Origin of the sequence: Bacillus sp. FJAT-42315 (assembly GCF_002797375.1) — a bacterium.
Classification (GTDB): domain Bacteria; phylum Bacillota; class Bacilli; order Bacillales; family Domibacillaceae; genus Bacillus_CE.
Genome location: NZ_KZ454941.1, coordinates 664,031 through 779,373, shown reverse-complemented (window position 1 = coordinate 779,373; position 115,343 = coordinate 664,031). Strand labels below are relative to the sequence as shown.

Genomic DNA, 115,343 nt, shown 5'->3' with positions numbered 1-115,343 from the left:
GAAAGAAGGATTGAACGATGAGATTAAAAGATAAAGTAGCCATTATTACTGGTGGAGCTTCTGGTATTGGGGAAAAAATGGTGGAGCGTTTTAGTCAAGAAGGTGCAATTGTGATTGCTGCAGATATTAATGAAGCAGCGTTAGAAAAGGTGAGTCTAAAAGACAATGTATACGGCATGAAGCTCGATGTCTCTTCAGATGAGGATTGGGCCAAATTAACGAAGGACGTCTATGAACGATTTGGAAAGATTGATATTCTCATTAACAATGCGGGGATTTCTTCTGAAAAAGCGATGGAAGACATTACAACAAAAGATTGGCAACTGATGATGACGATTAACGGCTTCGGACCTTTCCTTGGGATGAAGCATGTCGCTCCTTACATGCAGGAGCAAACGCAAGGTGCGATTGTGAATATTTCTTCCTTCACCGCACAAATTGGCATGGGCTTGAACCATTACTCTGCATCGAAAGGAGCCGTTCGGGCAATTTCTAAAGCGGCCGCTACTTTTTACGGACGTTCAGGCATCCGCGTCAATGCCCTGTTCCCAGGAATCATCGAAACGCCAATGACGAAAGGGTTAGAAACATCGAAAGAACTACTAAAACGATTGGAAGCGGCTACTCCGCTACAACGTTTAGGGCAACCTGAGGATATCGCCAATGCCGCTCTTTACTTAGCCTCCGATGAAGCTTCTTTTATTACTGGAGCGGAATTAGTCATTGACGGCGGCTACTCTGCTCAATAATCACGAGGAAAAAGCCCTTTTCTGCAAGGGCTTTTTCCTTATTATGCTATGATAGAATGAGACCGTTAGAAAGCAGGGATACGATGGAAAATGAAACAATCTTTGAATTGATTCACACGATGGATCAAGTGACAAATAAAATGATTATCCACTGGAATAAAACGTTTAATGAAAACTTAGGTATTTCTCACATTCTCGTATTAAGCCACCTAAATACACATGGAAAAAGCCGACCTTCTGATATTGCCAAAAGCCTCGGCTTAACACCACCTTCCGTCACTCACTTATCCGAAAAGCTGATCAAAAAAGAGCTGGCTGTTCGACTTGCCGACGAAGAAGATCGTCGCATTCTTTATTTACACATTACCGACGAAGGCGTTGCTATGCTGAGTAAAGCCCAAGAAGAAGGCAGCAAGCTCCGACAACAGCTTTTTGAAAAACTGACTAGCGAAGAGCGCCAACAGCTCTTGCACATTTACAGTAAGTTAAATCAATAATATGAAAGGAGAGCCAATCATTTTTTCACATGATCGACTCTCCTTTTTCGACAAACTTCGGGGAGTGACAGGCACCTCATCACCCAAACTGGGCTTGATGCAGTCGACTATATATTCCTTTAGACTCAATCAATTCGTGATGATTGCCTTGTTCGGCAATTCCTTCTTTTGTGACGACGAGAATGCGATCGGCATTTTTGATCGTAGCTAGTCGATGGGCGATGACGAGGGTTGTTCTTCCTTCTGTCAGTTCTTCCAATGATTTTTGGATAGCAACTTCTGTTTCTGTATCTAATGCCGAAGTGGCTTCATCCAAAATGAGGATTGGTGGGTTTTTCAAGAACATACGAGCAATCGCTAATCGTTGCTTTTGTCCACCAGACAACTTCACACCTCGCTCACCGATGACCGTGTCTAACCCTTGTGGTTGATCATCGATAAAGTCCGCTAACTTTGCTTTTTCGGCAGCCGCTAAAATGTCAGCATCGCTCGCCTGTAAATCTCCATAAGCAATATTTTCGCGAATCGTTCCTGAGAAAAGAAAGACATCTTGCTGGACGATTCCAATTTGGCTACGCAAAGAGGATAACTTAATGTCTCTTATATCCCGACCATTAATCGAAATCGCTCCACCCTGCACCTCATAAAATCGTGGAAGCAAGCTACATAGCGTCGTTTTTCCAGCACCGGACGGACCAACAAATGCCACCGTCTCTCCTGGCTGAATAGATAGGCTAATCTGATTAAGTACTGGTTCAAGACCTTCATAACCGAAAGAAACGTTTTTATATTGAATTGCCCCGTTTAATTCCATCTCTACCGCATGCTCATGATCTTGAATATCTGGCTCCGTATCAATAACTTCTGTATAGCGCTTAAATCCAGCAATCCCTTTCGGATAACTTTCAATGACGGCATTAATCTTTTGAATTGGCCCACTTAAAACATTTGATAATAAAATGAAAGCAACAAACTCTCCGTACGTTAACTCTCCTCTAATGACAAAAAATGTCCCGAACAATAAGATGAACAACGTAACCGTTCTCATTAATAAGTAGTTAGTCATAATGTTTTGCGCCATAATTTTATACGATTGTAGCTTTGTCGTCCGGTAGCTTTCATTGTTTTCTCTAAACTTATCCTGCTCATACTCCTCGTTAGCAAACGCTTGAACGACGCGAATACCACCGATACTATCCTCTACTCTCGAATTAATCTCGGCCACATTTTGAAACATTTTGCGGAAAGTGACCGTCATTTTTTTATTAAAATAAATCGCAAGAATAATAAGAAGCGGAATCACGATAAAAGACAAAACAGCCAGCTTCCAGTTAATGCTGAGCATCAAGGCGAAGGAACCGATCAATGTCATCACTGCCACAAACACATCTTCCGGCCCATGATGAGCGACCTCGCCAATCTCCTCTAAATCCTTCGTCAGACGAGAAATACTATGACCCGTTTTATTGTTATCATAATACCCAAATGAAAGCTTCTGCATATGAGTAAACAGCTTTTGACGCATATCTGTCTCAATGTTAATCCCAAGCATATGCCCCCAGTAGGTCACAATATAATGCAATCCTGTATTCAACAGATAAATCAACAGCAAACCAACACAAGCGAATAAAATAAGGCCCCAATCGCCCTCTGGCAATAATCGATCAATCACTTGATTGACCGCTAAAGGAAAGGCAAGCTCTAAAACCCCTACAATAATCGCTGAAACAAAATCAAGAATAAACAACCATTTATACGGTCGGTAATAAGAAAAAAAGCGTGTGAGCAAATAATAACCTCCCAGTTAAGTAATAGATGAACACAAATGAAATCCATTCTCAATTATAGAGGTAGTTTCTTTTTTATTCAATACTTTTCATTGACTGGAAGGGTCACCCACTTATTTCATTTAAAAAACTTCACTACCCTACTCCCAATTTTTAATATAATGCTTCACACCTTGCTCTACTTTCATCCCCATTTTTTCATATAAATGCTGCGCTGAGTCATTATCATTTGCGGTTTCAAGTCTAATTTGTCGGGCTTGCTGTTGTTGACTATACGTATAGCAAGTCTCCATTAACGTCTGCGCTACACCTTGTTGACGAAATTCTGGCATGACGAATAAGTCATTTAAAACGTACACACGCTTCATCGCGACCGAAGAAAAAAATGGATACATCTGTACAAATCCAGCCGCTTGCCCATTGATATACGCAAGCCATACGATCGATTCCCCTCGTTCAAAACGCTCGCTTAAAAATGCTTTCGCTCCTGTCTTATCACTTGATTGCCCATAAAACTTTCGGTATTCATTGAATAAATCACTTGCCTCTTCTAACATCTCTCTCGTAAGTAATTGAATGTTCATGTCATTCTCCCTTCTCTCTTATCACAAACTTTAGTAGAATGATATAAAATATTCTGACATTATAAAAGGGCCAGAATAAAACTTTTCCACATGTCAAAAGGAGGACATGATGAAACACTATCTTTTTTCGTTTTCAGGAAATGAGCCAAAATATAAACAAATTTATCAACAAATCAAACGATTAATTGAAAAGCAACATGTCAAAGCCGACGAATCACTGCCGTCCATCCGCACGTTAGCCGAATGGTTACACGTCAGTCGTAATACGACGCTAACAGCCTACGAACAACTCGTTGCTGAAGGATATATCCGAGGGGAAGGAAGAAGAGGCTACTTCGTCAATCCGTTTGAACCGATTTTTCTGAATGAACAGCTACCAAAGCGAAAGAAAGAACAAGGGGCGTGTTCCACAGTACAAATTGACTTCCGAGCAGGCGGTGTCGATATGGAACATTTTCCACTAAAAAAATGGCGACAACTGATGAATCAAACGCTGCAACAGAAACCTTCTTATATGTACGGGGAATTTACGGGAGAAATGGAGCTTCGCGAACAACTTGCTTCCTATTTGCTACAATCACGAGGAATAGAAGTGACCGCATCAGAAATCATAATTGGCAGTAGCACACAACAGCTTCTGCTCTCGATCGGCCTTCTCCTAAAGTCCACTCATACACATATCATTTTAGAAGACCCTGGTTATAACGGCGCAGTAGATGTCTTTCGAATGCTTCAGTACGAGATCGAAACAATGTCGGTCACGCCAACAGGGCATCAATTTCAGCAATTAAACTGCTATGAGTCGAAATTAATGTACGTCACCCCTTCACATCAATTTCCATACGGAGTCTCGCTATCTATTCAACAACGACAATGCTTAATTCAATGGGCAATCAAAAGACAAGGCTTTATTATTGAGGACGATTACGACAGTGAATTTCGCTATGAACAACAGCCATTTCCCGCCTTATCGGCACTCGATCGGTCACACGTCATTTACATCGGAAACTTTTCTAAGTCGTTTTTACCTAGTCTCCGCATTGCTTATATGATTGTACCGCCAACTTTGCAAGCATCCTTCCAAGCCACTGTTGGACAATTTGAAAACAACGCCTCCCTTCTACATCAACAAGCGATGGCCACTTTCATGAAAGAAGGCGAATGGGTGCGCCATATTAAGCGAATGCGTAACGTATACAAACAAAAAATGCACCTTCTCGTCTCAGAGCTACAACAAGCATTCGGCAATGAGATCTCAATCATTGGAGAGAAATCAGGCTTATATGTCGTCGCTCAATTGCATACAAACGAAACCGAGGCTTCCCTTATTCAAAAAGCACTGGCATATGGGGTAAAAGTGTATCCGACTACCCCCTACTTTATCGAAGCAAAAACAAAAGAGCCGCTGATTCAACTAGGCTTCAGCAGCTTAACATTTGATGAAATTGTCGGAGGTGTGCAGTTGTTGAAAAAGGCTTGGGAAGTGGAGTGAGGAGATCGAGGCTATCCTTTAAGTTATATTAACTTTGTGGTTCTAGCCTTTCTTGCTCCATATTTACACCTCAATCATTCTTCTTCAAAAACAGTAAACGCCGTCGATGTCAGCCCCATGCCGACACATTATCTAAAAAAATGGATCAAAATCGGGAGCGAAGAAAAATCATTTCTTTTTTCGACAAACTTCGAGGAGTGACAGGCACCTCATCTTTAAGACATTTAGTTATTATTTTGTTTTATAGCTTTCACTTGCTCCACCGTTAAATCCGTCAGCTTAGCAATGAGTTCTACCTCTATTCCTTCTCGAAGCATTCGCTGTACAGTCGCCTTTTTTTCTTCAGTTGCACCTTCTTCACGACCTTGAGCTAATCCTTTCTGTAACCCTTTCTCCAGCCCTTTTTCGAGTGCTTCTTTTTCTCTCAATTCAGCCTCTATTCTTGTAGCTTCTTCATCCAGTACTTGTTTCAGACGAGCTTCATATGCCAATACTTCTTCTTGATTAGCACTCAACAAATCCCAGCCTTGAAAAGCGTTCTTGAGGGTTTCATCTTTCATAGCGATCTCCTCCAGTTCTTTGTAAATGTCCTCTTGAACTACCGCTAGGCTAAAGCCGTAGTGGATTCCTAAGTACAGAGTTCTATCGAATTCTAATTGATTAGGCTATCCCCGTCGCACCGACGGTTAGAAGTCTTATGGCTTCATTTTTAAGATTTTGTCCTGCGTTAATATCTCGGTCATGATAGGCATGGCATTTTGGACATTCCCATTCACGTAAGCCGAGATGTTTAACGTCTTTGTTTTTGTAGCCACAACAAGAACAAAGTTGACTGGAAGGAAAGTTTTTCGCAACCGTTACAACTTGTTTTCCATACCATTTTGCTTTGTATTCAATCATGGTTTTGAATTGCGACCACGACACTTCACTGATGGCTTTTGCAAGATTGTGATTCTTCAACATATTGCTTACTGACAAGTCTTCCATTCCGATTATGTCGTGGTTTTTGACAATTTCAGTAGAAATCTTGTCTAAGTAGTCCTTTCTAGCATTCACAATCTTTTCGTGTATACGTGCAACTTTGATTTTTGCTTTGTACCAATTTGCACCGCCAACCGTTCGTCTACTCATAATCCGTTGTGCTTTCGCTAATTTTTCTTCTAATGTGCGGAAAAACTTCGGATTAGAATAAGTCGTTCCATCGGAAATAATAGCAAAATCTTTCAACCCAACGTCCATACCAATAGCAGAGTTTGTTTTCGGCAATTCTCTTACTTCTGTTTCAGTACAAATAGATACAAAATATTTTCCTGAAGGATTACGTCTAATAGTTGCATTTAAGATTCTTCCTGTAACCTCACGACTTTTCGCAAAACGAACAAGACCTAATATTGGAAACTTGATATGTTTGTCAATGACTGCTATATTCCCATTCGTATACTTGGTCGTGTACGACTGAACAGGATTCTTTTTAGACTTGAAACGTGGATATTTATTTTGCTTTTTGTAGTAACGGTTATAGGAATCAGCTAAATTTTCAACTGATTTTTGTAGGGCAATACTGTCTACTTCTTTTAAGAAAGTATACTGTTTTTTCAATTCCCTAACAGATTTAACCGTTTCGTATTTGTTTAAGCACTTGCCTTTCCAGTTGTTTGTTGGAAGTTGACCGTTTTGAACCATTTCTTCGACAATATACCAATAAGCATCTTGCTCCTTCTGTTTTCCTAAAAAGAAATTAAAGACGAATCTTGTGGAGCCAATGGTTTTATTGATTAGCTCAGTTTGTTTTTTATTCGGGTATATCCGAAACTTAAAAGCTTTATTTACCAACATTGATTTTCACCTCCTTAATATATATACTATTAGTATATTCTTATTTGTAAACATATGTAAATAGTATATACTTTGAGAGGAGTGAAAATGATGGAACGTGTAGCAAAATTAATTAAGTTCCCTGTCGATTTAGTAGTGCGAATTGAAGAATACAGAGAAAGACATAACATCTCGACCTTCGCAAGTGCAGTTTATGAACTGATTCGCAAAGGCTTAGATAAGCAATGAAATACCTTTCCGAAAATCATAGTAAACACTTGCTTATGTGCCACTTGATATCTGTTTGTAAGTATCGGAAAAAGCTATTGTTAAAAGTAGGGCAAGATATTAAGACTGAAATCGAATGTATTTCTAATCACTACGGTTGGCATATTATTGAACAAGAAATAGACCAAGACCACATTTATGTACTAATTCGTTACTCTCCAAAGTGGAGCGTTCTTGAAATTGTTAGGTTACTAAAGCAACTCACGACTTATCGGATATGGCAAAAGCATAGTGTATACCTATCTAAACACTTTTGGAAGGAACGTACTTTTTGGAGTGATGGTTACTTTTCTTGTAGTATTGGAAATGTCAGTAAAGAGATTATTCAAAAATATATTCAAACACAAGGTAGTTAGGGCTTACATCCCCTAGCCTAAAGGCGTAGGGGTTTTACGCCCCTTCTATAAACTGTTTCATTTCTATAATCTACAATGCCTAACAACAACAGCCATCTGGCCAACACATCATTCCACGGATCTAATTTTTCTTGCTTCCAATCACGAATGAGCTTAGGCATCTCTAGAAAGTGAAATTCCATGACATCAGTTAATTTAAACTGTTCTTGATCTTCATATAAGTGATAAGAGGTGTGAAAACGTTCTGTTTGGGTAATCAGTTCAAAGTTCAAAATGTTAATCGCAATCACAGATTGTAGTTGCTTGTAAGCCATGTTTTTCTTCATTGGTGTACGATAAATGCCTGACCAATAGTAAATCGAACGTTTCACCATATCATATTTATTCGTAAATTGAATCTCAATGTTGATTGATTCGTTATCATTTGTTATCGCTAAAATATCTAAGCGGGATTGCTTATCTTCTTGATACTCCCCGCCAGCTTCTGTGTTCTTAAATGTAATATCTTTAATACTTTCTCGTCCGGTTCGATTGAGGATGGCATTTAGAAAGACGACTGTAATATTTTTATTCTTTTCCGTACCAAAAAGCTGTTTAAATGCGTAGTCAATTTTAAGGTCCATTAATTGGTTTAACGGAACTCTTTTAAGTAACCTTGTTTTCATCGTTTTCCCATCCCTCCTTTTCTTTTTCGACAAACTTCGGGGAGTGACAGGCACCTCATCTACACCTCGGACAGCCCCTTCAATCATTTTTCTTCAACAATAATAAAAAAGCAAACGAAACAATCGCAAATAAAAACACAACAAAGTAAACACTATGAAGAGAAGCCGCCAGCCCTTCCGTTAATAAGTGACGCACTTCTGCAGAAAAACCGCTTTGCCCATCCCCTAATAGTTGATTAATCGAGTCAAGCGATAACGTCTGGACACTCTCTTCTGATTGACTGGACAAATAGGCTTGAAGCTGATTATTTAACACTCCGCCTAACAAAGCGGCTCCTACTGTATTTCCTAAGTTACGCATAAACATATTAGCTGCCGTAGCCGCTCCTCGCTGTTCCCATTCCACGGAGCTTTGAATGGAAACAATGAACGCTGTCGATGTTAGCCCCATGCCGACACCAGTGAAAAAGGACGAGCCCGCTGCCCATAATGGTCCTGACTCCTTTGTCATCAACAAAAACATGCCGCTGCCAATGATTAAAGCGATACCTCCAATGATCGTCGTTTGGCGATAACCGATGGAAAGCAATAAGCGGCCAGATAACGTGGAGGCGAGCGGCCAGCCAATCGACATCGCCGTCAGCGTGAAGCCGGCAATCGTCGCATTTTCTCCCATCACCCCTTGAACATATGTAGGCAAAAAGCTGGAGACACCGATTAAAATCACGCCGGTTGTGAATGAAACAATATTCGCAATCAAGATGGAGCGCACTTTCCACAACTGAAAAGGCATCATCGGTTCTGTTGCTCGTTGTTCCTGCCAAATAAATAAGGACAAAGCGACAGCTATCACAACTATGAGCAAAGCGGCAGGAGTGGAAAGCCACGCAAATTGAACGCCACCTTCTACTAATAAATACATAAGGCTGGAGATCGTCACTAAAAAGAGCATCGTCCCTGCATAATCAATCGCCGGCTTTTTCTTCTCAATCTTTTCATGTAAAAAGAAAATTAAGCCCGCAATCGTCAACAAACCGAGCGGCAAGTTCAGCCAAAACACATAGCGCCAGCTGACATGTTCAACAAGCAAACCGCCTAACGCTGGTCCCATCACAGCGGAAATTCCCCACACACTCGCCAAATACCCTTGCACTTTCGCTCTCTCTTCCTTCGTATAAAGGTCACCCACAATCGTTGTCGCCACTGGCATCACCGCTCCGGCGCCAAGCCCCTGCAACAAACGAAAGATAATCAACTGTTCCATCGAACCCGCAAAACCGCATAAAAAAGAGCCGATTAAAAAGAGAACGATACCCGTAATTAACATCGGTTTCCGTCCATAAATATCCGACAGCTTGCCATAAATCAACACCGTCGCTGCATTCATTAACAAATAAGCCGAAAACACCCAGCTATATAAAGAAAAACCTCCTAAATCCGCAACAATCGCTGGCATCGCTGTGGAAACAATCGTCGCTTCAACCGCTCCCATAAACATCGCCAAAATCACAGCGATCAGTACAAGGGAACGTTTCGTTGTTTTGCTTGCTTTTGAAACAGTTGCTTCCATGTGGTTTTCCTCCTTTCTTTCTAGGGGTCAAACAAGATCGAATGGATTTTAAAAAATTGGACCATCTATCGTAATCAAACGATTATATCGATGTCAAAAATTCTATTACATAACCAGCAAACATTAGAATGAAGAAACTAAAAAACGTGATTGTATTGCCGATAATGAGAATTTTGGAATCAATCTTGATCGACAATATAACGCCCACACCTGAAAAAACGAATGTTAACAACCATAGAGAGGATGCTTCTTGAAACACAATATTAGGTATCCAAAGTAGTAAAGAAATAATTATTGTAGCGGTTGCCAAAAATTTAAATATGTTATTCATTTATGCACACCTTTCCAGTCGAACAGAGAAAATAAGAAAATTAATCCTACCTATTTCCCAAACCTTTTACGATATCCACATTTTCTACACAGCTCTTCTACTGCTTCTCTTCGTGAAAAACCATCGACAATATTTTTCGCTCGATCCCCTTCAATAATCTCAGAAAATGAGGCGTCATTAATATTTCCAAGGTTGATTATTCCTTCACCGTCTAAACAACAAGGAATCACCGTTCCATTCGCTAAAATACCGGCTTGATTTCGCAGACCATAACAGAAGCCTTTTCCATCATCCTCTTCTTCATGCAATGCCGGCCACTGAAATTCGTAGTCTTGATTGATGTAGATGCGCTCCGCAATCTTCACACCACTTCCTGGTACGACCTTCTCTTCAATTTTGTAGTCTAAATCAAATTCATTCTCAATCATTTCAAGTAATTCTCTGTTTCGTTGTTTTTCAAGATTCGTCGCATTGTCTTGGGTAAGATTCCATAGCCTTAACGAAACAATCATTTCGGACTGGCTCGTTGCTTCTTTAATAAAAGAAAGGATGCTTCTCACATACCCTTCCTTATCTGTAGACCCCTCATGACCATCAAAGCTATGAAGCGAAAAATTCATCTGTCTTAACGCTGGTTTATTTAATAATTTGTCCCTCTTTTTATTAATCAACGTACCATTCGTTGTAATATTCACTTTAAAGCCTTTTTCATGACTTATATCTAATAACTGGCCGATCTTAGGATGAAGCAACGGCTCACCTTTTACATGTAAATAAATATAATCCGTATGCGGTTTAATTTGGTCTAATCTCTTAGAAAAGTCATCCACAGAAATAAACTGCTTCTGCCGCTCTGTCGGCGGACAAAAGCTACAAGCAAGATTACACACACTTGTAATTTCTAAATAAAACTTCTTGAATTTTTTCAACTTCCATTCCTCACTTTTTTTGACTACTTAGAACAGGATCAAATATTGTTCTCTCTCTATTACAACATACTTTTTCAGAAAATGTTATCTGCTGAATGGGTTTAATTATTATGATGGGTTTGTTGATGGGAAGACGAATAAGGATGGATAAAAAGAAAGTGTGCGAAATGGATTGTGGAACACTACGAAAGAGTAACTCCGCAAAATAGGAAGTATTCTGCGGAGTTGTTAAGAAAGAAGTTATCGTTTGGGGAAGGGTTTTTAACTATAAATGTAAATTTAATTATATATTGACCGTATACCAACGAGGCTTATCTTGATATGTGTTTAGATGGGTAATTAGGTTATTTTCATACACTTTATTTGCTTGTAGTATATTTTCTTCTGTTAAATGTTTCGTTATATTGGAATAACACTTATTAAATGAAGCCATTTCTATCATCCTTCACTAACGTTAAATTTCAACTTTTGTAAACTCCATTCTCTTCACCTTTAACTGATTAAATAAATTTGCTAATGCCGTCTCGCCGACATTGCGGTACTTGCCTAATAGCACTAGCTCTTTCGGGAAATCCTTAACATGTAAGAAACCTTGCTCTTGTAACGAGTTAATCAAGCTTGTTTGGCCAGGAAAGTTGTCCTTCGTTAACGCAACATGTCCTAATGCTTCTGTTAAAATAACAAAATCTGATTTGTAAAATAACAAGACTTCCCCGCGATATTGCTCCATCAATAATTTGCGCTTTTGTTCTTCTTCAACGAATAATCGTAATTCTTCAAAAAAGCACTCATCATTAGCTTCTTTAAAGCGCTTTACATACTGGTGCATACCGTCTAATTGATACGGCAGTTCACTCATAATACGTGCTTGCTGCTCGCCATTCAAACGAATTAAAAACGTTGTGGATTTTGGGAAACGCTGTGGCAATAAAAATGCATCCCGTAAAAAATCTGGTATCTCAACAAATTGATCTTTATAGTAAATTCTACGACTAACTTTTTGCTCGGTTACAACATTTTCTGGCGTCGGCTGTTTTTGCACAAACGTCTGCATTAATGCTTCAATATGTTCGATTAAATATTCACTATCAGCCGCGCTCTTCTCAGGAACCGGCTCAATATACTCTGGCACGTCAATATCTGGTGAAGCATATGTTTCGATAAACCATGTCAAAATCAAATGCTGATACTCCCAACAAGTTAATGCTTCTCGAATTAACATTTTGCGCGTACCATCGTGACTTGCTGTGTTTCCTTGGCGCCGAACGAAGTGAATTGCATTGTCCGTTGTTGGCGTAATAATGCCTTCATTTTTTAACTTCATTTGTAATTCACCAAAATTGAACTCGCTATGCTCAAGCCCTTCCAATTGCGCAACTTGACGAACTAACGTTTCCGCCATCGTTCGCGTTGTTTGCATCGCTGCACGTGGTGAAATAAAAAGAAGTTTTTCTATTTCTTGCGTTAACTCAGCTAAATTTGAATTAATTCCGAATAAAATTTCTTGTAACTTTTGCGACACTATTACACACCTACCTACTTATTTTTGTCTTTTGAACTTTTCATTTCCAACTAATGAAGCTCTTCTCTTTCTTCCAACTTTCTGCTAATACCAATAACAAATCTATATGTTATAATCCCTTTACTCTTCGTCCAATGAAATAAACATTGCAAAATGATTTAAATGTTGCTGCGAAAATACAATCGAGCCTTCCTCCCCATTAATTTCGCATGGAATATCATAGAAATCTCCGTTATATAATTCCATTTCCTGCGGAGCTGTTTCTTGTAATAAAAAGGCCTTAGCTTCTTCAAGAATAGATATTAAATCTAACTGTTGTCCATGTTTCATAAGTGCATGGCAGTTCGGACATAGACCTAAAATGTTGAATGGTTGATTATGCCACGCATGACCTTCCTTGCATTCTATTAAACGATAAACTTCAATATAATATTGATTCGGGCCAATTATTAAACGTGTAGCACAAACTTGACAACGGCCACCATACTCCTGTATTAAATATTTCTTCGGATCAGGTGCAGTCGTATCAACGTATCGTATATTTGACTTTATTTTTTTTGCACGTTCCCTTACTTCTTTTTGAACAGGGCCAATTTTTAATTGTTCAGTTGTGCGTTCTTTTAAAATTGCTACACTTGCTAAATGCTGTTCTGGATCTGTTGCTGTTTTCCATGGTTCATAAGTAGCCGCAACTTCGTTATTTTGTTCACGTTGTAATGCATTAATTAATAAATCAGCTACGGATTGGAGATTTTCTTCAGTATTCAATTCGTCAAGAGGCTCTTTGACAACTGCTTTAACAACTTCAGATGAACCTTTTTTATTATTTTCTTTAGGTACTGCTGTTTCTTTACTTTGCTGCTCCTGTATAACAATAGATTCTTCTACTCCTGAGTCTAATTCTTCAATTGCTCCAGAACTATCTTTTAAAGTAGCCGTTGATTTATTAGGCTTCTTTAATGCTTGTTCTCTTTCAATGATTTCTTGATAATAGTATTCGTAATCTCTTAGCGTACTTTTGTATGGTGAAAATTCTAGAAACGCTATCCATTGAGCAGCTATTTCAAAAATGTGTAAGCCTTCTTGAACATAAAACCTATTCTCTCTAATATCATATAATGGCAAACTGCTATTAATTTCGAAATCAAAAATCTTTTTATAGATTTTATTAGTATAAACAATGTTCTCTACTACTTGTTCAATGCCACCATAAAGATCAAACAAACGCTTTAATCTAGACAATTCATTAAACTCTAACTCTTCAAACTGTAATTTAAATAGTTGAATCAATATCGATTTTTCATCTTCCGCTAGCAATGAGTAATCATCTGCTGATACTTTCCCATACTCTTCAACATTCTTCATCGAGAATTCACTTGCTATATTATTATAGATAACCTCTTTTTGAACATCACATTCGACATGAACAATATGGTAGTCTTTTTCCAAAATATACTGATAAAGATTAAAATTATTACAAACATAATGAAGCTGTTGAGGATTCTTTTGACGCTTTTTTATATTTAACTGCTCAGATAGTAAAGCCAATTGATCCTCTTTGTTTAAATACTCAAATTGTTTAATAACATAATTGATGATTTGATTCTTCTCTTCAATAGATTGTTGTTCATCTAAGTAAAACTCTTCTAAACTCTCTAATAAAGGAATTATTTCTGAATCCATCTGTAATTGTAGTTTTTCACCTATTGACCTACCAACCGCCCCGTATTGTTGCTCTATATAGGGCGTTATTTCATTAATTTCTGCTCCTAACTTAAAGTCAAAAATCGATCTTAATTGCCGGGTGTTTTTATCAACAATTCGTAATTCTGTAAGGTCAATTTGGTTATTTGCAAGTTCATATGTGGCTCCTAGCAAATCATCCCATTGCTCAGGTGTAGCTATTCGCCACGCTTCATTAATCTCTTTTATAGAAATGTCTTTCACTTTTAATGTGTCTAAATAGAAAGTATTATATTTTGTTGTACTTTCATGCACAATATCCCAAAAATTCAATACCTTATTTAAACCTCTAACGGATTTTAGGCGTAATGCTTTTGAAGCATTCGTTAATCGTTCGTCCTCTGTTGTTAATGGAATAAAATAACGATCTAATCCCCCCCAAAGATCATCTTCTATAAGTAATTCCTTTTCCGACCTTTGTCTATGATAAATCGTTTTTATAAATCCAGGTGGAGTCGACTCATAATAGCTACTACTTTCGATATTCCCTAGGTGATTCAGATAATTATTTCGCCATACTTGATATAATCGCTGTTCAACTTCTACAGTTGCCTTTTCATTTTTAAATAAATCTCTAGTCGCTTGATCTAATACAACATTTTGCAAAGTAATCGAGTTTCTTCTAGTATAGTCTCTTCTGTTTTTTTCTTGCCAAACTGCAAATTGCTTAGCACTAGAATCCTTAAAATCATCAGCAGTGTCATATTTCATGTCTTTGAAGAAAAATTGAGGACTATTAGCAATACCACACGCTACCAAAAAGTCTCGGATTTCCTTGTAATATTGGACCATTCGTTCGCCACTTTGTTCAATTTTCAACTCGGACAAATACCAATCTTCCGGCAATTCAATTTCACTTAACCCTGAATTATTATAAGCATCATCGCCATTTTTTAGTTGTAATTTGATTGGTAGGATTACATTTGAAAGTTTTTTGATTTTCTTATTAGCTACGAGAACCTTCATCTCACGTAACTTTGACAACACTTTCAAATAACTTTCATCCTTATTTGACCTTTTGGCTCGATAGGCATCAAATACCGTAAACAAGACTTGCATACGATTATCTACAATTTTTTTAGTCCATTTTTCATATTGCTTTGTTAAATAAGGGATTTGAATAGAGCGTAAAATTGTATCCTCATTTAACTCTTCAATTTTTATTTCTTTCAATAACATTCTCAGTGCTTCATTACGTTTTGCAATCAGCTGCTGTTCAGGATCATCTAATGAAGTTGGTTGCATCGTATAACTATAATCTATAATCGATAAGTCGTTTATAAATTGTAAACCATGATTTTTTCTCATACGATTCGATAACCAGTAAACTTTAGATGCATTTTTTAATTGAAAAAATGCTCTAAAACCATGATTTTCAATTGGAAAAATTAATGCATTCTTGATTCTCTCTTTTAGATTTTTCCATGAATAATATGGCTTAATTCCTTTATATAAGCTTTCATATAACTGAGTTAATAAAGAATCATCTTCTAATATCTCTCGTTGCAATTGTTTTCTTTCCAAAGTTGTTACAATCTGATTAATGTTTATTTCTTTAATTTGATATTCTTTCCAAACCGATTCCCAACGTGAAATTTGTTGCCAATCCTCAAATATAAACGACATATATATCCTTTTTTCAGCATGAGCTTGTAAAGAGTCATCTTTTTTTAACATTTCAGACCAGAGAGATGTCGGTAAAACGATTTGATTTGGTCTTTTCCATCCCGAACTCGTTTTTACCCATTCCATTTCCTTCAGTAATTCGATAAAACGTTCAAAGACTGATGCAAGCTGTGAGTTGCCTTTCTGTACAGGTATTAAATCTGGAAATGAATTTTCTAAAGAACTATTATTTCGTAATTGCAAATAAGCATTTTTTAAAAATATAGGTAAATACTCTAATAAATATCTGTTCCATTCATTTGCCTGTGGATCATGTAATCTTTCACGATCCGCTTTTAAATGCCCATCAACTTGTAAAAAGATTGGTATTGGTAAAGTTACTTCTGTCGGTAAGTAGCAAAATAATCTCCCTTCTTCTATGCCAAGATTGTATGAATTCAGTAATACAGCCATCTTCAGTGTTCGTTTTAATGGTTGATCAGCTGTTAAACGTTCCCAACGAGACTTTACTAAATCAGGCGAAAACTCTAGCTCATCCTCGTAAACTAAATATTGACGCTCAATACCTACTGGCTCTGCAGTTAATTTTATGAGGTCTGAACTTTTCTCAATATTTAACGTATGTATTTTCCTTTCTTCACTTCGATAATCACTCAAAATAAAATGGCTCAGCTGTTGTAAAAATAAAAATGATTCCAATCTCTCCGACAAAAGTTTTCTTAATTCATCCGCAATAATTTCAATGCTGTCACTTTCTTTAAAATATACCTTTAACTCTGTACCCTCTGTAAATGATTCATTTTCAAGAATGGTAGGGACTATATAGGATTCATTGTCTAACTTAAAATGCCATGGTCCACTATGTATATGAACTTCTTTTGCTAAAGCAAAGACTGATTTAAACCCAATACCTTTTTCACCTATGAATGAATTTGCACCTAGTTTACTCGTTGTTTTTGTAGATCCACCTGTATCCGTAATTGCAAAGATATCTTGCATACTAAATCCAGATTCGTTATATGAAATCGCGAAATAATCATTATTAATTTTAAAATGAATAGTTGGTTGTGTATCATAAGTTGCATCGTCTGCATTTTGAATAAGTTCTAATAAAAAGTGCTTTCTGTCTTCATAAGTCGTATCCGATAATACTTTTAATGAATTCATATAGCCCGGCACACGACTTTCAAATTCTCTTAATGTTTTTAAATATCCAAGTGCTTCATTACCTGGACTAGCTCCAAAAAAATGTTCCTTCAGCTTCTTTAATTGAGCTTCAAATTCTGCTGGATTTTGCATCTATTTATTCTCCCTTCACCACAAGGTCAATTAGCCCTATTAATTGTGTCGTATATGCAATTTGTTGACTTCCCTTTAACGATATAATCTTTTCATTTGCCCTATTTTTTTCATTTTCTATTTGACCATTTAACATTCTTAAATACCTTTCATCCGATCGACCGCTTACAAGGTAATCATTAATCATTTGTTCAAGACGATTGACACGTGTTTTACAACCTAATTTGATTGCTTGAATACGTGTTTCAATTAATATCGTTTGTTCAAACTGAATTTCTTCGAGATAGTTCCCCATAAATTCTTCTATCACAAATTGACCTTCAGCTATTGCTTCATCATGTGTAAAGAAATGCAAACCGAGATTGTCTATTTCTTTAGCATTAGACAATTGTTTACTAAATTCTAGATAATCAACATCAACTGCTGTACCTGTTTTCTCACAAACTGGCACTATTCCAATATGGTTTAATTCATGAACACCGCTCACCTCTATATTAAAAATAGGCATGCAATAATCCCCTAGTTCCATCCCAATGTCCTTTGCAGAGACAGCAAATCTAAATACACGGTATAAAGCAGACCTATTTTCTAACTCTGCTAATATAAATCGAATCCAGAAGCCTGTGATAGGTATAAAAACTTCTAACAACTCATTGTATTTACTCCCATTGAATTGAAAAATAAGTTTTTTACTCTTTAATATCGAAGTTATTTCTTCTTGATGCCCTTCATTTCCAGGCTTTCTTAAAAATGTTGTTAGCTGCTCCAATGTAGTAGGTGATAGAGCAAATTTAAGTCGTTCATCATCCAGCCATTCAAACTCAATATTATTCATTTCGAGATAAAAGGCCGTGATCTTGGCTGCATCTTTAGGTGTTAAAAAGTCATTTTGCTTAGTAATCCCACTAATAATGGAATTAAATGAATCATCCCCATACAAATCATTTCTTTGTAAATCAAACTGTTCTTTTTCAATTTTGGCTTTTTCCACCGCTAGCAGTAACGTTTTCATTTTCTCCTGCTGTTGACTTTCAGTTAATGAACCTTTTATTAAATCTTTTTGAAAATCTTCAATCTCGCTTCCAATAATAGGTTCAAACATTCCAATACTTTCATGGACTAAATTTACCCGCTCATACAATAATTCATATATTCGCTCATCTACAGTATTTGCAAGATACATATTAGCCACAAACACTTTTTCTGCCTGTTGACCAAATCGATCGATACGTCCAATACGTTGCTCAATTTTCATTGGGTTATATGGTAAATCATAATTCAACATTGCCTGACAAAACTGAAAATCTAAACCTTCTCCACCAACATCACTTGCAAGTAAAATATTGAATTTCTTTTGCTTAAAGTTTTCAATAATTTCATAGCGCCCTAAATGATCACGATTTTCTACTAAAGGCGTTTGCCCTGTAATCACACCAACTGAAAACCCATCCGCTTCTAAACGGTTCTTTAAATAAGCAATAGTTTTTGTAAAAAATGAGAAAATGATAATTTGCTTATTTTCTAGAACATCAAACAAACGATTAATCGTTATAAGTAGCTGATTATATTTTGTGTCTGTGACTAAAGCATTAATTTTTTCACAAATTTCTTGAGAACGTGTCTGCAAATGTTGAGGTAATGTATCATAATCAAACGTTGAATCATCTTCTATATCTTCAAGCGATTGATTTAAATCCATATTTTCTGTAAAAAAACCTCTAGTTAAATACTCTTTCATTGCTGGCAAACAACTTGTTGCCATTCTTCTTGGTAAATTAGTTACAAATCCAATTGCGCTTGGATGACCACCCTTAAATTGATATTGCTCTGTTGCAAACTCAATGATTTCTTCGTAAATTTCTTTTTCTTCTTGTGTAAAATAGATAGGGACTTTCACAACATCTCTAACTACTACTTGTTCAAACGCTTCTTTTTTCAAAGTTCTTGTAAAACTTGCTTCTAAAGGATTAAACAATTTCAAAATCCTTTCAAATTGTGCTATTTCTTTCGGTTGAAACGAAATATTTCTATCCAATTTATGAAATAATTGTTGCATTTGCTCATGCTTCATAAACAAACCATTCATCTTTTTATCTATTTCTAACATTTGAAATTGCATGGATGAAAATTGCGATACATCATTTAATTGAAGGTCCTGCATGAATCGATTCAATATTTTTACCGGTTCAATTAACGCTGAAAACGATTGAATATCTGGGTACAAATAAGGATTTAATACATGCATGAGTTGGAATAAATCTTCATCTTTTAAATTTAATGGTGTGGCAGAAAGCATTATAAGCATTTCACTTAAGGTACTTATCAAATGCCCTAAGCGGTTACTATTCGTTCCTCTATTCCGCATATGATGCGCTTCATCTATAATAGCTAAGGACCAAATAGCTTCTTGTTGCTGACTATTCAGTTCCTCTAATTGTAATAGCATTTCCTCACTTCTTAACATTTGCATGCTGACAATATGAAACATTTGATGTGGTTGAAGCTGATTAGTTTGAATGTTTTTTAACAACAATTTAAAGGTATCCTTATTGTGCAATTGAAAAGTTAAATTAAATCTATCGCGCATTTCTTTTTGCCACTTCGGTCCTAAAATGTTTGGACAAACGACAATGACTGGCTTTTGCCCGCGAATTTTTTTTCGTGCAAGCATTTCCGTAATAATAATGCCACTTTCTATCGTTTTACCAACCCCCACCTCATCTGCAATGAATAACCTTTCCATCGATTGGCCTTGTAAAAACTTTAACAACGGCTTAAATTGAAACGGGTTAAAAACTGTTTTGCTATTTAAATAACTATATAAATTTCCTTCATAAGGCTTTTTTAATCGAGTCCACGTTTGAAAAACTTCATAATCACGCAAGTTACCGTAACGAGCTTCATCTATTTCCTTATAAATTAATGATTCTTCATCTACGAAAAGTTCAAAAAACTTAAATTGCATAGTTTTGATAGTTCCATCAACCGACACTTTATATAAATATTGCCCACGTCTTTCAATAATGTCTATAACAACACCAATTTGTTGTGTAGTAATTAATCGTACTTGACTGCCTACTTCTATCTTCAACAAATTCACTTCCTAGCTGCATATTATGTAAAATCATACTATGAGCTTAATTATATAGAAATATTTTCAAATTAAAAGCATGCCGACATAAATCAGCATGCTTAAGTAATTTATTTCACAAATTATTCATTAAAGATTTTAACGCTTCAAACTCTTCCTCCGACAATGTAACACCTTTCCCCATCTTCTCACGGTTTGGCGCCCATTCGCGTATGTCATATTTCGGGGCATTACCGTTCCAACTAATGCGGTTCAGCTCTTTCTTCCAACCTTTTGCAGATTCTGATAAGACGCCGATATGTTCAACAACTTCATATTTGATTTCAGCCATTTTAAAAGCCTCCTAGCATTTAATAAACTTGCTCAAGTTCAACAGCTCGCTTGAATGTAACGCCTGTATTGATCGCAGCAAAGTGCTTTTCTCCGCAACGGATTTTTTCTAATTCCGTTTTGCGTAAATCTTCTGCAGCCGTACTTCCTTTTGTCTCAACAATAAAGTACAATTTCTCTTTGCCATCTTCTTCTACAGATAATGCCCAGTCTGGATTATAGTTTCCTAGAGGTGTTTTGATTTTAAAGTCTGCTGGCAATTTAATATAAAACTTTACATTCGGATCTTGTTCACATGATTCTGCAAAAGCTCGTTCAACTGACGAATCCACAATAATATGGTCATAAGGAGAACGATTGTCTGATACTTTTACAATGCTATCTTCATACGATTCAACTTCTTCTTTTTCAAATAAGGTTTGACCGTAAACTTCCTCGTTCTCAAGCATTTCATACTTAATGCCATCCACCATCGCTAATCGCTTCGCCGCATTAATAATGCGTGCTGCCTCTAACATATACATTTGTGGATTACGTTTAAAATCATGTAACGTGCTACTCTGCTTTAAAATAGCAATTAATGTTTTACGAGTCAGCTTTGTATCTTGTTGTAGCTCTGTTAAAATATCTGGCGCTTTCGTATATTCACGCTTAACTGTGCTAAAGCTTGTTTTAACAGTCGTTTTTTCTTCAATTCCCGCTTCTTCAATTTTTAACTGCCTGCGCTCATATTCTAGTTTTTGAATACGTACTAGCAGTTCATCACGTAATTTGTCTGCTGCATCTTTAATAAATTGCTCGCTATCAAAATGAATCGAATAAGTCGTTTTATATTTAATGCGTTCCCACAGTTCGATAAATGGTCCAGATAATGCTTCTTTATTTAATCGAACCGTTTCTTTTTTCGCATGATCTTTAATTTCAATTTTTTCAGTATTAAATTTCAGCTCAATTGCAGTAATAACCTTTTCTGTCATATTTGGCGCCAGTGCAGTATATTCTTCAGGCAGCTCAAATACTTGATCTTTAATTGCTTTCGCTAATTCAACGGTTCCTTTCCCTTTTGCATCAATGTATTTTTGCTCCGTTAAGTATTCAACAAGCTTTTTTGAATACTCATAGCCCAAAGGTTTTTGGTATCCCGTTAACTCGTCTACTTCTAAGACAAGCGAACTAAATGTTTCGTTCGTGAAAATACCAAACTCCATGCCATCTTTTTCGTATTCATGCTGTAAGTCAGCAGCAAATTCTTCGTAGCTTTCGTTTGCCATTACTGTTAATGTATTTACTTCGAATCCATGTACACGATCACCATTTTGATTAACAGCTATGCGGAGACCGCGACCGATTTTTTGACGCTTTGTTAGTTCATCTTTCGAGTCAATTAGCGTACAAATTTGGAAGACGTTTGGGTTGTCCCATCCTTCTTTTAAAGCTGAATGAGAGAAAATAAAGCGCAATTTATGTGCCGTTTTCGTCTTCCTTTTTTCTTCATCATACATCGTCAGTAAATCTTCTTTATCTTTCATGATGATTTGGAAGGCACTTTCATCCTTTTCCCCACCATTTTTGAATTTACCCTTTTTATCAATTGAGAAGTATCCATTATGCACTTCTTCAACAGGAATATGATAATCACGAAGTTTTTTATATTTAGGAGATTTTAACACATCCTTATACTCTTCTTCAAAAATTTGACCGTATTCCCCTAAATAAGGCTTACCTTCCTCATCGTATTTTCGGTAGTTTGCAACATTATCGATGAAAAATAGACTTAATACTTTAATCCCTAATGAATTTAGTTTCATCTCTTTATTTAAGTGTTCCTCGATTGTTTTGCGAATTTGACCGCGCTTTACTTCTAAATCGGCGTAGTGTGCTTGGCTTAAATAAATGATAGATGACTCGCCTGAAAACTCAATGTACTCATTATCTTTTTCAGCCGAAATATCGCGAACATAACCGATTTCTTCATAAGCCGTTAATTTTGTCTTTTTCACTAAATCATCATTTTTCTTTAGCGAAATAATCTTTTTCACAATGCCTGTTTTCGTTTTCGCAAAAACTTCTACGGATGCTGTAACAGAAGTCTTTGTCGATTTAATACCTAATAATCGTAAGTGAGCCTCATTACCATCAATTGTACGTTTAACGCCAGCCACTTCGATTTGCTTTACGAGTTTGTTCTGATACGCTTCAACAGGTCCTAATTTATAAAGTAAAGGATACCCTTCTTCTTTGTGCGTTGCAGAGAAACGGAAAACAAATGACGGATTTAATGTAGCAATCGCAGCCTTTGCATTCGCAGTATTATCTACACTTTGTGGCTCATCAATGACAACAATTGGATTTGTTTCCGCAATATAATCTTTAGGTGCAATACCGTATAAGCTATCGCGATCATTACGGTTGAAAATATTATCCTCACTGTTAAAGGCTTGAATATTAATAACCATAATTTCTATATCATCGCTTGAAGCAAATGCTCGTATGTTATCTAACTTCGAACTATCATACATAAATGCACGATATACAATGCCTTGCATTTGTGTTTTAAAATAATCTTTTGTCATTTGTAACGTCTTCATGACACCTTCTTTAATCGCTACAGAAGGAACGACAATGATAAATTTCGTAAATCCATATTTACGGTTCATTTCTAAAATCGACTTTAAATAAACGAACGTTTTCCCTGTGCCTGTTTCCATTTCGATATTAAATTGCGGAAATGGTGACGGAATAGATTGCGCAATCGGAATGCCCTGCTTAATTTGAATTTGCTGTACGTTTTGCAAAAGCTTACTTTCCGATACATCGATTTTATTACCGATACCTTTTTCACCAAAAAGTTTTCCCTGTGCATCTTGATCCATGATTGTAAACTCTGATTTACGAATTTGCTGCCCTTCAAATACGCTTAATACGGCGTTTATTGCATCTGTTTGATACGTTAATTCATCAAATTGAATTTTCATTACTGCTCACCTCTAAATCGTCAACAAGTTATCTTCTGGATAACCTGCATCTTTTAGGATTTCAATACAATTCAATTTATCTGAATCATTGCTGAAACCTGCATCACTGAAAATCACGCTACTAGTCTCTGTACCATGCTCATCACGGCGTGCAATCACCGCTTTTGCAATATCCATTGTAATCCCTTTTGCTAAACAAATGAATAGACTTCCAAAAGCGATATCGTAAATTGTTTTATCGTTTACTTCAAACGTTTCAATTGGATATGTTAGCTCTAACCCTTGCTTTAACATAATCTCATACACAATATCTAACTCTGAACGCCCATCGATAAATGGTGTTTCATATAAATTTAGCTCGTCTTCTAAATTCGCAAAATCAACATTCCATTCACGAATATTCGACGTATCAAGTTTTAACACCTTAAACCCGATATCTAGTGAATCTGGATCTACAGTATTCTCATCAAGCATACCTGCTTTTATTTGCTTTTCTTTTAGATCAGCTTTAATTTTTTCCCCAGCTCGACGAATACGTTCTTCACCGATATCACAAATTGTACGATATCCATCTTTATATGCCTCTGATTTTTCATCCAGTGATTCTGGAAGCTGAACCATAATAAATTTACGGTTTCCTCCATCTTCAGCATTTAATTGCATTGTGGCATGAGCTGTTGTTGCTGAACCCGAAAAGAAATCTAGAATAATATCGTTTTCATTTGTTGCGATTTTTAACATCCTATGCAATAAATTGACAGGTTTCGGATAATCAAAATACTTCTTATTTACAAACATTTTTTTTAATTCTTGAGAAGCACTTTGAGTGTTTCCTACTTCCGTGTTTTTCCAAATACTAACAGGAACAATTCCTTGCTGTATTTCAGATAAAAATCGCTTTATTCTTGGTGTGTTTCCACCATTTTCCCCGAACCAAACTCTATTATCTTCAATTAACTTTTCCATTCTTTCCTTTGAAGTATTCCAACAACGCCCATTTGTAGGTTTAATGATATTACCGTTTGGTGTTATGATTGGATAATCATATTTCTCGTTGTAAGTTGCTACAGTTAAATTATCAGATTGCCAAGGTCCACGAGGGTCATTATCCGGATTTTTATATCTCGCTATTTGTTCTTCAGTCATTGGTAAAAGGTTTCTTTTAAACTCATTTTTTCTTTTTGCGTACACAAAAATTTGTTCGTGATTTAAAGAAAAATATTTTGCATCATTTTGAGGTGCAAACTTCTTTTCCCAAATTATTTCTGAAATATAATTTTCTTCGCCAAAGATTTCGTTACAAACCATTTTCAATTTTTCTTGTTCATTTTCATCAATACTAATAAAAATAACACCATCATCTTTTAATAAATTTCTAGCTAATTTCAATCGAGAATATATCAAATTCAACCAATCCGTATGGAAACGCCCATTACTTTCCGTATTTGTTGATAAGATATTCCCATCAGCATCTACTTGTCCAGTTTGCTCTAAGTAATTTTGTACACCGTCTTTAAAGTTATCTTTGTAGACAAAATCTTTCCCTGTATTATAAGGAGGATCGATATAAATCATTTTAATCTTACCGTTATACGATTTTTGTAATAGCTTTAATACTTCTAAATTATCCCCTTCAATATAAAGGTTTTCAGTTGTATCAAAGTTTTTACTTTTTTCAGGTACAGGGCGTAGTGTGCCTTTTGAAGGTTTTTGTGCGCCTTCAATCATTTTTTTCTTGCCATGCCATGTGAACTGGTAGCGTTCTTGCCCTGTTTCTACGATTTCCCCTAATACCGTTTTTAGCATATCAAAATCAATTTTATTACCATCTATTAGGATTTCTGGAAATAACTCTTTTAACCGTGAAATATTTCGTGCCGTTATATCTAATGATTCTCCGTTCATTTTATTAACCATTGCCTTGCTCCTTTTCTATTAATGCTTGTTTCGTAAGTTTCATTTTATTGGCAGCTTGTTGAAATTCAACCCGCTTATTCAGCTGATTTTCTTTTTTAGCTTGTTTTACATAATCGTCAATTTGTGCATCCATTACAACGAGTTTCTCTAGCAAATTATTTTGTAATGAAACTGGTGAATAAATATTATAACGAGCTTGTAATTCAATTTGTAACAATCGCTCAAGCCACGATTCATAAAACGTTTTTAAATTGGTTTTATTAAGGTTTTCAAAGTTCAACTGTTCTTCCACTTGTTGAAGTGTTACGATTTCTTGCACCTCATAAAGAGTTTTACTCGCTAACAAACCATCCTTTTTCTTCTCATGTGTCGCAAATACCCATTTTGTACGCGTTTCATCAAAGAATAAAATAACCAATGGATTCGGCATAATACTCATAAATACTTTATAAATTTGAGCTGATTTTTTTAAATCTTTTACGTTTACCGTTAAAAAAACGATTGAATCATAACGCTCTGTTTCGCTTTCAAACACATCGATATTCGTATTACTAGTTTGGATGGTTGCTAAAATACGAATACCTCTCGACACAACATGTTCAGAAATAATTTTTTTCTGAGCGGGTGTTAGCTTGTTTTCCATTTGATTGTACGGCAATGTTTTCATGATCTGTGTTGCTTTCGGAAAACGAATCGCCTTTAATAACTGTGCTTCATTCATCACACTTCATCCTTCACAACTAAAAATGAAATTAATTCAATTTCATCATCACCTAAGTCTAACTGAGCTTGCACTGTATTTACACCGAAGTTAAACAAGCTTTCAACCCCAACCTCATCTTGCTTATCTTTAATAATATTTACCGCTTGCTTCAGTAAACCCTGATAATTCTCCATATCCGTTGCATCATTTGTTTTTTCATTAAACCACTGGACTACTTTTGTATCTGGCTCTTGTTTGCCAAATGTTAATTTACGATAAGTATCTAAAATTTTCTTCGCATGTGTATAATGAATAAACGCTTCACCCTCATCCGTCACATACAATAAAATATATGGGGCTAGGCTATTACTTTCAATCGCTACGTCTTTATGCTGTTTGAAGCAGAAAATAACACCAGGCTGCGCTTCTGGCAGAAAGTCGTTACTCACAACTGCATATAAGCCTCTTGGTGCAACTGCTAGCTCTTTTTTATACGATTTTAATGCAGTGCTTAAATCACTTTTAAAATCTGTATATGTTAAATCAGTAATCGAAATCGCGCCTGAAACATCCTCTAAATTTAATACGTCATTTTGCAGCGCTTTTAACTGATTGCGACGATATTCTAAGTCATTCATTTCTTTCGATGACGTATCTAAAATGTCTTCTTCACCTGATGCAGAAGTATTCAAAATTTTCATACGACCTTTTACACGTTCCTCTAAATTGATATATTCATCTAAATTCATGTTTGGCCAGAAGTTCACTAGTTGAATTTGTTTATTTGTAGAGCCAATACGGTCAATACGCCCGAAGCGTTGAATGACACGTACAGGATTCCAATGAATATCGTAATTAATTAAATAATCGCAGTCCTGTAAGTTTTGACCTTCTGAAATACAGTCTGTCGCAAAAAGTATATCAATTTCATCTGTACGTTTATTGTCCACCTTGTGACGTTCTTTCGATTTCGGTGAAAAATTGATTAAAACATCATTAATATCTTTTACACGTACGCCTTTTAATGTACATTTATTCGCTCCGCTTCCAATAACTAATGCGGAATGAAGTTGCCTATTCATTAAACGCTCCGAAAGATTATCATATAAATATTTGGCTGTGTCAGCAAAAGCTGAGAAAATGATGACCTTTTTATTCCCTGGATTTATTGGATTTTCGATTTTTTCTTGTATTAACTTTACTAATTGTTCTAGTTTTGCATCGCGTGTAGTTGAAATTTGTGTTGCTTGTTGTAATAGATCTTGCAATGTCGCTAAATCCGCATGTAAATCCCCTACCCATTTTAATGCGTCAATATCATTTAATTGAATTTGTACTTTGTCACTACCAACTGTGATTGCTTCGATTTGCTCATCATCAAGCTCTACTGCGTCATCGTACTGCTCCGAATAAGTTTGTTGGGTTTGAAGCTGTAAAGTTTGAAGTGTCCCTTCAACTCGTGCGACTAACTTTTCAAGCGTCAGCCTAAATGCATGAATGGAGCTTTCTAAGCGTTTGAAAAGGTTCACCTTCATTAAGGCTGCTACAGCAAATTCACGATCCGTTTGTTTAAAAGTCGATTGTCCTTCCTTTACTTTTGTATCGTACAGCTCTTCATAATGCTTGCGTTTATGAGATAAAATGTATTTCATCGGCTGATAAATACTGAAGCTTAATGATTCTAAGCGTGCGTTGACTTCGTTCATATCAACGAAGCGTTGTTCTGTGTCCACATCTGCTTTAATAGAAATCGGTTTTAATCGCGTTGGGAAACTACCTATATCTTCCACGTTATAGTATTTTTCAATATGCTTGCGACTACGAGCAATCGTCAGTAAATCAAGCAACTGGAAATAGTCTTGCTCTACCATATTTAAAAACTCTTCTGTTGTTCGCTTTGGTGCTGACAAAGCTGTCCAACGATTGAACGCTGCTTGAGCCGCACGTAACGTTTGTTCAATGCTTTCAATACCTTCTTTTTGAAGTGCTTGATCGTTATCTTCCGTTATAAAGGCAATTTGATTTTTAATATCATTCATTTTATTGTTTACAGGTGTGGCTGAAAGTAATAGCACTTTCGTTTTCACACCTTTTTTAATGATATCTTGCATGAGCTTTTGATAGCGCGTTAGTCGGCCCTTATGCGCATTGTTATTTCGGAAGTTGTGCGATTCATCAATTACAACCAAGTCATAGTTGGACCAATTGACAGTATCGAGACGTATTTCACCCGACGTCCCACTTTCGCGGCTTAAATCGGTATGATTTAACACATCATAGTTAAAGCGGTCTTCATTTAACACATTCCTTTTATCGTTTTGCGTATAAACTGTCCAGTTATCACGTAGTTTTTTCGGACACAAAACTAATACACGGTCATTACGTAGCTCATAGTATTTGATGACCGCTAATGCCGAAAATGTTTTCCCCAAGCCCACACTATCCGCTAAGATGCAGCCATTATATTTCTCCATTTTATCAATCATACCGAGTACACCATCACGTTGAAATGGGTAAAGCTTATTCCAAATGACAGTATCTTTAAAGTTGGTTCCTTCTTTAATAATATTGTCCTCTGAAAGACTTTCTAGATTTTCAGAGAAAATATTATAAAGTGTGACAAAATAGAGCCACTCTGGCGCATTTTCTTTCTGAAAAGCATCAAGTTGTTGCAAAACTTCTGCAGTAATTTCCTTAGACTTTGTTTCATCTTGCCAAAGTCGATCAAACTCTGCGAGCATGTTTTGCGTAACTCCCATCGTTTCTTTCATGATGGTATAACTAGCTTGTCGATTCGAGGAAGTAATGCCTAATCCGTCCGCTGTAAACTCAATTTCCGATTGAATAAAAACGTCTTCATCCTTTTTGTTTTTAATCATAATTTGCTTAGGATACGTTACTTCCCCTAAAATTGTTTTAAACTGAGCATTTTCGTGAATCCATTGAGATAATTCTCGTGCATTTTGCTTTGCCAACATTTGATTTCGTAATGGAATTTCGAACTGGTTTCCTTCCAAGTGTAGTTGTTGGTCTTTTCGCTCGATCAGCTTATATTGATTATTTCCATCGATTTCTTGTTGATAAAAAGTTGGCTCTGTATATAGAAAGCGAAAAGATTCCCCTTTCGCTAACGCTTTTTTTAATTCTTGAAAGACATTCATACTAAATTTTGCAGAAGCAACTGCAATTTTTGAGCCTTTTTTTATTTCATCTTTCATCACTTGAACGAGGGTGTTGTTCCCTTTATTATCGACTAAATCTACTTTCAACCGTTAACACCCCTTACGTTACATTTCTAATAATTGATCGAAGTAACCATCTTTTTCATTTGGATTAATGTTGATTAATGTGCGACGATCTAGCAATAAATTGCCCCATTCACAAGATGTTTCGGATACGAATGTACATGCATGACAAGCCGCGCCATTTGCGGTTGTATGGTATTCAAATTCTCCATCCGAACAGATTGGATCTGATGAACAATAGCTCATTTTTTCTAATGCACGAATAATAATTGGTAATAGCTTCTCGCTTTGCGCCAAGTTTGTTAGACCACCTAAACTTCCTTCTGAATCCCCAGAGGCTGTGTAAATAAACACACCATGCATATCTTCATTCGCGTAAATACGCTCCTTTAAGGATGTCGTTGTATAACCACAATGTGCAGCTAATTCTTGTAATAAAGCATGGCTAAATGTATGTAACAATATTTGGCGCGGCAAAATATCTAATGGCGTTTTTTTAAATTCTTCACGGTGGGCATTATATGCCTTTACAATAGCGTTCGTTACTTGTTCAGTTTGTTCCCACTTAAGTAGCTTCTCTAAATTAAATTGAAAGAAAATACCTTCACCATAGTTTCGCACAGCAGGTAGCCATTTTTCTTCATTTGTTATAACGACTGGCTGTGTTTTCACTTCATCATCTGTAAATCGGTCAATGTAGTCTAAACGAGTAAATTCCTTTAATACCTGAACTTCAGGTACAGAGTCTACGCGGAAAATCCCATCAAAATATGGCACTAGAATAGGCGCAATTTCAACTTTTTTAGATACAAAACGTTCTTCGTTTATTTCATCCTGTATTAATGTATTCCACTCTTGCTTTTTAATCGATTCATAGGTCGAGCATTCTTCTAGTGTTATCTCTCCGTCTAAATAACGCTTAATAGTCGACATAAATGATAGTGGGATATTTTTTAAATTACATGCAGCTTCTATTCCCTTTTCTTGCATTCCTTCATACATCACTCTAAAAGTTGCTTCATCTTTTTGAACTAAATATAAAACATCAAATTCAGAGCTAGAAGCTGTTAAAGGAACCTGTAAAAAGCTCACAATCGACGGTGAATACACATTCGATGCTCCACGTAATATCGTTTTCATTTTGCAATTACATTTCTGTTTAGCATGTTCACTAATCCATGGTCTTTCCCCTTGGCAATCAAACAAACTATGATTATCCCTTTCTTCAGGCTTCATAATAGCACCTAAACTTTCACTATGCTTACAATGCAAACAAACCACATGTAAGTCAGATAAAGATCCACTTGAACCACGCGTTTTTAGCATTAATCGTGGCTCTTTAGATTGCTCTGTGCAAGGCTTATTTCGATGAACCCATTCATCATAAGGAAAATCCGAAAGATGTCCATTTTCACATGCTAATACAAAACGGCTTGCATATAGCTCCTGTATATCCTCTTGATTTTTGCGCGCACAATGGTAACACGTAGCATTATCATACCACGTCACATTATGGCATTTTGGACATATTTTCCATTTCGGGAATTCAACTGCCTTTATTTTTTGTTTATCAGGATTTTCATTTAAAATACGCACATGATCTACACCTAGAAAAGATGTAATTCGCACATCCTTTTCTTGTGGCGCCCTTCTTGTTTGCCATTGATCCGCTGATTTAACAATAACGCTTTGATTTAATAGTTCAACGATCGCTCCTGGTCCTGATTGATATATTAATTGGGAAGGTCTGATTGTTTCATTTTGTTGGGTCATGATTTTAACACCTCAATTTCAATAGATGCTTCTACGTTTCTCAGTGACATCATAGCTGGGCGAGCATCTTTTACTTTCACTTCTTCGTTAAAGTTTTTTAATAAATAAGCTTTTACATATTGTGATTCTTTGTAAGCCAATGTATTTTGTGCGTATTTCAACGCTAACTCTTGCCACCATTCTAATAAATCCTTTACTTCCGATTCGATTGTTGCACCATAAGCTTCCTGGACTCTTTCTAAAAATTGAACGGTAACAGTATCTACTTTATTTTGTAGCTGTGTTATTTTTTTCGGACTTTGCTCAGCGTTGATTTCCATAATCGTTTGACGAATAAATCCGATAAACGTACCTGTTAACCCTTTATATAAAGCCCCTTTAGCAAATGGCGTCACGCTCATCGTTTCTACATGACGATATAGTGCTTGATGATAAACTTTAAAGCGTTCAAAATGTGACAAGTCTCTAGAACGCATCGAATTTAATAGAATAAACACAATTCCTGGATATTTACGCCCTACACGACTAGTTGCTTGAATGTATTCTGAAGTCGTTTTAGGTTGCCCTTGTACAATCATTGTTCCTAAACGATCCACATCAACACCTACAGAAATCATATTCGTTGCAAGTACTGCATCAAGAACACCCGCTTCATCCATTGTTTTTTCCATTCGGGTAAGTAATTGAGGAATTTCTTGTGCTTTTTTTCGACTCGTTAATTCTTCAACGACTAAATCATGTTCAAATTTATTCGTTGGATCTAGCATATTTAATCGTGTGTTTATTTCGTCTTTAAACGTCGTGACCATCCCTGCCAATTCTTTAACCGTATTGAAATAGCCTAGCATTGTATAGTATGGATCTACTTTAAACTTCGGTTCACTTCTTGTGATTGTTGCATAGGCACTATATGTTTGAATCGCTTGAATTTTATTACTTACCCCTGGTGCACATATTCCGACATAATATCGTCCTGGCTTTTCTAAAGTAGGCACTTCCTTTGAAACAAAATTATCATTTGCTTTTTGTACAGCTAACGGGAATTGTTGCATCTCTCGCCCATACAGTGCACGGATTTGCTCTTCTGCACCACTAATCGTCGCTGTTGATGCTATGACTTTGGCCGGTCTTCCATTATGTCTCGTCAATAAATCAATCGCTACTTCATACAAACCTGTTAAAGAACCTAGAGGACCTGAAATCAAATGTAGTTCATCTTGAATAATTAACTCAGGTGGTTTCAAACGATTAATCCGACTGTATCCTCTTGGAGTAGATTCGCTATATTCAAATCCTAGCTCTCGATGATAAACATTTTTATTACCAAACAGCTCATGCATATTTTGTTTCCATGGTAACTGAGCGATTTTATCCACTGTGCCTATTAACAATGTTGGTAACTTCTTGTAAATTGCCTCATCGATCGTATATACAGGAATTCCATGTTTAAACGCACATTCTTTATTAGAACAACATATTTTCTGTGAATTATAGTTAATTTCATACTGCTCTGGACCTAGTTCCGACCCACACCATGGACAATGCATTAGCTGAATAGGATTGCCAGTTTTAACTTCCTTACCTTCTAGTAATTGTTCAAGCTTATCCATTGCATCTTCAAATTTATTAGGTGATGAATCCTTCCCAATCCACAACCCTATACTAAATGGCTCTTCTCCAAATAATTTTGCATTCGGCTTACGCAAAACTTCTGCCGCGCAAATCAAAGCTGCAGCTCGTTGGAATTGTTGAGTCGTTAATAAACGCAATGTATATCGCATAAAAACTGTAACTCCAGCGTACTTGTCTATTTGATTCGGCGCTAATAATCGACGGTAAGCCATGACATAAGCAGCTACTCCTAAATACGCCTCTGTTTTACCGCCACCAGTTGGAAACCAAATTAAATCAACAATTTCTCTATCACGATGTTGTTCATCCGATGCACCTGCAATATTCATGAGTAAAAATATTAATTGGAATAAACGCCATTCGCCATCTAATGTAGGTTTTATTCGCTCGCCTGTTGTACGATATGTTTGAGCCACTGAAGATTGCGCTCGTTGCAATAACATCGCGCGGTTAGCAAACTGAAACGCTAAATAACATAGAGAGTTGTTACTTTCCGTCACAAGTGAAATGCCCTCTTCTAAACGTTGGATAATATCCTTTACTTTTAAAACGTTTTGTTCTGCCTCAACTTTTAAATAATCTGGTAGCTCATTTACTATTTGCATTTCATGATTCAACCACAGTTTATAGGTTGCTGGTATAACACTTAATTTTTCTTTCAAAATATCTGCAGGATATTCACTTAAATCCTTCATCTTAAATGACTGGTTTTCGATTTTACAATGCTCCACATTCGGCAATTCATATCGTGGCATCCATGTTGAATAAATCGTTGTAATATTTCCACCAACTTCCCAATCCACTCCTACGCCATGACCGATTGCTAATTCTTCTTTATCACGATATAGTAGTTCATTTTGAACATTGTACTGATCAGCCTTTGACGTAAATTTAGCTATGTGAGTTGTTGGTATATGTACCTTTAACAAACTTTGAAACATGACCTCATTTTGTAATGGGTACTGTTCTCTCTTTAAACTATTCATTAAAAAAACATTTACGTGATATAAATTATTTCTATAAGTAACGGTATAACGTACTTTCCCGTACTTGGAGTCATTCAAATTTTCCAGCGTATCAGTTCTCTTGTTTAAAAGGTTAATTTTCCATTTTTCCCATTGTGGCATACGTTTATGTTCTTTATCCTCATAAATAGCCCAAGATGCTTCTATTTCTACAGTCGTTAATTCTTTTAATTTAAAACTAAATCCCATTGTAGAGGGACGAAAAAGTTTCTTTATCGTAAGCTGTTCATTTAACTCTTCTTCACTTACTTGTACATGTGTTTCTATTGCATTATCGCGCTCATTTACTACATCCGATGTTGAACCTAACGGGACTAATTTCCCTGTTAGATAAAACTGCATCGGCCTAATGTTTTCACCGAGTATTTCATCTTCCTTACGTGGACCAACTAAATATGTTTCTAGTTCATGAATTAAGTCTTTACGTAAAATTGAATATTGCTCCATATAAGTTACACACCCTTTCATTTTAGGTAGTTTATCTATTATTATAACATCTTTAGATTTTGTTTAGGTATTATTTACCACACTTACGATTTAATTAATAAACTAACAAAAATCATAACTCTAATTATTAGTTAATGGGGGTTGGAGCATATCAACATCGTATATACTTTACTTGCTACCGATAGGCACCTACCTAAAATAACGCAATATTGACTTCTTCGTATTCTCAATGTAGCTATCTTTATGTGCTACATAGATAGTAAAAAAGCATATGAAGCTATCCACTCACTACCTTGGAGTTTAGACTTCATATGCTCTATTTTGATCCGTTCATCGAAATGTAAATAATTCTTTTGTTTATACTTTAACTGGTTGATATTAGAAGAGATAGAAAGGTTATGTAATCATCGTGATCCCTTACTCCGCTTCATAACGGAACAACCTGCTAGCCTAATGTTTTGGAATTTATCCAAACAAAAAACCACCAAATACATATTTGGTGGAGACGGTGGGACGTGCTATTCCATGCTTTCGACATGGCACTGACTATATCTTGAACCTGAGTGATTCAGGTCCTTCGGCGTATTATACGAAAAATAGATTTACTTGATTCTCAAGTAGGTTTTCGTATCCTAGTACTACCCGCTAAGTGGCAGCCTATAAGTCGATACACGGCTGTTGGATTGCTCCACACACCGCTCGGCATTGCCTTATCGCATTTATGCGACTTAGGTTTCACCGATCAAGCCGAATTTTCACTTGCGCGTTACCACACAAGGCGACTAATTACTAATCGAACCCACGTCCAAAGATAACGGCACTTAAGCTTCTACGAGTGTAGTCGATATATTCGCGTTTCGCTAAGCTTCTCTGCCTATCGACAGGCGTTAAAGCCGCTAGTCTGGTTGTTCTCTTCCTTCTTCCTCAGACGGTGGAATCCGGCGTAACCCGCTAAAGTTGAGTCCGCTACCCTACCACACGGGTGATGGAGGGGCGAACCGCTAAGCGCTTATTAAGCAGCTAAAGCGAAATTGTTTTGTTGTTTGCCAGTTATAGGCTTTGACGTTTTAACGAGGCCGATCCCCTCGACTCGCAACCTAAGCTCGAACTACCCCTGTCGAATCCGTAACGTCCCCATGATAAAAGGGTTGCGGATGCTCCAGGCTATCAGCCAGAGCTAAGTTGTCATGTTGTGACAGGACTAATTATAGCATACTCACATCGAAAAGTGCAAGGCGTCCGTTTATCGGCGACAAGCAAAAGACGAGCCGGCTGGAAGGTTGTTCTTTAACCTTCTAGATGGATTGGCTTTTGACCTCGAGCCGATGACGCCTGGAACTAGACATTAACCTAGTTGGAAAAAAAACATGTTCTTTTCTTCGATCGACGCTGGTATTACATTCCTTTTTGACGGTCACGGAAGGCGCGATCGATATCTCGTTTCGCTTCTTTCTTCTTCAAATCTTCACGCTTGTCGTATTTCTTTTTCCCTTTTCCTAGACCGATTAACACTTTCGCATAGCCATCTTTTAAATACATTTTCAATGGAACGATGGAATAACCTGCTTCCTTCGTTTCCCCGATCAGCTTATCGATTTGCTTGCGGTGCAGAAGTAGCTTTCTTGTGCGTAGTGGTTCATGGTTGTAACGATTTCCTTGCTCATATGGACTGATGTGCATATTATGAATGAACACTTCTCCTTGTTGAATACGAGCGAACGCGTCTTTTAAGTTGACGCGGCCGTTACGGATCGATTTGATTTCTGTTCCTTGGAGCACAATTCCCGCTTCGTATGTTTCTTCAATAAAATAGTCGTGGCGCGCTTTTTTATTTTGAGCGACGACTTTTCCCTCTCCCTTTGGCATTTGCTTCACCTTCCATTTTTCATTTGAGCCGACAGCCGTAACTGCCGGCTCACTAATCATTGTTTATTTTTACGTTGTTTCTTCATTTTCTTCGGCACACCTTCGTAAAATTTGCCGCGTTTTTTCTTTTTACGAGAAGGCTGATTGGACCATTCTCCCGCGGGTTCTTTCTCGCTGTTGCCTTGTGGACCACGTTTTTTCTGGTCGTTGGATTTTAATTTTACCACTTTTGGTTGTTCTTTAAACGAACGTTTTTTCACATTTTTCATGCCGACGATTTCAAAGTCGATCGATTGCTCGTCTTTGTTCACGTTGGTCACACGAACGGTAATTTCATCGCCAATGCGGAAGACGTTTCCGGTGCGCTCACCGATCATCGCAAAATGACGTTCATCGTAACGATAATAGTCATCGGTCATATAGGAGACGTGAACGAGCCCTTCAATCGTATTTGGCAGCTCGACAAACATCCCAAAGTTCGTGACAGAGCTAATAATGCCATCGTACTCCTCGCCAATTTTATCAAGCATATATTCCGCTTTTTTCATTTCATCAGTGTCGCGCTCGGCATCAACCGCACGGCGCTCCATATTTGATGTATGTTCGGCAATGCCTGACAAACGCGCATCCCATTTCGCTTGTGTCGCCGGATCGATTTCTCCATTAATTAAATACGTGCGAATTAAACGATGCACGATTAAATCTGGGTAACGACGAATCGGTGACGTGAAATGTGTGTAAAATTCGGTCGATAATCCGAAGTGACCGAGGCTCTCTGGATTGTATTTCGCTTGTTGCATCGAGCGTAGCATCACGGTAGAAATGACGACTTCTTCCGGCTTGCCCTCGATTGCTTCAATAATTTCTTGCAGCGCACGCGGGTGAACGACATTCGCTGTTCCTTTCACAATTAAGCCGAAGTTCGTAATAAATTCAAAGAAGCGCTGAAGCTTGTCTTCTTTCGGGTCTTCGTGAATTCGATACATAAACGGCACGTCCATCCAGTGGAAATGCTCGGCTACCGTTTCGTTAGCGACAAGCATAAACTCTTCGATTAAACGCTCCGCCACTGAACGCTCACGCAATACAACGTCGGTCGGCTTGCCCTCTTCATCGACTAATACTTTTGCTTCTTTAAAGTCGAAATCAATCGCCCCACGTTTTTTCCGCTTGTCACGCAAAATCGCCGCGAGGGTTTCCATGTCTTCAAATGCCGGCACGAGTGGCTCATATTTTTGACGTAACTCTTCATCTTTTTCAACAAGAATGCTGTTCACATCGCTATACGTCATGCGCTCCGTCGTTTTAATGACGCTTTGGAAAATTTCATGGCTGACGACTTCTCCAGCTGCATTAATTTCCATTTCACAAGACAGTGTCAGTCGATCGACTTTTGGATTAAGCGAGCAAATACCGTTGGATAGGCGATGTGGAATCATCGGAATGACACGGTCCACTAAATAAACACTCGTTCCACGCTCATATGCTTCTTGATCAATCGGAGAACCTTCCGTCACATAATGGCTAACATCGGCAATATGCACACCTAATTTATAGTTTCCATTATCAAGCTTCGTCACTGTGACCGCATCATCAAGGTCCTTCGCGTCAGCTCCATCAATCGTCACAATCGTTTCCCCGCGCAGATCACGGCGATTTTCCGTGTCTTTCGGGTCAATTGTATCCGGTACCGCATTCGCTTGTTCCATTACTTCTTCCGGAAACTCCTGCGGCAAGCCATGCTTATAAATGACGGACATAATGTCGACGCCGGGGTCATTTTTATGTCCAAGAATTTCGATGATTTCACCCTCAGCATTTTTGCGGCCTTCTGGATATGACGTAATTTTCACGACGACTTTATGCCCTTCGACCGCTCCTTTTGTCACTTCTTTCGGGATAAAAATGTCGCTGGCGAACTTTTTATCATCTGGAACGACAAAACCGAAATGCTTGCTGTCGGTGTAAGTTCCAACAATTTCGCTTTTGCCTCGTTCTAAAATGCGGACAACCGTTCCTTCACGGCGTGATCCACTCGTTTCGGACGTGATTCGGACAAGGGCAATATCTCCGTTCAATACCCCATTTGTCTCATGTGGCGGGATAAAAATATCATCCATTCCCGGCTCCTCTGGTAGTAAGAAAGCAAAACCTTTCGCGTGACCAGAAATTTTCCCGCGAACTAAATTCATTTTTTCCGGTAAGCCATAGCGATTCGCTCTCGTGCGAACGACGAGACCCTTTTCTTCCATGTGCACAAGTGCTTTCACAAACTCTTTAAAATCAGAAGAATCTTCAATTCCAAGCGCTTCTTCTAGCTCTTTCACCGTTAGTGGCTTGTAGCTTTCTTCTTTCATATATGTTAACAGTTGCTCGACGTACTGCTTTATTTCTTGTTCCATCTCTTTCCCTCCTGTTCTCTTTAAACTGTCCAGTCTAACCGCTCTAAAAATTGATACACATCTTCATGAAGCTGCTGTTTCTCTTTATCTAGTGTGATCACATGACCGGACTCTTCATACCATTTCATTTCCTTCATCGTTGACTCGATTTCTTCGTAAATAATATTGGCGCTGTTTGGGTTAATCATTTCATCGTGTCTCGCTTGAACGACAAACGTCGGCGCATAAATCATATCAATGCTCGCACGAACGTCAGCGATTAAATGTTGCAAAGCCTGTAACGTATTCATCGGCGTCTTTTTAAATTGTTCCATCTCTTTTTCAATAACGTCTTCCGATTTCCCTTCAAACTTTTTAAAGCCACGCGCATATTCTACAACGCCATTGTACATGACTTCTTCACTTTTGAAATACATCGGGGCGCACATCGTGATCACGCCTTTGACCGGTGCCGTTTCCGCTAACTTTAAAGAAAATACACCGCCAAGTGAAAGACCCGCTACCGCAATCTCATTATAGCCAAGCTCCTTCAAATGATTATAACCATCCAGTACATCTTGCCACCAATCATCAGGCCCCGTTAACACAAGTTCTTCTGGCGGCACACCATGCCCTTTATAATGAGGAGCGTGAGACGTGTACCCTTGTTTCTCTAAAAAGCGACCGAGCATGCGAACATCGGAAGAATTACCTGTAAACCCGTGGAGCAAAAGAACCGCCCGCTTGCCCGCTTCAAACGTAAATGGTTGTGGTAAAGTTAATTTCATGATGCATAAAGCTCCTTTTCTCTAGTATGGACCGTTCCTTCAACTCTCAACATTATTTTACGAAAAATTTCCTCCAGTAGCTAGTAGGAGGGGGGTAATTAAATGGAACTGATGACTAATCCGACAATTTTCTTGCCTGATTCTACAAATTTCGTACCCAATAATCGTTCATTCCCGCCCGATTTACTGATATTCGCGACTAAAAAAGGCGATTTCCCACCTCATTCGCCAAAATAAAAAAGCACCCATACGGATGCTTTTTTATTACAGTCCTAAATATGATACAGCGATCGTTAAGCCGAAAAATAAAACCGCTAATACGACCGTAGCACGATGCAGCACTAAATCAATGCCGCGTGCTTTTTGTTTACCGAAAAGCTGTTCCGCACCACCAGAGATCGCTCCAGATAGACCAGCGCTTTTACCAGATTGAAGAAGAACAACTGCAATTAACGCAATCGACACGATGACAAGAGAAACCATTAAGATTGTATGCAACATGTTTTTTTAACCTCCATCAAACGAACATACGAATATTCTTATTTTAACATAAGAATTGGAATTTGAAAAACAAGAATTCTATTCGCTCGTTTTAAATCGTTGAACGGTTTGATGGAGCTCATCGGCAAGTCCTGCTAAGATAGCGGAGGAAGCATTAATTTCTTCCATCGAAGCAAGCTGTTCCTCCGTCGCTCCGGCAATTTGTTCCGTATTGGCAGCGGCTTGCTGGGCCCCTTCGTCTAACGTTTCTATCGTAGAAACGATATGAGAGACATCTTGGCGAATGTCTTCGATCTTAGATGAGACATGAACAATGACTTGTTGCATCCCTTCAACAGACGATTGGATCGTTTGAAAATCGGTATTAGCTTGGTCGATCGTTTGAACACTGGAGCGAACGTTAGCTGTCGATTCCGTCATGCTTGTTTCCACTTTCTTCACTTGCTGCTGAATCGTTTGAATCATCGGTTTAATTTGTTCCGTCGAAGCGGCCGATTGTTCTGCGAGTTTTTTTACTTCCTCCGCGACAACCGCAAAGCCTTTGCCATGCTCTCCTGCTCTGGCAGCTTCAATCGAGGCATTCAGTGCTAATAAATTCGTTTGTTTCGCAATATCAGAAATGACTTGAACGATGTCATCAATATGATCCGTTTGCTCAACTAAGCTAGAAATATCCGTTGCTAAACTATCAAATGAATTTGTCATTTCATTCATCTGTGCAACGGAAGTCGTGAGCACCTGCACCCCATCTTTCGCCGCTTTTGTCGTCGTTTCAACCGCGCTAACCGCTTGCTGCGACTGATAATGAATGTCTGAAATCGCCTCATTCATTTGCTTCGTCGTCTCTGTCGTATTAACAGTGAACGTTTTTTGAGCCTCTGAAGCCGTTGCAATGCCCATCATCGAATGGGTAATTTGTTCAGATGCTTTACCTGCTTCTTCTGACACGACACTTAATTCGACTGACGAATCATTCACTTTTTCCGCGTGATGAGCTACTTCTTGAATCATTTGCTTTAATTCTGCCTTCATCATATCAATGTTTTGGCCTAATCGACCAATTTCATCTTTACGCTGAATCGATAACGAGGGCTTGCTCAAATCTCCTTTAGCAATAGATCGAACTTCACGCTCAATCGACAAAATGGGGCCAATCATTCTTTTTGTATAAATAGAAATAATAACTGTACCAATTAGAAAAGCGGCAATCAACGTGATCAATAAATAAGTAACAATGTGATTCGCCCCTGCGTTAAAGTCTTTCATATAGGTGCTCGCCGTCACGTTCCATCCCCAATGAGGATCATTTGCGACATAAATGATTTTCGGAGCGGTTTCCTCCGAATTCGGCAAATTCCATGTATACTCAAGGAAACCTTCTTGACTACTACTAGATAAAATATCCATAAGCTCTTCGCCTACATTCACCCCATCAGGCGTGACAATCTTCATTAAATCGTCTCCCTCTATTTGCGGATGAGCTAAAAGAGTGCCTTGATCATCGGCGATATACATGTAACCGCTTTCACCTAAGTCGAAACGATCCGTAATCGAGCGCGTCCCATCCGCTTGCTTCGGTCCCAAGATCATTTGCTTCACTTGCTCCTGCGCTTCCTCAAGCGGCACATCACCCTTCTCCACTTGCTTATTCAACACTTCAATCGTTGCCAGCACAAACTGCACATCATTTTTTAAATTTTGTCTTCCGAGTTCATTTAATTCCTCTTTCGACGTTCCATAAGAAATCAAACCTATGACAAAAGCCGGCACAGCCAAAAGAACGAGTGTCACCACAATAAAGTTTATCTTAATCGACCGAAACACCTATATACACCTCATTTCTCCAACAATATACATAAAATTTTAACACATTTTTCCGAATATTCAAATAGTTATTCTAACGTCAAAAACCGCGCAAAAAAACCCAACACGTGTTGTGTCGGGTTTTTCTTCACTTACTTCTTCAAATTATAAAACGTTTTATCGCCTAAGTACTCAGCCAATTCACCAAGGTTGTCTTCGATACGAAGAAGTTGGTTATATTTTGCTACACGGTCTGTACGAGACGGTGCACCAGTTTTGATTTGGCCAGCGTTTGTTGCGACAGCAATGTCTGCGATTGTTGCGTCTTCTGTTTCACCAGAGCGGTGAGAGATAACGGCTGTGTAACCAGCGCGTTTTGCCATTTCGATCGCGTCAAATGTTTCTGTTAGTGTACCAATTTGGTTCACTTTAATTAAGATCGCATTACCTACACCTTGCTCAATTCCTTGTGCAAGTTTTTCTGTGTTTGTTACGAATAGGTCATCACCAACAAGCTGAACTTTGCCGCCGATGCGCTCAGTTAGCATTTTGTGACCTTCCCAGTCGTTTTCGTCTAAACCGTCTTCAATAGAGACGATTGGGTATTTAGAAACAAGCTCTTCATACCAATCAACCATTTCAGCAGATGTTTTCACAACACCTTCTCCGCTCAAATGATATTTGCCATCTTCTTTGTTGTAGAACTCAGAAGAAGCTGCATCCATTGCTAGTTTCACTTGTTCGCCAGGCTTGTAGCCAGCTTTTTCGATTGCTTCGATAATAGTTTGTAGTGCTTCTTCGTTTGATTTTAAGTTTGGAGCGAAGCCACCTTCATCTCCAACCGCTGTGTTCAAACCTTTTTCTTTTAATACGGCTTTTAAGCTGTGGAAAATTTCTGTGCCCATGCGAAGAGCTTCTTTGAAAGTTTCCGCACCGACTGGCATGATCATAAATTCTTGGATATCAACGTTGTTATCCGCATGCTCTCCACCGTTAACGATGTTCATCATCGGTACAGGAAGCTGCTTAGAGTTCACGCCGCCAAGATATTCGTATAAATGAACACCTAAGTGGTCAGCAGCTGCGTGTGCAACAGCCATAGATACACCAAGGATCGCGTTCGCTCCTAATTTTCCTTTGTTGTCTGTTCCATCTAATTCGATCATCGCACGATCAATCGCTACTTGCTCAAGTACTTCAAAGCTTCCAACTAATTCTGGAGCGATTACATCGTTTACGTTTTCAACTGCTTTTAATACCCCTTTACCAAGGTAACGTTCTTTATCGCCATCGCGAAGTTCTACCGCTTCATATTCACCAGTAGAAGCGCCAGACGGCACAAGCGCGCGTCCAAATGCGCCAGATTGCGTATATACTTCTACTTCAACTGTAGGATTTCCGCGTGAATCTAATACTTCACGTGCGTAAATATCAGTAATAATCGGCATACTAAACTCTCCTTTTAATGTAAATTATTTTTTAATTAATGATGTACCAGTCATTTCTGACGGTTGTTCAATCGTTAACAAATCAAGCATCGTTGGTGAAAGATCACCTAAAATGCCGCCTTCACGCAACTCAATTCCTGACTTTGTTACAATCACTGGAACGGGATTCGTCGTGTGCGCTGTCATTGGGTTTCCTTCAAGCGTTATGACTTCATCGGCATTCCCATGGTCAGCGGTAATAATCGCTGTTCCACCTTTAGCTACAATTAAATCAACGACTTTGCCTAAACACTCATCGACTGCTTCAACCGCTTGGATCGTCGGCTGCAACATGCCGGAATGTCCCACCATATCAGGGTTAGCAAAGTTTAAAATAATCGCATCTTGTCTGTCATTTTGAATCTCATCAAGCAACGCGTCCGTTACTTCATAAGCACTCATTTCCGGTTTCAAATCGTAAGTAGCTACTTTTGGTGAATTAATTAAAATCCGTTTTTCTCCCGGAAATTCCTTCTCACGGCCTCCGCTCATGAAAAAGGTGACATGCGGATATTTTTCCGTTTCCGCGATGCGCAATTGATTCAGTCCGTGATTCGATAACACTTCACCGACTGTATTCGTTAAATCAATATTTTCAAAAGCAATGACGCCATCGACTGTTTCGCTATATGGAGTCATGCAGACAAAATATAAGTTTTGCGGCACGGCTTCACGATCGAAGCCTGCAAATTCTTTGTTTGTAAACACATTCGACAATTGAATCGCACGGTCTGGACGGAAGTTAAAGAAAATAACAGCGTCATTATCTTCCACTTTCGCCACTGGCTTGCCTGATTCATCCGTTAATACAGCAGGAACGACGAATTCATCGGTAATGCCGTTTGCGTAAGAATCTTCGACAAGCTCGATCGGATCTTTAAACAGAGGTGCTTCTTGGCGTACCATCGCTTGGTAGACCATTTCTACACGCTCCCAGCGTTTATCGCGATCCATTGCATAGTAACGACCAGAAATTGTTGCGAACTGACCAACGCCGTACTCTTCGATTTTTTTCAAAGTGTCCTCAATATATCCAACCGCTGTTTTCGGACCAACATCACGTCCATCTAAGAAGCCGTGGATATACACCTTGTCTAAACCTTCTTGAGCTGCGAGCTTCAGTAAAGCAAACAAGTGATCATTATGACTATGCACGCCGCCATCCGATAAAAGTCCGAATAAGTGAAGCGCAGAATCATGCTTTTTTGCATGCTCAATCGCTTGCAAAAATTTCTCATTTTGAAAAAATTCGCCTTCACGAATAGCCACATTAATTCGCGTTAAGTTTTGATAGACGATGCGACCAGCGCCGATATTCAAATGGCCCACTTCTGAGTTACCCATTTGTCCATTAGGTAGTCCCACCGCTTCGCCACTTGCTGTTAACGTCGTATGAGGGTACTGCTCCCAATAACGATCGAAGTTTGGTTTCTTCGCTTGAGCAACCGCATTTCCTGCAGTTTCGCCCCGGCAGCCAAAACCATCTAAAATAATGAGGGCTACTGGTGCTTTACTCATTGCCAACCGCCTCCAACAATTGCAAGAACGACGCTGGCTCTAAGCTAGCTCCGCCAACAAGGGCTCCATCAATATCCGGTTGAGACATATATTCACCAATATTGCTTGGCTTCACACTTCCACCGTATTGAATGCGAACGTCGTCAGCAACGCTTGCAGAAAAACTCTCTGCCACGGTTTGACGAATATGAGCACACACTTCATTGGCATCTGCCGCTGTTGACGATTTACCCGTGCCAATTGCCCAGATCGGTTCATACGCAATCACCGTTTGGCTCACTTGCTCTTCCGTTAGTCCTTCAAGTGCTTTTTTCACTTGTCCGCCAACGAACGCATTTGTTTCGCCATTTTCACGTTGCTCTAACGTTTCGCCACAGCAAACGATCGGTGTCAATCCGTATTGAAAAGCAGCCTGCACTTTTTGGTTGACAGTCTCATCTGTTTCATTAAACATTTCACGACGTTCCGAGTGACCAATAATCACATAGTCCACTTTGATATCTTGAAGCGCTTTTGGGCTAATTTCGCCTGTGAATGCACCGCTTTCTTCAAAATGCATCGTTTGTGCACCAATTTTGACGTCCGTACCTTTTACTGCCTGTACAAGCGGTGATAAAAACAATGCAGGTGAGCAAATGACGCTATCTACTACGTTCGCAGCAGGTACTAAGCCTTTCACTTCTTCCGCAAAGCTCGTTGCTTCCGCTAATGTTTTATGCATTTTCCAGTTTCCTGCGATAATCGGTTTCCGCAAGTGTCTTCATCCTTTCCAATGCTTCTCTCTTATTTGTCATTTAAAGCGACTACACCAGGTAGCTGTTTGCCTTCCATAAATTCTAAGGAAGCACCGCCACCCGTTGAAATATGACTCATACGATCCGCTAACTGGAACTTCTCAACAGCAGCTGCTGAATCGCCACCACCAATCACAGAATATGTACCTTCAGCTTCTGCCAACGCTTCGGCCACAGCTTTCGTTCCACCAGCAAACTTGTCCATTTCAAATACACCCATCGGTCCATTCCAAATAACAAGCTTTGAGTTTTGAATCGTTTCTTTATAAAGTTCACTTGTTTTCGGTCCAATATCAAGACCCATGGCATCGGCCGGAATGTCCTCAATCGCTACTTCCTTCGCCTCTGCATCTTCAGCGAATCGATCCGCTACAATTGCATCGATTGGTATTAAAAATGATACGCCTTTTTCTTCGGCTTTTTTGATGAATTGTTTCGCTAAATCAATTTTGTCTTCTTCTAATAAAGACTTACCGATTTCATGACCTTGTGCCTTCACAAATGTGTAAGCAAGTCCGCCGCCGATGATCAAGTTGTCCACTTTATCAAGCAAATGATCGATGACATCGATTTTGTCTTTTACTTTCGCTCCGCCAATAATCGCTGTAAATGGTCGTTCTGGGTTTGAAAGAGCTTTTCCAAGTACGTCGAGCTCCTTCTCCATTAATAAACCAGCAACAGCCGGCACGTGATGAGCAATTCCCTCTGTCGATGCATGTGCGCGGTGAGCGGCTCCAAAGGCATCATTGACATACACATCCGCCAAGCTAGCAAATGCTTGCGCCAACTCAGGGTCATTTTTCTCCTCACCAGGGTAGAAGCGAACATTCTCAAGTAGTAAAAGATCGCCATCGTTCATTTTTTCGATTTCTGCTTGAACAGTTTCCCCATAAGCTTCATCGACTTTTTTGACTTCCTTGCCAGAAAGCTCAGACAAACGGCCAGCAACAGGTGTTAAACGAAGTTCTTCTTTCACTTCGCCTTTAGGTCGGCCAAGATGGCTCGCTAGGATCACTTTCGCTCCTTGCTCAGACAAATATTGAATGGTTGGCAATGCGGCACGGATTCGTGTATCATCCGTTACTTTTCCGTCCTTCATTGGTACGTTAAAGTCGACGCGACAAAACACGCGTTTCCCTTTCACATCTACATCCTTGATCGTCTTCTTGTTCATTCAAAAAGGCCTCCCTTGTTTAGTTAAAAAATTGATCGATTGAAAATGACATTCTCACTTTTCAGAAGCAAGGATGACATGGCGAAAAAAACCGGTTCTCATGGCTTTAGCGCCCCGTTTTCCCCCGCCAGCCGACTCCCTACTGTTTCAAGTCAAGACGGCCCATTCGTCACGATCAATGACAAAGGGGAGGGGGATTGTTCCCCGCTCCCCTTACATCCCAATTACATTATAGATGGTGGGTTACTATTTTCCAACTAAGATGTTGAAAAATATAACACATTTTTTTATTAGTGTAACACTTTCAGAAAATTATAGTCCTTTTTCCGCAATGTACTCAATTAAATCAATCACTCGATGAGAGTAACCTGCTTCATTATCGTACCAAGCAAGCACTTTAATCATGTTGCCCTCAATTACCATTGTCGATAAAGCATCGATCGTTGAAGATACAGAACTTCCATTATAATCGCGAGAAACAAGCGGCTCTTCTGTATAAGCAAGAATACCTTTTAATTCACCTTCTGCTGCTGCTTTCAATGCGGCATTTACTTGTTCCGCTGTTGTATCTTTTTCTAATTCCACAACTAAATCAACGACGGAAACGTTCGGTGTCGGCACACGCATAGCCATTCCGTTCAATTTACCTTTTAACTCAGGAAGTACTAAAGCAACCGCTTTTGCCGCTCCTGTTGTCGTTGGGATCATTGATTCCGCTGCTGCACGCGCACGACGATAGTCTTTATGTGGAAGGTCTAGAATTTGTTGGTCGTTTGTGTAAGAATGAATCGTCGTCATCATTCCGCGCTTAATACCAAATTGGTCATTTAATACTTTCGCAAACGGCGCTAAGCAGTTCGTTGTACAAGAGGCATTAGAGATGACATGGTGATTTTGTGCATCGTATTGCTCATGGTTAACACCCATCACGATCGTCACATCTTCTTGCTTACCTGGTGCTGAAATAACCACTTTCTTCGCACCTGCTTCTAAATGCTTCGCCGCATCTTCACGCTTCGTGAAACGTCCTGTTGATTCGATGACAACGTCTACTCCTAGCTCTCCCCAAGGAAGGTTAGCTGGATCGCGCTCTGCTAATACTTTCACTTTATGTCCATCAACAACGATGTACTCGCCATCAACTGTTACTTCCGCCTGAAAAGTTCCGTGAACAGAATCATATTTTAAAAGATGGGCTAACATGTTAGCATCTGTTAAATCATTCACCGCTACGATTTCTAAATTTGGATGTTTCAAAGCTGCTCGCAATACAAGACGTCCAATTCGTCCAAATCCATTAATACCAACCTTCACTGCCATAATCAAATTCCTCCTTCAATTTTTCAGAATTTATATGATCAATAATTAACAGTATCCTATTAATTACCAACTACTCATTTGTTCGCGAAGCAAGTATGCAGCCGCCGCTTCATCCGTAATTAAAACGGTCGCTTTCGGTGCGCCTTGCAAATACGAATGAATCGCTTTTCCTTTAGATGCCCCACCTGCGACAGCAATCACCTCGTGAGCTTGTTTAAGGTCGTTCAATTGCAGACCAATCGTAGCGATTTTATGTACGACAGTGCCAGCTTCATCAAAATAATAACCAAAAGCTTCCGCTACCGCCTGACCTTGCATAATCTTCTGCATATCTTCTTCAGATGTATTTCGTCTTTTCGCCATCACGAGCGCCTCACCAATTCCATGAATCACAATATTCGCGGATTTGATCATCGTAAGCACCTCTTTAATCGCGGGCTCTTTCATGAGAGACTGTTGCGCTTTCGGGCTCATTTGATCGGGTGCATACAACACTCTATGAGTACGACCTGTGTTCATAGCCATCTGGGCTACAATCGAATTGGCTTGGATGTGAACATCTTCTCCGATGCCACCTCGTGCAGGAACAAAGATGATGTCCTTTCCTTCGCTGAACGACTCATTCATCGCTCGAGCTGCTTCTACCATCGTTGTACCGCCTGTAACTGCGATGATATTCTGTGCGATTAACCGCTTTTTTATACAGTTGACAGCAGCCGTGCCAAGTTCTTTCTTGACCCATGGCAATTGATCACTATCCCCTTGCACAATCGTCACTTCATCGAGTCCATAGCGCATTTTCAATTGTTCTTCCATCGCGTGTATGCCCTTAATTTCACCCATTAATTCTTGCAAACCATCAAGTACAGATTCACCATCCATCGTTAAAACCATACCCTTTGACTGAAAATCAACTAAAGCCTGAGCTTTTAAAAACTCTACTTCACTTCTTAATACTCTTTCAGTCAAGCCTAGCGATTGGGCTAATAGTCTTCTTCCAACCGGCTGGGCAAGGCGAATCGATTGCAATATTTCATAACGCTTCTGCAAAACATGTAGCAAGTCAGGTAATAATCTTTTTTGAATATCGATAAATGTTCGCATAAAAACTCCTTTAATTCTAAAGTGGGTCTATTTTTGTCCCAACAAAAATAAATACGTCCCACTAAACTCAAAAAAAATCCCTGCCTTCACGTTTATAGTAACAGGGGGAAATTCAAAAATCAACCAATATCATGTTAAGCTTTTATGTTGTTATTGTAACTTTTTGATTAATGTTGGATAATCAATCACCCCATATTGAATGATCTCATTATCGTATTCAATCACAGGGATCATCAAACCATACTTTTCAGTCCACTCGTCTCGATCGTTAATATTGCGTTCATGGACGACGACCGACACCTCTTCCCGCACAAGCTGCAAAACCGTTTGCGCTTCTATGCAAAGAGGGCACTGTGGTCGCGTGTAAAAAATGATTTCTTTCATTGCTGTTCCTCAATTCTCAGTCATATCTTTTTCGTTTCGAGGAAGAAGGGATCGAGAGTTGATCGCGGTATTTCGCTACCGTTCTTCTCGATACCTGCCATCCTTCTTCCTTCAGTCGATTGCTAATTTCCTGATCGGAAAGCGGCTTTCTTTTATCTTCCCCCGTAACAAACTCCATCATTTTTGCCTTAACTTGTTGAGCAGACGCTGTCTCCTCTGTTCCCCCATTCGTTAAACCTGCCGGGAAGAAGAACTTCAATTCATACGTTCCGTACGGCGTTTGCATATATTTTCCTCGCACCGCTCGACTAACGGTGGACTCGTGAATCTCTAGCTCATCAGCAATCTCCTTCATCGTTAACGGCTGCAGGCTCGTCGGCCCACGAAAGAAAAAGTCTTTTTGTTTTTCAACAATTTTCAACCCTACTCGCTGAATCGTTCGCTTCCGTTGCTCTAAACTTTTCAACAACCATAAGTAGTCTTTTTGCTTTTCCTTCATAAATTGCTTTAACTGCGGGTCTTTATGAATCGCTAATTCGTTAAAGTAATCTTTTTGAAAAATAATTTTTGGCATATCCTCTTCAAGAAGATACACTTCAATAGCATCTTTTTTCAACTGAACCGTTAAATCCGGGCGCACATAGTTCGCTTGTTCTTTTTGAAAACGTGCACCTGGTTTCGGATTTAACCGTTGTTGAATAAAGTCCGCCACTGCTTGAATCTCTTTCACATCGACATTAAGCTTCTTTGCCAGCGGACGCCAGTTCTTTTCGGCAAATTCCATAAAGTAATCTTCAACGATCGTAAACACGAGCGGAGATGCATCAAGCATTCTTTCTAGCTGTAACAACAAGCAATCTTGCAAGTTAAATGCTCCTACGCCAGCAGGTTCTAGCTCACGAATCATCTCTAGCACATCTTCTGCTTCATCTGGCTGGCAGCGACACATGAGCGCCGCTTCTTTCATCGTAATCGACATATAGCCGTTTTCATCCATATTATATAACAAAAAATCAAGGATTCGCTTTTGTGTAGGTCCCATCGGAATAAGCGACAATTGCATCCGTAAATAATCGAGCAACGTCTGTGACGTATCCGCCAAATGCTCCACCCAGTTTTTATCGTCCTTCTCACTTGATACCCCTTGTTTCGACCCTGTCTTCTCTTTCTTGTGAAGCGCTTTCATTTCTGATTCCTCTAACTGTATAAAAGGGTTCTCCATCGTCTTCGCTTCTAAAAACTCTGTCAACTCTTGGGCAGAGTACTGTAGCAAAGCGATCGCCTGCGTCAGTTCCTGCGTCATCGCAAGCTTCATTGTCTGCTGTTGCCAAAGTCCTGGTTTCAAATGCATATTCATCTTCCCGCTCCCCCCTTATTCTCTATTATACAACAGGAAATAAAAATGAGAATGAAAATTTAGAATTTTTTATAATAGAATCGTCTTCCTCCGACATGATTCGAGGAAGGCTCGACTGATTTTGACCGAAATCCAACTGATCCAACCCTCCCTAGCACTTGATTACTCCACCTAAAAAACCCATCATCTCTATTTAAGAGACGATGGGTTTGGCTTACATGCATCACAACTTAAATTGTCGAATCGACTGTGTCATTTTTTGATAAGCTTCTTGCAGTTCCTCAATCGTTTGTTCGAGATTATTCATCATCTCTACTTGTTGATCGGCTGATTGAGCCACTTGTTGTGTTCTTTCTACGTTACTATCGACGAGTTGATTCATCTGCTCTGTTGAAGCTAACACTTCTTCGGAGCTGGCGGACATTTGCTCATGAACAGCGGATTGGTCTTGAATTTCCCCATTGACTTCGAGCACAGCTTGAAATACTTTTTCAAGGTTTTGGCCGATCTCGATCACTGCTTGAGTACCCGATTTCACTTCGTTTGAACTGCTTTCCATTTCAGCTAATGCTTTGACAGTGACACCTTCAAAGGATTGAAGATGCTCACGAATTTCCTCTGCAGACGAACGAGACATTTCGGCTAGCTTGCGAACTTCATTGGCAACAACTGCGAAGCCTTTCCCTGCTTCTCCTGCTCGTGCTGCTTCAATCGCAGCGTTAAGAGCAAGAAGATTGGTTTGATCAGCAATTCCGGTAATCACTTGAACCATTTCTTCAATCGAACGGAATTGCTGCCCCATCTCCTCCACATACTTTCCTGTTGTTAGCACCGATGATTCGACTTGCTGAATTTGTGTAACGACTGAACGTGAACCATCGACACTCGTTTGAACAAGCTCCGTCATTTCCGTCGACGTTTCAGCGATATGCGCCGTCGAATCGGCCATCCGTTGAATACCAATCGCCATTTCTTCCATAGCGGTGACGACTTCATTGTTATTGATTCGTTGCTGTTCTCCATCAGCTGCCATTAAGCCAATCTGACTTGACATCGTATCATTCGACTCCCGTACCGTATGCATCGTATGTCCAAGATTGCCAACGACTTTCTCTAAGTGATTCGATGTGTGCCCAATCGTCGAAAGGGCTTCTTTAAATTTGATTAATGACTGCGCGAACGATTTAGAGAAATCACTAATTTCATTATCATGCCTATATTGCAACGAATGAAGCGATTGCTCCGCTCCGACTACATCTCCATCCGCAAATTGACTAGATACTTGCTGAATCGTTTGCAACGGCTGTAACGTCCGGCGGATAAAACGATAGATCATCCATAAAGACAGCAAAGTAATAATGACCATTAACCCGATCGAAACCGACAAAACGGATGTTAATATATTTTTTTCAATCTCATTAATTTGTGTAGCGGCCACATCGACACCAACAATCGCGACGACCTCTCCGCTCGCATCCTTTAACGGCACAAGCGCTGATAAAAATTGGCCATACTCCTCATCCTCAACCAGATCCGTATGATACCCATTTTTACTGATCGCACGTTCAACAAATTCAGATTTCGTCGATAAAGATTCTTCACCGATGGTTGCTACTCCCTCTGTCGCATCTAGCGGCATTCCATCAACTAAAAACTTGACTGGCTGGTCCTCCCTTGGAACCTCATACGTATAAGCATACATTACACCATTTTTTAGTCGTAAATCATTCAGCTCGCTACGCAATTCCCTATATAAATCGGACTCTTTCGGGCTTTCAGCGAACTCTTTATATTTTTCTGCATCCAACTGACTCACTAAATTAGTCGCCACATTAATCGCTTGACTACCGATAGCTTTGTTGACAGTGGAACCCGTGGTGACATATAAAATCACCAAAAATACACCACCAATTATCATCATGGTGGTTACAATGTATAACAATAACTGCTTTCCTAACTTCAAAATCTTTTCCCTCCTTTCCCACTTGTTCTATATATATCGTCATTATGATATTTTTATAAAGTGTTTTAAACAGGAAAAATATACAAGTTAATGGGTAGATAACTCAATTCGAATCGTTGTTCCTTCACCTAAAATGCTGTTAATCGTAATCGTGCCTTGATGGGCTTCGATAATATCTTTCGCAATCGCCATCCCAAGCCCAGAGCCTTTATGAGATTCCCCTGTATTCGTGCCACGATAGTAACGGCTGAAAATATGGTCAAGCTCTTCCCTGCTCATCCCTTTTCCATTATCTTCAATATAAATAGATGTTTCTTCCAATGCCACGGTTACCTTCGTATCAGGATCATTATGCACGACCGCATTAAAAATTAAATTACTCAATGCCCGCCGTAGCAATAACTCGTCTACCTGTAAAAAAACCGCTTCACCTTTACAATCAAAAGAGATGGATCGCTGTTGATGTTTCGGGTCATTTAATAAATCAATGACGAGATTTCGCACTAATGAGACGAGATTGACGTTTTTCTTATTTAACGACATTTGTTTATTTTTCAAGCGTGTTGTTAAATTCAAATCGTCGATCACTTCTTTTATGTATAGCGATTTTTTCTCAATGATTTCAGCGTATTCACGCATCTCTTCAATGGAAAAATCATAGTCTTTATCCTTCATCATTTCTGCAAATCCTTGAATCGAGGCGAGTGGCGTTTTCATGTCATGCGAAATGTTCGCAATCCATTCTTCTTTTAAGCGATCCAGCTTCTTCCGCTCCACTTCCGCTCTTTTTAACTGTGTTGATAAATCCTGTACATTATGAGTGACTTCCCGATAAACCCCCTTCGATTGACTCACTACGTTATAGTCTTTGTTTGCCAGTTTTTTAATATCATCAATAATTTTATGAACAGGTTTCGTCAAACGCTGGCTAAATACATAGCCAATCAACACAGCAATCAAACTGTCGATGATCAGAAACAGCAAAAAGATATTGTTCAAGCTCTTCCCTAATTGTGCAGTATTGTATGAAAGGACATATCTATTAATATTACGATCAACCACACCAATAAAATAACTGTACGCTTGTCCATTATGATTCACACTATCCATAAAGACGGTTGTATCGGCATCGACTTCTTTATATTTATACATTTGAACAACTTCCACTGGTGAATACGATGTGGGCAACGTCTTTGGTGCTCGGTATGTATATTGCTCTTCTCCTTGTTCATTCAACACTTGAATCCAAGCATGTTTCTGTTGCAAAACTGCTTTTCCTACTGAACTAATCGTTGGTCTCCCTTCATCTATCTGAACATATTGTTTAAACTCGCGCGCAAACGATTCCACTGGTTGGCTAGATAAAGGAGCAGTCGTGTGCGATTGCCAAACTAGCAAGCCAATGAGCATCACCCCATTAATACAAACGACAAATAACACAATAAGGAGGATCGAAAATAAATACCTTCCTGTTAAACGCCAGCGCATCATCCATCCTCCTTCGTAACGAATTTATACCCTAAACCTTTCACTGTGAGAATATGCTCTGGCTTCGATGGATTTTCTTCGACTTTTTCGCGGAGTCGACGAATGTGCACCATAATCGTATTATCAAAACCGATAAAATCCTCGCCCCACACGTGATAACAAAGACTTTCTTTACTAATAATATGATTAGCATGCTTCATCAAATGGCTCATTAAGCCCAGCTCTTTCGGCTTTAATTCAATCGATGCTCCGTTCTTCGTCAGCACCGCCGTTTGTTCATTTAACGTAAACGGCCCCGCTTGCAAAATCTCTTCTTTCGGTTCCTCTCTCATAAAGCTCGCCCGGCGCAGCTGTGCTTTTACCCGATAAGCGACTTCTTTCGGGCTGAACGGCTTCGTAATATAGTCGTCTCCCCCAATCGCAAACCCGACAATTTTATCCACCTCTTCATCCTTCGCTGATAAAAATAAAATCGGTACGTTGGAGATCTCGCGGATTTGCTTGCACACATCATACCCTTCTCCATCAGGCAGCATAATATCTAATAAAACAAGATCCGGCCGATGCGCTTGAAATTGCTCTACTCCATCCTTCACGGTCGTACTCGTATAAATACGTTCAATTCCTTCTTTCGTCAACACTGTTTTCAACAATCGTAAAATATCCTCTTCATCATCAATAATCAGGACTGCTTGCTGTTTCGTCATCTGTCGGCCCCCTCCTGTTTTTCTTTAGTATAACGGAAAAAGCTTCGTTTAGTAGCGGTTCGATTCCTCTCATATTTTAAGGTTTTTGTAAGGTTCAGATTAAGATGGTGTAAGATTCGGTGCGTATGATAGGTGTCAGAAGGAAGGAGAGAACAACATGAAACCTATTTTACAAGCAAGAAATGTGGAAAAGGTGTTTGGCTCAAAAGAAAATGAGTACCACGCCTTAAAAGACATTCAATTAGATATACATGAAGGAGAATTTGTCGGCATTATGGGGCCTTCTGGGGCTGGAAAGTCGACACTTTTAAATATTTTATCAACAATCGATACACCGTCTGCTGGTGAGATCATCATCGACGGGCAAAATATTGTCCAAATGAAAGAGGAGCAATTATCGGATTTCCGCCGCCATAAGCTCGGCTTTATTTTCCAAGATTATAATTTACTAGATACATTGACGGTAAAAGAAAACATCGTGCTGCCGCTAGCGTTATCGAAAGTGCCTGTAAAAGAAATCGAAACGCGCGTCCATGAAATGGCTGACACGTTTGGCATTCGCGAGATTCTAAATAAATATCCGTATCATATTTCTGGCGGACAGAAGCAACGAACAGCCGCTTCCCGGGCAATCATCACGAACCCTAAGTTGATTTTAGCCGATGAGCCAACGGGGGCGCTCGATTCTAAATCAGCGACCGATTTATTAAATAGTTTAACTGCCTTAAATGAAAAGCAACGCTCTACGATTATGATGGTGACACATGATGCGTACGCCGCTAGCTTCTGCAAACGGTTATTGATTATTAAAGACGGAGAGTTATTTAAGGAAGTGTATAAAGGAGAGCAGTCACGTCAAGCTTTCTTCCAGCAAATTTTAGATGTGCTTGCGTCGCTTGGAGGTGGCGCTCATGACGCTCTTTAATATCGCACGGAAAAATATTCGCCAAAACTTTACGAACTATTTTCTATACTTTGCTTCGATGATTTTTGGCATCGTCATTTATTTCACATTCGTTTCCTTAAAGTATGACGAAACGATTGCCGCAACAGCAGAATCATCCCCGAAAATCAACTCAATCTTTAGCGCCGCTTCGTTTGTCTTACTGATTTTCGTTTCGATCTTTATTTGGTCATCGAACGCCTTCTTCATGCGGAAACGAAAAAAAGAAGTCGGCTTATATTCACTACTTGGCGTTCGCCGAAAAGAAATTGGGCGCATGCTCTTTTATGAAAACTTCTTGATGGGGATGTTTGCACTCGTCATCGGGATCGCGCTTGGGGCGTTGTTATCAAAAGGATTCGTCGCGTTATTAATGAACATGATGGGCTACGAGGCCATCACGAACTTTATGATTTCATCAGCGGCCATCATAAATACAGCGATCGTCTTTTTGATCATCACACTCGTCACATCGTTTCAAGGCTATCGCTTAATTTATCGCTTTCAATTAATTGAACTATTCAAAGCGGATCAAGAAGGAGAACATGAGCCGAAAGCTTCCCTATGGTTAGCGGGATTGTCGCTCATCCTGATTGGTGGCGGTTATTGGCTCGCTCTTCAATCGTTCGACTCTGCAGCTTGGCAAACACTCGGTCTGTTGTTCACACCACTCGTCATTTTAACAACGGTCATTACCGGCACATACTTTTTATTTAGCACCTTCATCGTCTATGCATTAAAAGCATTGAGGAAAAAGAAGTCTCACTTTTGGAACGGGTTAACGATCATTACGACGTCCCAATTGTTATATCGAATCAAAGGCAATGCCCGCACATTAACGATCATCGCTGTCTTAAGTGCGACGACATTAACAGCGGTCGGAGCTGCTTTTAGCTTTTACTATAATACGAAAACAACAGCGACAACGATGACACCAAATAGCTATTCTTTCATCTCGACAGATGAGCAACTAGCGAAACAAGCAGAGGAACGGATCAAACATGCAGAAGATCATAAGCTACGCTATCACCAAACGATCAACACTTTACAAGTAGAGGCGGATACAACGAATATACAAAGTCCATTCATGGGTACAGAATTGGTCTACGCCTTGATTTCAACTAGTGATTTTAATACATTAGCCGACAAACAAGGACGGAAAGAATCATTATCACTACAGGGAAACGAAGTCGCCGCCTTGGATCGCATGTACTATGAAGAATTCTCACCGAAATATGTTGGCAACTCGATTACGTTTCATTTGAACGATCGTGAAGAAAAAGTAACCTTCACTGATTTCAAAACATACGACGTCCTCAATTTCGGTGTCGATGGAGCAACGCTTGTCGTCAGTGATGAACTATTCAACAAGCTAGCAAACGAGCTTGAAGCGAGAACGATTGATATGTTCGGCATCACAAACGCTCATCAAGCGAAAGAGTTAACAAAGCAACTGAAAACAATCATGCCAGAGGAAGCGTCCTTGTCTAGCTATTACGAAGTGTATGCGGCTGGCTTACAATCAAACGGATTGCTCATTTTCGTCGGTGGCTTTTTAGGACTTGTCTTCTTAGCCGCAACCGGCAGTATCATCTACTTCAAACAACTAACAGAAGCACATGCTGACCAAGACCGTTATCGCATTCTATCCAACATCGGCGTCAATAAAAAAGACGTACGAAAAACGATTGCGAAACAAGTATTTTTCATCTTTGCCTTGCCATTACTTGCAGGAATTACTCATAGTGCCATAGCTTTAACCGCACTATCTAACTTATTAGCAATCAACTTAATCATCCCAACGCTGATCTGCATGGGCGTATACACATTGATCTACATTATGTACTACTTCATGACCGTTCAAGCGTACTATAAAATTGGCATAAACAAAGGAGAATAATCATTATGAAGAAATTAGGAATATCTATCGGAATACTTGCTGCTTTATTTGTCGGGTTCATTTTATTCATCCAAAACGTGAACATAAACCGACTCGGAGCTGACAGCTACTTCGTCAAAATTACAACAGACGGAAAAGAAATCGGAGACGTAACTGACACAGGAGAAAAATGGACGCGCTACGAATATCAATTAGAAGCCATCAACGAAAAAGGCGAAACGAAAACACTAGAATTCACAAGCCAAAATCAACTTCGCCACGACGCCTACCTTGAAGTTTTTGTAAAGGGAGAAAATGAGGTTACTTCTTATGAAGAAGTGCAACAAGCGGAGCTTCCTGATAAGGTGAAAAAGAAATTAAAATAAGACAAATGGGGTGATGTTCATTGAGCATCACCCCATTCGTTTATAACATTGCCCTGTTTATCATAATAATCAATGGTCATTTCATAGTTTTTCGCCTTAGGCAACTCTATCACAGTAACGGATTTCTCATTTGCGTTAAACAGTTGTTCATGTTGCTTTCCATTTACGGTTAATACCATTTTAGCTAAATCACTTTTTTCATTCGTTACAATCATACATATGAACGTTTTTGCTTCGCCGCTTGAGATTGAGATAGGATAAAAGACAAATGATTGACTTTCACTTTTCTCTACATGATTCCACTCATAGTTGCCTTCTTCATTTTTAGAAAACTGGATATACGCTGGATCACCATTTGCTAAAAAGCCCGCCACTCTTTCGTCACCAACATCTTTCACTTCTATGAGCTCAATCGCTTGATGCTCGTAACCTTCAATCGACTGAATCACGTTTTTTATTGATTTGTTGTCGTTTCCATACAATGGTTTCGAGCGGCTCAAAAGAACGGTCGTCACAACCAATATGATAGCTGTAACAACAAACACGATGCGGTTTCTTTTCAAGCAATCACCTCCGAATAAAAACTTCACAATCCATACCGTCAATAAAACCTTTAATAAATCCCTTAATAAAATCAGAGAGTGCAACAGCAGCCAAATAAATCAATACACCTGTTCCAATGCAATATTTAATTACCATATACCTTTTCAAACCCATCACTTTTTTTACAAATATTTTACATAAAGATAGTATAACATAATAGAGTCATAGATGATGCTGTTCATTTTAATACAAAAAACCTCCACGAATCACAACAAAAAATATAAAAGGTAGAGCCTTGTCTAGATAGCCCTACCTTTTGTTTTAGATGTTATCAATGAAATAGAAAAAAACGAATGGACCATATGCCCACTCACCATTAATGATGCAGATATTTTTCTAATGTTTCGATATCATTATTATCTGCTAGTACACTGACAGCCCAGTCATAAGCCGATTCATGAAAACCAATAGGATTTTCTGCTAAAGATTTCTCAACTTGTGAATTTTCCACGAGCTCCATTGCTTCGTTTTCATCTTTTCCGAACTCCACGATCAGTTCTCGAACAATATGATTAATCATTAACAAAATCTCTTGTTGCTGCTTGGAGTTATTATTTGTCATAAACATTCGATCACCTCCGTAATTTTCAAACATTGTAACGCTTTATTAGTTGTCACAGCTAATTGATCCATATTAGCATATGCACGTATATCTGTATAATTGGATGATAACAGCCCACCATCGGCCACAGGTCCATAAACTAAATCGTAATCATATTGGTATAAAGAATGTTTTGCTTGCCTCATAATCCATACGAATTTTTTCCAGTCTAAGTGGTCATCTTCAAAGACCTTATATTTTAACTGTTCCCATTCCTTAACATTTTCAACCTCAAACTTTAAAATAATCGGTTTGAATTCATGCTTCATGCCAAGAAAATCTCTTACCGTCATATTAGATAATTCTAATATTGCTTTATTAAGGACGGGTTTTGTAGCTCTCCGCTCAGCCCACTCTTTAGCTTGTTCATAATTCGTAGTTAAGTAAAAGCCCGGACCAAAATCCATTCCACCCTTACTTCGAGGGAATATTTGAACTCCATGCTTGTGAATAAGATCAGAATAAATATTGATCGTACCATGATAAAGCGGCAAGCTATAATCATGAATAATTGACAAAACACTTTCTCCAATCTAGTTATGTCTTATGTTGATTATATCATGAGCGTAAATTCCATGACATACTTTCGATTCCTCTTTCTATGACGATCTGTTTTATAAACAATGGAAAATCGATTCAAGTAAAAGAGTCAACCGCTTGCTCCTATTGGTACAGAGTTGCGGCAACATTTGATGGGAAATATTCTAAGTAAAGAGAAAAATAGCGGCTTCATCCCCCAATCATTTCACACTCGTTACTTTCTCAAAAAATCATTGTGTATTTTCTGAAATTTTTTATTGACTCCATAATAATATTCATAAGATAATACTAATGAGTAATATATGTTATATATTTCGAAGGAGCTATCAAATGAGTAAAAGAGGTAGAAAGAAAGGGGCTAGTGGTGAACAAAGTAGAGCTCTATTGCTTACGATCGCTGCAGAAGAGTTCGCGCATAACGGTTATTATGAAACAAAAATTAGCACAATCGTTCAGAAGGCTGGCTTAACGCAACCAACATTTTACCTTTACTTTAAAAGTAAAGAGGCAATATTTCAGGAATTAATAGCTTCGTTTAAACAAGGGCTAGTTGATCTTACTAAAGAGAGTCGCTTAGAACCTGGAATTGATTTCGACGCCTTACCATTGAGAATTACAAAAGGATTAACAGGCATCTTTACTTTTTTTGCTGAGAATCAACATTTAACACGCATTGGATTCTTTAATTCTTTAGAAGCCGAAGAGATTAAAAAACAATTAGCACTACAAATAAGGGAAAACTTAATGTCTGAAGTAAATAACGGTTATTTTCAGACTGAACTGGACACATGCTTAGTTGCTGAAATTTTAATTGGCATCATTGAACGCCTCACACTCACCAAATTATTTCCAGGCATAAAAACACCCGAAGAACTTGCATCCGAGATTGTTCACCTTCTTTTGAACGGAATGTTACCAAAAAGTGAATAGTTATTTACTGCTTTTGGACGTAACCCTCATTTTGATCTTAGTACACAATTTATCGAAAACTACTACAAATTAGCATTCTACGATTCTAAATTCACCGAATAACGAAAAAACATAAACGTAACACGGACAAGGGGCATTCTAAAATAAGGAGAAATGATGATGGAGAGAGAGTTAGATAAAGAATGGGTGTACTTGATAATGCAGGCTAAGCAAATGGGGATTTCAATAGAGGAGGTTCGTCGATTTCTTCAACAGGGGTCTTTAGCAGAGGTCTCACATCTTGAAAATAAAAATAGGGCTTTCACATCTGCCCTTGATACATTCAAGACTAGGTACATTGATTAACCTTTAATATTCCATCTTACTTTTAATTTTGAATATAGCTCAATAATACTGTGCAACTGCCGAATCATATGTAAAAGCGTTGTTATTCATCAATTGGCGAATGACAACGCTTTTCTGCTATTTTACGAACGTAGGTAAAATTCGTGATTCAAGTTAAATAATATTCTCTAGCTTGTTCTTTCATCTCCTTTGTGATTCCATATTCGTTTTCAAAAAATGTATCATAATTGGTATAACGTGATTTTATCGCTGAAAAGAGTTCTTGGATATACTCTTCATTTGCATTGGAGAACGCCTGAAATACTTCTGCTCGTTCTTTCATCTGTTCCTCCATTACCTTAAACCATTCGGGTGGATTAGACTGCATTTCGTCATTAGTCCGTAAGTAATCAGTAATTATTTGCTCTTCTGGCACATCAAGCAATAAATAAATCAGTGCAGACCCAACTCCTGTGCGGTCCTTTCCAGCTGAACAATGATGTAATAAAGGTGCTTCTCCTGCACAAATAATATTTAGTAATCGTTGATATGATGGATTATTAAAAACGATCTCAGAATAAAACTGCCCGAATACATTAGATTGTAAAAAAATATCACTTTTCAATAACTCTTCGATATTTACTGTTGGAAGAATACTGTCTTCTATTCTAGCTGGAACACGAAGGTTCTTTACATTGTCTAATAATGGTGAACTATTTAGTTTTGCCTCAGATTCATCACGGTAATCAAAAATAACTTTTAATTGTAGTGTTTCCAACCTGTTAATATCTTTAGCTGTTGCATGTACAAGTTCTCCGCTACGAAATAGCATTCCCTTTTTAACGGTGTATCCATCAATTGTTGTTAATCCCCCCATATCTCGAAAGTTATATATTTTTTCGAATTGAAATGTTTCTATTGTCATGCTGCTCCCCCTCGGTTAACTAACTGTCATCTCTTGTTCCTTACCTTCGTATAGAAGAAATAGTAGTTCATCTGTTAAATTTTTTGGATCTCCATCAAATATTACCTGTCCTTTTTGAACAGCAATTATACGTGTTGCATATTTTTTCGCTACGTCTACTTGATGTAGATTGATTAGACAAGCAATGTTTTGTTCTTTACAGTTTTGATAAATATTCTCCATTATTGTCGCTGAAGATTTCGGATCTAGCGATGCAATCGGTTCATCAGCTAATATTAATGAAGGATTTTGCGTTAATGCACGGCAAACACCTACACGTTGACGTTGCCCTCCGCTTAAATCATCCGCACGTTTAAAAATTTCCTCTTCCAATCCTACTTTAGTTAATAAGCGAATCGCTTCTTTTTTACGTTCTTCGGAATAACGATTGAAAATCCCACCAAATGTACTCATCTTTCCTAAGTTGCCGTGTAAAACATTTTCCAGAACACTTAAACGATCCACAATATTATAATGTTGAAAAATCATGCCGATATTTGAACGTATCGAACGCAATTCTTTTCCTTTTGCTTTTAGTACAGATTGGTTCTTATAAATGACTTCTCCAGACGTTGGCATAACAAGACGGTTTATAGAACGTAAAAGCGTTGATTTTCCAGCTCCACTTGGACCGATTACAGCTATAAATTCTCCTTCAAATACATCAAACGAAATTCCTTTTAATGCTTGTGTGCCATCAGCATATTGCATTTCTAAATCTTTCACTTGTAAAATCGGTTTCATGTTGACCTCCTAACGTAGTCGCTTCCGTAATTGTCCAGTTAATGTTTCAATTGCAAACATGGTTATAAAAACAATTAAAATTCCTAACGTCATATCATCAAAATGATAGAAAGTAATCGAGTCATGGATAAGCATTCCGACACCACCAGCACCAACCATCCCTAACACCACTGAACTAGATACGTTCAGTTCAAATTTAAATGCAATAGTCGAAAGAAAAATTGTGCTTAACTTTGGAAGTAATCCTTTTACAACAATCTGGAACCAGTTCGCACCAACTGTACGTAGTGCTTCGATCGTTTCGTCACCTATTTCTTCAATTTGAGCTGCAAATGTACGTATTAAGTATGCTGCAGTCGGTAATGTTAATCCTAATATTCCAGCCATTGATCCAAAGCCAATACTTGCAACAGCAATTAATACCCAAACGGTCTTTGGAACAGATCGAATAATAATAACGACAACCCGAATCACATTGCTTAACCACATAGATGGTGCAATATTACGTGCTACAAAAAAAGAAGTAATAAATGATAAGATTAAACCTAGTAATAGAGAAAGAAAGGCTACTACTAATGATGTCAACATTGCTGCCAAATAATCTGGAAGCATCGTGAATGATATTTGCATCATATTATTTATGCTTGCAGGTAATTTTTCAAAGCCTAGCACAAATTGCCACCAGTCAATATCTACGAAAAATAAACTTCCGAAAAACAAGACAGCGCCGATACAAAAAAATAATCGCTGTTGTTGTTCTGTTTTCTTATGTCCAATTTTTATTTTCTTTTGTTTTGAGGTTATATCCACTCGTTGTTCCAATTTTGTCGTCAAATTATTCGCTCCCTTAACTTTTGAGATACGGATTCTACGAAAATTATGATGACAATCATAATGACAATGGCCATAGATGTCTTACTATATTGAAATAAATCCATTGTTTGTTTAATGATAGTCCCTAGTCCACCTGCACCTACCAAACCTAAAATAGCACTTGCACGAATTCCGATTTCAACCATATACAGTGTCCAATTCAAAAAACTGGGCATGAATTGCGGAAATATTGCATGCTTTATCACATGAAAATAGTTTCCCCCAACTGCTTCAATCGCTTCAACGACATGATGATCTAGTTCTTCAATAGATTCTGAGTATACTCGTGCTAAAAAGCTTGTCCCAAAAATAATGAGCGCCAGTAAACCAGGTAAATTTCCTACTCCAAAAATAATAACAAGAACAGAAGCCCAAACAAGGAAAGGTATATTACGAAAAAATGTTAAAATAGCTTTTAGCACATGACCGATGACTCTATTCGGTGTTGTATTTTGTGCAATTAAAATGGCAAATACCATACCTAAAACAGTAGAAACTCCTGTTGCAATGAATGCTAGTAAAATTGTATCGACAACTGGACGTAAGTAAACTTGAAAATTATTAACATCCGGCGGAAAAAAATCAGTAAAAATAAAAGAAAAGAAGGTTGGTACTGCATGAATGAAATCAAACAGATTAAATTCTACATACCAAACACTAAATACGACAATCAACATAAATAATACAATCGTTAACGTTTTTTTTATTTTCTTCATTTCATGTAAATGACTGTCATTCATTTTTCAACACCTCCTATTGATTAAGAAGGTCTTCAGGACTCATTTTTAACGCTTCTGCAACTTCACGGAAAGCATCAAATTCACTATCGTCAACTTCTACTAATTCTCCACCTTTAAATCCTGTCACTTTACTAATGTAAGATTCATCATAACTTAATAAAAATTGTTTAACTTTATTTTTCATTTCATCTGTATGGTCACCACGAATTGCAAAAGCACCATACCCAGCTGCATCAAGATTTGGAATTTCCCCAATTACTTTAAATGAATCTTCTGAAACGACTTGTTTGTCAACAAGCATGTCACCTTTAACTTTAGCCACAACCGCAACATCATACTGTTTGTTAACCGCACCTATTAATGCTTTATCATGCCCACCTGCAAATTGAACACTTTTAAAGAATTTACCATCTGTTTCGAGCTCTTCTAAAGTGACTCCTAACTCATCCATTAAGTGTTTTTTTGGCATTAAATGACCTGATGTTGAAACAGGATCTACAAACCCCATCGTTTTTCCTTTAATATCTTCTAATGAGTTAATATCTGAATCCGCTGCTGTCACAAAAATGGACAATGGTTTATCTGCCTGTTGAGCATTATCGATGGTTGTCAACGCTTCTGCACCAGCGCGTTCTGCGGCAAAAATGTAAGAAAACGGACCAAAAAAAGCTAAGTCTGCTTTATCATTCTTCATTGCTTCAATCGCAGCATTGTAGCTATTTGCTTGATAAGAAGATACTTTAACACCTAGTTCCTCTTCTAACTCCTTTTCAAATTCTTCATCCAGTTCCGCCTTTTCATCAGAGCTTTCATGTGGTAAATAGGCAATAACAAATTCTTCTAAGTTATTTTCTTTCGCTGATGAATCAACACTTTTGGTATCACCACATGCAGATAATAATAGGGCACTCCCTAACATCAAACTACTCAAAATCGATTTCATCTTCATAATTAATTTTCCCCCTCCAATAATTTAAATTTCAACTTGTATACAAGTTGAGTTATTTTTTTAACGCCATCTTGTATACAAGTTGAGTTATTTTTTTAACGCCATCTTGTATACAAGATTAGAGTAACAACTGATTGTAAAAATAATTACTGCTTTTTGTAAATGTTTTGTGAATCAATGTAAATCCAACAACTAAATCCTTATTTTGAGTGGTAAACTAAATGATATGCTAGAACAGAAAGAGGAAAGATCTATGGCGCAAAATAATTTAACGAATCAAGCTTATGCTATATTAAACGATTTATTTATTCGTGCTACATTTATGCCTGGTGATAAATTGTCAGAAAATCAATTATGTGAACAATTAAATATGAGTCGTACACCTATACGTTCTGCCCTATTTAGGATTGGTCGAAAAGGATACATCGAAACTCTTGATAAGAAAGGTATTATTGTAAAGGGGTTTAACAAGAAAGAAATAGAAGACAGCTTTGAATTACTAGTTCAATTAGAAAATATGGTTTATTTAAATTTTAATAGGGTCGAAAACAAACAAAAACTATTTAACGATTTCGAACAATGTATTGAAAATCAAAAAAACGCCAAAGAAGAACAAGATTATTTTCAATATTTATTGGAAATGTATACATTTCCAGAATTACTTTTTAATGCATATCAAAACTCAGCTTTAATCAAAACTTATCAAATATTAAAAGAAGATATGATTCGCATGAGCATGATTATATATAATAAAACAACAAATCACCCACATTATTCGGCGCTAGAGGAAAATGAACAGACATTATCCTTTCTAAAACAAGGTGACATACAAGCAGCCTTAGAAATTAATAAAACATTCAATCAATTACGCCTCGGCGTAATTGCGTCCGCATTTTGAATTGTGCTTGCTCGGCTAAATAGACGAGCAAGCATCTTCATAGCTTAACTATTATGAATAAATGCGACATAGTAGGTCTCCTTTCGTTAATCGTTTTTTCGCGGTAAAATATCGAATAAAAAATACCTCCACGCCATATAAAAGCGTGAAGGTATCGAATAATAAACGGTTTTATTACGCCCTCGGAGGGAATCGAACCCCCATTTTAAGAACCGGAATCTTACGTGCTATCCGTTGCACCACGAGGGCAAAATGTTTAAGTACATTACAAAATTATAGCGGAATATATCAAAAATTGCAATATGTAATTATTTTTTACCGTTTAGCAGGACTTTTATTGGACATACTAGAAAATTATATTAAAGAGAAAATGTTAATATTTGAAGCTTAATGTTTGACCTTCATTGACCATCACTGTATGATAAACATTACATAAGATTTTCTTACAAAACCATTCTTAAGGAGGAAAGACCATGAATCTAATTCCTACAGTTATTGAACAAACAAACCGAGGAGAGCGTGCGTACGATATTTACTCTCGTTTGCTAAAGGATCGTATCATTATGCTTGGAAGCGGCATTGATGACAATGTGGCGAACTCGATCGTTTCCCAATTATTATTCCTTGAAGCAGAAAATCCAGAGAAAGATATCTCCATCTACATTAACAGCCCTGGTGGAAGCATCACAGCGGGTATGGCGATTTATGATACAATTCAGTTCATTAAGCCAGATGTTCAAACGATCTGTATCGGTATGGCAGCTTCTATGGGGGCATTCTTGCTGGCGGCTGGAACGAAAGGAAAGCGTTATGCTCTACCAAACAGTGAAGTAATGATTCACCAACCACTTGGAGGCGCGCAAGGTCAAGCAACGGAAATCGAAATTGCCGCAAAACGCATCTTGTTCCTTCGTGAAAAACTAAACCAAATTTTAGCTGAGCGTACAGGTCAACCGCTTGAAGTCATCGCTAAAGACACAGACCGCGACAACTTCATGACAGCTGAGCGTGCATTAGAATACGGTCTAATCGATAAAATTCTTACACGTCATGAGTTACCTGAAAATAAATAAATAAAAAAACACCTGAACAATGGAGCGATCCATCATTCAGGTGTTTTTTAATAGTTACCTTCCTGTTCAACGAAGGCTACTAGCGCCTCTAATGCACTTTGTTCATCGTGTCCGTCAACGGAGATCGTAACGGAACAGCCACGGTTAATCGCAAGGCTCATAATGCCCATAATGCTTTTGGCGTTCACTTTTTTGCCGTCTTTTTCAAGGAAAATTTCCGAAGAAAAGCGATTCGCCTCCTGCACAAATAAGGCTGCTGGACGCGCTTGTAGTCCCATCTTCAATTGCACGTTTGTTGTTTTTTCAACCACTTTGTTTTCCCCCTTTTCTTTCTTATTCGATCGGTTCGCTTGCTCTAATTTTGTCAGCGATTTCATCTATTTTACGGAGACGATGGTTAATACCCGATTTACTAATTTTCCCCCCGGATACCATTTCTCCTAGTTCCTTCAATGTGACATCTTGATGCGTCACTCGCAATTCCGCAATTTCGCGCAGTTTATCTGGCAGTACTTGCAGACCGACTGCTTCTTCGATATAGCGTATATTTTCAACTTGGCGCAGTGCTGCACCAATCGTTTTATTCAAGTTAGCGGTTTCACAGTTCACTAGTCGGTTCACCGAATTTCTCATATCGCGGACAATGCGGACATCTTCAAATCGAAGCAAGGCATTGTGAGCACCAATAATGTTTAAAAATTCCGTGATTTTCTCAGCTTCCTTTAAATAGGTAATAAACCCTTTTTTTCGCTCTAATGTTTTGCTATTGAGATCAAAGGTATTCATCAGTTCACTCAAGGCATCATTATGCTCTTGATACAAGGAAAAAATCTCCAAATGATAAGAAGAAGTTTCTGGGTTATTAACCGATCCACCTGCAAGGAATGATCCCCGTAAGTAAGCACGTTTACAGCATTGATTCTCAATCAGCTTGGCTGAAATATTATGAACAAAGGAGAATCCTGTTTCAATAATCGATAAGTCCTCTAATATCTCTCTTGCGTGTTCCTTCAGTCTAACAATGTAGACATTATTCTTTTTCAACCTCATCTTTTTACGAACGAGCAGTTCTACTTCCACTTCATAGTTTTTCTTTAATAACACATATATTCTTCGAGCGATCGCTGCATTCTCCGTTTGAATATTTACAACGAGCAAGCGATTTGAAAATGAAAGTGATCCATTCATTCGAATAAGCGCAGAAAGTTCTGATTTCGCACAGCAACTATTTCCTTCAACGGTCGTTAGTTCTTTTTTCGTTTCCGAAGCAAAAGACATATGAGACACCCCCCTCTATCTGAGATGCTCGTTCTGTAGTATAAGGTTTAATTTTTTTCTTTAATTAAGTTCGATAAGATGTCCGCCACTTTGTTTGTGTCATGACGAATCATCCCCTTTTCTCTAGTGACGATATCATCAAAAATGACGTTGAGCCCTAATGATTTCAAGAGGTCGATATCATACACGACTGGTTTCGCCAGCTCTTCTTTATATTTCTCTTGAATTTGTGCCGGGATGGGCTCGTTGTTGACGAGTATTGTATCAATAAAAGCACAGGCCATATGGTCATAAATCGCTCTTACATGATCGCTTGCGGTGAAGTCGAGCGTTTCCCCAGCCTGTGTCATTAAATTACAAATATATACTTTTCGGGCTTTCGCATTGCACACTTCTTCTCCAATTTGCGGAACGAGTAAGTTCGGCAAAATACTTGTATAAAGGCTTCCCGGTCCGACGATAATTAAGTCGGCTTGTCGAATCGCTCGAATTGTCTCAGGCAAAGGCTGTATGTCCCCCGGTGTTAAAAATACGCGCTTAATTCTTTTACCAGAGTAAGGAATTTTCGACTCGCCGGATACGACTGTGCCGTCTTCCATCTCGGCATGAAGAACGACACTTTGATTCGCCGCAGGCAATACTTTTCCACGGACATTGAGCACCCGACTCATTTCCTGAACAGCATGCACAAAGTCACCTGTGATTGAAGTCATGGCGGCGATCATTAAATTGCCAAGTGAATGGCCCGATAGTTCATTTGCTGTACTAAAACGATGCTGGAACATATTCTCTAATAACGGCTCCACATCCGATAAAGCGGCAAGCACATTGCGTATATCCCCAGGAGGTGGAATATTGAGCTCATCACGTAAACGTCCAGAGCTGCCGCCATCATCCGCTACCGTTACAATGGCGGTTAAATCGATCGGGTGCTTCTTCAAACCACGCAGCAAAACAGATAGGCCTGTGCCTCCACCGATAATCACGACTTTTGGCTGTTGATGATTTTTCATAATGTTTTCGCCTTGCGCTTATTAATATCGCGGTGTGTAATACGCGTCTCATAATCATTCGAGAAATGATTGCCGATATATTCCGATAAAGCAACAGAACGATGCTGTCCTCCTGTACATCCAATCGCAATGACGAGCTGCGATTTTCCTTCCATTTTGTAATGTGGAAGCATAAATGTTAATAAATCAATTGTCTTTTCTAAAAACTTCTGCGTGTCACTCCATTTTAATACGTACGTAGCGACATCTTCCTCTAGCCCTGTTCGTGGTCTCATATGGTCGATGTAGTGCGGATTCGGCAGAAAACGAACGTCAAAGACGAGATCGGCGTCAATTGGTAAACCATGCTTAAAGCCAAATGACATCACATTTACGGTAAAGACTGACTTTTTGTTTAACGAAAATTCGGTTAAGATTTTTTCACGTAAGTCTTTCGGTTTCATTTCTGATGTATTGTAAATAAATTGCGCCCGACCCTTTAACTCCTCTAACAGCTCGCGTTCTTGGCGAATTCCATCTAACGGCAAGCCAGTTGGAGACAGTGGATGAGAACGTCTTGTTTCTTTATAGCGGCGAACGAGCACAGAATCTTCAGCATCAAGAAATAATACTTTTGGCGTTAACTCGGCCATTTCGATCACTTCATCAAGCGACTTAATTAAATCATCAAAGAATTCTCGTCCGCGCATATCCATCACGACCGCTACTTTGTTCATTTGATTATTCGCATCCTTCATTAACTCCAAAAATTTCGGCAGCAACGTCGGCGGCAAATTATCGACGCAATAAAAACCAAGGTCTTCAAAGCTTTGAATAGCAACGGTCTTCCCAGCGCCAGACATCCCGGTAATAATGACTAATTGCACATCGTTTCCTAAATTTGTATTCATGTTCCTTCTCCTCTCCTTTTTCTAGCTTGGATCTAATCGGTAAGATAGTAGCGTAAAGTCTGGTGTATATGTAAAGGCCCCATAAAGAATACCTGATCCATGAACCATATATTCAAGGATATGACGATCTCCTTCTGCCATTGGAAGCTCTTTAATCATATCGATCGCATGCCATTCCAGCTTTCCTTCTTCACTCTCTACAATATTCACTCCATCACTTTCCGTTGCAAAAAAGGTAAACATCATCCATTCAGAAATAATTTCATCCTTCTCTTTGATGGTAAAAGTAAAGATTCCCTTCACACTCGGATTGCGTAAATAAATGCCTGTCTCTTCTCGAAATTCACGAATAGCCGCATCTCTGATCGATTCTCCAGCCTCCATCTTTCCACCTGGAGCAACCCACCAGTTTCGGCGCGGCTTTTGCAGCAATAAAATTTTGCCATCCTTTAACAATAAACAATTTGTTACACGTTGCACAAGTGATCACCTCAAGACGATTCGACGAAACGCCGGCATTTTACTATTTTTATTATTATACTATGTTCTTTCCACCGATCTCAATGCTAGGTTAATGTAATAAGAGTAGAGGTTTTTTTCAAAAAAAAGCAGGTTGCCTCACTCACATCGATTATGTGACCAAGGCAACCTCATAAAGTAGGGATATACGTTAATACTTAGGGGGTGTATTAAACTGCTAATTATAGTATAGCGGAAAATTATTTCACCTCTATTACGATTTCATTAACAGTCGATTAAACTTTCCCGTCTTACGCTTTAACCCCTAACTCTGCTTTCAATTCTTCAATAAAATGCTGTGCCGATTGAGCGGCGATGCTTCCATCTCCTGTTGCTGTGACAATTTGACGAAGTGTTTTTTCACGAACATCGCCCGCTGCGTAAATACCAGCAACTTTCGTTTCCATTTGATCGTTCGTTACAACATAACCAGCTTCATTCGTGATGCCAAGGCTTTCAAATGGCTTCGTCAATGGAACCATACCAACATAAATGAACACGCCGTCCGCTTCGAATTCACGTTCTTCGCCATTTTCAGTAGAAACGAGCGTTAAGCTACCAACCTTGCCGTCTTTTTCATTGATTTGCTTCACAGTATGGTTCCAAATGAAATCTACTTTCTCGTTGCTAAATGCACGATCTTGAAGAATTTTTTGCGCACGCAATTGATCACGACGGTGAACAATCGTTACTTTTTTCGCAAAGCGAGTTAAGTACACACCTTCTTCTACGGCAGAATCTCCGCCACCGACAACGACTAGCTCTTTCTCTTTAAAGAAAGCACCGTCACAAACCGCACAATAAGAAACGCCGCGGCCGCCTAATTCTTTTTCACCTGGTACGCCGATTTTCTTATATTCCGCACCTGTTGTGATGATTACGGCACGAGCTTTATATTGTTTCGTTCCAGCGTCAATCGTTTTATATTCTTTGCCGTCAATAATTTCCTTAATATCGCCATAAGCATATTCCGCTCCGAACTTCTTCGCATGGTCAAACATTTTCGTCGATAACTCTGGCCCAAGAATATGATCATATCCCGGATAGTTTTCTACTTCTTCCGTATTTGCCATTTGCCCACCTGGTACACCGCGCTCAATCATTAATGTTGAAAGATTCGCACGAGAGGTGTAAACAGCGGCTGTCATCCCTGCTGGCCCTGCACCAATGATAATGACGTCATACACTTTTTCTTCTGCTGTCAAAGTAAGCCACTCCTTTATTTACTCTCATTTTAAATATACCCTAAAACGTATTTTTCATTCTATACTCATATCGTACTCAATGTGTCACGATTCGTCTATTTTTATGCTTATTAAAGATGTTCCCTCACAAATTTGACATATTTCTTCACTGTCGAGAGGGATACGTCATACTTTTCAGCGAGACTTGCTTGCGACTCTTTTTCTCCACGGAACTTTCGCCACACATATTCTGTCGCTGCCGCAAAAGCAGATGGATTTTTCATCTTTGTTGCTTGCTCCATCTCATGAAAGACGGTAAACCACAACATAATTAAGCCAGCTTCCTCCGCACCGATCGGCTGAAACTGTCCATGTAATATCAACGCTGTTTGATGAGCTAATTGAACGTTTGCTTCATCCTTCAACTGCTCTGTGATCGGCATCCCTAACACAGTAGCTAAGTATATTTTTTCCCGAAAATCAAGGGATTCAATCTCACAAAAATCCGGATGACTCATCACCTGCTTTTGATCGTCCGATAGCGAAAATAAAAAAATACCGAATAAACGCTCTTCTTCGTATTCGCTATTTAATCGGCGGACGATTGTCGCTGGATGATGCTCCAGCCCTTCCTTTTGACGATCATCTGCATTCCAAGGCTCCAAACCTTCTTTTTCGGGGCTGTGTTGCAACACGTATTTCCAAGCTTTACGTGCCACTTTCTCCCGCCCAGTGAAGTAAGCCGAATAAGCGAGCCAATAATAAAACGATGATTCTCCCTCGAAGCCGCGTTTATACAGTTTTTTTAACCATCGATACGCCTCTTCATATTGACCAATTAAAGCAAACGTAGCTCCTAGCTTATATTGTTGTTCCGGCAAAAGCGGGTTAATTTTCTTCAAAAGCTCAACTAACTCCTTCAGTAACCCGTATTGCTTTTCGTAATACATAAAAACCGCCATATTACTTAATGCATGTAAATTCCCTGGACTTTTCTCCAACACATCATTGAGCACATCATGAGCTTTTTCAATATGTCCTAAATAAAAATGAGCAAGTGCTAAATTATTATAAGCAGACCAAAAATCAGGATATTTTTCTATAAGGGCTTCTAAACGTTCAATGGCCTTTTCGTAGCTACCGCCCTCAAGAAGAAAACGAGCCTCTTCCTGCATCGTAATTAAATCATCTTGTGCATAAAGATCATCCAGTTCTCCTTCGCCATCCATCGTAATTAAATCTAACAAATCTTCCGCATCGTCGCGAAAGTCCCCTTGCTCATCCTGCTCTAAATAAGCTTGCACATGTTTAAATGCTTCTTTAAACATTCCCATATGCGCATAGTTATTAGCTAAAAAATAATGGCATTCACTAATGAGCGGATCTAAATCATCCAGTATAAAATGAAGCAGTCCATTCGACTGTTCAAAATTTCCAAGTTCCGTTTCAACAATTGCTAGTTGACAAGCAATCATCGGCTCCAGCGGCTCTAAATCCATCGCACGTGATAAATATTTTTTTGCCTTAGGTAGCTCCCTTTTACTCAGAGCCTTTAACCCTTTTTTATAATAATACTCACCTGTCGGCAAAAAGGAGATCACTTTCCCCTGCTCCTCCCGTAACTTTGAGTGTTTTCTCATGTAAATCCTCCGAGCCATTTATACTTAACCTATGTAGTATACCATATAAAAGAAATCATCAGGCGCAAAAAACAAAAATGGATAGCGACATTATTGGAAAAAGAGGGTGGGCGCTGGAACGTTGAAGAAACGGGTGGTAACAGCGAAGAAACAGCTCGATAACGTTGAAGAAATGGCTACAACATCGAAGAACACTCCTGTAACGTTGAAGAAACGGCTATAACATCGAAGAACAGCTCGATAACGTTGATGAAATGGCTACAACATTGAAGAACAGTCCGGTAACGTTGATGAAACGGCTATAACATCGAAGAACAGTCCGGTAACGTTGATGAAACGGCTATAACATCGAAGAACAGTCCGGTAACGTCGATGAAACGGCTATAACATCGATGAAGCGCTCCGTAACGTTGATGAAACGGATACAACATCGAAGAAGCGCTCCGTAACGTTGATGAAACGCCTACACCACCGCCTTCCCACCTCACCCACACGATAAAAAAGCGAGGCACGTCCCCCGCTTTTCCATTCATTTATTTCGATTTTTCCTCGTGACGTTTCGCTAGTACACCAAGAACATCCGCCAATTCTACTTTTTGCTCACGCAACAAGACCAATAGGTGGTACAGTAAGTCAGCCGATTCCCATTGCAATTCATCTTTGTCACGATTTTTCGCGGCGATGATGACTTCAGCTGCTTCTTCTCCGACTTTCTTCAAAATTTTATCGACGCCTTTTTCAAATAAGTATGTCGTATACGCTCCTTCAGGTCGGTTTTCTTCTCTTTCAGCGATGACTTCCTCTAGCTTATGTAAAATGACATAAGGCAGTGTTTCCGTTTGCTCACCGTACAAGGAGTGCTCAAAGCAACTAGTTGTTCCTAAGTGACAAGCAGGACCCACAGGCTTCACTAACACAACAAGTGCATCTTGATCGCAATCATATTTAATATTGACGACTTTCTGTGTGTGACCGCTCGTTTCTCCTTTATGCCACAATTCCTGACGGGAGCGGCTAAAGAACCACGTTTCACCGGATTCGATCGTTTTTTGCAGTGACTCTTTATTCATGTAAGCAAGTGTCAACACCTCATAGGTTGCCGCATCTTGAACGACCGCAGGAATTAGCCCTTTTTCATCAAACTTTAAATCGTCAATGTTTACACTCATCTCATTTTCACTCCTTGACTTTTTAAAAAGCTTTTTACTTCGTTTACGCTTGTTTCTTTATAATGGAAAATGGAAGCTGCAAGTGCCGCATCCGCTTTTCCTTCATTAAATACTTCGAGAAAGTGCTCGGCATTTCCTGCTCCACCTGAAGCAATGACCGGCACATCGACCGCCTCGCTCACAGCCTTCGTCAAGGAGAGATCAAAACCTTTTTTCTCGCCGTCACTGTCCATGCTTGTTAATAAAATTTCACCAGCCCCGCGCTCAACTGCTTCTTTCACCCAAGCAATTACTTCACGCTCCGTCTCTTTGCGACCACCGTGTGTATACACACGCCATGAACCGAGCGCCTCATCCCACTTTGCATCCACTGCGAGAACGATACATTGCGAGCCAAAATAGTCGGCTCCTTCTGAAATCAACTCTGGGCGTAGGACAGCGGCTGTATTGACGGACACTTTATCCGCCCCGGCACGAAGCATCCGCTTCATATCATCAAGCGAGTTAATTCCGCCACCAACAGTAAAAGGAATCGCTAGTTCCGAAGCGACCGCTTGCACGACATCGACCATCGTTTTCCGCCCTTCATGAGACGCCGAAATATCAAGAAAAACAAGCTCATCCGCACCTTGGTCATCATAAATACGTGCAAGCTCGACTGGATCACCCGCATCGCGAATTTGCACAAATTGAATCCCTTTAACAACCCGGCCATCCTTCACATCTAAGCATGGAATAATTCGTTTTGTAACCATTTACCTCACCTCTTCCAATGCTTCTCGAACAGTAAACTGACCCGTGTAAATCGCTTTCCCTACGATGACCCCACTTACTCCGTCCTGTATATACTGCTTCACCTTATGTACATCCGCTAGTGAACTGACTCCGCCAGAAGCAATAACGCTTTTTCCTGTAGCACGAGCTAGTTCCGCCACCGCCTCAATATTCGGGCCAGAAAGCATGCCATCCGTCGCAATATCGGTAAAAATAAACGTTTCCGCTCCAGCCTCCGCTAACTCCTTGCCAAGGTCGACTGCTTTTAAAGAAGACGTTTCAAGCCAACCATGTGTGGCGACAAAGCCGTCTTTCGCATCTAAACCGATCGCTATTTTATCTCCATACTTACGAAGCCATTCCTTCACAAGCTCTGGCTTAGAAACAGCCAAACTACCAATAATGACTCGATCCACGCCATTATCTAAATAATGACGAACATCCTCTTCCGTGCGAATGCCTCCACCGATTTGCACTTTCGCCGATAACTTCTGCGCCGCTTCAATCACAAAACGGTCATTGATCCGCTCCCCATCTTTCGCGCCATCAAGGTCAACCATGTGAATCCATTCCGCTCCTTCGTCAACGAATGATTTCGCCATATCAAATGGAGAATCGCCATAAATCGTTTCCTTATTATAATCCCCTTGCGTTAATCGTACGCATTTGCCACCGCGCATATCGATCGCCGGATAGATGACAAAACTCATAATATCGCCTCCGATTGCTCCATTGCTTTTGCAAAATTTCTCAGTAATTGCATGCCCACTTCTCCACTTTTTTCTGGGTGAAATTGCATTCCAAATACATTTTTATGGCCAACGACTGCCGGAATACCAACGTTATACACTGTGTTTGCGAGTAAATCCTCTTCTCTCATTTCACTCACATAGTACGAGTGAACAAAGTAGACAAACCCTTGATCGACTCCTTGCAACACAGGCGAATCTTGATGAAATGTCAACTCATTCCATCCCATATGAGGCACTTTCACTTTTTCCCCCGCCAGTTCAGACGGAATACGAGTGACTCGGCCTTTTAATAAGCCCAGTCCTTGAAAACAGCCATTTTCTTCGCTTTCTTCAAATAACAGCTGCATCCCAAGACAAATCCCAAGGAGCGGACGACCGCTTTCCACATACCCTTTTAAAAAATGATCTAGCTTCGTATTTTGCAATAAAGCCATCGCATCTTTAAAGGCTCCAACCCCAGGTAAAATTAACCCTTTCATCTGATCCAGCTCTTCCGGCGAATCGCTAATAATATAAGGAACTTTCATTCGCTCTAATGCTTTACTGACGCTAAATAAATTCCCCATTCCATAATCGACAATCCCGATCATTTACAACATTCCTTTCGTCGAAGGCACACCTTTCACACGTGGATCGATCATCGTCGCTTCATCGAGTGCGCGAGCCAGTGCTTTAAAGACCGCTTCAATCATATGATGTGTATTTTGTCCGTAGTGAATAATGACATGCAAATTCATTCGTGCTTCTAATGCCAGTTTCCATAAAAATTCATGAACGAGTTCCGTATCAAATGTACCGACTTTTTGCGAAGGAAAGTCCGCTCCACGTATTTCGAAATGCGGACGATTGCTTAAATCGACAACGACTTGCGCGAGCGTTTCATCCATCGGCACGAACGCATTGCCATAACGCTTAATTCCCTTTTTATCTCCAAGCGCTTCTTTCAATGCTAACCCAAGACAAATGCCGATATCTTCTGTCGTATGGTGATCATCGATTTCCACATCTCCATCCGCTTTCACCGTTAAATCAAACTGACCATGCTTAGTAAACAGATCCAACATATGATCCATAAACGGCACGCCTGTCTCAACCTCCGCTTTTCCTTCTCCATCGATCGAAAAATTCAAGTTAATTTTCGTTTCGTTTGTATTACGATTCAATTCCGCTATCCGCTTACTCACACTCGACACCTCATTTATGTTATTTTTTCTCCGCTCGGATCTCGACCGCTCGTGCATGAGCCTCAAGTCCTTCTAATCGAGCAAAAGCGGCAATCTTTTGATAATTTTCATTGTATGCTTGTTCGCTATACATAATAATGCTGGACTTTTTCATGAAATCATCGACGTTGAGTGGGCTCGAAAAACGAGCGGTTCCGTTCGTCGGCAACACATGATTCGGCCCGGCAAAATAGTCACCGATAGGCTCCGAACTGTAGCGTCCCACAAAAATCGCCCCTGCATGACGAATATCTTTGACGATCTCTAACGCCTGTTCCGTCATAATTTCCAAATGTTCTGGTGCGAGTTGGTTAATCGTTGCCACTGCTTCATCCATATCTTTCGCCACATAGATCGCTCCATAGCTTTCAATCGAAGCACGTGCAATTTCTTCACGCGGCAGTTCCGCTAATTGTCGTTCGACTTCTTTTGCTGTCGCTTTTGCTAATGCATCAGACGTCGTGACGAGTACACTGCTTGCGCGCGGGTCATGCTCCGCTTGCGATAACAGGTCGGCCGCAATTTCTTGTGGACAAGCTGTGTCATCAGCAAGCACCGCAATTTCACTTGGTCCAGCGATCATATCAATGTCAACATCACCAAATACTTCTCGTTTCGCTAACGCCACATAAATATTTCCCGGCCCTGTAATTTTATCCACAGGTTGAATCGTTTCGGTTCCGTAGGCAAGTGCCGCAACCGCTTGAGCACCGCCGACTTTATATATTTCTTTCACGCCCGCAATATCAGCAGCGACAAGAACTCCTGCTGGTAGACGGCCATCTTTGCCCGGTGGCGATACCATCACAATTCGCTCAACGCCTGCTACTTTCGCCGGCATTACATTCATGAGTACAGACGATGGATAAGCAGCCGTTCCTCCTGGTACATATACACCCGCTGAATCGAGTGGGGTCATTTTTTGACCAAGTATTGAGCCGTATTGGTCGCTGTACATCCACGTTTGTCTCAGTTGCTTTTGATGAAAAGTGAAAATATTGTCAGCCGCTTCTTGAATAATATCAACCATCTGCTTCGGCAATTGCTCATATGCTTCATTCACTTCTTCTTGTGTGACTTTTAAGCTATCTAATTTCGCTCCGTCAAACTTTTCCGTTAATTCTCTTAATGCTTGATCGCCTTGTGAGCGGACAGTGCGAATAATCTCTTGAACGGTGGCACGTTGCTCTTCTGTGCCGCTATCGACCGATCGTTTCAGCGTCAAATCACCTGTTACTTTTTCGATTTTCATCATGTTCACACGACCTTTTCTGAAATAATCTCGGTGAGTCGATCTACTAACGTTTGAATCTCCCTATCCTTCATGCGGTAGCTGACTGGATTGACAATTAATCGCGACGTAATTCCCACAATCGTTTCGTATTCAACTAAGCCATTTTCCTTTAACGTCCGCCCCGTGGAAACAATATCAACGATGCGGTCGGCTAACCCGATTAATGGCGCCAATTCAATCGACCCATTTAACTTAATAATTTCAACTTGTTCTCCTTGCTCGCGAAAATAAGTCGATGCCACATTCGGATATTTCGTTGCAATTTTTGGTGCCACTTCGCTCATCGACGTATTCGGCAACCCAGCAACCGCTAAATAACAAGGACTAATTTGTAAATCAAGGAGCTCATACACATCGCGTTCTTCTTCTAATAGCACATCTTTTCCAGCGATTCCAAGGTCAGCGACACCATATTCAACATAAGTCGCGACATCCATCGGTTTGGCTAAAAAGAAGCGTAAATTTTCTTCTGGCACTTCAATAATTAATTTGCGAGACTCATCGAATTCAGGAGGAAGCTGATATCCCGCTTGCCGTAATAAATCAGCCGCTTCTTCAAAGATTCGTCCTTTCGGCATTGCGATCGTTAACATCGACATTAGCTTTCCCCTCCATTCTTCGCTTGCCCAACATAATAACTGACATTTCCGCAGGCGCTTGTAAAACGATCCACATCTTTCACGCCAGCCAAATCTTGTAGCACAACTTTTTCCCCTTGGGCTCGAAGCTCAGCCGCCGCTTCAATCGCTTCTTTGCGGCGCTCTTTACTGAAAATGAGACAATGAACTTGTTCCGTTTCCACTAGCTCACCGACTGCTTCAAGCAGAAAATCAAGCCTTAAACCAAAGCCAGTCGCACTAGCTGGTTGCCCGAATTTTTCCAATAAATTATTGTAGCGTCCTCCGTTACCGACAGGATAACCGACCCCATCAGCATACGTTTCAAATAAAATGCCCGTATAATAACTCATATGACTGACGAGCGATAAATCAAATTTAATATATTGGTCGATGCCGTAATCTTTTAACAGCTCGATCAATTGACGTAACTCCTCAATCGCTTCCTTACCGGCTCCACCTTCGATTAACTCAGCCGCCATTTGTAAGCAATCTTCATTGCCGTGTAAATGTAAAAATTTCAATAGACGTTGCTTGTCAATCGACGATAAAGAAAGGGCACGGACATGCTCACGGTAGCCGACATAATTTTTTTCATATAAATAGCGGCGAAGCGTGCTCGCTCTCTCTTCCGTCCCAAGAATTTGCTGAAATAGCTCTTCGACAAAGCGAATATGACCGATCGACACTTGAAATTGCTTTAAGCCCGCTTCTTTCAACGCCGAGACCATTAACGCAATCACCTCAGCATCCGCACTAATCGTTTCATCGCCAATATTTTCAACACCAATTTGAGCAAATTCAGCTGCTCGCCCTCCTTCACGCTGTTGCGCACGATACACATTCGCTGAATACGCGAGGCGAAGTGGCACTTGCTCTTTCAACAATTTAGAAGCCGCCGTTCTTGCTATTGGCGTCGTCATATCCGGTCGAAGCACAAGAGTGTTCCCTTGTTGATCCAGCAATTTAAATAGCTGCTGATCTAAAATCGCCGATGCCTCTCCAACCGTATCGTAATATTCTAAAGCTGGCGTCTCAATAAACTGGTAGCCAAAGCTTTTCATTTGTCGTTCAATTGAATCTTTTAACTGACGCTTCGTTTCATATATATGAGGAAGCGTATCCCTCATCCCTACAGGCTTTTCAAACATGAACAGTTTTGACATCTTCATCACCCGACCGCTTATATTTTTCAAAATCCTTTAGTTCGCTAATATATTACCATAGTGAAGTTATTAGTATTTTAACGTTTCTGACTATTTACGTCAAGGGAATTAACAGAAAGTTTGAAAAAGGGGACTCGATAGTCGACGAGTCCCCTTTTGAGTTTGTTTAGTTCATAATTGCTTCCGCTTTTCTTTTGTCTAGCTAGTCACTAAGCAGGGACTTCCGCTTTTCTTGCTGTTATCTTTGCCTGTTTATGCTGAATAATTTGCCATACATATAATAAGAAGATTCCTAAAGTCAGAACACCACCGATTATTAAAGAAATTGAATAATCCATTGCAAATCCTTCAGGCGCATAGAAAATGTACGTACAAACTACCCCTGTCATGAACAATGCTGGAAGCCCAGTCATCCAATGAGCTTTTCCTTCTTTTAATAAGTAAGAAGTCGCCGTCCATAACATTACCGTTGCCACTACTTGGTTCGTCCATCCAACATATCGCCATAAAAATGAATAATCAATTGTGGCTAAAAATAAAGTCGGTACACTCACTACAATTGTTAATAAGAAGACTACACTTTTCTTATCAGGATTCACCCATCTAACAGCAAGTTCTGTCAACATCATTCGCGATGATCGAAGTGCTGTATCTCCCGTTGTAATCGGTAAAATAATCACTCCTAGTACAGCTAGTATGCCACCAAGCGTTCCCAATAACGAAGTCGAAATTTCATTGACTACTCCAGCCGGACCACCTGCCGCTAATGCTGCTTGAAGCCCTTCCGTTCCGCCAAAGAACGTCATGCCAGCAGCCGCCCAAATTAAAGCAATGACCCCTTCACCAATCATCGCGCCATAAAATACTTTACGACCTTCTGACTCCTTTTTCATCGTCCGAGCAACAATTGGACTTTGTGTACTATGGAATCCAGAAATCGCTCCGCAAGAAATCGTTACCATCAACAATGGCCAAATCGGCAATTCACCGGGATGAAGATTTTCCAATGTTATATTTGGAATCGGCTTATCCCCAAACAATAAAGCTACGGCAATCGCCATCGCCATAAAGATTAATATCGCACCAAATATCGGATAAATTTTACCAATCACTTTATTCACTGGTAACACAGCCGCTAATAAAAAATAAATAAAAACAAGAATCAAACCAGCTGTGAAATTTAACGGAGTGATTTGTGCGATCAACTGCGCAGGCCCTGCTGTAAAAGCCGCCGCTACTAAAATCATTAATATAATAGAAATAGCATTGATCATTGTTTTTACTGTTTTACCTAAATATTGACCAACTAGCGTCGGAAATTGAGCCCCACCATGTCTTAGCGATAACATTCCAGAAAAATAATCATGAACCGCCCCCGCAAAAATACAACCAACTACAATCCAAATAAAAGCCACTGGACCATATAAAGCTCCTGCAACCGCCCCAAAAATTGGACCTAATCCTGCAATATTTAATAATTGAATTAACGAGCCCTTCCACCAACTCATCGGCATATAATCTAATCCATCTTGCTGTGTATAAGCTGGTGTCGGTTGCTCATCATCAATAACAAACACACGCTCAACCACCTTTGAATACACCGCATAACCAACAAAAAGTACTAACAAAGCTGCAATAAATGTCACCATAATATGTCTCCTCCTGATGTTAGGTGTCAAATAATTTAATATACATTTTATATTCTGAAAAATTAAAATACAAGCTTTTTTTTGAAAAAAACAAGTAAATAATGAGTTTATTAATAGCTTTGTTCTATTTTGAAATAATTTTTTCTATTTTCACTAACGCACCTGTTTCTAGAAGATAGCCATTTACGAATCGTCGTTTCTTTTTTTTCTATAAATCTCATAAGCGAAAAAGCCAAATAAATAGCCTATTCCAGCTCCTAAACTAATTGTAAATGCGAGGGGGATCGGGAAAAACACGCCAAAAATCACACCGATCGCACAACCAAAAAGCATTCCCATCGGCATTAAACTATCTAATAAATTTTGAGCGCCTTTTGATTTTTTCTTTCCTAGATTACCTTGGTTATATTTATGTTTAAGTCTTTCAATCACATAGACTATAATTCCTCCCACTATTACAACAGACGCAATTGCTATGACTAACTCCACGTTAGCACCCCCTTATTTTTTATGATGTAGATCTTGATCATTGAAAAATCTACAAAAGATTAGCCCCGACAGGCGATTGATTCCCCTCTAATAACAACATATGGTATAATAACCGTAAATAGGTAACTAGAGGTGAGCGTTTTGGCTAGTATTAACACTGGGGATATCGTGTTCCAACTGTTTATGTTGCTATTTGTGTTAGGAATCCCTGCAATCGTCATTGTGGCTACGATGTATTTTATTCGTTCGACGAAAAAACGAAATGAACAGTTGCAGCGACTAGAGGATAAGATCGATCAATTAGAAAATAAATCTGAATAACCTCTTCCACATGCGAAGAGGTTATTTCTTGTCTTTAATTTGCATCGGATTCCCCCCGGCAAAGGCACCGGGTGGGACATCTCGATGAACGAGGGTCGCGGCAGAAACGACTGCTCCGTCGCCGATCGTCACGCCCGGCAAAATCGTACAATTAGCGCCGATCATCACATTGTCACCGATAATTACCTTACCAAGACGATATTCATCGATTAAATATTCGTGCGCGAGAATCACGGTATTATAACCGACAATCGAGTTGCGACCGATCGTGATGTACTCTGGAAACATAATGTCAGGCACCACTTTATAGGCAAGTGCTGTTTGTTCACCAATGTTCATGCCAAGAAACGTGCGATACAAGCTATTTTTCAACCCCATAAACGGTATGAAGCGACCAATTTCAATGATGGCCGTGTTTTTAAAGGTTTTCCAAAACGAAACGGTTTTGTAAATATTCCAAAGCGAGTTGCCGCCCTCTACTTTGTACCGCTCCGTTCGTCTCATTGTTTCACAGTGCCTACTTGTAAAATATCTAAAAGCTCTGGCATCGTCTCTAACATGTAATCCGGGTTAAATGTTTGTAAAAACTCTTTCCCTTTTACCGACCAAGCGACTCCAGCTGTCAATGTACCGGCATTGTGTCCACCTTCAATATCGTGATAGTTATCACCGATCATCATCGCTTCCTCTGCTGTCGAGCCGAGTGCTGCTAAAGCTTTTTGCAACGGCTCTGGATCTGGCTTCGGTTCCGTCACATCATCAAGTGCGACAATCACTTCGAAAAAGCCATACAGCCCCGTCAGTTTCAAGCCCTTAATGACAGTATCACGCATTTTCGTGGAAACGATCGCCAGCTTATAGCCATTCTCTTTCAACGTGCGGATCGTGTCATACACCCCTTCAAACTCTGTCACTAACTCATCATGCTTAGCTAAGTTATATGTACGATAGCGATTGACCATTTCATCGACTCGCTCGGGATCGATGCTACTAAATGTTTCAACAAGTGTCGGTCCCATAAATGGATACACATCTTCCCGCTGATATTGATTCGGGAAATAATGATCTAGTGTATGCAAAAATGAAGCGATAATTAATTCATTTGTATTAATTAATGTACCATCTAAGTCAAACAGCAAAGTTGTAATGTTTTTCATGATAAAGTTGCTTCCTTTCTTTCCGCAATTTCAGCACGTCTCCATAATGTTGAGACGATCAGAGTTAAGATAATGGCGACAATTACTCGGATCAAAAATAGAGCGAGCAATGTCCAGCCCGTGAGTCCAAGCGGCACGAAAATCAACGTATCCTCCACAACAGCATGACAAGCAACTAAAAAGATAAAAGCGATCGTGACATCTTTACGACTCACTCCGTCATCTTTAACTGCTTGAATCATCACAGCCGAACCGTACGCCAAACCGAATAAAAGGCCAGCCGCTAACGTCGTCGATGTATTTTCTTTCATTCCAAGCATCCGCGTCACTGGTGCCATCCACCGTGAAAACACGTCGAGCCATTTTAAATCTTTTAAAAATTGTATCATTACCATTAACGGAATCACAATTAACGCCAGCTGAAAAACGCCGTACCCTGCTTTTTCAAGGCCAAGTAGCAAAATTTCTCCCCAGCCGTTTGGCTCCGCTTGCTGGGGTGGCGCTATACCGTATTTCGCGAGCTCACCGCCGCCTTTCCAAACGAGATTGATCACAATTCCAGATACAATCGCCAAGCCAAGGCGGACGGCTAACATCACTGACATCCTCACGCCAACCTTCGTTGCGACGCTCGATTCAATTAATAAATTATGGGAAAATGACAGCATTACCGCTAAAATAAACACTTCTTTTACCGTTAAATCAAGCGATAGCATCGCCCCAATTCCCGCATATAAATTCAAAAAATTTCCTAACACGAGCGGAATGGACGCTTCCCCTGACAGTCCAAAGATCCCCATGATCGGACTGATCAATTTCATTAGCCAAGGTAAAACGGGTGTAAACTGCAAAATCGTGACGATCAACGTAATTGGAAAAATGACTTTTCCTAATGTCCAAGTCGTCTTTCCTCCAACAAACAAACCCCTTTTAATCGTGGAAATCATCCCTTACTCTCCCCTATGTTCAATTTTCCATACTATTGTATCTCACTTGTTTGGTATTCATTTTACGACGAACGATCCAAATGACAACTGCCGCTACCACTAGCCCGATCGAAATCACTTGCGCCATTCTTAACGCGCCAAGCATTAAACTATCCGTCCGCAAGCCTTCAATGAAGAAACGCCCGATCGAATACCAAATGACATATGTTAAAAACATCTCGCCGCGTCGTAAATTGACTTTTCTTAACGCGATCAATAGCGCAAATCCAAGCAAGTTCCACAGCGATTCATATAAAAACGTTGGATGATAATACACGCCCTCAATGTACATTTGATTAATGATAAAGTCTGGCAAGTGCAAGCCCTCTAAAAAGGAACGAGTGACTTCTCCCCCGTGGGCTTCCTGATTCATGAAATTTCCCCAGCGCCCAATCGCCTGGCCCAAAATAATGCTAGGCGCAGCAATATCCGCTAGCTTCCAAAACGAAATATTTTTTGCCATTGAAAAAGCAATCGTCGTCGCCACAGCTCCAATTAATGCCCCGTGGATCGCAATGCCACCTTCCCAAATTTTAATAATATCTGCTGGATGCTGCGAATAATATTCCCATTGAAATAGTACGTAATAAACACGAGCACAAAGAATCGCAATTGGAATCGCCCAAATGAGTAAATCAGCAAAGGTGTCTTTTTCTAAACCGAGACGTTGACTTTCCTTCGTCGCTAAATAAAAACCGAGCGCAATTCCACACCCGATAATAAGACCGTACCAATGCACTTGAAATGCACCAAGCTCGAACGCCACGCGGTTTAACGGGTAACCTTCCATCATTTTTCCCCTTTCTATAATAAATCAGGATCTTTCTCGCTAATGACATTAGCAAGCTTGTTCGTAAACTCTTGTGCCGTGTTAATACCGAGGCGCTTCAAGCGGAAATTCATCGCTGCTACTTCGATAATAACCGCCAAGTTTCTTCCCGGACGAACCGGCAAAGTAATTTTCGTAATATCTGTATCAATAATTTTCAATTTATCTTCTTCAATACCTAAGCGATCGTACTGTTTTTTCGGGTCCCAAACTTCCAAGTGAATGTTTAACGTAATTCGTTTATGTCCACGAATCGCTCCTGTACCAAATAACGTCATCACGTTAATGATCCCTAACCCACGAATTTCTAGCAAATGTTCAATGAGCTCAGGTGCACTACCGACAAGTACATCCTCATCTTCTTGACGAATTTCAACACAATCATCCGCCACTAGTCGATGCCCACGCTTCACAAGCTCCAAAGCCGTTTCACTTTTTCCGACTCCGCTTTGGCCGGTAATTAATACACCGACACCATAAATATCGACCAACACCCCATGCACCGCCGTCGTTGGCGCCAGCATGCTTTCTAAATAATTCGTCAACCGACTTGAAAGCCGCGTCGTCGTCATCTTCGAACGCATCACCGGGACAGCATTTCGCTCCGATGCTTCCATTAATGATTCCGGCACCTCTTGTCCTCGTGAAAGAATAATCGCCGGTGTCGTATCATGACAAAGTCTTTCCATCCGGGATGTTTTCTCCTCCGGATGCAACTTACCGAAAAACGACATCTCCGTCATGCCAAGCAATTGCACGCGCTCCGCTGGATAATAATCAAAAAAACCAGCAAGCTCAAGACCTGGCCGCGAAAGATCACTCGTGATGATCGGACGATGAATGCCGTCTTCTCCACTCACAAGCTCGAAATTAAACTTCTCTAACAAATCCTTTGTACGAACTTTAGCCAAACTTTCTACCTCCTCAACTGGCAGTCTGATCATATTGTAACATTTTTCAGCTCATCTCATATATAGGTGTCTCTTTTTCAATTGTTTTTCTATCAACAACAATGTGCCGAGGCGATTATTTCTTATTATCACTTAAAATAAAGTAAAGTTGGTGACTGATTTTCCCAGACGACACAAAAAAGAGGCATCTATCGGCCGAATCATCGACGGATAGATGCCTCTTTTAAGCTATTCTTTTTGAAAAATCGTAAGTTGTAAAATGAGATTCACAAGCGCCATTATAACCGAAATCAACAGCGCCATGCCAAATCCAGACATTTCAAAGTGACTCCCCATAATATTATCTGTCAACATTAACGTTAAAGCGTTAATGACAAACAGAAAGAGTCCAAGTGTCACGAATGTAATCGGCAACGTTAAAATAATTAAAATCGGCCGAACGAGTATGTTTAAAATAGATAGCACAATACTAGCAATGATAGCTGAGCTCACACTATCCACTTCCAACCCCGTAAAATAGCCTGAAAGCGCAATAAACAATAGGGCATTAATTAAAATGCCGGCAATCCATCTCATCTTTACTCACCTTGCTCTAATTTAGGGATAAGCTCGTTTTCTTCCGTTTTTGGAGAAATCGTGCGAATCGTAATCAAGCCTGTGCGCGTTTCCGCCGTAATAAATACTTGTTGATCCGCTTCATTCTCGCTTTCAAATCGAACGAGCTTTTGAATCATCTCTTCTTTCTCCGTCATTGTCTTCATGCCCGTTTCTGGTAAATGGAACGAGCCAAAGTTTGTGCGTAATTCACCCTTCATCGCCATAGAGGCTGGTACATACACCTCAACGTTTCCAGTAATCGCATGTGCTTTAATCGTATGAACAGCACCTGTTTTCATATCGCATAACACATTGCCGTTCACCGTTTTCACATCAATATCACCGACGGAACCAATCACATGAATCGCTCCGTTAAAGGAGTTAGCTTCTACCTTTTTACCTTCACAATTCGTTAAGTAAATTTGGCCGTTGCCTGTTTCCCCTTCAAAATCATCCATTTTACAGTTCTTTACTTCAATTTTGCCATTGCCTGTTTTCACATCTAGCTCTTCCACTTCAATGTCATTTACAGCCAATGAACCGTTAAATAGTTTAATCGAGATATCGTCGATTTTTGCTTTCGGCACATACAATACGGTATCTACCTTCATTAATTTCAAGCCGACGGAGAATGATAATTTGTTATCACGAGCATAGAATACACTATTTTTAATAAATTCTTCTCGTGCGTCCTCTTCTTGTTCCGCACCGTATACCTTCACATGGCATTCAGCTTTCACTCCTTGCTCATCCCAAGGTAAAAGCGTTAAATCGCCATTTGCCATTTCTACCTTTAAGCGCTTCGGTGAGAAGACTTCCTCATGAAACACATGAGAGAATTCGACCGCTTTTCCAAGAGGAAATTCAAAGTCCTTTAGTTTTTGAACCGTAGACTGAACGAACTGAAATAATTTATCCTTTGGCTGATGAAGCTGACTGCCTGCTCCTTGCATTTGGGTACCTAATTTCTGTCCGAAGTTCAATAACTCATCAAAGAAACTATCTTTTTGAGCAGTGGAATGCTCATTTTTTTCAAGTGCCTCCATTAACGACACCGCTTCGCTTGCGGTGATAATTCCATCTTCAACCATTTTCAAAATTCGCTTTTTCTCTTCGTTCATTTCAAGTCCCTCCAAGTAATTGAATTTGACTTTCCTCTTTACATACGCCACGATTTAGAAAAAGTTTCAAAATGTTAAACTTTCATAATACGTTCGCGGTCACGAACTAATACTTTATTTAAATAGTAACCGGTATACGACCCTTCCACTTCCGCCACTTCTTCTGGTGTACCTGAAGCGACAATCATTCCCCCACGATCGCCGCCTTCTGGTCCAAGGTCAACAATATAATCTGCTGTTTTAATGACATCCAAATTATGCTCAATCACTAATACAGTGTCTCCATTGTCGACTAAACGCTGGAGCACATGAAGCAAACGGGAAATGTCATCTACATGCAAACCGGTCGTTGGCTCATCTAAAATGTAGAACGATCGTCCATTGGAACGGCGGTGCAATTCAGATGCCAGCTTCACACGCTGAGCCTCTCCACCAGAAAGAGTGGTCGCGGGTTGGCCTAGAGTAATATAATCTAGCCCAACATCGGCAATCGTCTGGAGCTTGCGTTTAATTTTCGGGATGTTTTCAAAAAATTGTAGCGCATCTTCTACCGTCATCGCTAGCACATCGGAAATATTTTTCCCTTTATATTTCACTTCGAGCGTCTCACGATTGTAACGTTTCCCATGACACACTTCACACGGCACATACACATCTGGTAAAAAGTGCATTTCAATTTTGATAATGCCATCCCCGCGGCAAGCTTCACAGCGTCCGCCCTTCACATTGAAGCTAAAGCGTCCTTTCTTGTAACCGCGTACTTTCGCCTCATTCGTTGTCGCAAACACATCGCGAATATCATCAAACACCCCTGTATACGTCGCCGGATTGGATCTTGGTGTTCGACCAATCGGAGACTGATCAATATCGATCACTTTTTCAAGATGCTCGATTCCTTTCACTTCCCGATGTTGTCCCGGCTTGCTTTTCGCATTATGTAGCTTTTGAGCCAATGATTTATGGAGAATTTCATTGATCAACGTACTTTTTCCAGAACCTGATACACCTGTCACCGCGGTAAACAGACCGAGCGGAAACTTGGCTTTGACGTTTTTCAAGTTATTTTCTTTTGCTCCCGTCACTTCAATCCAGCGACCATCTGGCTGACGACGCTCATTAGGCAACGGAATATATTTTTTCCCCGATAAATATTGGCCTGTCAATGACACAGGGTCATTCATCACTTGTTCAGGTGTTCCAGCAGAAACGATTTCTCCTCCATGAATTCCGGCACCCGGCCCCACATCGATTAAGTAATCAGCCGCAAGCATCGTGTCTTCATCATGCTCGACGACGATCAATGTGTTACCGATATCACGCATCTCTTTCATCGTGTGAATTAAGCGATCATTGTCTCGTTGATGCAGACCGATTGATGGCTCATCCAAAATATAGAGCACTCCAGTTAACCGCGAGCCAATTTGCGTCGCTAACCGAATACGCTGTGCCTCTCCCCCGGACAATGTGCCCGCCGCTCGACTAAGTGTTAAGTAATCTAAGCCGACATTAATTAAGAAGCCAAGCCGCTCACGAATTTCTCGTAAAATTAAATGAGCAATCTTCATTTCTTTTTCCGTTAACGACAGCGAAGCAAAAAATTGATCCGCTTCTTCAATCGAATCATTCGTCACTTCACTAATGTGACGGTCATTGATTTTGACGGCGAGACTTTCTTTTTTCAAGCGATAGCCTTTACATGTCGGACATTTTTGCTGCGCCATATATTTCTCCATCATCTCGCGAATATAATCGGAGCTCGTTTCGCGGTAACGACGCTCAATATTGCCAATGACTCCTTCAAATGCCACATGATTTTCACGGATTTGCCCGAAATCATTCTCATAACGGAAGTACACTTTTTCATTGCCCGATCCATATAAAATTTTATCCATTTGTTCTTTCGGCAAATCTTTCACTGGCTTATCCATATCGATGCCGTAGTGCGTGCAAACTGACTCAAGAAGCTGTGGATAATATTGCGAGCTGGTCGATTCCCACGGAGCAATCGCATGTTCTTTTAAGTTTAACTCCCAATTTGGCACAACGAGATCGACATCAACTTTCAATTTCGAGCCTAGACCATCGCACGTTGGACAGGCACCGTAAGGGCTATTAAAAGAAAACATACGCGGCTCTAATTCTCCAATCGAAAATCCACAATGAGGACAAGCATGATGTTCACTGAACAGTAATTCCTCTTGGCCGATGACATCGATAATAACGTTTCCTTCTCCTAATTTGAGAGCGGCTTCTAATGAGTCAGCTAAGCGTGCTTCGATCCCTTCTTTGACGACGATCCGGTCAATGACGACTTCAATCGAATGCTTTTTATTTTTTTCTAGTTCAATCTCATCTTCTATTTCGTACATTTCGCCGTCTACACGCACGCGAACATAGCCTTGACGTTTAATTTCTTCAAACACCTTCACATGTGTTCCTTTTCGACCGGAAACGATCGGCGATAATACTTGCAGCTTCGTGCGCTCCTCGTGTTGCATAATGCGATCGACCATTTGTTCGATCGTTTGCGACGTAATTTCAATGCCATGAACCGGACAAATCGGACGGCCGATACGCGCAAACAGCAAACGCAAGTAATCATAGATTTCCGTCACCGTTCCGACCGTGGAACGAGGGTTACGACTTGTCGTTTTCTGATCAATCGAAATCGCTGGCGATAACCCTTCGATCGCGTCTACATCCGGCTTATCCATTTGCCCTAAAAATTGGCGAGCATAGGCGGACAGCGATTCGACATAGCGACGCTGCCCCTCGGCATAAATCGTGTCAAAGGCGAGCGATGATTTCCCTGATCCCGATAAACCCGTCAGCACGACTAATTGATCGCGCGGAATGGTGATGTCGATATTTTTGAGGTTATGTGCTCTAGCACCTTTTACTGTAATTTTATCTATTCCCATAAAAAGTCATCCTTCCGATTTCAACTCTAACCAGACATCGCGAAGCTCAGCCGCCTTCTCGAAATCAAGCGCTTTTGCCGCTTCCTTCATTTCACTCTCAAGACTTTGCAGTAAACGATTTCTTTCCGTTTTCGATAATTTTTTCGTTGTTTCGTACACTTCCGGCTCTTCAGCCGCATGCGTCGCTCGAATTACATCACGAACTTCTTTTTGAATAGTCATCGGTGTAATGCCATGCGTTTCATTGTACTGTTCCTGAATGGAGCGACGACGCTTCGTTTCCTCGAGCGCTTTGGCCATTGAATCCGTTAGTTTATCGGCATACATAATGACATGTCCCGATGCATTACGGGCAGCGCGGCCCATCGTCTGAATGAGCGAACGCTCTGAGCGCAAGAAGCCTTCCTTATCAGCATCTAAAATTGCCACAAGCGACACCTCTGGAATATCAAGCCCTTCTCTCAACAAGTTAATGCCGACAAGAACATCGTATTTACCGAGGCGCAAATCTCGAATAATTTCAATCCGTTCGAGTGTTTTAATTTCCGAGTGCAAATACTGCACTTTAATACCGATATCCTTTAAATAATCGGTTAAGTCTTCAGACATTTTCTTCGTTAATGTCGTCACTAATACGCGTTCGTTCTTCTCAATACGTTCCTGTATTTCACCGAGGAGATCATCGATTTGTCCCTCAATCGGACGAACATCAACGGTTGGATCAAGCAGGCCAGTCGGTCGAATAATTTGTTCCGTCATATGCGGCGTATGTTCGATTTCATAAGGACCTGGGGTAGCCGAAACGTAAACCGCTTGATGAACATGTTCCTCAAATTCTTGGAACATAAGCGGGCGATTATCCTTCGCCGATGGCAGGCGGAAACCGTGATCAACTAACACTTGCTTGCGTGCCTGGTCGCCATTGTACATCCCACGCACTTGTGGAAGGGTAACATGTGACTCATCAATCACGAGCAAGAAATCTTTCGGAAAATAATCCAATAGTGTATACGGCGTCGAGCCTGATGGTCGCAAAGTTAGATGACGCGAATAATTTTCAATCCCTGAACAAAAGCCCATCTCCCGCATCATTTCTAAATCATAACGCGTACGCTGTTCCAATCGCTGCGCTTCTAGCAATTTATTGTCTTCACGTAAAATCGTTAGTTGTTCCTCTAACTCTTTTTCAATATTTCCAATCGCTATCTTCATTTTCTCTTCTCGGGTAACGAAGTGGGAAGCTGGAAAGATAGCAACGTGGTCACGATCGCCAAGAATCTCGCCCGTTAACGCATCGACTTCACGAATCCGCTCAATTTCATCGCCGAAAAATTCAACTCTCATGCAATGATCATCACGAGAAGCTGGGAAAATCTCGACGACATCGCCGCGTACGCGAAACGTTCCACGCTTAAAGTCAATATCATTGCGTTCATACTGAACATCTACGAGACGACGCAACAGCTGATTGCGCTCTAGCTCCATACCCGCTCGCAACGAAATCACTAGCTCGCGATATTCTTCCGGCGAACCTAAACCGTAAATGCAAGAAACACTGGCGATCACGATGACGTCATTGCGTTCAAATAACGCCGATGTCGCCGAGTGGCGCAGCTTATCAATTTCATCATTAATACTGGCATCTTTTTCAATGAACGTATCCGTTTGCGGCACATACGCTTCCGGCTGATAATAATCGTAGTAGCTGACGAAATACTCGACTGCGTTATTTGGAAAAAACTCTTTAAATTCGCTATATAGTTGCCCCGCCAATGTTTTATTATGAGCGATCACAAGCGTCGGTTTATTCACTTCTTTAATGACATTAGAAACCGTAAATGTCTTTCCCGTTCCCGTTGCTCCAAGCAGGGTTTGATGCTTCTTTCCTTGCGTAATGCCTTCCACTAACTCGGCAATCGCGGCGGGCTGATCACCCTGTGGACTATATTTAGACACTATTTCAAATTGGTTTGCCACACTCTGTCCCCCCTGCTGACCTTTTCCTTTTATCATACTCTTTCACCGACTATTATTTCCATTTTGAAGGTCTTCGATTTCGATACTTATCATATTTCCCATTTTATCATAAATAAAACAAAGAAAGCTAGCTTTTTACGCACATACGTTCGTTTTAAATCTTGGGATAACAAAAAAGCAGGAGCATCATGCCCCCACTATTTTCACAATAAAATATCCGTCCAAATCTTCACAGCCGTTGCCGCAATCAATAAAGCAAGCAACCATTGAAGAATCTTTGTATTCATTTTTTGACCAGCTTTGGCGCCGAGTGGAGAAGCGATGATACTAGCAACGACCATAATCACTGCTGGTAAAAACAACACTTGACCAGTCATTAGCTTTCCTGCTGTGGAACCGATCGATGAAATAAAGGTAATCGCTAGCGAGCTGGCGATCGTCATTCTTGTTGGAATCTTTAATACAACGAGCATGATCGGCACGAGTAAAAACGCTCCGGCTGCACCGACAATTCCCGCTCCCACTCCGACAATGAAAGCTAGTACGGCTGCTAACCATTTATTAAACGTAATCTCTTCAAGCGGGCGATCATCGAGATTTTTCTTCGGAATAAACATCATGATCGCAGCTAAAGCAGCTAAAATACCATAAATAACGTTCACAGTCGCTTCCGACATATCCTCTGAGCCGAAGCCGCCGATAAAGCTACCTATTAATACCGCTGCGCCCATGTAGATGATTAGTGTTTTATTCAAGTAATCACTTTTACGATATGCCCAAACACCAGCGATCGTCGCAAAAAAGACTTGAACCGCACTAATGCCGGACACTTCATGAGCGGAAAAGGCAGCGAATCCTAAAAGCGGTGGGATGTACAATAACATCGGGTATTTAATAATCGAGCCACCGATTCCAACCATTCCCGAAATAAACGAGCCGATAAAACCAATGAGAAATATAGTGACGATAAAACCTATGGACCAATCCATTCTCTACTCACACCTTTCGTATTTATTGCTTCCAACTGCAAATTCCATCTTGGACATTCGTCACGTTCGTAAAACCTTTTTTCTTCAGCAATTGAGCTGCTTTTTGGCTGCGCATACCGCTTCTGCATATGACAACGACTTCCTTGTTACGATCAAGCTCGTTCACACGTGAAGCAAGCTGTTGCAGTGGAATATTTGTAAATCCCTTCACATGATGACCTTGATATTCTGCTGGTGTTCTCACATCGACAAATTGTTTGTTTCTTTCCTTCAACTCTTGCTTCAAATCATCCGTTGAGATATGACGTATCCCTTTAGCAGGAATCATATTTTTTATAGAAATAAAGACGAAAATCGCTAATAATACGTAAAAAATCGTATCCATGATTGTGCTCCTTTATTAACGGCTTTTCATTAATAGTTCAACCGCTTCTTTCACCATTTCATCTGTTTCTTCACCGTTCTCCACATTGTGGCGAACGCATTGTTCTAGATTTTTGCTGACCACTACGCCGATTGTCCGATTAATCGCTCCTTGAATCGCACTTAGTTGCATGACAATATCGGTACAATCCTTTTCTTCCTCCATCATTCGCAAAACCCCTCGTACTTGTCCTTCAATTCGCTTCAGCCGGTTTTGTACATTTTTATCGTATGTCATCGTGGTCACCTCCTATCAGAAAGAGCCAGGCGTAAGGCCCGGCTCATGAAATTACTTCAACAAAGACATAACGGCTTGCGGATCATAGCCTAGCACCCATTGTCCGTTTACTTCCGTTTGTGGAACGCCCATTTGACCTGTCGTTGCCACTAGTCGTTGTGCTGCTTGTTGATCTTGCTGAACGTTTACTTCTTTATATGAAATACCTTGTTCATTTAAAAAGTTTTTCATCATTGTGCAATAAGGGCATGTGTTAGTTGAGTACACAGTTACTTTATTCATGATTAATTCTCTCCTTTTGTTACTTCTTCACCAGCGATTTTCCATGCTGCAAATCCGCCTGCTACGTTTTCAATATTTTTAAATCCTGCTGCTTGTAGCACGCTCGTTCCGATAGCTGAGCGAGCACCCGATTGACAATGAACGATAATTTTCTTATCTTTCGGCAGATCCGCTAGTTGATCTTGTAAATAACCAAGCATATGGTGGTGCGCTCCTGGAATACGGCCTTCATTCCACTCCGCTTGCTGACGGATATCTACTACATACACATCTTCATTTTGATGTTGCGCTTTAAAGGCTTCGATATCAATGTTCGGATATTGCTCTAACTCATCCGCTTCGCTCACAGCTTTCGGATCAGCAAAAGCGACAATGCGATCTAACCCAATGGACTCCAATGCCAGTTGAATTTCTTGCGCTTGATCTTTGTCAGCAATCAAGACAATATTTTGCTCATAACCTAACATCCAGCCCGCCCAGTTTGTGAAGATTTTCGAGAATGGAATATTGATTGTTCCTGCAATATGACCATTGGCAAATTCCATACCGTCTCTAGTATCTACACCGACTGTATTGTCTTTATTTAAAAGCTCTTGCAACTCTTTATACGTCTCTACATAAGGAACTTCCTCATTCGTTAATACTTTCGGACCTACTTTATTCACTGTTTTCATCATCGCAAAGTATTTTGGTGGCTCTGGTTGATCTTTCAGTAACTCTTTATGGAATTCTTCTTTATCTTCAATTTGAAGCGCCCAGTTGTTCACTTTTTCGTAACCGACTGTTGAAAGTGGAACCGCTCCAAGTGATTTCCCACAAGCACTGCCAGCCCCGTGTGCTGGCCACACTAATAAATAGTCTGGAAGCTGTTTAAAGCGTTGAACCGAATCAAACATTTGCAATGCTCCAGCATCCGCTGTTCCTTTCACACCTGCTGCTTTTTCTAATAAGTCTGGACGACCGATATCGCCAACAAATACGAAGTCTCCTGTGAAAATTCCCATCGGTACATCTGAGCCGCCGCCTTTATCTGTGACGATAAAAGAGATACTTTCAGGGGTATGACCTGGCGTATGCATTACTTTAAATTCAATGTTTCCGATCGTAAATACGTCGCCATCTTTCACCAGTGTTGCTGACAGTCCATCTAAATATTGATACTTCCAGTTCTCATCGCCTTCATCCGATAAATATAATTTAGAACCGTGATCATGAGCCAACTGACGAGCACCTGAAACAAAGTCTGCATGAATATGAGTTTCTGTTGCAGCCGTTAAATGAAAACCTTCTTTTTTTGCTGTTTCCACATAAGGAGTAATATCACGAGCAGGGTCAACGACAATCGCCTCACCTGTTTTTTGACAACCGACCATATAAGAATATTGAGCTAATTTTTCATCAAAGTAAGAACGAAAGAACATAATGTATTTCCTCCTTTTATTTTACCCTAAGGGGTATGTGTTATCTTGATTCTTATAATACCCCATACCCTATAAAAAAGCAAGGGGGAAGTTGAATTTTTTTTTACCTTCCTTACTATTCCACAGAAGATCACAAAAAAATACGGCCTCCGCCAGTGGAAGCCGTATCGTCATTTATTCAACTTGATATTTTTCATCATACGATTGGACAGCCAAAAACCGAACGTTAAGGAAGCAGCGTCGATAATAATGAGCGTCCATGTATGGGTGTAGCCTTTGTAAACAGAAGCAGCGATTAAAGCAACTGTTAATATTAAACCTAGCACCTGATTATATGTGACCCGTGTAAAAAAAACGACGAGCAGAGCCGGCATACATATGGCTAGAATGATTTTTTCAACCATGTTTTCACTCCTGGAAAAAGACTAACTTTATTTGTCAGCATATTTTTGCACGATCATTTCAGTGACATAATTTAATTCGTTATGAGGGATAAATTCTTCAGACAACATATCTGGTAATATATGCTCGATAAAATATTGTACACAATTCATCTCATGGAATTTCATAATTGTCGACAAAGCTTCTTGATAGATTTCAAGAAATAATGGTTCTGGATTGCGCTTCAGTATTTCTCCAAACGATTCATAGAGAAGATCAATTTTATCTGCGACTGATAAAATGCGGCCTTCGAGTGTGTCGTCTTTGCCTTCTTTGAAGCGTTCCATATAAACAGCTTGCAATTCTTTCGGAAACTCCTGCTCGACAAATTTCTTCGCCATTTGCTCCTCTACTTGTGAAAACAGTGCGTTTAATTCATGAGAAGCATATTTGACCGGTGTTTTAATATCACCAGTGAATAGCTCAGCATAGTCATGGTTCAATGCTTTTTCATACAGTGAACGCCAATCGACCGCTTCCCCTGCCATTTCTTCAATCGTTCCTAAAAATTGGGCGATCTTTGTCACCTTAAATGAATGAGCCGCTACCGTATGTGTTTGATATTTGAATTTCCCCGGTAATCGAAATAAATGCTCTAAATCCGATAAACTTTTAAAATAATTATGAACGCCCATTCAACCACTCCTCCCAAATACTTAATCCCTTTTAAATAACAATTGAAGAAAGTCGGAGAAAAGTCAAGTAAAACCATGACATTATCTATAAAAATAGACATATCCTTAATGTAATCACACAATCATTAAGTGGTCTTTTTATCTTTATTAATGAGGTGAACTAAATTGAATTTATGGGAATTGGTCGTTGCTTTTATTTTAGGCTTGGTCGAAGGGGCCACGGAATTTGCTCCTGTTTCCTCGACAGGCCATATGATTATTGTCGATGATATGTTATTGAAATCGAAAGAAATATTTTCTCAGCCAGTGGCGAATACGTTCAAAGTAGTCATCCAACTCGGCTCGATTTTAGCAGTGGTCATTATATTTAAAGATCGACTTTTTCACTTACTTGGATTGAAAAAAAGAACAACAGCTGATCATCAAGAAATGTCTCAATTAAAATTAAGTGTGGTCATCGTTGGTCTACTTCCAGCGACCGTTCTCGGTTTTTTATTTGAAGACTATATCGATGAGCATCTTTTTTCAGTCAATACTGTACTGATTGGTCTAGTTGTCGGTGCTATTTTGATGTTGCTTGCTGATAAACTAGCACCAAAATATGTCCAAGCCGAAACAGTAGATGACGTCACTTATAAACAAGCCTTTTTAGTCGGTCTATTTCAATGTTTCGCACTTTGGCCAGGTTTTTCTCGTTCCGGTTCGACCATTTCCGGAGGTGTGTTGCTTGGGATGAGTCATCGGGCAGCTGCCGACTTTACCTTTATTATGGCTGTGCCCATCATGGCTGGTGCCAGTACGTTATCACTTATTAGCAACTGGGAATATTTCACGCTAGATGTTCTGCCGTTTTTCGTTGTTGGATTTATTAGTGCCTTTATCTTCGCCTTAATATCGATTCGTTTCTTCCTAGCACTCATCAATAAAATCAAACTAACGCCGTTTGCTATTTATCGAATCGTATTAGCTGCTGTGATTTATTTTGTCTTTTTATAAAAAAAAGCCTGGTTCGCATAAGCGAATCAGGCTTCTTGTATCGTTTCGTCTCGAAGGTTATTCTCTACTTCGGTGAGAATAATTGCCTTTTTTGAGACTTCGATAAATTTAATATGGTACCCTTCCATTTCGATAACTTTGAAGGTATAGTTTCCGCGTTCAATCGTGTCGCCTTCTTGGACTTCAAATTTTTCAGTTAACACCCAACCGCCGACTGTGTCCACGTCTTCATCGTCAATATCGAGTCCGAAGAGATCGTTGACTTCACTAATGAGTACTTTACCATCTAGAATTACTTGATGCTCATTGATTCGTTTAATCATTGGCGTTTCATCTTGGTCAAATTCATCGCGAATTTCACCAACGATTTCTTCGATGATATCTTCTACAGTGACAAGTCCAGCTGTACCACCATATTCATCAATTAAAATCGCCATTTGAATGCGATCTTTTTGCATTTTGACGAGCAAATCATGAATAGCGATCGATTCGATGACTTGGATCACCGGACGAATATAATGTTCAATGCTCACCTTTTTCTTGCTTTCGTCTCTAATAACGTCGGTCAAGATTTCTTTAATATTGACCATACCGATAATGCGGTCTTTATCACCATCAGTTACCGGGTAACGAGTGTAATTCTCTTCTAGCACCATCGAAATACAATCTTGCGCCGTCTCTGATTTATCGATCGCGATAATTTCCGTTCGCGGCACCATAATTTCTTTCGCTAGGCGATCATCAAATTCGAATATATTATTTACATATTTATATTCCGACTGATTAATTTCCCCGCTTTTCAAACTTTCCGATAAGATCATTCGCAATTCTTCTTCCGAGTGGGCCATTTCATGCTCAGCTACAGGCTTCAATCCAAATAGGCTGACAACTAGTCGAGAAGCCCCGTTCAGCGTTTTAATAAACGGGTACATAAGACGGTAAAACATAATCATTGGTTTTGCAAACAACAAGGCGACCGCTTCTGCTTTTTGAATAGCTACAGTTTTTGGCGCCAACTCCCCAATTACGACGTGTAAAAAGGTAATCCCCGTAAAGGCAATGACAAACGATAATGCACTCACGACGGAGGAGGAAAGTTCAAATCGCTCAAATACTGGCTCCAATAAGTGAACAACTGTCGGCTCCCCTAACCAACCTAGTCCTAAGGCTGTCACTGTAATACCAAGCTGACAAGCTGATAAATACTCATCCAAATTCGAAATTACCTTTTTGGCTGCTAGCGCGTTTTTGTTTCCTTCCGCTGCCAGTTGGTCAATCCTTGTGCTTCGAACCTTTACAATCGCAAACTCGGTCGCTACGAAAAAACCAGTTAATGCGATTAAAAGGGTAACCATGATTAAATTAAATATGTCGTCCAAATAACATCCTTACTGACATCTCTAGCCAGCAAGGAATTACACCTCCTGCTATAATTAAAATGAATATTTCTATTCAACCGTTCTCTTTTTTGTGCGTTGAGGCTTGTTCCGGCCTGTTGGCGTACAAAATTCAGTTCGGTTGCTTTGTGAAAGTGCCATCATGCTTACTGCCTTCCCAATACCCTCACCTCACTTTTTTCAGTTACTTCTACTTTAAAGCAACTGATTCATGTAGTCAATGTTCACAAACTAAAGAATGGTCTAAAAGATAAATATTGGCGCAATTATACTTGTGCTTGCGGATGGGCCACAATAATAAAGTCAGCTTCATTTGTCATCGATAAGCGGATGCGTCCTCCCCAATAGCCTGTAGGATCATCGACCGCCACCGTAATCGTATCTTCTACCATTGTCTCAATCGGATAGAGCTTTCCTTTGATAAACTCAAATGTCTGTTTTTCCGTTTTCACATCAAAATTTCGAGTCACCTTCATGTACAACATGGGGAAAACCTCCTTCAAGTATTCTTGCCAATCACATACCCTAATAACAGCTTATTCATTCTCAATTGAAAAAAATTCTGTGCAGCTTTATTTTCTGCACAGAATTTTTCATTTAATTTCTGTTAAAGTATTCATCTTGAAACATGCACATGCGGATCGCATCATGATATTTCCCATCAACGAAAAATTCATCCTTCAGCTCGCCTTCAATTCGAAAGCCTACTTTCTCATATACATGAATCGCTTTCTCATTCACTCTATCTACAATTAAATAAAGCTTATGCATGTTCAACACGGAAAATGCATAATACATCGCTAGCTTCGTTGCCTTGACAGAGTAGCCATGCCCCTGATGCTGTGGATGAATAATAATTTGAAACTCCGCTCGCCGATGAATATAATCAATTTCAACCAACTCAACAAGGCCTAGCATTTCCCCCTCTCGTTCAACGATAAAACGACGTTCACTTTGAACATGAATATGTTTATCATATAAATCTTGTAGCTCAACAAACGATTCATACGGCTCTTCAAACCAGTAAGACATAATTTTCGCATTATTATTGAGCTTATGAACAAACTTCAAATCTTCTCTCTCTAATGGACGCAACTTGACGTCGGCACTCATCTTCTTTCAGCCTCCGAATCTCAATGGATAGTATTTATCATATTCCCACTTTTAGTATAAAATGAAAAATGGAATCAGTCTAATCTATTGTGATAGAAAGCGAGATGGAATTATGAACCTCTTCGTTAAAGAGGTAGGTGCTGATAATTGGAAAGCAATCGCTCTATTATCAGTCACTGAAGATCAACAACCGTTTATTGAAAGCAATGCCTATTCAATCGCTCAATCAATATTTGAGCCTGAGTGGAGATCGGTCGGATTGTACGACGGCGAGACGCTCGTCGGTTATGCAATGTATGGACGTGAAAAATCGACCAAACAAATTTGGCTGGACCGCTTCATGATTGACCAAAGCTATCAAGGACAAGGCTATGCGACTCGTTTCTTAAAAGTTTTGCTCAAGCAAATAACAGAAACATATAAAGACGACCAAATTTTCTTAAGTATCTTTGCCGAAAATAAAGTCGCTCAACGATTATATGAAAAATTCGGATTCCGCCTAAATGGCGAAATTGATACCACTTCGAAAGTGGTAGGGTTAGTGATGGAGCTGAACATACAAAATAGAACGTAATCATAAAAGGGTGTCCCAACAGTCGACTGTTGAGACACCTTTTTTCTGTTGACTGAGACAATTGGGCGGGAAATCGCTGTTTTTAGTCGGGAATATGAGACAATTGGGCGCGAATTTGCTCGAATTGGGCATAAATCGTGACGAATTAGGCATCCTCCATATTGCTCACGAAAAAACCACCCTATGCCATCAATTACGGCACAGAATGGTTTTCGCTTTATTCTTTATCCGGAAACATAACGCTCCCATTGCTTGATTCAGATAATAAAAACCTCGTTAGTACATTAGAAAGTTCTTCTGGTGGATATGGTTTCGTTAAATACTTCTCAATCTTATATTGTTCCACTTTCTCTTTCACTTTATCGAGTGCCGAAGAAATGACGATCGGGATGTTGCTCGTTTGGTCTGTTTCTTTTAACTTTTGAACTAAGTCCCAGCCGTCCATTTCTTCTCCGAGCATGATATCAATGACGATACCGAGAAGCGGAGTGCGAAGAGCATCCTCAAACGCACGCTTAGGATCGTGATGATAAATAACAGTAAAGCCTTTGCTCTTTAATTCTTCAGATAAAAGCAGACCTAAACTCAAATCATCCTCTACAATCATGACTTGCAGACCCTTTTGCTCAGCAACTAGTTCTGCTGCTTTTTTCGTTTGTTCAGAAAGGCGTTTGTTCACAAGTGGCAACTGAAAATATACCGTTGTTCCACGCCCTTCTTCTGACTCAATCCAAATCTCACCACCATGTCTAGAGACAATCTCTTTACTAATGGCAAGACCTAACCCTGTGCCACCAATTTTTCGACTGGAGCTATTATCAATTCGCTTAAATTTTTGAAACAGTTTTGTCAGAGCGTTCGCTGGAATTCCAATTCCTTCATCTTTTATGCTTACTTGAAGTGCATCATTCATATTTTCAAGTGTAATTAACACGTCTCCGCCATCCGGGGAAAACTTGATCGCATTTCCGACCAAATTCGTTAAAAGCTGTATGATTCGCTCTTGGTCCCCCTTCACATCGACAAATCTTGCTTTATCAACTAAGTGAACATGATGCTGCTTTTCATGTCGGAAACGATTAACAATTTCAATCGCTAGTTCATCGAACGACAGTGTTTGCATCGAATACTGTTGCTTCCCAGACTCCATCCGCTGTAAATCAAGAAAGTCATTAATGAGATTCGTCAGGCGTTTCGCTTCCTTATGAATCGTCTCGATATATTTTTTCTGTCTCTCTGGTTTGACCGTTTTCGTCAATAGAAGCTCTGTAAAGCCAAGTACACTTGAGAGTGGCGTGCGCAGTTCATGACTCACCGTACTTACAAGCTCGGATTTCATTTGGTCAACTTCATATTCTCTCGTGATGTCACGATGAACAAATACCGTTCCTACCTTCTCCATTTCTTCGTATACACTTGTTGCATATACTTCAATAAAACTTGGCACTTCATGAGAGATTTTATAACGGATTTTTCTAGTTTCCTTGAAATCATCAGTGATTGCCTGCTCAAAGAAGTTCCTTAGCTCCTCTGGTTGATCGCAAAGTGACATAAAATGCTCCAACCAAGCTTGCTTTACAATCGTCCTTCCATCTAACCAATCTTGACACTGAACAAGATGACATAGCGATTCATTCACTTGAATGACATCCCCTGATAAGGAAACAAATTGAATCCCTTCATTTACATTGTCAATAATGTCTTGATTCAGCTGACGAGAACGTTCTACTTTTTCATACATTAGAATGCGTTCAAAGGCGATCGAGACACGGTTCATTAATCCATTAATATCCTCTAACTCTTGAGCAGAGAATGGGTGGCCTTCTCTTGTCGCCATCATGACTGCTACAAGCTTACCGCTAGAATCTAATACAGATGAATATAAATCGTAGCAACAATACGGTTCTGTAGCAATCCCTTGTGCTTCCGGCGTTACTGTTCGTGTGATAACAAATGATTTTTCTTCCTCTAATCGCACTCGTTTGTCCTCATTAAGCATTCCAACAACCTGCTGGATCGATTGCTCTGATAATCCCTTAGAAGCATAACCGTTCCCTTCCCATAAATACATTAAACTTCTATCAAATCTATTTAATTCATCTAAGTATTTATGCACACCTGCCACTAGCTGTTGCTTATCTAATGTAAATGTTAATGCGTGATTGAGCTGATTATATTTTTGCAATTGACTAAGTGATCGTTGCAATTGCTCCTGATTGTCTTGCAATGCGATTTGTTGGGCAGTCAGCTCTTCATTTTGAGCCATCAGTACTTCTTCTTTTTCTAAAATAGATTTTGACATAAACTGAAACGAACTAGACAGTGCGCCTAGCTCATCTTGGCGCTTAACTAACGGTCCAAGTTCAAAAGAATCACCTGCCGCTATCGCATTGGTTGCTGTAGTTAATTGTTCAACTGGTCTGATGAGATTATACAGGACTCTCCACATCATCATAGCCATGAACAGTAAAATAAGTCCGCTCAGCATAAAGGAAAAGAACGTAAATTGCTGTGCTTGTTCAATCGTTTTTTGGAAGATATCGTTTAATTCTTCATCCGTTTTGGATTTATAATCTTTTGCATAAACAACAAATTGATTGACGAGATCATTAGTCCCGCTACTGGAAAGCTTCCGTAATGCCTCATAGTCATCCGCCTCAACATAACCGATTGCTTCCGGAAGAATTTTTTGTTTATAATTCACATGAAAGTCAACTAAACTTTTATATAATTCACGTTCTTTGCTTGTTAAATCTAATTTCGAGAATTGTTCTAGTAAACGCTCAAACTCTGCTAAGTCCTTATAGAGCAATTGAAGCTCTTGGTCGTTTTGAAAAGCATAGTATCCTCTCGCCCGAAAGAAAATTCCATTGAAGCTCTCTTCCAGCTTGTCCACGATAACCGCTTTCTCACGAATCGACTCTCTCTCTTCTTTTAAACTCTCATTAACCGAATCCGCATAAAGAAAAAACGTAATAACCGTGACCAAAATAAACATCGTCAATGTCAAAATCATTCTTAAAAATCGATTGCGGATACTTTTCTCCAATAAAGGAAGAGACTTAAACATTCAAAATTTCCTCCACAACTTGGGCTAAATCCACTGGACTAAACGGCTTGGACATAAAATAATCGGCACCTTTCTCTAACACAGCTTGCCGATCAGCTTCCTGAGCCTTCGCCGTTAGCATAAGAATCGGCAACGTTTGTTTAATCTCTTTTGGAAGTTGTTCAATCACTTCAATCCCCGTTATATTTGGCATCATATAATCTAAAATCATTAAATCATACGATTGCTCACTCACTTTGTTAAGCGCTTCTTCTCCATCCTCTGCTTCCTCGATCTCGTAACCTAAATCCTCTAACGTATCACAAATCAACATACGCAAAATTTCTTCATCATCTACTACTAAGATTCTTTTCATCATTTCCTCCCCTTTAAATTAGTACTCTCTTAATCAAACGTACGATTCGTTGTGATACCTCTTGAATATCAAACGGTTTCACAATATAATCATCTGCTCCACATTCTAACGCACGAATGACATCTTGCTCACTGCTCCGACCCGTCAGCATCGAAACAAGCACATTGTTTGCTGGATAACGTTCTCTTAGCTGCTTAAGCACGTCAAACCCATCCAGACCTGGCATCCTTCCATCTAATAGAATGATATATTTTCCGCTAGGTGTATACCAATTAGAATGTAAAAAACTTACTCCATCGCTAAACTCTAACACGTCGATCTCATATTTATCATTGGACTTCCATGTAGAAAAATGCTTAGAGATCATTTCTCGGACAATAAATACGTCATCTACGATAATAACCGTAATTTTCATCCGCTGTTGGACATCTTCTACATGTGATCCGAAAATAACCGTCTTATTTCTTCCGGACTGCTTCGCGTTATAAAGAGCTTGGTCAGCTTCTTCTAATAATTTCTTCGGATGCAGATTCGCCCTTGTGGCCTCTACTACTCCAGTCGAAAAGGTCACCTGAAAGTTTACATCATTAGCTGTAAATACTTTTTTTGCCATCGATTTTCGAAGTCGCTCAAGCAATACATAGGCATCATCAGCTGTACTATTAGGCATTAAAAGGGCAAACTCCTCTCCCCCATATCGACAAGCAATATCCTGCTCACGCTTCACCTTTTTCACTAAAGCAGCAAAGCCTTGTAATACCTCATCTCCAACAAGGTGACCGTATGTATCATTGACCTTTTTAAAAAAGTCTAAGTCCAACAGCGCGACAGCAAATGGTTCTTCATCTCTATTAAACTGTTGAATAAGCTGCTGAAAACGATCATTCATATATTTCCGATTAAACATCTTTGTCAATTCATCCATCACAATTGACTGCTCTAATTCAATTTTATAATTAATACGATTGGTCACATAGGAAATCAAAATGTCTTGATCGATCGGTTTAGCAATAAAATCTAACGCCCCCATCTCATAAGCACGGATTCGATTTTTCGGGCTACCATCTGCACTCATCATAGCTACGATAATATGCTCTTTTTTCACTTTCTGTAAAATATCTTCTAAAATCGCGAAACCGTTTGTGTCTGGAAGTTTAATATCTAAAAAGACCATGGCTGGCTTCACTTCATACAATAACTCTAATCCACGCTGACCATTATGGGCGATGAGGACCGAGTAGCCTTCTTTCTCCAAAAGATCTTTCACAAATGTAATAAATACGATATCATCATCAATTACTAAAATAAACTCTTTTTCTGACTTAGTCTCATTCTTATGCTCATCCATTGGTTCCACAGCAGTGGTAGCTACATTCTTCTCATAAAAATGTAACCCCTCAATCATCGGAGCTAAATAATTTTGCCAATCTGATGTTAACCATTGCTGTTGCCCATCTTCTTTAACTGATTCTAGTTTTTCACTAGAAATGACACTTAATTCACTTAATCCAACCGTTCCTGCTGTTCCCTTTAAACTATGTAAAAACAGATATAGCTCTTTCTCTGTAATAAATTCACGTTCTTCCCACTTTCGAAAGTCTTCTTGCATTCGCTCATAAATCATTTTTTGATACTTCGCTATTACCATTTTGATCTCTCCATTTTTATTATTAATCACAGCATAACGTTTTGTTTCTTGAATTTTATAAATAAACTATTTTTTCTTTTTATGTAAATTATACTATTATTTTCGATGCACTTTCATTTAATTCACCATAACTTTTTACTTTTTGATGAACTCTACTCATTTTCTTCAAATTTCCACTTTTTAGCTTCACTTACGCAATACAACAGAAAAGGCTTAAAAGTAAATATGCCTTACTTTTAAGCCTTTTCTTTGCAACAATTTGTGGACACTTCACATACCAGCTTCTTCTAAATACGGCTCGTCTTCTGTTGCTAAAATGAGACCAAGCTCGTAATGCTCTCCTTGATAAAGCGAGCCTTGAACGAAGCGAATTTCTCCCCTTATATCGATCACTTCTAGCTTGCAATAAGCCGCATTCTTTTGTAGTGCCGCATAAAATTCGGTTTCCGTACTCACTTCGACCCCGTTCGCCTTATAAACGATCTCTCCAATTTTCAGCTTCATTTTTTTTGCTGGTGACAGTGGAAGGATGCCTAAAATCATTACACCCCTTGGCTGCGGAGTAAAGAAATAATGACGGTTTTTCTCATACGAATAATGACGCCAAGCAATCCAAAGCCGAACGAGTGCTGCGAAAATAATCGCCACGATTGCAAACATTGGTTTCCAATAAGCAGCAATGGCAAATGCAAGCGTAAATAAACCGGTAGCAATGATGTTTTTCCCTGTGACTTTAACCGCAAGCTCTGGTAGCGTGCTTTTAATCCATTGAACAAAGCCGATTAAGAAGGGATAAAGAATTAACGCATAATTTTCAGCGCCAATCGAAATCACTGGCCACCACGGAAACGGAGCGGATAATTCACCGACAGGCATGACGAGAAAGACAGGAACTAACCATAAACGCTGAGCGACATGCACGCCGACCTTTAAGCCACGTGGACTTTGAACGAGTCGCGGCGACGTCCCTTGCCAACCCCTTTTTAAGATAAGCACCCCTTCTGTAATCATCAGCAAGCCGGTGATGATCGCGAGCGTCAACAGCAGGTGATTGAAAGATAATCCCTCATACGAGATAAATGCCCAGCCAAATTGTTCCGATACAACAAAGATGATAAAAGCAAGGCCAATCGTCCATGCGGGTGACAATAAACGAAAGCCGCTCATACTTAAAATAATCGTAATCGCCGCAATAAAGTTCAACAAATCAAGCGGAAGCGTCACCCCAACGGTGATCGTGATAACCGATACCAACAAACCAAGCAACAAGCTTGAAGGCAAAATGTAACGAACCTCATCATACAGGTCATACACACGCGTGTCGAAGTCTTTTCTTTCTCGATTGACGCGAAACATCCCGACAGCAATTGCTAGCAGAAATGAAAAATAGAAGATCGGATGAATAAATAACTTTCCCACTCCGACTAATAACTCAAGTAACCATTCTTGTACCATGGCGTCACCAACCTTACTTTCTTATCCATTTACTTATCATTGTACCAAAAAAAGCTTAACGATGGCGTTGAACGCTAAGCTTTTTTTCTTTATCCCTATTTATCTCTTAAATACCCAAGAGCAGCTTGGAGTTGTCGATCATTCTTTTCTTTCTTCATTTCTTCCATCCATTTTCTTTCTAAATAGTCGGCTGTTTCTTGATCGATGACCCCGGTTTGCTCAAGATCTGCTTGAAGCTGCACAGCACGTACCGACTTTTCCGTTTCTTTATTAAAGTAACCATCCGTTCGTCCCGGGCCATATCCCAGTCCTTCCAGCATCATTTGCGCACTTTTCACACTGTCATTGTTCATTTCTCGCTTCAGTGACTTCTCGATTTGCAGCGGATGAGCATAGAAATAGTCTGGTTGTCGCACTTCAACGTCCGGGCGAATCCCTTTTTGATGAATCCAATGCCCCTTTGGCGTTAACCATTTATGAGTCGTCAATTTTAAGTTACTTCCATCTCCGAGTGGGACCGGCTGCTGGACCGTCCCTTTCCCAAAGGTTGTCTCTCCAATGATTTTATAACCTTCAGCTTCTTGAAGTGCACCAGCGAGGATTTCAGAAGCGGAAGCACTACCTTGATCGGTTAACACAGCGATCGGGTATGGCTTTACTTTTTCCTTTTTCGAGAAATATGGGATTTTTCGGCCGTTTCGATCTTCAATCTGTACATACGGTCGATTTTCGGTGACGAATTCCTTTAAAATTTCTTCAACGCTCACTAAGAAGCCGCCTGGATTTCCACGCACATCAATTAAAAGCCCATCCATGTTTTTGTCCTCTAGTTTGTGTAATTCTCGTTTAAATTCCTTGGCGGTGTCTTCCGAAAAGGAAGTAATTTCAATGATGCCGATCGACTGCCCACGTTTTTTGTTCATTTTAGCAATGACCGTTTCTAACGGGATTTCATTGCGCTTCACTTTCACCTCAAGCGGCTTGGACATGCCTGGACGGACGATGCCGATCGTGACGCTTGTCCCTTTTTTGCCGCGAATTTTTTTCGTTGCTTCAAAAATCGTTAAACCGCTCACCGAATCCCCATCAATCGAGACGATTTGATCTTTTGGCTTCAATCCCGCTTTTTCAGCCGGAGAGTCTTTAAATGGCGCAACAATGATCAGCTTTCCATCCTCGACAGTGATCTCAGCTCCAATCCCTTCAAAAGAGGAGTCTAACGATTCTTCAAACTGCTTCACCGTTTCAGCATCCATATAGACCGAATACGGATCTTTTAGTGAAGCGACCATGCCGTCGATCGCGCCTTCAATTAGCTCGGCTCGATCGACTTTCGCCACATACTTATTCCCAATCATCTCATAAGCCGTCTGTACTTTATACAGCTCATCTGGCACTTTATACGACGGTGACGGCTCCGCCTGTTCTTCCTTTACCTCCCAAGCAGACAGCCCCGCATACATGCCCCCCGCTCCCGAAAAAAAAGAAGCCACCATCACCACAACAACCCATTTCCTCTTCACGATCTCGCCTCCTCCAATATGGAAAGCTTCCTTCCAAAATCTGTCCTCACTCCAGGATAACCTCTCTACCCTACCCTATGAAAAAAGCAACCAAAATATGAATAAGGGTCTGACCTCCAAGTGAAGGTCAGACCCTTATTGTTGATTATTTTAATTCACTCACCAATTGTTGCATCATCTGTTCATCCATTGGACCGACGATTTTTTGGTGGACGGTGCCATCGGTGTTGAGCACGTACGTCGTTGGGATCGTGAAGGCTTCGTATTGTTTGCCAAGCGTGCCTTCTTCATCTAGTAAGATCGGAAAAGTGAGTTCATATTGTTTCGCAAAGTCAGCCACCGCTTCTTTTCCTTTATCGTTTTTCGTTAAGTTCACCGCGAGAATTTCCACGTTATTTTTTTCGGCTTCTTTTTCATAATAGCTTTGCATATGAGGCATTTCTGCTTTACATGGTGGACACCAAGTCGCCCAGAAGTTTAAAATCACTTTCTTCCCCTCGTAATCCGATAAAGATACTTCCTCTCCTGCAATCGTCTTTACCGTAAAGTCCGGTGCCTTTTCTCCAAGACCAATTCCCGTTTGCATAGCGGATGGAGCTTGAGAATCCGTTGCTTTCATACCCGGATTTTCAATTTCTGTTACTTCCTCTCGATCCTTTATCACATTCACAACTGCGATTCCGATTAACAGAATGAGCAGTAATAACCCAAACCATTTTTTAGCCAACTGTCTTTCCCCTCCTTATCAATATGAAGCCTATGGCGACTCCGATATACAATAACCCATTCGTTGAAAATACGGCTCCTTCCCACGACTCAAACAGCAATTGCCAAAGAGTAAATAGCAATAGTGCTTGTAAAGGAGCTTTACTGAAAAATGATACAGCCAAGATTCCACCCGTCAAGCGAAGGATATGAAAGAGCCCTACTTGTCCACTCAACATCGCTAAAAGCAGCTCAAATAACGTGATCACGATCAGCCAGATCTTGATCGCATCATACCACTGTTGTCTCGGCCACTTCCATGCTATATATATGAATGCAACAATCACTGCAAGCCAAACACCTCGATCCCCACCGTTAAAATAGAGCAAAGACATCGGTGCTTCGATCACGAGCGAAAAACTAAAAAGAGCGATACTAAATTTCCAAACAAGAATGAACAAAAGAACGGTATTTCCATATACATCTAACAAGTCTTTCTCTTTCTTCCACCAAAGATAGAGAGCAATCAGTAAAAAAGCAAGTCCAAGAGCGAGCTGAGAAGCGGGTACCGTAAGTGATCCTATCGTATACCATTTCATTCTATACTATTCCTTCATATCCGAATCATTATTATTTAATCCATTTCGTGACATTTAAATTGCCCCTTCAATACCTTATTAGGTATTATCTTATAATAAAGTGCGTTTCTAGTCCACTATGTAGAAAGTGAGCGCCCTCTCACTAGGACGCTCACTACGTTCAAAAATTTCTTCTGTTAGCACCAGCCAATATAAGCAGACCCAACGATAATTAACAAAATGAACAATACAACGATTAACGCGAAGCCGCCTCCGTATCCGCAACTCATTTGCTACACCTCCCCTTTCACTTACAATTACAATTTATTCAAAAGGGGAGACTTTGCGTGGGCATTTGCCTAATATTCATTTCTGGTCTTGCAAATTCACCTAGAAGCTATTAGCAAAGCATCTCAAAAAAACTGCCTGCCGATACAACGTTGGCAGACAGTTTTTTCATTAAAAATTAACATATTTTCGCGGATTCACTGCATTTTCTTTCGATTGTGTCCACGGACCCTCATGCACTTCAAAGTGTAAATGCTGTCCGTAAGAACGTCCAGTATTCCCCATGTATCCAATCTTTTGACCTTTTGATACGTGACCACCTTGGACAAGACGTTCAGACATATGAGCATAAACCGTTGTTAACACTTTCCCATTGATCGAATGCGAGATGAAAATCACATTTCCATATGTAGAAGAATAATACGAACGACTAACGACTCCATCTGCAGCGGCGACGATTGGTACACTCACACTATTGGCAATATCAATCCCTTTATGATTACCTAAACTACGATGACCAAATTCCGAAGAGACGGTCCCTTGGGCCGGTATCATAAATGACCCAGATGTTGCTGCTGGTGTATCATTTGAACGATCTGGTGTAGATGTTGATGTTGAGCTATTTGACGAAGCTTGTGACTGCTCCTGCTCTTTTCGTCTTTGTTCTTTTCGTATTTCCTCTTGTTCTTTCGCTAATCTTGTTTTCTCAGCAGCAATCGCTTGTTTAATCGCTTCATCTTGAGACGATAAAATCTCTTTCTCTTCCTCAAGACTTAGTTTGTCATTATGCATCTCATCTTCTTCGGAGGCTAACTGCTGCATCACTCGATCTTTAGCCGCTTGTTTTTGTTCTAGTTCGACTTTCAACGATTGTAAACTAGCAAGCATTTCTTCAAGACTCGCTAACTTCGCCTTAACCTGCTTCTCATTCTCTTCTAGCTGTGCTTTATCTTTTTCTTGCTCTTCAAGAATTTCTTTATCAGCATTAACTAATTTCGTGACAGCCGTTGCTCGATCAACGAAATCGCCAAAGCTTTCCGCACCAAGAATGACATCAAGATATTGCGCTGATCCGCCATTTTTTTGAAGTGCCCGAGCACGATCATCTAATACGAGATTGCGTTGCTCAATTCGTTTCTTTAGCTCTTCTATTTCCTTTTTTAATTTTTCAATTTCTTTTTGCGTTTGAACGATCTTTTCTTGCTTATCACGAATGTTGGATTCAGTTTTGGAAACCTCTGAATCTAGCTTTTCAATTTCAACAGACAGCTGATCCTGTTGCCCTTGTAGCTCATTGATTTTCTTATTTTTTTCACCGATGCTTTGCTCAAGATCCGATTGTTTATTTTCAATTTGATTTTGACGGTTTTCAAGATCAGATAACTTAGAAGCAAATGCTTCATTCGTCCATCCAAAAGTGCCGCTAACACCTAGAGATGTAACTAATGCGACCGTAAGACCTACACGTTTCTTCACACCAAATTCCCCTCTATCTTTATATTTTCAAAAATTTACGCACCGACATCACACTTCCCCACATGCCGATAAATGCTCCAATGAGTAAAACAATGCTGCTCACCTGAAGGACAAATGGAAAATAATCTAGCATTTGAACAAGCTGACCTTGCATTCGTGCGATAAATTCCTTCAAGGCATAGTGATAACCAATTACAATCACCATAACTGGCAACACCGAGCCTAGTAATCCAATCCACAAACCCTCTAATAAAAATGGCCAACGGATAAACCAGTTCGTCGCTCCTACTAATTTCATAATCTCAATTTCTTTACGACGAGCAAAAATCGTCATTTTGATTGTATTCGAGATTAAAAACATCGCGGTGAACAATAGACCGACAATCAATATAAGTCCAATATTGCGACTCGTCTTTAACACATTAAATAGTTTTTCGACTTTCTTCTCGCCGTACACAGCGGATTCAATCGAATCAAATGTTTCGATTTTCTTGGCGATCTTAGGTGTATCTACCGGTCGCTTCGCTTTGACGATATAGACATCATACAGAGGATTTCGCTGTTCATACAGGGCAAAATCATCCCCTAAGTCTTGAATTAAATTGTCTAGCTCTTGTTCCTTTGACGAGTAGGTAATACTTTCGACCTCAGGCAACTTCTGAATCTCTTCCTTCAATAATTGCTTGTCCACTTCCGTTGCATCTAGCTCTATGTGGACACGAACTTCTACATCTTGCTCAATATCCGTCGCGATTTTGTTCATATTCAAAATGACAACAAGAAACACTGCCACTAACAATAGTGTCATCGTGACTGCAGAGGTGGCGGCAAAGGTCATCCAACCATTTCTGCTAAGGTTCTTAAAGCTTTCTCGAAAATGACGTCGAAGTGTACTAGGCTTCATAGCCATAATCACCTCGCTGTTCATCACGGACAATTCGCCCTTTATCAATTGCAATCACGCGGTGGCGAATTTTATTAACAATCTCTTTATTGTGAGTCGCCATCACAATCGTCGTTCCTCTTCCGTTTATTTCCTGAAAAATACTCATAATATCCCAGGCAGTGTCAGGGTCGAGATTACCTGTCGGCTCATCAGCTATCAATACTTTCGGCTGATTCACAAACGCACGGGCAATCGATACACGCTGCTGCTCTCCTCCTGACAACTCGTTCGGTAGCATTCTCGCTTTATTCTTTAGACCAACTAGTTGCAGTACTTCCATAACTCGTTTCTTAATATTCTCTGGACTTTCCTCGATCACTTCTAAGGCAAAGGCGACATTTTCATATACCGTTAGCGTCGGTAGCAATTTAAAATCTTGAAAGACGACGCCGACTTGACGTCGAAAATAAGGGATACTGCTCTCTTTTAATACAGACAAATTCATCCCATTAACGACAATTTTCCCACTCGTTGGTCGTTCTTCGCGGTACATCATCTTAATGAACGTCGACTTTCCCGCACCACTTGGCCCAACAACATACACAAACTCGCCTTGTTTAATCGCAACATCAATCCCATGTATAGCCGTTACTCCATTGGGATATTTTTTTGTCACGCCTTTCATATCTATCATACAATCACCTATTTATTCTTTGAACTGTTGTAAATCCAGACTCATTATAACACTGAATTAAAGTTTATTCAGGTTCATTTGTATTACATTTTCTTTTCGTCTGTAATAAACTTGAGTATTTTTTCCTCATATGTATTCCGAAAAAATAGGATAAGAATTGGATAGGAAAGCTTTTCTCTCTTATGAAATATTCGACATAATTGCGC

General features: G+C 39.7%; 105 protein-coding genes, 1 tRNA gene and 1 other RNA gene. 15 read left to right on the top strand and 92 right to left on the bottom strand.

Annotated elements, in window-relative coordinates; all coding sequences use genetic code 11:
* The first annotated feature begins 17 nt into the window (after window positions 1-17).
* Together CEF22_RS03535 and CEF22_RS03530 are read left to right on the top strand one after the other, a co-directional pair.
* Window positions 18-749, top strand: coding sequence for an SDR family NAD(P)-dependent oxidoreductase (locus CEF22_RS03535; RefSeq protein WP_100401783.1), 732 nt, complete (start codon window positions 18-20; stop codon window positions 747-749).
* An 83-nt stretch (window positions 750-832) separates the two neighbouring features.
* Window positions 833-1,246, top strand: a complete 414-nt coding sequence (locus CEF22_RS03530; RefSeq protein WP_100401782.1) for a MarR family winged helix-turn-helix transcriptional regulator — start codon at window positions 833-835, stop codon at window positions 1,244-1,246.
* Window positions 1,247-1,325: 79 nt separating this feature from the next.
* On the opposite strand, the gene CEF22_RS03525 is transcribed toward CEF22_RS03530, so the two are convergent.
* Window positions 1,326-3,035, bottom strand: a complete 1,710-nt coding sequence (locus CEF22_RS03525; protein ID WP_100401781.1) for an ABC transporter ATP-binding protein — start codon at window positions 3,033-3,035, stop codon at window positions 1,326-1,328.
* A gap of 138 nt (window positions 3,036-3,173) precedes the next feature.
* Entirely contained in the window at window positions 3,174-3,617 is a 444-nt protein-coding gene (locus tag CEF22_RS03520) for a GNAT family N-acetyltransferase (RefSeq protein WP_100401780.1), read from the bottom strand.
* 109 nt (window positions 3,618-3,726) lie between these two features.
* On the opposite strand from CEF22_RS03520, the gene pdxR reads away from it, so the two are divergent.
* Entirely contained in the window at window positions 3,727-5,109 is a 1,383-nt protein-coding gene (gene pdxR, locus CEF22_RS03515) for a MocR-like pyridoxine biosynthesis transcription factor PdxR (protein ID WP_100401779.1), read from the top strand.
* A 224-nt stretch (window positions 5,110-5,333) separates the two neighbouring features.
* On the opposite strand, the gene CEF22_RS03510 is transcribed toward pdxR, so the two are convergent.
* Together CEF22_RS03510 and tnpB are read right to left on the bottom strand one after the other, a co-directional pair.
* Window positions 5,334-5,669 (bottom strand): hypothetical protein, encoded by a 336-nt coding sequence (locus tag CEF22_RS03510; protein ID WP_100401778.1) that lies wholly within the window; start codon window positions 5,667-5,669, stop codon window positions 5,334-5,336.
* A 100-nt stretch (window positions 5,670-5,769) separates the two neighbouring features.
* Complete coding sequence (gene tnpB / locus CEF22_RS03505; RefSeq protein ID WP_100401777.1) at window positions 5,770-6,945, bottom strand: IS200/IS605 family element RNA-guided endonuclease TnpB; 1,176 nt, start codon at window positions 6,943-6,945, stop codon at window positions 5,770-5,772.
* Between the two features lie 87 nt (window positions 6,946-7,032).
* Between tnpB and CEF22_RS18410 the strand changes: the two genes are divergently transcribed.
* On the top strand, window positions 7,033-7,173 hold the full coding sequence (locus CEF22_RS18410; protein ID WP_157843155.1) for a hypothetical protein: 141 nt from the start codon (window positions 7,033-7,035) through the stop codon (window positions 7,171-7,173).
* Entirely contained in the window at window positions 7,170-7,568 is a 399-nt protein-coding gene (tnpA, locus tag CEF22_RS03500; protein ID WP_100401776.1) for an IS200/IS605 family transposase, read from the top strand. The genes CEF22_RS18410 and tnpA overlap by 4 nt, the downstream gene beginning before the upstream one ends.
* A 17-nt stretch (window positions 7,569-7,585) precedes the next feature.
* On the opposite strand, the gene CEF22_RS03495 is transcribed toward tnpA, so the two are convergent.
* The 31 genes from CEF22_RS03495 to CEF22_RS03345 all read right to left on the bottom strand — a co-directional run bounded on the left by CEF22_RS03495 (window position 7,586) and on the right by CEF22_RS03345 (window position 55,026).
* Complete coding sequence (locus tag CEF22_RS03495; RefSeq protein ID WP_232726055.1) at window positions 7,586-8,233, bottom strand: Rpn family recombination-promoting nuclease/putative transposase; 648 nt, start codon at window positions 8,231-8,233, stop codon at window positions 7,586-7,588.
* A gap of 79 nt (window positions 8,234-8,312) precedes the next feature.
* On the bottom strand, window positions 8,313-9,803 hold the full coding sequence (locus tag CEF22_RS03490; protein ID WP_100401774.1) for an MDR family MFS transporter: 1,491 nt from the start codon (window positions 9,801-9,803) through the stop codon (window positions 8,313-8,315).
* An 82-nt stretch (window positions 9,804-9,885) separates the two neighbouring features.
* The gene (locus tag CEF22_RS03485; RefSeq protein WP_100401773.1) at window positions 9,886-10,134 is read right to left on the bottom strand and encodes a hypothetical protein; all 249 of its coding nucleotides are present in this window, start codon (window positions 10,132-10,134) and stop codon (window positions 9,886-9,888) included.
* Window positions 10,135-10,184: 50 nt separating this feature from the next.
* Window positions 10,185-11,063 (bottom strand): radical SAM/SPASM domain-containing protein, encoded by an 879-nt coding sequence (locus tag CEF22_RS03480; RefSeq protein ID WP_100401772.1) that lies wholly within the window; start codon window positions 11,061-11,063, stop codon window positions 10,185-10,187.
* Between the two features lie 454 nt (window positions 11,064-11,517).
* Window positions 11,518-12,585 carry a DUF4145 domain-containing protein gene (locus CEF22_RS03475; protein WP_100401771.1) on the bottom strand — a complete coding sequence of 356 codons (1,068 nt, stop codon included), beginning with the start codon at window positions 12,583-12,585 and terminating at the stop codon, window positions 11,518-11,520.
* A 120-nt stretch (window positions 12,586-12,705) separates the two neighbouring features.
* On the bottom strand, window positions 12,706-17,253 hold the full coding sequence (locus CEF22_RS03470) for a sacsin N-terminal ATP-binding-like domain-containing protein (protein WP_100401770.1): 4,548 nt from the start codon (window positions 17,251-17,253) through the stop codon (window positions 12,706-12,708).
* 4 nt (window positions 17,254-17,257) lie between these two features.
* Window positions 17,258-20,344: a helicase-related protein gene (locus tag CEF22_RS03465; protein ID WP_100401769.1), complete on the bottom strand. Its 3,087-nt coding sequence runs from the start codon at window positions 20,342-20,344 to the stop codon at window positions 17,258-17,260.
* A gap of 115 nt (window positions 20,345-20,459) precedes the next feature.
* Window positions 20,460-20,675 carry a YdbC family protein gene (locus CEF22_RS03460; RefSeq protein WP_100401768.1) on the bottom strand — a complete coding sequence of 72 codons (216 nt, stop codon included), beginning with the start codon at window positions 20,673-20,675 and terminating at the stop codon, window positions 20,460-20,462.
* Between the two features lie 19 nt (window positions 20,676-20,694).
* Window positions 20,695-23,649, bottom strand: a complete 2,955-nt coding sequence (locus CEF22_RS03455) for a restriction endonuclease (protein WP_100401767.1) — start codon at window positions 23,647-23,649, stop codon at window positions 20,695-20,697.
* A 12-nt stretch (window positions 23,650-23,661) separates the two neighbouring features.
* On the bottom strand, window positions 23,662-25,566 hold the full coding sequence (locus CEF22_RS03450; RefSeq protein WP_100401766.1) for a site-specific DNA-methyltransferase: 1,905 nt from the start codon (window positions 25,564-25,566) through the stop codon (window positions 23,662-23,664).
* Entirely contained in the window at window positions 25,559-26,287 is a 729-nt protein-coding gene (locus CEF22_RS03445) for a DUF4391 domain-containing protein (RefSeq protein ID WP_100401765.1), read from the bottom strand. Before CEF22_RS03445 ends, CEF22_RS03450 begins: the two co-directional genes overlap by 8 nt.
* Window positions 26,287-29,538, bottom strand: coding sequence for a helicase-related protein (locus CEF22_RS03440; RefSeq protein WP_198508016.1), 3,252 nt, complete (start codon window positions 29,536-29,538; stop codon window positions 26,287-26,289). The genes CEF22_RS03445 and CEF22_RS03440 overlap by 1 nt, the downstream gene beginning before the upstream one ends.
* Window positions 29,539-29,556: 18 nt before the next feature.
* Window positions 29,557-31,287: a DUF1998 domain-containing protein gene (drmB, locus tag CEF22_RS03435; protein ID WP_100401764.1), complete on the bottom strand. Its 1,731-nt coding sequence runs from the start codon at window positions 31,285-31,287 to the stop codon at window positions 29,557-29,559.
* Window positions 31,284-34,391: a DISARM system helicase DrmA gene (gene drmA / locus CEF22_RS03430; protein WP_232726054.1), complete on the bottom strand. Its 3,108-nt coding sequence runs from the start codon at window positions 34,389-34,391 to the stop codon at window positions 31,284-31,286. The genes drmB and drmA overlap by 4 nt, the downstream gene beginning before the upstream one ends.
* 790 nt (window positions 34,392-35,181) lie before the next feature.
* Window positions 35,182-35,519, bottom strand: a transfer-messenger RNA (tmRNA) gene (gene ssrA, locus CEF22_RS03425).
* Between the two features lie 267 nt (window positions 35,520-35,786).
* Entirely contained in the window at window positions 35,787-36,257 is a 471-nt protein-coding gene (smpB, locus tag CEF22_RS03420; RefSeq protein ID WP_100403892.1) for an SsrA-binding protein SmpB, read from the bottom strand.
* A gap of 56 nt (window positions 36,258-36,313) precedes the next feature.
* Window positions 36,314-38,659: a ribonuclease R gene (gene rnr / locus CEF22_RS03415; protein WP_100401762.1), complete on the bottom strand. Its 2,346-nt coding sequence runs from the start codon at window positions 38,657-38,659 to the stop codon at window positions 36,314-36,316.
* 20 nt (window positions 38,660-38,679) lie between these two features.
* A complete protein-coding gene (locus CEF22_RS03410) occupies window positions 38,680-39,426 on the bottom strand; it encodes an alpha/beta hydrolase (protein ID WP_100401761.1) in 747 nt (248 codons plus the stop codon).
* 264 nt (window positions 39,427-39,690) lie between these two features.
* On the bottom strand, window positions 39,691-39,909 hold the full coding sequence (secG, locus tag CEF22_RS03405) for a preprotein translocase subunit SecG (RefSeq protein WP_439167894.1): 219 nt from the start codon (window positions 39,907-39,909) through the stop codon (window positions 39,691-39,693).
* A 96-nt stretch (window positions 39,910-40,005) separates the two neighbouring features.
* A complete protein-coding gene (locus CEF22_RS03400; RefSeq protein WP_442857387.1) occupies window positions 40,006-41,697 on the bottom strand; it encodes a methyl-accepting chemotaxis protein in 1,692 nt (563 codons plus the stop codon).
* 185 nt (window positions 41,698-41,882) lie between these two features.
* Window positions 41,883-43,178 carry a phosphopyruvate hydratase gene (gene eno / locus CEF22_RS03395; protein WP_095480437.1) on the bottom strand — a complete coding sequence of 432 codons (1,296 nt, stop codon included), beginning with the start codon at window positions 43,176-43,178 and terminating at the stop codon, window positions 41,883-41,885.
* Between the two features lie 24 nt (window positions 43,179-43,202).
* Window positions 43,203-44,735, bottom strand: a complete 1,533-nt coding sequence (gene gpmI, locus CEF22_RS03390; protein WP_100401759.1) for a 2,3-bisphosphoglycerate-independent phosphoglycerate mutase — start codon at window positions 44,733-44,735, stop codon at window positions 43,203-43,205.
* Window positions 44,728-45,489 carry a triose-phosphate isomerase gene (gene tpiA, locus CEF22_RS03385; protein ID WP_100401758.1) on the bottom strand — a complete coding sequence of 254 codons (762 nt, stop codon included), beginning with the start codon at window positions 45,487-45,489 and terminating at the stop codon, window positions 44,728-44,730. The genes gpmI and tpiA overlap by 8 nt, the downstream gene beginning before the upstream one ends.
* Before the next feature lie 29 nt (window positions 45,490-45,518).
* On the bottom strand, window positions 45,519-46,703 hold the full coding sequence (locus CEF22_RS03380; protein ID WP_100401757.1) for a phosphoglycerate kinase: 1,185 nt from the start codon (window positions 46,701-46,703) through the stop codon (window positions 45,519-45,521).
* 312 nt (window positions 46,704-47,015) lie between these two features.
* On the bottom strand, window positions 47,016-48,023 hold the full coding sequence (gene gap, locus CEF22_RS03375) for a type I glyceraldehyde-3-phosphate dehydrogenase (protein WP_100401756.1): 1,008 nt from the start codon (window positions 48,021-48,023) through the stop codon (window positions 47,016-47,018).
* A 63-nt stretch (window positions 48,024-48,086) separates the two neighbouring features.
* Entirely contained in the window at window positions 48,087-49,127 is a 1,041-nt protein-coding gene (locus tag CEF22_RS03370; RefSeq protein ID WP_100401755.1) for a sugar-binding transcriptional regulator, read from the bottom strand.
* Between the two features lie 150 nt (window positions 49,128-49,277).
* A complete protein-coding gene (locus CEF22_RS03365) occupies window positions 49,278-49,511 on the bottom strand; it encodes a glutaredoxin family protein (protein ID WP_095480443.1) in 234 nt (77 codons plus the stop codon).
* A gap of 16 nt (window positions 49,512-49,527) precedes the next feature.
* Window positions 49,528-50,868, bottom strand: coding sequence for an RNA polymerase factor sigma-54 (gene rpoN, locus CEF22_RS03360; protein WP_232726053.1), 1,341 nt, complete (start codon window positions 50,866-50,868; stop codon window positions 49,528-49,530).
* Between the two features lie 223 nt (window positions 50,869-51,091).
* Window positions 51,092-52,831 carry a methyl-accepting chemotaxis protein gene (locus tag CEF22_RS03355; RefSeq protein ID WP_232726052.1) on the bottom strand — a complete coding sequence of 580 codons (1,740 nt, stop codon included), beginning with the start codon at window positions 52,829-52,831 and terminating at the stop codon, window positions 51,092-51,094.
* A gap of 87 nt (window positions 52,832-52,918) precedes the next feature.
* Window positions 52,919-54,322: a HAMP domain-containing sensor histidine kinase gene (locus CEF22_RS03350; protein WP_332849160.1), complete on the bottom strand. Its 1,404-nt coding sequence runs from the start codon at window positions 54,320-54,322 to the stop codon at window positions 52,919-52,921.
* On the bottom strand, window positions 54,319-55,026 hold the full coding sequence (locus CEF22_RS03345) for a response regulator transcription factor (RefSeq protein WP_100401753.1): 708 nt from the start codon (window positions 55,024-55,026) through the stop codon (window positions 54,319-54,321). The genes CEF22_RS03350 and CEF22_RS03345 overlap by 4 nt, the downstream gene beginning before the upstream one ends.
* Window positions 55,027-55,183: 157 nt before the next feature.
* Here CEF22_RS03345 and CEF22_RS03340 point away from each other — a divergent pair, with 157 nt between their 5' ends.
* The 3 genes from CEF22_RS03340 to CEF22_RS03330 are packed head-to-tail and all read left to right on the top strand — an operon-like array spanning window position 55,184 to window position 58,234.
* A complete protein-coding gene (locus CEF22_RS03340; RefSeq protein ID WP_100401752.1) occupies window positions 55,184-55,951 on the top strand; it encodes an ABC transporter ATP-binding protein in 768 nt (255 codons plus the stop codon).
* A complete protein-coding gene (locus CEF22_RS03335; protein ID WP_100401751.1) occupies window positions 55,938-57,869 on the top strand; it encodes an ABC transporter permease in 1,932 nt (643 codons plus the stop codon). The genes CEF22_RS03340 and CEF22_RS03335 overlap by 14 nt, the downstream gene beginning before the upstream one ends.
* A 5-nt stretch (window positions 57,870-57,874) precedes the next feature.
* On the top strand, window positions 57,875-58,234 hold the full coding sequence (locus CEF22_RS03330; RefSeq protein WP_100401750.1) for a YxeA family protein: 360 nt from the start codon (window positions 57,875-57,877) through the stop codon (window positions 58,232-58,234).
* A 17-nt stretch (window positions 58,235-58,251) separates the two neighbouring features.
* Here CEF22_RS03330 and CEF22_RS03325 read toward each other — a convergent pair whose 3' ends face one another.
* The 3 genes from CEF22_RS03325 to CEF22_RS03315 all read right to left on the bottom strand — a co-directional run bounded on the left by CEF22_RS03325 (window position 58,252) and on the right by CEF22_RS03315 (window position 59,956).
* On the bottom strand, window positions 58,252-58,797 hold the full coding sequence (locus tag CEF22_RS03325; RefSeq protein WP_100401749.1) for a hypothetical protein: 546 nt from the start codon (window positions 58,795-58,797) through the stop codon (window positions 58,252-58,254).
* Between the two features lie 356 nt (window positions 58,798-59,153).
* Window positions 59,154-59,405 carry a hypothetical protein gene (locus CEF22_RS03320; RefSeq protein ID WP_100401748.1) on the bottom strand — a complete coding sequence of 84 codons (252 nt, stop codon included), beginning with the start codon at window positions 59,403-59,405 and terminating at the stop codon, window positions 59,154-59,156.
* Window positions 59,396-59,956: a DUF3990 domain-containing protein gene (locus tag CEF22_RS03315; protein ID WP_157843154.1), complete on the bottom strand. Its 561-nt coding sequence runs from the start codon at window positions 59,954-59,956 to the stop codon at window positions 59,396-59,398. Before CEF22_RS03315 ends, CEF22_RS03320 begins: the two co-directional genes overlap by 10 nt.
* A gap of 352 nt (window positions 59,957-60,308) precedes the next feature.
* Here CEF22_RS03315 and CEF22_RS03310 point away from each other — a divergent pair, with 352 nt between their 5' ends.
* Both CEF22_RS03310 and CEF22_RS18900 read left to right on the top strand, forming a co-directional pair.
* Window positions 60,309-60,908 (top strand): TetR/AcrR family transcriptional regulator, encoded by a 600-nt coding sequence (locus CEF22_RS03310; protein WP_100401746.1) that lies wholly within the window; start codon window positions 60,309-60,311, stop codon window positions 60,906-60,908.
* A 153-nt stretch (window positions 60,909-61,061) separates the two neighbouring features.
* Window positions 61,062-61,253 carry an anti-repressor SinI family protein gene (locus tag CEF22_RS18900; protein WP_332849159.1) on the top strand — a complete coding sequence of 64 codons (192 nt, stop codon included), beginning with the start codon at window positions 61,062-61,064 and terminating at the stop codon, window positions 61,251-61,253.
* Window positions 61,254-61,401: 148 nt separating this feature from the next.
* Here CEF22_RS18900 and CEF22_RS03300 read toward each other — a convergent pair whose 3' ends face one another.
* The 5 genes from CEF22_RS03300 to CEF22_RS03280 are packed head-to-tail and all read right to left on the bottom strand — an operon-like array spanning window position 61,402 to window position 65,502.
* A complete protein-coding gene (locus tag CEF22_RS03300) occupies window positions 61,402-62,157 on the bottom strand; it encodes a tyrosine-protein phosphatase (RefSeq protein WP_100401744.1) in 756 nt (251 codons plus the stop codon).
* Window positions 62,158-62,172: 15 nt separating this feature from the next.
* Complete coding sequence (gene phnC, locus CEF22_RS03295; protein ID WP_100401743.1) at window positions 62,173-62,940, bottom strand: phosphonate ABC transporter ATP-binding protein; 768 nt, start codon at window positions 62,938-62,940, stop codon at window positions 62,173-62,175.
* Between the two features lie 9 nt (window positions 62,941-62,949).
* The gene (locus tag CEF22_RS03290) at window positions 62,950-63,774 is read right to left on the bottom strand and encodes a PhnE/PtxC family ABC transporter permease (protein ID WP_100401742.1); all 825 of its coding nucleotides are present in this window, start codon (window positions 63,772-63,774) and stop codon (window positions 62,950-62,952) included.
* Window positions 63,771-64,553: a phosphonate ABC transporter, permease protein PhnE gene (phnE, locus tag CEF22_RS03285; protein WP_100401741.1), complete on the bottom strand. Its 783-nt coding sequence runs from the start codon at window positions 64,551-64,553 to the stop codon at window positions 63,771-63,773. Before phnE ends, CEF22_RS03290 begins: the two co-directional genes overlap by 4 nt.
* Window positions 64,554-64,566: 13 nt before the next feature.
* Entirely contained in the window at window positions 64,567-65,502 is a 936-nt protein-coding gene (locus tag CEF22_RS03280; protein ID WP_100401740.1) for a phosphate/phosphite/phosphonate ABC transporter substrate-binding protein, read from the bottom strand.
* 253 nt (window positions 65,503-65,755) lie between these two features.
* Here CEF22_RS03280 and CEF22_RS03275 point away from each other — a divergent pair, with 253 nt between their 5' ends.
* A complete protein-coding gene (locus CEF22_RS03275; protein WP_157843153.1) occupies window positions 65,756-66,400 on the top strand; it encodes a GntR family transcriptional regulator in 645 nt (214 codons plus the stop codon).
* Between the two features lie 177 nt (window positions 66,401-66,577).
* On the opposite strand, the gene CEF22_RS03270 is transcribed toward CEF22_RS03275, so the two are convergent.
* Window positions 66,578-66,649 (bottom strand) — tRNA-Arg (locus tag CEF22_RS03270).
* Between the two features lie 224 nt (window positions 66,650-66,873).
* Between CEF22_RS03270 and clpP the strand changes: the two genes are divergently transcribed.
* Complete coding sequence (clpP, locus tag CEF22_RS03265) at window positions 66,874-67,473, top strand: ATP-dependent Clp endopeptidase proteolytic subunit ClpP (protein ID WP_100401738.1); 600 nt, start codon at window positions 66,874-66,876, stop codon at window positions 67,471-67,473.
* Between the two features lie 47 nt (window positions 67,474-67,520).
* Here the strand turns inward: clpP and CEF22_RS03260 are convergent, their stop codons facing one another.
* From CEF22_RS03260 to CEF22_RS03175, 18 genes are all read right to left on the bottom strand, one after another.
* Complete coding sequence (locus CEF22_RS03260) at window positions 67,521-67,784, bottom strand: HPr family phosphocarrier protein (RefSeq protein WP_094833538.1); 264 nt, start codon at window positions 67,782-67,784, stop codon at window positions 67,521-67,523.
* Between the two features lie 22 nt (window positions 67,785-67,806).
* Window positions 67,807-68,751: a DNA-binding protein WhiA gene (gene whiA, locus CEF22_RS03255; RefSeq protein ID WP_100401737.1), complete on the bottom strand. Its 945-nt coding sequence runs from the start codon at window positions 68,749-68,751 to the stop codon at window positions 67,807-67,809.
* Window positions 68,752-68,798: 47 nt separating this feature from the next.
* Window positions 68,799-69,764, bottom strand: coding sequence for a gluconeogenesis factor YvcK family protein (locus CEF22_RS03250; protein ID WP_095480458.1), 966 nt, complete (start codon window positions 69,762-69,764; stop codon window positions 68,799-68,801).
* Window positions 69,761-70,654 (bottom strand): RNase adapter RapZ, encoded by an 894-nt coding sequence (gene rapZ / locus CEF22_RS03245; RefSeq protein ID WP_095480459.1) that lies wholly within the window; start codon window positions 70,652-70,654, stop codon window positions 69,761-69,763. The genes CEF22_RS03250 and rapZ overlap by 4 nt, the downstream gene beginning before the upstream one ends.
* Window positions 70,655-70,675: 21 nt before the next feature.
* Complete coding sequence (locus CEF22_RS03240) at window positions 70,676-71,134, bottom strand: 8-oxo-dGTP diphosphatase (RefSeq protein ID WP_100401736.1); 459 nt, start codon at window positions 71,132-71,134, stop codon at window positions 70,676-70,678.
* Between the two features lie 290 nt (window positions 71,135-71,424).
* Window positions 71,425-72,378, bottom strand: coding sequence for a thioredoxin-disulfide reductase (gene trxB / locus CEF22_RS03235; protein WP_100401735.1), 954 nt, complete (start codon window positions 72,376-72,378; stop codon window positions 71,425-71,427).
* A gap of 110 nt (window positions 72,379-72,488) precedes the next feature.
* Entirely contained in the window at window positions 72,489-73,997 is a 1,509-nt protein-coding gene (locus tag CEF22_RS03230) for a tetratricopeptide repeat protein (protein ID WP_100401734.1), read from the bottom strand.
* A 299-nt stretch (window positions 73,998-74,296) separates the two neighbouring features.
* Entirely contained in the window at window positions 74,297-74,530 is a 234-nt protein-coding gene (locus CEF22_RS03225) for a hypothetical protein (RefSeq protein WP_100401733.1), read from the bottom strand.
* A complete protein-coding gene (gene hisIE, locus CEF22_RS03220) occupies window positions 74,531-75,166 on the bottom strand; it encodes a bifunctional phosphoribosyl-AMP cyclohydrolase/phosphoribosyl-ATP diphosphatase HisIE (protein ID WP_100401732.1) in 636 nt (211 codons plus the stop codon).
* The gene (gene hisF / locus CEF22_RS03215; RefSeq protein ID WP_095480464.1) at window positions 75,163-75,921 is read right to left on the bottom strand and encodes an imidazole glycerol phosphate synthase subunit HisF; all 759 of its coding nucleotides are present in this window, start codon (window positions 75,919-75,921) and stop codon (window positions 75,163-75,165) included. Before hisF ends, hisIE begins: the two co-directional genes overlap by 4 nt.
* A complete protein-coding gene (gene hisA, locus CEF22_RS03210) occupies window positions 75,922-76,650 on the bottom strand; it encodes a 1-(5-phosphoribosyl)-5-[(5-phosphoribosylamino)methylideneamino]imidazole-4-carboxamide isomerase (RefSeq protein WP_100401731.1) in 729 nt (242 codons plus the stop codon). It abuts the gene before it with no gap.
* Complete coding sequence (gene hisH / locus CEF22_RS03205) at window positions 76,647-77,282, bottom strand: imidazole glycerol phosphate synthase subunit HisH (RefSeq protein WP_100401730.1); 636 nt, start codon at window positions 77,280-77,282, stop codon at window positions 76,647-76,649. Before hisH ends, hisA begins: the two co-directional genes overlap by 4 nt.
* Window positions 77,283-77,876, bottom strand: a complete 594-nt coding sequence (gene hisB, locus CEF22_RS03200; protein WP_232726051.1) for an imidazoleglycerol-phosphate dehydratase HisB — start codon at window positions 77,874-77,876, stop codon at window positions 77,283-77,285.
* A 19-nt stretch (window positions 77,877-77,895) separates the two neighbouring features.
* A complete protein-coding gene (hisD, locus tag CEF22_RS03195; RefSeq protein WP_100403889.1) occupies window positions 77,896-79,167 on the bottom strand; it encodes a histidinol dehydrogenase in 1,272 nt (423 codons plus the stop codon).
* Window positions 79,168-79,172: 5 nt separating this feature from the next.
* Window positions 79,173-79,808, bottom strand: a complete 636-nt coding sequence (gene hisG / locus CEF22_RS03190) for an ATP phosphoribosyltransferase (RefSeq protein ID WP_094833526.1) — start codon at window positions 79,806-79,808, stop codon at window positions 79,173-79,175.
* A complete protein-coding gene (locus CEF22_RS03185; protein WP_100401728.1) occupies window positions 79,808-80,992 on the bottom strand; it encodes an ATP phosphoribosyltransferase regulatory subunit in 1,185 nt (394 codons plus the stop codon). Before CEF22_RS03185 ends, hisG begins: the two co-directional genes overlap by 1 nt.
* 209 nt (window positions 80,993-81,201) lie before the next feature.
* Entirely contained in the window at window positions 81,202-82,641 is a 1,440-nt protein-coding gene (locus tag CEF22_RS03180) for a carbon starvation CstA family protein (RefSeq protein WP_100401727.1), read from the bottom strand.
* Window positions 82,642-82,824: 183 nt separating this feature from the next.
* Window positions 82,825-83,130 carry a hypothetical protein gene (locus CEF22_RS03175; RefSeq protein WP_100401726.1) on the bottom strand — a complete coding sequence of 102 codons (306 nt, stop codon included), beginning with the start codon at window positions 83,128-83,130 and terminating at the stop codon, window positions 82,825-82,827.
* A gap of 141 nt (window positions 83,131-83,271) precedes the next feature.
* Between CEF22_RS03175 and CEF22_RS03170 the strand changes: the two genes are divergently transcribed.
* Complete coding sequence (locus CEF22_RS03170) at window positions 83,272-83,451, top strand: hypothetical protein (RefSeq protein WP_232726050.1); 180 nt, start codon at window positions 83,272-83,274, stop codon at window positions 83,449-83,451.
* Window positions 83,452-83,472: 21 nt separating this feature from the next.
* Here the strand turns inward: CEF22_RS03170 and CEF22_RS03165 are convergent, their stop codons facing one another.
* The 16 genes from CEF22_RS03165 to CEF22_RS03090 form a co-directional block, all read right to left on the bottom strand.
* A complete protein-coding gene (locus CEF22_RS03165; RefSeq protein WP_100401724.1) occupies window positions 83,473-83,955 on the bottom strand; it encodes an acyltransferase in 483 nt (160 codons plus the stop codon).
* Entirely contained in the window at window positions 83,952-84,608 is a 657-nt protein-coding gene (ppaX, locus tag CEF22_RS03160) for a pyrophosphatase PpaX (RefSeq protein ID WP_100401723.1), read from the bottom strand. The genes CEF22_RS03165 and ppaX overlap by 4 nt, the downstream gene beginning before the upstream one ends.
* Entirely contained in the window at window positions 84,605-85,555 is a 951-nt protein-coding gene (locus tag CEF22_RS03155) for a nucleoside recognition domain-containing protein (RefSeq protein ID WP_100401722.1), read from the bottom strand. Before CEF22_RS03155 ends, ppaX begins: the two co-directional genes overlap by 4 nt.
* Before the next feature lie 19 nt (window positions 85,556-85,574).
* A complete protein-coding gene (lgt, locus tag CEF22_RS03150) occupies window positions 85,575-86,387 on the bottom strand; it encodes a prolipoprotein diacylglyceryl transferase (RefSeq protein ID WP_442857351.1) in 813 nt (270 codons plus the stop codon).
* A gap of 11 nt (window positions 86,388-86,398) precedes the next feature.
* Window positions 86,399-87,334, bottom strand: coding sequence for an HPr(Ser) kinase/phosphatase (gene hprK / locus CEF22_RS03145; RefSeq protein WP_095480475.1), 936 nt, complete (start codon window positions 87,332-87,334; stop codon window positions 86,399-86,401).
* 228 nt (window positions 87,335-87,562) lie between these two features.
* Complete coding sequence (locus tag CEF22_RS03140; RefSeq protein WP_095480476.1) at window positions 87,563-87,910, bottom strand: phage holin family protein; 348 nt, start codon at window positions 87,908-87,910, stop codon at window positions 87,563-87,565.
* A 2-nt stretch (window positions 87,911-87,912) separates the two neighbouring features.
* Window positions 87,913-89,052 carry a DUF4097 family beta strand repeat-containing protein gene (locus tag CEF22_RS03135; protein WP_100401720.1) on the bottom strand — a complete coding sequence of 380 codons (1,140 nt, stop codon included), beginning with the start codon at window positions 89,050-89,052 and terminating at the stop codon, window positions 87,913-87,915.
* A 74-nt stretch (window positions 89,053-89,126) separates the two neighbouring features.
* The gene (uvrA, locus tag CEF22_RS03130) at window positions 89,127-91,973 is read right to left on the bottom strand and encodes an excinuclease ABC subunit UvrA (protein WP_100401719.1); all 2,847 of its coding nucleotides are present in this window, start codon (window positions 91,971-91,973) and stop codon (window positions 89,127-89,129) included.
* Between the two features lie 6 nt (window positions 91,974-91,979).
* Complete coding sequence (gene uvrB, locus CEF22_RS03125) at window positions 91,980-93,986, bottom strand: excinuclease ABC subunit UvrB (RefSeq protein ID WP_442857350.1); 2,007 nt, start codon at window positions 93,984-93,986, stop codon at window positions 91,980-91,982.
* Window positions 93,987-94,153: 167 nt separating this feature from the next.
* Window positions 94,154-94,939 (bottom strand): sulfite exporter TauE/SafE family protein, encoded by a 786-nt coding sequence (locus CEF22_RS03120; RefSeq protein ID WP_100401717.1) that lies wholly within the window; start codon window positions 94,937-94,939, stop codon window positions 94,154-94,156.
* A gap of 22 nt (window positions 94,940-94,961) precedes the next feature.
* Window positions 94,962-95,324, bottom strand: a complete 363-nt coding sequence (locus CEF22_RS03115; protein ID WP_100401716.1) for a rhodanese-like domain-containing protein — start codon at window positions 95,322-95,324, stop codon at window positions 94,962-94,964.
* Between the two features lie 15 nt (window positions 95,325-95,339).
* The gene (locus CEF22_RS03110) at window positions 95,340-95,600 is read right to left on the bottom strand and encodes a metal-sensitive transcriptional regulator (protein WP_100401715.1); all 261 of its coding nucleotides are present in this window, start codon (window positions 95,598-95,600) and stop codon (window positions 95,340-95,342) included.
* A gap of 51 nt (window positions 95,601-95,651) precedes the next feature.
* Window positions 95,652-95,882: a glutaredoxin family protein gene (locus tag CEF22_RS03105; protein WP_095480483.1), complete on the bottom strand. Its 231-nt coding sequence runs from the start codon at window positions 95,880-95,882 to the stop codon at window positions 95,652-95,654.
* Window positions 95,883-95,884: 2 nt separating this feature from the next.
* Window positions 95,885-97,303: an MBL fold metallo-hydrolase gene (locus CEF22_RS03100; protein ID WP_095480484.1), complete on the bottom strand. Its 1,419-nt coding sequence runs from the start codon at window positions 97,301-97,303 to the stop codon at window positions 95,885-95,887.
* A 170-nt stretch (window positions 97,304-97,473) separates the two neighbouring features.
* Window positions 97,474-97,707, bottom strand: a complete 234-nt coding sequence (locus CEF22_RS03095) for a CsbA family protein (RefSeq protein WP_100401714.1) — start codon at window positions 97,705-97,707, stop codon at window positions 97,474-97,476.
* Window positions 97,708-97,734: 27 nt separating this feature from the next.
* A complete protein-coding gene (locus CEF22_RS03090) occupies window positions 97,735-98,379 on the bottom strand; it encodes a YfbR-like 5'-deoxynucleotidase (protein ID WP_100401713.1) in 645 nt (214 codons plus the stop codon).
* A 165-nt stretch (window positions 98,380-98,544) separates the two neighbouring features.
* Between CEF22_RS03090 and CEF22_RS03085 the strand changes: the two genes are divergently transcribed.
* Window positions 98,545-99,375, top strand: a complete 831-nt coding sequence (locus CEF22_RS03085) for an undecaprenyl-diphosphate phosphatase (RefSeq protein WP_100401712.1) — start codon at window positions 98,545-98,547, stop codon at window positions 99,373-99,375.
* A gap of 26 nt (window positions 99,376-99,401) precedes the next feature.
* Here the strand turns inward: CEF22_RS03085 and CEF22_RS03080 are convergent, their stop codons facing one another.
* The 3 genes from CEF22_RS03080 to speG all read right to left on the bottom strand — a co-directional run bounded on the left by CEF22_RS03080 (window position 99,402) and on the right by speG (window position 101,885).
* The gene (locus CEF22_RS03080) at window positions 99,402-100,730 is read right to left on the bottom strand and encodes a hemolysin family protein (RefSeq protein WP_095480488.1); all 1,329 of its coding nucleotides are present in this window, start codon (window positions 100,728-100,730) and stop codon (window positions 99,402-99,404) included.
* Between the two features lie 308 nt (window positions 100,731-101,038).
* On the bottom strand, window positions 101,039-101,257 hold the full coding sequence (locus CEF22_RS03075; protein WP_095480489.1) for a hypothetical protein: 219 nt from the start codon (window positions 101,255-101,257) through the stop codon (window positions 101,039-101,041).
* Window positions 101,258-101,369: 112 nt separating this feature from the next.
* The gene (gene speG / locus CEF22_RS03070; RefSeq protein WP_094836673.1) at window positions 101,370-101,885 is read right to left on the bottom strand and encodes a spermidine N1-acetyltransferase; all 516 of its coding nucleotides are present in this window, start codon (window positions 101,883-101,885) and stop codon (window positions 101,370-101,372) included.
* A 112-nt stretch (window positions 101,886-101,997) separates the two neighbouring features.
* On the opposite strand from speG, the gene CEF22_RS03065 reads away from it, so the two are divergent.
* On the top strand, window positions 101,998-102,459 hold the full coding sequence (locus tag CEF22_RS03065; protein WP_100401711.1) for a GNAT family N-acetyltransferase: 462 nt from the start codon (window positions 101,998-102,000) through the stop codon (window positions 102,457-102,459).
* A gap of 217 nt (window positions 102,460-102,676) precedes the next feature.
* Here the strand turns inward: CEF22_RS03065 and CEF22_RS03060 are convergent, their stop codons facing one another.
* From CEF22_RS03060 to ftsE, 11 genes are all read right to left on the bottom strand, one after another.
* Window positions 102,677-105,529: an ATP-binding protein gene (locus CEF22_RS03060; RefSeq protein WP_100401710.1), complete on the bottom strand. Its 2,853-nt coding sequence runs from the start codon at window positions 105,527-105,529 to the stop codon at window positions 102,677-102,679.
* Window positions 105,522-105,884, bottom strand: coding sequence for a response regulator transcription factor (locus tag CEF22_RS03055; RefSeq protein ID WP_100401709.1), 363 nt, complete (start codon window positions 105,882-105,884; stop codon window positions 105,522-105,524). Before CEF22_RS03055 ends, CEF22_RS03060 begins: the two co-directional genes overlap by 8 nt.
* A 13-nt stretch (window positions 105,885-105,897) precedes the next feature.
* Window positions 105,898-107,532: a diguanylate cyclase gene (locus CEF22_RS03050; RefSeq protein WP_100401708.1), complete on the bottom strand. Its 1,635-nt coding sequence runs from the start codon at window positions 107,530-107,532 to the stop codon at window positions 105,898-105,900.
* Between the two features lie 270 nt (window positions 107,533-107,802).
* Window positions 107,803-108,987 carry a PDZ domain-containing protein gene (locus CEF22_RS03045; protein ID WP_100401707.1) on the bottom strand — a complete coding sequence of 395 codons (1,185 nt, stop codon included), beginning with the start codon at window positions 108,985-108,987 and terminating at the stop codon, window positions 107,803-107,805.
* A gap of 95 nt (window positions 108,988-109,082) precedes the next feature.
* Entirely contained in the window at window positions 109,083-110,510 is a 1,428-nt protein-coding gene (locus tag CEF22_RS03040) for a S41 family peptidase (protein WP_269799364.1), read from the bottom strand.
* Window positions 110,511-110,655: 145 nt separating this feature from the next.
* On the bottom strand, window positions 110,656-111,237 hold the full coding sequence (locus CEF22_RS03035) for a peroxiredoxin family protein (protein ID WP_100401706.1): 582 nt from the start codon (window positions 111,235-111,237) through the stop codon (window positions 110,656-110,658).
* Complete coding sequence (locus tag CEF22_RS03030; RefSeq protein ID WP_100401705.1) at window positions 111,230-111,814, bottom strand: hypothetical protein; 585 nt, start codon at window positions 111,812-111,814, stop codon at window positions 111,230-111,232. The genes CEF22_RS03035 and CEF22_RS03030 overlap by 8 nt, the downstream gene beginning before the upstream one ends.
* Window positions 111,815-111,990: 176 nt before the next feature.
* Window positions 111,991-112,083 (bottom strand): YjcZ family sporulation protein, encoded by a 93-nt coding sequence (locus CEF22_RS03025; RefSeq protein WP_094834447.1) that lies wholly within the window; start codon window positions 112,081-112,083, stop codon window positions 111,991-111,993.
* Between the two features lie 169 nt (window positions 112,084-112,252).
* Window positions 112,253-113,557 (bottom strand): murein hydrolase activator EnvC family protein, encoded by a 1,305-nt coding sequence (locus CEF22_RS03020; RefSeq protein ID WP_100401704.1) that lies wholly within the window; start codon window positions 113,555-113,557, stop codon window positions 112,253-112,255.
* Between the two features lie 19 nt (window positions 113,558-113,576).
* On the bottom strand, window positions 113,577-114,461 hold the full coding sequence (gene ftsX / locus CEF22_RS03015) for a permease-like cell division protein FtsX (RefSeq protein ID WP_100401703.1): 885 nt from the start codon (window positions 114,459-114,461) through the stop codon (window positions 113,577-113,579).
* A complete protein-coding gene (gene ftsE, locus CEF22_RS03010) occupies window positions 114,451-115,137 on the bottom strand; it encodes a cell division ATP-binding protein FtsE (RefSeq protein ID WP_100401702.1) in 687 nt (228 codons plus the stop codon). Before ftsE ends, ftsX begins: the two co-directional genes overlap by 11 nt.
* Window positions 115,138-115,343: the final 206 nt, after the last annotated feature.

What these genes read in the sequence shown, in the direction of transcription:
- CEF22_RS03535 (WP_100401783.1), top strand. Translation starts at nt 18, where the DNA reads ATGAGATTAAAAGATAAAGTAGCCATTATTACTGGTGGAGCTTCTGGT.
- CEF22_RS03530 (WP_100401782.1), top strand. Translation starts at nt 833, where the DNA reads ATGGAAAATGAAACAATCTTTGAATTGATTCACACGATGGATCAAGTG.
- CEF22_RS03520 (WP_100401780.1), bottom strand. Translation starts at nt 3,617, where the DNA reads ATGAACATTCAATTACTTACGAGAGAGATGTTAGAAGAGGCAAGTGAT.
- pdxR (WP_100401779.1), top strand. Translation starts at nt 3,727, where the DNA reads ATGAAACACTATCTTTTTTCGTTTTCAGGAAATGAGCCAAAATATAAA.
- CEF22_RS03510 (WP_100401778.1), bottom strand. Translation starts at nt 5,669, where the DNA reads ATGAAAGATGAAACCCTCAAGAACGCTTTTCAAGGCTGGGATTTGTTG.
- tnpB (WP_100401777.1), bottom strand. Translation starts at nt 6,945, where the DNA reads ATGTTGGTAAATAAAGCTTTTAAGTTTCGGATATACCCGAATAAAAAA.
- CEF22_RS18410 (WP_157843155.1), top strand. Translation starts at nt 7,033, where the DNA reads ATGATGGAACGTGTAGCAAAATTAATTAAGTTCCCTGTCGATTTAGTA.
- tnpA (WP_100401776.1), top strand. Translation starts at nt 7,170, where the DNA reads ATGAAATACCTTTCCGAAAATCATAGTAAACACTTGCTTATGTGCCAC.
- CEF22_RS03495 (WP_232726055.1), bottom strand. Translation starts at nt 8,233, where the DNA reads ATGAAAACAAGGTTACTTAAAAGAGTTCCGTTAAACCAATTAATGGAC.
- CEF22_RS03490 (WP_100401774.1), bottom strand. Translation starts at nt 9,803, where the DNA reads ATGGAAGCAACTGTTTCAAAAGCAAGCAAAACAACGAAACGTTCCCTT.
- CEF22_RS03485 (WP_100401773.1), bottom strand. Translation starts at nt 10,134, where the DNA reads ATGAATAACATATTTAAATTTTTGGCAACCGCTACAATAATTATTTCT.
- CEF22_RS03470 (WP_100401770.1), bottom strand. Translation starts at nt 17,253, where the DNA reads ATGCAAAATCCAGCAGAATTTGAAGCTCAATTAAAGAAGCTGAAGGAA.
- CEF22_RS03460 (WP_100401768.1), bottom strand. Translation starts at nt 20,675, where the DNA reads ATGGCTGAAATCAAATATGAAGTTGTTGAACATATCGGCGTCTTATCA.
- CEF22_RS03455 (WP_100401767.1), bottom strand. Translation starts at nt 23,649, where the DNA reads ATGAAAATTCAATTTGATGAATTAACGTATCAAACAGATGCAATAAAC.
- CEF22_RS03450 (WP_100401766.1), bottom strand. Translation starts at nt 25,566, where the DNA reads ATGGTTAATAAAATGAACGGAGAATCATTAGATATAACGGCACGAAAT.
- CEF22_RS03445 (WP_100401765.1), bottom strand. Translation starts at nt 26,287, where the DNA reads ATGAATGAAGCACAGTTATTAAAGGCGATTCGTTTTCCGAAAGCAACA.
- drmB (WP_100401764.1), bottom strand. Translation starts at nt 31,287, where the DNA reads ATGACCCAACAAAATGAAACAATCAGACCTTCCCAATTAATATATCAA.
- drmA (WP_232726054.1), bottom strand. Translation starts at nt 34,391, where the DNA reads ATGGAGCAATATTCAATTTTACGTAAAGACTTAATTCATGAACTAGAA.
- smpB (WP_100403892.1), bottom strand. Translation starts at nt 36,257, where the DNA reads ATGCCAAAGGGAGAGGGAAAAGTCGTCGCTCAAAATAAAAAAGCGCGC.
- rnr (WP_100401762.1), bottom strand. Translation starts at nt 38,659, where the DNA reads ATGGAACAAGAAATAAAGCAGTACGTCGAGCAACTGTTAACATATATG.
- CEF22_RS03410 (WP_100401761.1), bottom strand. Translation starts at nt 39,426, where the DNA reads ATGAAATTAACTTTACCACAACCATTTACGTTTGAAGCGGGCAAGCGG.
- secG (WP_439167894.1), bottom strand. Translation starts at nt 39,909, where the DNA reads ATGGTTTCTCTTGTCATCGTGTCGATTGCGTTAATTGCAGTTGTTCTT.
- eno (WP_095480437.1), bottom strand. Translation starts at nt 43,178, where the DNA reads ATGCCGATTATTACTGATATTTACGCACGTGAAGTATTAGATTCACGC.
- gpmI (WP_100401759.1), bottom strand. Translation starts at nt 44,735, where the DNA reads ATGAGTAAAGCACCAGTAGCCCTCATTATTTTAGATGGTTTTGGCTGC.
- CEF22_RS03380 (WP_100401757.1), bottom strand. Translation starts at nt 46,703, where the DNA reads ATGAACAAGAAGACGATCAAGGATGTAGATGTGAAAGGGAAACGCGTG.
- gap (WP_100401756.1), bottom strand. Translation starts at nt 48,023, where the DNA reads ATGGCAGTGAAGGTTGGTATTAATGGATTTGGACGAATTGGACGTCTT.
- CEF22_RS03370 (WP_100401755.1), bottom strand. Translation starts at nt 49,127, where the DNA reads ATGCGAACATTTATCGATATTCAAAAAAGATTATTACCTGACTTGCTA.
- CEF22_RS03365 (WP_095480443.1), bottom strand. Translation starts at nt 49,511, where the DNA reads ATGAAAGAAATCATTTTTTACACGCGACCACAGTGCCCTCTTTGCATA.
- rpoN (WP_232726053.1), bottom strand. Translation starts at nt 50,868, where the DNA reads ATGAATATGCATTTGAAACCAGGACTTTGGCAACAGCAGACAATGAAG.
- CEF22_RS03350 (WP_332849160.1), bottom strand. Translation starts at nt 54,322, where the DNA reads ATGATGCGCTGGCGTTTAACAGGAAGGTATTTATTTTCGATCCTCCTT.
- CEF22_RS03345 (WP_100401753.1), bottom strand. Translation starts at nt 55,026, where the DNA reads ATGACGAAACAGCAAGCAGTCCTGATTATTGATGATGAAGAGGATATT.
- CEF22_RS03340 (WP_100401752.1), top strand. Translation starts at nt 55,184, where the DNA reads ATGAAACCTATTTTACAAGCAAGAAATGTGGAAAAGGTGTTTGGCTCA.
- CEF22_RS03335 (WP_100401751.1), top strand. Translation starts at nt 55,938, where the DNA reads ATGACGCTCTTTAATATCGCACGGAAAAATATTCGCCAAAACTTTACG.
- CEF22_RS03330 (WP_100401750.1), top strand. Translation starts at nt 57,875, where the DNA reads ATGAAGAAATTAGGAATATCTATCGGAATACTTGCTGCTTTATTTGTC.
- CEF22_RS03320 (WP_100401748.1), bottom strand. Translation starts at nt 59,405, where the DNA reads ATGTTTATGACAAATAATAACTCCAAGCAGCAACAAGAGATTTTGTTA.
- CEF22_RS03310 (WP_100401746.1), top strand. Translation starts at nt 60,309, where the DNA reads ATGAGTAAAAGAGGTAGAAAGAAAGGGGCTAGTGGTGAACAAAGTAGA.
- CEF22_RS18900 (WP_332849159.1), top strand. Translation starts at nt 61,062, where the DNA reads ATGATGATGGAGAGAGAGTTAGATAAAGAATGGGTGTACTTGATAATG.
- CEF22_RS03300 (WP_100401744.1), bottom strand. Translation starts at nt 62,157, where the DNA reads ATGACAATAGAAACATTTCAATTCGAAAAAATATATAACTTTCGAGAT.
- phnC (WP_100401743.1), bottom strand. Translation starts at nt 62,940, where the DNA reads ATGAAACCGATTTTACAAGTGAAAGATTTAGAAATGCAATATGCTGAT.
- phnE (WP_100401741.1), bottom strand. Translation starts at nt 64,553, where the DNA reads ATGAATGACAGTCATTTACATGAAATGAAGAAAATAAAAAAAACGTTA.
- CEF22_RS03280 (WP_100401740.1), bottom strand. Translation starts at nt 65,502, where the DNA reads ATGAAGATGAAATCGATTTTGAGTAGTTTGATGTTAGGGAGTGCCCTA.
- CEF22_RS03275 (WP_157843153.1), top strand. Translation starts at nt 65,756, where the DNA reads ATGGCGCAAAATAATTTAACGAATCAAGCTTATGCTATATTAAACGAT.
- clpP (WP_100401738.1), top strand. Translation starts at nt 66,874, where the DNA reads ATGAATCTAATTCCTACAGTTATTGAACAAACAAACCGAGGAGAGCGT.
- whiA (WP_100401737.1), bottom strand. Translation starts at nt 68,751, where the DNA reads ATGTCTTTTGCTTCGGAAACGAAAAAAGAACTAACGACCGTTGAAGGA.
- CEF22_RS03250 (WP_095480458.1), bottom strand. Translation starts at nt 69,764, where the DNA reads ATGAAAAATCATCAACAGCCAAAAGTCGTGATTATCGGTGGAGGCACA.
- rapZ (WP_095480459.1), bottom strand. Translation starts at nt 70,654, where the DNA reads ATGAATACAAATTTAGGAAACGATGTGCAATTAGTCATTATTACCGGG.
- CEF22_RS03230 (WP_100401734.1), bottom strand. Translation starts at nt 73,997, where the DNA reads ATGAGAAAACACTCAAAGTTACGGGAGGAGCAGGGGAAAGTGATCTCC.
- CEF22_RS03225 (WP_100401733.1), bottom strand. Translation starts at nt 74,530, where the DNA reads ATGAATGGAAAAGCGGGGGACGTGCCTCGCTTTTTTATCGTGTGGGTG.
- hisIE (WP_100401732.1), bottom strand. Translation starts at nt 75,166, where the DNA reads ATGAGTGTAAACATTGACGATTTAAAGTTTGATGAAAAAGGGCTAATT.
- hisF (WP_095480464.1), bottom strand. Translation starts at nt 75,921, where the DNA reads ATGGTTACAAAACGAATTATTCCATGCTTAGATGTGAAGGATGGCCGG.
- hisA (WP_100401731.1), bottom strand. Translation starts at nt 76,650, where the DNA reads ATGAGTTTTGTCATCTATCCGGCGATCGATATGCGCGGTGGCAAATGC.
- hisH (WP_100401730.1), bottom strand. Translation starts at nt 77,282, where the DNA reads ATGATCGGGATTGTCGATTATGGAATGGGGAATTTATTTAGCGTCAGT.
- hisD (WP_100403889.1), bottom strand. Translation starts at nt 79,167, where the DNA reads ATGAAAATCGAAAAAGTAACAGGTGATTTGACGCTGAAACGATCGGTC.
- hisG (WP_094833526.1), bottom strand. Translation starts at nt 79,808, where the DNA reads ATGTCGATGTTAACGATCGCAATGCCGAAAGGACGAATCTTTGAAGAA.
- CEF22_RS03185 (WP_100401728.1), bottom strand. Translation starts at nt 80,992, where the DNA reads ATGTCAAAACTGTTCATGTTTGAAAAGCCTGTAGGGATGAGGGATACG.
- CEF22_RS03180 (WP_100401727.1), bottom strand. Translation starts at nt 82,641, where the DNA reads ATGGTGACATTTATTGCAGCTTTGTTAGTACTTTTTGTTGGTTATGCG.
- CEF22_RS03165 (WP_100401724.1), bottom strand. Translation starts at nt 83,955, where the DNA reads ATGAGACGAACGGAGCGGTACAAAGTAGAGGGCGGCAACTCGCTTTGG.
- ppaX (WP_100401723.1), bottom strand. Translation starts at nt 84,608, where the DNA reads ATGAAAAACATTACAACTTTGCTGTTTGACTTAGATGGTACATTAATT.
- CEF22_RS03155 (WP_100401722.1), bottom strand. Translation starts at nt 85,555, where the DNA reads ATGATTTCCACGATTAAAAGGGGTTTGTTTGTTGGAGGAAAGACGACT.
- lgt (WP_442857351.1), bottom strand. Translation starts at nt 86,387, where the DNA reads ATGATGGAAGGTTACCCGTTAAACCGCGTGGCGTTCGAGCTTGGTGCA.
- CEF22_RS03140 (WP_095480476.1), bottom strand. Translation starts at nt 87,910, where the DNA reads ATGAGATGGATTGCCGGCATTTTAATTAATGCCCTATTGTTTATTGCG.
- CEF22_RS03135 (WP_100401720.1), bottom strand. Translation starts at nt 89,052, where the DNA reads ATGAACGAAGAGAAAAAGCGAATTTTGAAAATGGTTGAAGATGGAATT.
- uvrA (WP_100401719.1), bottom strand. Translation starts at nt 91,973, where the DNA reads ATGGGAATAGATAAAATTACAGTAAAAGGTGCTAGAGCACATAACCTC.
- uvrB (WP_442857350.1), bottom strand. Translation starts at nt 93,986, where the DNA reads ATGATAAAAGGAAAAGGTCAGCAGGGGGGACAGAGTGTGGCAAACCAA.
- CEF22_RS03120 (WP_100401717.1), bottom strand. Translation starts at nt 94,939, where the DNA reads ATGGATTGGTCCATAGGTTTTATCGTCACTATATTTCTCATTGGTTTT.
- CEF22_RS03115 (WP_100401716.1), bottom strand. Translation starts at nt 95,324, where the DNA reads ATGGATACGATTTTTTACGTATTATTAGCGATTTTCGTCTTTATTTCT.
- CEF22_RS03110 (WP_100401715.1), bottom strand. Translation starts at nt 95,600, where the DNA reads ATGACATACGATAAAAATGTACAAAACCGGCTGAAGCGAATTGAAGGA.
- CEF22_RS03105 (WP_095480483.1), bottom strand. Translation starts at nt 95,882, where the DNA reads ATGAATAAAGTAACTGTGTACTCAACTAACACATGCCCTTATTGCACA.
- CEF22_RS03100 (WP_095480484.1), bottom strand. Translation starts at nt 97,303, where the DNA reads ATGTTCTTTCGTTCTTACTTTGATGAAAAATTAGCTCAATATTCTTAT.
- CEF22_RS03095 (WP_100401714.1), bottom strand. Translation starts at nt 97,707, where the DNA reads ATGGTTGAAAAAATCATTCTAGCCATATGTATGCCGGCTCTGCTCGTC.
- CEF22_RS03090 (WP_100401713.1), bottom strand. Translation starts at nt 98,379, where the DNA reads ATGGGCGTTCATAATTATTTTAAAAGTTTATCGGATTTAGAGCATTTA.
- CEF22_RS03080 (WP_095480488.1), bottom strand. Translation starts at nt 100,730, where the DNA reads ATGGTTACCCTTTTAATCGCATTAACTGGTTTTTTCGTAGCGACCGAG.
- CEF22_RS03075 (WP_095480489.1), bottom strand. Translation starts at nt 101,257, where the DNA reads ATGTTGTACATGAAGGTGACTCGAAATTTTGATGTGAAAACGGAAAAA.
- speG (WP_094836673.1), bottom strand. Translation starts at nt 101,885, where the DNA reads ATGAGTGCCGACGTCAAGTTGCGTCCATTAGAGAGAGAAGATTTGAAG.
- CEF22_RS03065 (WP_100401711.1), top strand. Translation starts at nt 101,998, where the DNA reads ATGAACCTCTTCGTTAAAGAGGTAGGTGCTGATAATTGGAAAGCAATC.
- CEF22_RS03060 (WP_100401710.1), bottom strand. Translation starts at nt 105,529, where the DNA reads ATGTTTAAGTCTCTTCCTTTATTGGAGAAAAGTATCCGCAATCGATTT.
- CEF22_RS03055 (WP_100401709.1), bottom strand. Translation starts at nt 105,884, where the DNA reads ATGAAAAGAATCTTAGTAGTAGATGATGAAGAAATTTTGCGTATGTTG.
- CEF22_RS03050 (WP_100401708.1), bottom strand. Translation starts at nt 107,532, where the DNA reads ATGGTAATAGCGAAGTATCAAAAAATGATTTATGAGCGAATGCAAGAA.
- CEF22_RS03045 (WP_100401707.1), bottom strand. Translation starts at nt 108,987, where the DNA reads ATGGTACAAGAATGGTTACTTGAGTTATTAGTCGGAGTGGGAAAGTTA.
- CEF22_RS03030 (WP_100401705.1), bottom strand. Translation starts at nt 111,814, where the DNA reads ATGAAATGGTATACGATAGGATCACTTACGGTACCCGCTTCTCAGCTC.
- CEF22_RS03025 (WP_094834447.1), bottom strand. Translation starts at nt 112,083, where the DNA reads ATGAGTTGCGGATACGGAGGCGGCTTCGCGTTAATCGTTGTATTGTTC.
- ftsX (WP_100401703.1), bottom strand. Translation starts at nt 114,461, where the DNA reads ATGAAGCCTAGTACACTTCGACGTCATTTTCGAGAAAGCTTTAAGAAC.
- ftsE (WP_100401702.1), bottom strand. Translation starts at nt 115,137, where the DNA reads ATGATAGATATGAAAGGCGTGACAAAAAAATATCCCAATGGAGTAACG.